The organism is Sphingomonas sp. CFBP 13733 (assembly GCF_014841795.1).
Taxonomy (GTDB): Bacteria; Pseudomonadota; Alphaproteobacteria; order Sphingomonadales; family Sphingomonadaceae; genus Sphingomonas; species Sphingomonas aerolata.
The window spans coordinates 56,663-172,005 of sequence record NZ_JACYUP010000002.1 but is presented as its reverse complement, the minus strand read 5'-3'; the positions used below and the strand labels follow the sequence as shown (position 1 = coordinate 172,005).

Here is a 115,343-nt window from a genome sequence, read left to right as displayed (position 1 = left end):
CCGCGCGCAGCAAGAAGGCGCCGAAATTCGGCTTCATCCAGGGCGGCATCCGCACCGACGCGCGGCGCATCCTGCCCGCCTTCCCGCTCGAGACCACGACGCAGACCGGCATCCGCCATCTCGACGCGACGATCTCGATGGCGCGCGGCAGCGAACCCGGCTCGGCGGGCGGCAATTTCTTCATCACCGTCGGCCCGACGCCCGCGATGGACGCGCGCCGGGGCTATCTCGGCTATGCGGCCTTCGGCCATGTCGTCGGCGGCATGGACACGGTCCGCCGCATCCTCGCCAAGCCGACCGGTGGCGGGCTCGACGCGTTCAAGGGCCAGATGATCCTCAACCGCGTCGCGCTGATCAGCGCCAAGCGGCTCGACGGCACGCCCCGCCCGACCAGCGGCCCGCGACCATGGCTGTTGAAGACCCGCCCCACCCCGCCACGGCCGCGCTGACGCGTCAGTCCGCGAACAGCAGGACCGGCGTCTCGAGATACTTTTTCAGCCCCTGGACGAAGCTCGCCGCATCCCAGCCATCGACGACGCGGTGGTCGCAGCTGATCGACAGGTTCATCAGCTTCGCGCGGACCACCTCGTCGCCCTTAAACACGGGGCGTTCGACGATCTTGTTCGGCCCGATGATCGCGACCTCGGGCCGGTTGATCACCGGCGTCGTCGCGATCCCGCCGAGCGGCCCGAGCGAGGTGACGGTAATCGTCCCGCCACCCATCTCGTTCGGCGCGAGCTTGCCCGCGCGCGCGGCCTCGGCAAGCCGCGTGATCTCGGTCGCGAGCTGCCAGACGTTGCGGTCCTGCGCGTCGCGGATCACGGGCACGGTCAGCCCCGCATCGGTCTGCGCCGCCATGCCCAGATGGATCGCCCCGTGCCGCGTCACCACGCCCGCCTCGTCGTCGTAGCGCGCGTTGAGCATCGGGAAATCGGGGATCGTCTTGCAAATCGCGACGATCATCAGCGGCAGCATCGTCAGCTTGGGCCGCCCGCCGCGATTGGCGTTCAGATCCGCGCGCATCGCCTCCAGCGCGGTGACGTCGATCTCGTCGACATAGGTGAAATGCGGGATCGCGCGCTTCGACGCGGCCATGTTCTCTGCGATCTTGCGCCGCATGCCGATGACCTTGATCGGCTGATCCGCGCGCGCCCGGCTCGCCCCCGGCGCCTGATAGCCCTGCCCCGCGCCGTATCGCAGATACGCGTCGAGATCGGCATGACGGACCCGGTCGGACTCGGTCTTCACCGACGCCAGATCAATCCCCAGATCCCGCGCCCGCGCCCGCACCGCGGGCGATGCCAGTGCGTGTGCCTTGGCAGCAGCGACCTGCTCGTCACTCCCCCCCGGCGAAGGCCGGGGTCCAGTTGGAACGTCTCCAGTGATAGTGGTCCGAGGCTCGTCATCTGCCGACCCCACCTGGGCCCCGGCCTCCGCCGGGGTGGTGGCGGTCGGCGTATCGACCACCTCCTCAACCCCCGGATTCTCCGCCTCATACTGCTCGGCCGTCTCCGCCTGCGCCGCCGTCAACGGCGCCGCCACAACCTCACCCCCGGCGTCGACCGCATCCGTCTCGATCACCACCAGCGCGGCCCCGATCGACACCTGATCGCCGACCTCGCCCGCCAGCGCGACGACGACGCCCGACACGGGCGATTCCATCTCGACCGTCGCCTTGTCGGTCATCATGTCCGCGACCGGCGAATCCTCCTCGACGCGGTCGCCGATCGCGACGTGCCATGCGACGATCTCGGCCTCCGAGATGCCTTCGCCGATATCCGGCAGTTTGAAGGTAAAGCGAGCCATCAGAAAATTCCGTTCGTTTCGAGCGAAGTCGAGAAACTTGTGTGAGGGATTCCGAAGGCTTCTCGACTGCGCTCGAAGCGAACGGGGGTGGGTGAACGCATCATTATGCGTCCTTCATGATCTTCTTGAGGGCCTCGGTGATACGGACCGGCCCCGGGAAATAGGCCCATTCCAGGCTGTGCGGGTACGGCGTGTCGAACCCGGTCACGCGCTCGATCGGTGCCTCGAGATGGTAGAAACAGCGTTCCTGCACCAGCGCCGACAGCTCGGCGCCGAACCCGCTGGTCCGCGTCGCCTCGTGGACGATCATGCAGCGCCCGGTCTTCTTCACCGACGCCTCGATCGTCTCGATGTCGAGCGGGACGAGCGTGCGCAGGTCGACGATCTCGGCGTCGATCCCCGTCTCGGCGATCACCGCCGCGCAGACATGCACCATCGTGCCATAGGCGAGGATCGTCAGCGCCTCGCCGGCCCGGACGATCTTCGCCTTGCCGAGCTCGATCTTGTAATAGCCCGTCGGCACTTCGCCGGCCGGATGCTTCGACCAGTTCTGCGACGGCCGATCCCAATAGCCGTCGAACGGGCCGTTATAGATGCGCTTGGGCTCGAAGAAGAGCGTCGGGTCATTGTCCTCGATCGCCGCGATCAGCAGGCCCTTCGCGTCATAGGGCGTCGACGGGATCACCGTCTTGATCCCCGACATGTGCGTGAAGAGCCCCTCGGGGCTCTGGCTGTGCGTCTGCCCGCCGAAGATGCCACCGCCGAACGGCGATCGCACCGTGATCGGCGAGGTGAACTCGCCCGCCGAGCGATAGCGCAGCCGCGCGGCCTCGGACACGAGCTGGTCGAGCGCGGGATAGATGTAATCCGCGAACTGGATCTCGGGAACAGGACGCAGGCCGTACGCACCCATCCCCACCGCGACGCCGATGATCCCGCATTCGGTAATCGGCGTGTCGAACACGCGCGTCTTGCCGTGTTTCGCCTGCAACCCCGCGGTCGCGCGGAACACGCCGCCGAAATAGCCGACATCCTCGCCCATCACGATCACGTCGGGATCGCGCGTCATCATGATGTCCATGGCGGAGTTGATCGCCTGGATCATGTTCATCCGGCTGGTCTCGCCGCCGTCCGCTGTTTCGGACCCGGGTGCCTCGATCATGTCGCTCATGCCTTGCGATCCCATGGACGGCCGCTTGCCGTCTCTTCATCGAGCATCTGCTGACGCTGCTCCTTCAGATGCCAGGGCAGTTCCTCGAATACGCCGTCGAACAGCGATTCGAGCGGCTGGTGCAGCCCGTGCCCGAGGATGCCGTTCTTCTCAGCCTCCTTCTGCGCGGCCTTGACCTGCTCGGCGAGCTCCTTGTCCTGCGCCGCGTGGCGTTCGTCGTCCCATTCGCCGATCGCGATCAAATGGTCCTTCAACCGCTTGATCGGGTCGCCGAGCGGCCACGCATTGGGCTCGCCCTCGCTGCGATACTGGCCGGGATCGTCCGAGGTCGAATGACCTTCCGCGCGGTACGTGAAATGCTCGATCAGCGTCGGCCCCTGATTGGTCCGCGCCCGCTCGGCCGCCCACTCGGTCGCGGCGTACACGGCAAGCGCATCGTTACCGTCGACGCGCAGCCCGGCAATGCCATAGCCGACCGCCCGCGCCGCAAACGTCGTCGCCTCCGCCCCCGCAAAGCCCGAGAAGCTCGAAATCGCCCACTGGTTGTTGACCACGTTGAAGATCACCGGCGCGCGGTAGACCGCGGCGAAGGTGCACGCCGAATGGAAGTCGCCCTCCGCGGTCGATCCCTCGCCGCACCACGTCGCCGCAATCCGCGTGTCACCCTTCGCCGCCGACGCCATCGCCCAGCCCACGGCTTGCGGATATTGCGTCGTAAGGTTGCCCGAGATCGAGAAGAACCCGGCTTCCTTGACCGAATACATGATCGGCAGCTGCTTGCCGCCCAGCCTGTCCGCGGTGTTCGAATAGATCTGGTTCATCATGTCGACGAGGCTCCAGCCCCGTGCGATCAGCAGTCCCTGCTGGCGGTAGGACGGGAAGCACATGTCCTCGTAATCGAGCGCATAGGCCGCCGCGACCGCGACCGCCTCCTCGCCCAGCGCCTTCATGTAGAAGCTCGTCTTGCCCTGCCGCTGCGCGCGGAACATGCGCTCGTCGAACGCACGGAGCAGCGCCATGCTGCGCAGCATACGGCGCAGCATATCGGGCGAAAGCTTGGGATCCCATGGCCCCACCGCATTGCCGTCATCGTCGAGCACGCGGACCAGCGTATAGGCGAGATCGGTGAAATCGCTCGCCTTGTCCGCGGTATCGGGACGCCGCGCCTGCCCCGCGGGCGGCACGTCGACTTCGGCGAAATCGACCGGATCGCCGGGTCGAAACTTCGGTTCGGGCACATGCAGCGTCAATCCGGGTAGATTGCGCAGCGGCTGCGAATCGGCGCGAGGGTGCTCGCTGGCCATCGTCACTCCATCTCCATCGCCCGGCGGCGTACGCGCCGGATCGCTCTTCGCGGCCTTGTTATAAAATTTCAACGGCATTGGCGAGAGGGAGTTTTGCCGGACTCCGCATTCGCACCGGCCGCGTGCAACGCCGTGCGATTAATGCGATAGCATGAGCCTGCGGACGCGGGCAGACACGGGCGGACAGGGGAGGCAGGGCGACATGCTGCAGGACTGGGACGCCGTCGTCGCGATCGGATGCACGCTGCCGGGTGTCGAGCCGGGCACCAGCTACGGCCGGCCCGCACTCAGGTTCCGCGGCAAGACGCTCGCGTCCACCACCGCGCCAGATCCCGGCAGCTTCGTGCTCCATATCGGTCTCGACGAGAAGGACATCCTGCTCGACACCGACCCCGCGACCTTCTGGCAGACCGATCATTATGACGGCTGGCCGGCGGTGCTGGTCCGTTACGGCACCGGCGCGGGCGAGCGGATCGCGGATCTGCTCGCCCGCGCCTGGTGGGACCGCGCTACCGCGGCTCAGCGCAAGGCCTATGGCGAGCGCCCCTAGCCGGGTCGCGCGCTACTCTACCGTCTGCTCGATCACCCCGAAGATCGGGCGATGCCGGTCGTCCTCCGCCCAGATCCGCACCGTGTCGCCCTTTTTCAGGAACGGGGTCACCGCCGCGCCGCCCGCGATCGTCTCGATCGTCCGCACTTCGGCCAGGCAGGAATAGCCGACCCCGCCCTCTGCGATCGGCTTGCCCGGCCCGCCATCCGCGCCGCGGTTCGACACCGTGCCCGACCCGACGATCGTCCCCGCGCCAAGCTTGCGCGTCTTGGCGGCATGCGCGATCAGCGTGCCGAAATCGAACGTCATGTCCTCGCCCGCCTCGGCGCGGCCAAAGGGCTGGCCGTTCAGGTCGACCATCAGCTTGCGGTGCAGCTTGCCGTCCTGCCACCAGTCGCCGAGCGACTCGGGCGTCACGAACACCGGCGAAAACGCACTGGCGGGCTTCGACTGGAAGAAGCCGAACCCCTTGCCCAGCTCGGCCGGGATCAGGTTGCGCAGCGACACGTCGTTGGTCAGCCCGACCAGCCGCACCGCCGCCAGCGCCTCCTCGCGGCTCGCGCCCATCGCCACGTCACCGGTGACGACGACGACCTCGCCCTCCATATCACAGCCCCAGCTCTCGTCGGAAAGCGGGATCGGGTCGCGCGGCCCCAGAAACCCGTCCGACCCGCCCTGATACATCAGCGGATCGTGCCAGAAGCTGTCGGGCATCTCGGCCGCACGCGCCTGCCGCACGAGCGCGACATGGTTCACATAGGCCGACCCATCCGCCCACTGGTAGGCGCGCGGCAGCGGCGACGCCGCGTCATGCTCGTGGAACCGCCGCATCGGGATCATCTCATGCTCCAGATCGGTCGACAGATTCTCGAGCATCGGCGCAAGCCGGTCCCAGTCGTCGAGCGCGGCCTGCAGCGTCGGCGCGATATGCGTCGCATCGGCATACCAGGCGAGATCGTTCGATACGACGACGAGCCGGCCGTCACGGCCCCGGGCTGGATCTGCGTCCTTCAGGCTGGCCAGTTTCATTGCGGATCCTCTCAATGTTTTCACCACCCTACGCCCGCCCGCCGCCGGAAGTCGAGACCGACGGTCGCACGCGCATCCCGACCGGCCGCTCCTGCGTTATCCTTGCAACCAGCCGACCCCGGCGCCACACTTGGTCACCGCCTTCGAAAGCTCCGCCATGCCCCTCGACGCCATGCCCCTCGACATCGTCCGCGTGCCCGTCCTCAGCGACAATTACGCCTGGCTGATCCACGATCCCGACAGCGGCACGACGGTCGCGCTGGACCCAGGCGAGGCGGATCCGGTGATCGCCGCGGCGACCGCGCGCGGCTGGCGGATCGATCAGGTCTGGACGACGCACTGGCATCCCGATCACACCGGCGGCAACGCCGCGATCCGCGCGCAGGGCGCGATCGTCACCGGCCCCGCCGCGGAGGCCGCGAAGATCCCGACGCTCGACCACAGCGTGACCGAGGGCGATACCGTCACGCTCGGCGCGCACGCCGCGCAGGTGATGACCGTGCCCGGACATACCCAGGGCCATATCGCCTTCCACTTCGCCGACGACGCGGTGATCTTCACCGGCGACACGCTGTTCGCGATGGGCTGCGGCCGTCTGTTCGAGGGCACGCCCGCCGACATGTTCGCCAACATGCAGCGCTACGCCGCGCTGCCCGACGAAACGCGCGTCTATTGCGGCCATGAATATACCCAGTCGAACGGCCGCTACGCGCTGGTCGCCGAGCCCGACAATGCCGCGATCCGCGACCGGATGGCCGAGGTCGACGCGGCCCGCGCGCGCGGCGAGGCGACCGTGCCGACGACGATCGGGCTCGAACGCGCGACCAATCCGTTTCTCCGCGCGACCTCGGCCGCCGAGCTCGGCGAGCGGCGCGCCGCAAAGGATGCGTTCAAGGGCTGAATAGGCTATGTCGAGCCCCTCGGGGGCGCAAAGGAACTCGCATGCGCATCATGACACGCTTATCGCTGCTCTGCCTGACGATCGCCGCCACCGCCTGCACGGCCACCCCGCGCGAACAGGCGCAGATCGCGCAGCGCGAAACCGAAACGCAGCAGAAACTTGCGACCGCGCTCAAGGGGCTGACCCCCGGCGAGCCGACCCTGTGCCTCAACACCTTCGGCCAGAAACAGGTGACCAGCTACGGCTCGACGTTCCTCTACCGCGTCAACAACGGCACGATCTACCGGACCGAGACCAATGGCGGGTGCGGCGATCTCGACCGCAACATCCTGATCACGCGGACGCCCTCGGGGCAGCTCTGCCGCGGCGACATCGCCAACACGATCGACCGCGCCAGCCGCTTCCCCAGCGGCAGCTGCAGCTTCGGCGAATTCGTCCCCTATCGGAAGGCCCGATGAGGATGCCGCGCTCCGGCAGGATCGCCAGCCTCGCCGCGCTCGCGCTGACGCTCGTCGCCGGCCGCGACGATCCGCTCGCGGGGCGCATCGCTGGCGCGCCGGTCCGCTGCATCGGCATCGGTCTGGTCCAGGGCCCGACGATCCTCGACGCGACCACCATCCTCTATCGCCAGTCGGGCAAGCGCGTCTGGCGCACCGGCCCGGTCGGCCCCTGTCCGCAATTGCGCCCGCTGTCGACGATCATCGTCGACATCTATGGCGGCCAGCTCTGCCGCAACGACCGGTTCCGGCTGATCGAACCCGGCCTGTCGATCCCCTCACCCTCCTGCCGCTTCACCGACTTCACCCCTTACGACAAACCCTGACGCCCGGCCGTCCCGGATGATATGTTGCATCATGGCAACAACCAGCCATCCAATTTTCCGCAGCTGCGAACATCTCCTTTGATATGATACATCATTCGCGCTAGGCGGCAGCTCCGGGGTTCAAGGAGCGTTTCTATGCGTAAGACTTTCATCGGGATCAGCGCGCTGGCGGTCTTCGCCGCGACCGCCGCGACCGCCCAGACCGACACGCCGCCGACCGGCGCACCGGCCCATACGCCTGCCGCAACCCCAGCCCCGACCCGCACCCCCGCCCCGCGCGCGGCCGCCGAGATTCTCGTCACCGCCCCCGTCCGCCAGAGCGAGACCGACGTCCTCCAGGGCACCTCGATCCTCTCGGGCGCCGAGCTCACCCGCAACCTGCGCCCCACCATCGGCGAGACGCTCGCGCGCCAGCCCGGCGTGTCCGCCACCTCTTTCGGCCCCAGCGCCTCGCGCCCGATCCTGCGCGGCTTCCAGGGCGAGCGCATCCGCGTGCTGACCGACGGGATCGGCTCGATCGACGTCTCGAACACCTCGGTCGATCACGCGGTCATCATCGACCCGCTGCTCGCCGAGCGGATCGAGGTGCTGCGCGGCCCCTCCGCGCTGCTGTTCGGCTCGTCCGCGGTCGGCGGCGTCGTCAACGTCATCGACACGCGCATCCCGCGCAGCGTCCCCGAAAACGGCTACCGCGTGAACGGCATCGCCACCTACGGCTCGGCCGCGAACGAGCGCTCGGGCGGCGCCGCCGGCGACGTCGCGGTCGGCCAGCACCTCGTCCTCCACGCCGACGGCTCCTATCTGAAATCAGGCAATCTGCGCACCGGCGGCAACATCCTGTCGTCGCAGGCGCGCGCCGCCGCGCTCAGCCAGGTCGGCCTGCCGCAGGACACCGACGAGCCGATCGACTTCGCCGGCTCCGCCGCACTCCGCGGCAAGCTGCCCAACACCCAGTCCGAGACCTGGACCGCCGGCGTCGGCGCGTCGATCATCACCGATGGCGGCAATCTCGGCGTGTCGTACAGCCATTATGACAGCCTCTACGGCGTGCCGATCCGCTACGCGACGCAGGTCGGCCAGGAGCAGGAGGCGCCCCGCCTCGACGTCGTCCAGAACCGCGTCGACCTGCGGGGCGAGATCAACACCGGCGGCGGCTTCCTCGACAAGATCCGCGTCCGCGCGGGCCATGCGACCTATCGCCATTTCGAGCTCGAACCCGATGGCGGTGTCGGCACCGCCTTCTTCAACAACGGCACCGAAGGCCGGATCGAGCTCGTCCAGGCCAATCGCGGCGGCTGGCAGGGCGCATCGGGCGTGCAATATTTCAACCGCCTGTTCGACGTGAACGGCGACGAAGCCTTCCTGCCGCGCAACGAGACCAACCAGACCGGCCTCTTCACGCTCCAGCAATACAGCGCCGGCGCGTTCCGGGCCGAGGGCGGGCTGCGCTACGAGACGACGTCGCTCTCCGCCAAGACCCCGCTCGACGACCTCCGCTTCTTCCGCGGCAGCCGCAGCTTCGACGCGGTCTCGGGCTCGCTCGGCGCCTCCTACGGCGTGACCGACGCGGTCCGCTTGGGCGTCAACCTCTCGCACACCGAGCGCGCGCCGTCCGCCGAGGAGCTGTTCGCGAACGGCGGCCATGCCGGCACCCAGGCCTATGAATTCGGCAGCCCCGATTTCAAGCTCGAGAAGAGCTGGGGCATCGAGGGCACGCTCCACGCGCATGGCGATGGCTTCAGCTTCGACGCGTCGGCCTATTACAACGACTTCTCCAACTATATCTCGGAGAACCAGGTCGCGCAGAGCGTCTGCCAGACCGCCGCCGATCCGTCGGGGCGCGAGGTCGACCTGCCCTGCTTCCAGTATCAGCAGGCCGATGCGCGCTATTACGGGTTCGAGGCCAATGCCTCGGTCCGGCTCGCGCAGATCGGCGGCTATGTGCTGAACGCCGACCTGCTCGGCGATTATGTCCGCGCGACGATCGTCGACAACGGCCCCGTGCCGCGCATCCCGCCGATGCGCGTGCTCGGCGGGATCGAGGCACAGGGCGACCGCGTCAACGGCCGGCTCGAAGTCGAGCACGTCTTCGACCAGGACCGCATCGCCGCGTTCGAGACGACCACCAACGGCTACACGATGGTCAACGCGACCTTGGGCTTCAACCCGTTCGGCAAGGACAGCAAGACCTCGATCCTGCTCAGCGCGAACAACCTGTTCGACGTCGAAGCCCGCCGCCACGCCAGCTTCCTCAAGGACTTCGCCCCCCTAGCCGGCCGCGACATCCGCGCGACGCTCCGCTTCGGGCTGTAACGGGGGGGGCCGCTCCCCACTCCCAGAAAAGGAGCACCACCCCGGCGAAGGCCGGGGCCCAACTGGGGGGACCAAAGTAACCAGCTCCAGCCCGCCCCCACGAAAGCCTACCCAACTGGACCCCGGCCTCCGCCGGGGTGGAAGGCAGAGGCGAGCCGTCCCAAACACCACCCCGGCGAAGGCCGGGGCCCAATTGGGGGGGACCAAAGTAACCCCGCGCCGCCCGCCATCACGAAAGCATACCCAACTGGGCCCCGGCCTCCGCCGGGGTGGAACTCGCGGCGAGCGCAGTGGCCGATAACCGGCCCGCCCCCTATACCCAACCCATGCTCCCCATCCTCTACAGCTTCCGCCGCTGCCCCTACGCAATCCGCGCCCGCAGCGCGGTCGTCGCCAGCGGCGTCGCGGTCGAGCTCCGCGAGATCGTCCTGCGCGACAAGCCCGCCGCGCTGCTCGCCGCCTCCCCCAAGGGCACCGTCCCCGTCCTGATCCTCCCCGACGGCCGCGTCATCGACCAGAGCCTCGCCATCATGCACTGGGCGCTCGCCACCGCCGACCCGCTCGGCTGGCTGGCCGGAGAAGACACCGACCTGATCGCGACCAACGACGGCGCGTTCAAGCATCATCTCGACCGCTACAAATATGCTGATCGCCACGGCACCGATCCGCTCGAGCACCGCGCCGCCGCCACCGCGATCCTCGCCGATCTCGACACGCGGCTGGCAGCCACCGGCCACCTCGCCGGCCCCCGCGTCACGCTTACCGACATGGCGATCCTCCCGTTCGTGCGGCAATTCGCGCAGACCGACCGCGCCTGGTTCGACACGCTCCCCCTCCCCGCGCTCCACGACTGGCTGGGCCGCTATCTCGCAAGCCCGCTCTTCGCCGCCGTCATGACGAGATTCACGCCGTGGCAGCCGGATGCGCCGACTGTCATTTTTCCAACATGATCCGCGGCTAGCGCGTCGCCGGGGGGCATTGCGACAGCATGAGCCGCGCGACGGCGATCACGGTCCACGGGGGTGGCCGCGATCGGCGCGCGCGGGTCGTCGGGTGTCCCTTCGGTAAAACCAAGAAGATCATCCAGGGAACATCACCGTGACACGCACCCGTCTGACCACGTCGCTCCTGCGCGGCATCGCACCCGCGACTTTGCTGCTCGCCGCACTGCCCGCCGCCGCCCAGGACACGACCACCGCCCCGCCCCCCGCTCTTTCTCCGGCTGCCACCCCCGCTGAAGACGGCCTGGGCGAGATCGTCGTCACCGCCGAACGCCGCTCGGAGAATCTCCAGCGCGTGCCGCTGTCGGTCGGCGTCGCCTCGGGCGATGCGTTGCGTGCGTTCCAGGCGGGTGGCGACGACACGCTGCTGTCGCTGTCGGGCCGCGTCCCCGGCCTCTATGTCGAGACGACCACCGGCCGCATCTTCCCGCGCTTCTACATCCGCGGTCTCGGCAACATCGATTTCTACCTCGGCGCGTCGCAGCCGGTCACGATCATCCAGGACGACGTGATCCTCGAGCATGTCGTGCTGAAGTCGAACCCGGTCTATGACGTCCGCCAGGTCGAGGTGCTGCGCGGGCCGCAGGGCTCGCTGTTCGGCCGCAACACGACCGCGGGCATCATCAAGTTCGACACGATCAAGCCGACCAACGACTTCGACAGCCGCGCCTCGGCCTCGGTCGGCACCTATGGCAGCGTCAGCGTCGACGCGGGCGTCGGCGGCCCGCTGATCAAGGACCTGCTGTCGATCCGCGTCTCGACGCTGCTCCAGCACCGCGAAAACTATGTCGACAACGTCTATGCCGGCGTCACGCAGGACAGCACCGCGACCCCGCGCAGGAACGCGATGGGCGGCTTCGACGACCGCAACGTCCGCGTCCAGCTCGCGCTGACCCCGGGCAACGCCTTCTCGCTCGACCTGTCGGGCCATGCGCGCTGGTATGACGGCACCTCGACGCTGTTCCACCGCGCCGCGCTGAAGAAGGGCTCGAACGACGTCCAGGCCGAGCCGCGCAACATCGTCGCGCTCGACGAAGGCAATGACAATCCGCAGAGCTACACCACCTATGGCGGTTCGGTCCGCGCGACCTACGACTTCGGTCCCGCCGCGCTGACCTCGATCACCGCGTACGAGACGACCTCGGGCTTCAGCCGCGGCGACACCGATGGCGGCGCGGGCGCGAACTTCCCCGTCCGCGGCACGGCGAACGGCTTCGGCCAGTCGCAGGGCCAGATCCGCGATCTCGACCAGTGGTCGCAGGAGCTGCGTCTGTCGGGCACGCAGGGCGGGCGCTTCAACTGGCAGGTCGGCGGCCTGTATTTCGACACGCGCGACATCACCGATTTCTACCAGCGGACCTTCTTCCTGACGACCGCACAGCGCAACCCGAACAACTGGGTCCGCCTCCACGACGTCAACACCTCCTGGGCAGGCTTCGGTCAGGTCAGCTACGAGCTGATGGACCGGCTGACGCTCACCGCCGGCGGCCGCATCACCGAGGACAAGAAGCGCACGCAGCTGCTCAAGCCCGTCCAGAACGTCGCCGGCATCAGCCAGTATCCGGCCAACTTCCGCACCGACGTCACGCTGAAGGCGACCAAGCCGAGCTGGGACGCGAGCCTCCTCTACCAGGCGAGCCCCGACATCAGCCTCTACTCGCGCATTGCACAGGGCTTCCGCGGACCGACGATCCAGGGCCGCTCGGCGGTGTTCAACTCGGACTTCTCGACCGCCAACTCGGAGACGATCCTGTCGTGGGAGACGGGCATCAAGACCCGCCTGCTCGACAACACGCTCAGCCTCAACGCGACCGTGTTCGGCTACCGCGTCAACGACATCCAGCTCAACGGCAACGATCTCAACGGCAACGGCATCCTGTTCAACGGCAACAAGGCAGAGGCCTACGGCATGGAGGCCGAGGCGAACTGGAAGCCCGTTCCCAACCTCACGCTCGGCGCCGGGCTCAGCCTGCTCCACAGCGCGATTCGCGACAAGACGACCGAGGTGCAGATCTGCGCGCTCAACAACGCGGTCGTCTGCACGCCGTCCGCGGCGGTCCGCCCCGTCCCCGGCGCGTTCGGCACGACCTTCCTCGTCAAGATCGACGGCGAGCCTTTGCCCAATGCGCCGGAGTATAATGTCGACCTGACCGCACGCTACGACCAGCCGCTCGGCAATGGCGGTCGCGCGTTCATCGCGGGCGACTTCAACATCCAGGGCTATACGCAGTTCGTGCTCTACAAGACCAAGGAGTTCACCGCGAACGGCAACTTCGAAGGCGGCCTGAAGATCGGCTATGCCGCGCCCGACGATGCCTATGAACTCGCGGTGTTCGCGCGCAACATCACCGGCGAGAAGAACCTGAAGGGCGTGATCGAGAACTATATGGCCGCGGTGTTCAACGAACCGCGGATCATCGGCGTCTCGCTCAGCGGCAAGTTCCGCTGACAAGGCCGGCGTGGCGGTAACCCCGCCACGCCATCCCCTCGCGGATCGTGGCGGTTCATCCGCCACACCACCCTTGCGGAGCGGCTGGCGCTCGCGCGCGGTGCGTGTCAGACATCGGGTTTGACCCTGCCCGAGGACCCGACCGATCCGTCAGATCGCTGCCCTGCCCTACCGGATCACCGCCGACGGATCCGCCGAGATCCTGCTCATCACCTCGCGCGAGACGCGCCGCTGGGTGATCCCCAAGGGCAATCCGATTGCCGGCCTCGCCTCGCACGAGGCGGCGGCGCAGGAAGCGTTCGAGGAAGCCGGGATTCGCGGCATCCCCTGCCCCAGCGCGGTCGGCGATTTCTGCTACGACAAGCGGCGCCGCAGCGGGCGTCTCCGGCCGATGATCGTCAGCGTCTATCCGATGCAGGTCGTCGAACAGGTCGCGGACTGGCCCGAGCGGGATCAGCGCGAGACACGGTGGTTTCCGCCTGATAAGGCCGCCGCCGCGGTCGACGAGCCCGAACTCAAGGCTCTGATCCGAGGATTCCGAAAGCCACCGATCCCGGTGGCGTTCGAACAACGCGTGCTGCCGGTGCTGCGGTCACGAATGAGGAGGCGTTTTCCGATGCTGGGCTGGTTCCAGGCACTCATGCCCAAGCAGGGGCGGTTCTTCGAGCTGTTCGACGCGCATGCCGCGACGCTCGTCGCGGGCGCCGACGCGCTCGCCCGGCTGCTCCACGGCGAAGGCTCGATCGAAAGCCAGATCGCCGAGATCGTGCGCCGCGAACACGAGGCCGACGACATCACGCGCGAGGTCCTGCAGGACGTCCGCCGCGTGTTCGTGACGCCGTTCGACCGCAGCGCGATCACCGACCTGATCGGCGTGATGGACGATGCGATCGACCAGATGAACGGCACCGCCAACGCCATCGCGCTGTACGAGGTGACCGAATTCGCGCCCGAGATGCGCGACATGGCGGGCATCATCGTCGAGGCCGCGCGAATCACCGCCGAGGCGATCCCGCTGCTCCGCTCGCTCGGCAGCAACGCCGGCCGCCTCCACGACCTGACCGCCCGGCTGATCCAGATCGAGGGTCACGCCGACGACATCCACGACACCGGCCTGCGCGCGCTCTTCGCCGCGTCGAAGAGCCATGCCGACCCGATGGCCTTCATCATCGGCCGCGAAATCTATTCGAGCCTCGAAAAGATCGTCGACCGCTTCGAAGACGTCGCCAACGAGATCCAGGGACTCGTCATCGACCATGCGTGACGCGTCGTTTCGGCCCGCGACATCCCCCAAGGCACCCCCCCGGCGAAGGCCGGGGCCCAGTTGGGGGACGGCCATGGCCGAGGGCAGCGCACCGTTACCGCGACCTCTCCAGCTGGACCCCGGCCTCCGCCGGGGCGGTAAACTGGTGGGACGCGCCGCGATGACGCCAATGCAGGCTCGGGGGAGCATCCCCGCATGATCCTCTCGCTTCCGGTCCTCATCGGCCTGATCGGCATCGCGCTGCTGTTCGATTTCCTCAACGGGCTGCACGACGCCGCGAACTCGATCGCGACAGTCGTCTCGACGCGCGTGCTCAAACCGCAATATGCGGTGCTCTGGGCGGCGTTCTTCAACTTCATCGCCTTCGCCGTCTTCGGCCTCCACGTCGCGCAGACCGTCGGCACCGGCATCGTCCATGCGCAGGTGATCGACGCGCAGGTGATCTTCGCCGCGCTGATCGGCGCGATCGCGTGGAACGTCATCACCTGGGTGCTCGGCATCCCCTCGAGCAGCAGCCACGCGCTGATCGGCGGGCTGCTCGGCGCGGGCGTCGCCAAGATCGGCTTCGGCGCGATCGTCTGGAGCGGCGTGATCAAGACCGTCAGCGCGATCTTCGTCTCGCCCGCGGTCGGCCTGCTGCTCGCGCTGCTGCTCGTCCTGCTCGTCGCCTGGACCAGCCTCAACCTCACTCCGCTCGGCGTCGACAAGCGGTTCCGCAAGCTCCAGCTGATCTCCGCCGCGCTCTATTCGCTCGGCCATGGCGGCAACGACGCGCAGAAGACGATGGGGATCATCGCGGTGCTGCTCTATTCGCAGGGGCTGCTCGGCGGCGAGTTCCATGTGCCCTTCTGGGTCGTGCTGTCCTGCCAGGCGGCGATGGCGCTCGGCACGCTGTCGGGCGGCTGGCGGATCGTCCACACCATGGGGTCGAAGATCACCCGGCTGACGCCCGCGCAGGGCTTCTGCGCGGAAACCGGCGGCGCGATCACGCTGTTCGCGGCGACCTTCTGGGGCGTGCCGGTCTCGTCGACGCACACGATCACCGGCGCGATCGTCGGCGTGGGTGCCGCGCGCAGGCTGTCCGCGGTGCGCTGGAACGTCGCCAGCAACATCATCATCGCCTGGACGGTGACGCTGCCCGCCGCCGCCGCGATCGGTGCGGCGACCTATTGGCTGACCGGGCTATTTATCTGATAAATGCAGGCGCTTACGACCTGTTAAGCATGATCGGAGGGCAATTGCGCAACCGCTGATGCGGTACGCTTGCGCAATGTTCTCGCGCTCTCCCGCCATTCCCCTCCGCGATCATCCCGACGCCACGAGCCTCATCCTGTTCGGGCTCGTCGAAAGCGACGAGGATGCGTGGAGCGCCGCGCAGCATGTCCGCCTCGCCAAGGTCGGCGCGGTCTGGCCGGTCGCGCTGATCGCGCACCTCGTGGCCGCGGCGATCGTCTTCGGCGTTTCGCTGGCGGCACGGCCGGCGCTGATCGCGGCGGTGGCGGTGCATGCGGGGGTGATCGCCCTGCTGTCCGGCGCGGCCTTCGCGACGGTGCGCAGCAGGACGCTGCGCGAATGGCCGATCCATCGCCGCAACGCCGTGCTCGCGACCTGCGCGGCCGGGCTGTCCGCCGCGCTCCTGTCCTTGCTCTGGGTCACCGTCGAGCTGCCGGGCGGGCCGATCGAACTCGCCGGGCTGGTCGCGATCGTCGGCGCGATCAGCGTCACCGCGATCACGCTTTACGCCGTGCGCGCCGCGACCCTGGGGTTCGGCATCGGCCTGGCGCTGATGCTGACCTTGCTGTCGGGCGTGGGGATCGCGCCGGTCGTCGCGATCGCCGCCTTTGCCGGCTTTGCCGCGGTCGCCTACCGGATGGCGCGGATCGACTATGCGCTCGCGCTCGATCATGCGGACCAGTCGAGCGAGGGCCGGCTCGCGATGAAGCTGATGGCGGAGTTCGAGAATTACGGCCCCGGCTGGTTCTGGGAAGCCGACCGGCGCGGCCGCATCACCTATATCTCGCCAAAGATGGCGCACGCGCTCCCGCCGCCGTCGGACCCGGAGGAGGGGTGCGACCCGTCGTCCGGGCTGGTCGGCTGCATCCTCACCGACCTGTTCCGCATGGACAGCGACGCGCCCGGCACCGAACGCACGCTCGCCTTCCATTTGTCGTCGCGCACTTCCTTCTCGGACTATTCGGTCTGCGCCGCCGCCGACCCCGCGCCCGAGCGCTGGTGGTCGATGTCGGGCCGACCGGTGATCGACGAGATCGGCCGGTTCCAGGGCTTTATCGGCACCGGCTTCGACCTCACCGAAAAGCGCAAGGCCGATGCCGAGATCAACCGCCTCGCGCTGTTCGACGGGCTGACCGGGCTCGCCAACCGCCAGCGGATGCGGCTGTCGCTCGACAAGACGCTCGCGCAGCAGGCCGGGCCCTACCGGCCGACCGCCTTGTTCCTGATGGATCTCGACCGGTTCAAGGCGGTCAACGACACGCTCGGCCACCAGGCGGGCGACCTGCTGCTCAAACAGGTCGCGCAGCGGCTCACGCGCGTGGTCGGTGACGCAGGGCTGGTCGGCCGGCTCGGCGGCGACGAATTCCAGGTCGTCCTGCCCGGCGTCGACAACCGCGACACGCTCAGCACCCTGTCGCGCGAGCTCATCCTCGCGCTGTCGCAACCCTATTTCATCAGCGGCGCGTCGGTCTCGATCGGCTGTTCGATCGGCATCGCGATCACGCCGCAGCACGGCAAGGATTCGGAGACGCTGATCCGCAATGCCGATCTCGCGCTCTATGCGGCCAAGGCCGATGGCCGCGGCGTCCACCGCTTCTATTCGGACGACATGCTGGCGGGGGCGAAGTCGCGCAAGCAGCTCGAGGACGATCTGCGCATCGCGGTCACCGAAGGCGCGTTCCACCTCTGCTACCAGCCCGTCGTCAGCACCAAGTCGACGCGGATCGTCGGCTATGAGGCGCTGATCCGCTGGAACCACCCGACGCGCGGCCCCGTGTCGCCCGCCGACTTCATCCCGATCGCCGAGGAATGCGGGCTGATCGAGGCGATCGGCACCTGGGTCCTGCGCACCGCGTGCAACGCCGCCGCGCGCTGGCCCGCCGACGTCCGCGTCGCGGTCAACGTCTCGCCGATCCAGTTCGCCAACCCCGCGCTCCCAGCCCTCGTCACCAGCGCGCTCGCCCAGTCCGGGCTCCCCGCCAACCGGCTCGAGCTCGAGATCACCGAGGGCGTCTTCCTCGACGAGAGCGCGTCCTCGGACCAGATGTTCAAGGCGCTCAAAGGGATCGGCGTCCGGCTCGCGCTCGACGATTTCGGCACCGGCTATTCGTCGCTCGGCTACTTACGCACCGCGCCGTTCGACAAGATCAAGATCGACCAGTCGTTCGTGAAGGGCGCGGCCGAACCCGGCAACCGCAACGCCGCGATCATCAAGGCGATCGTCATGCTCGCCGACACGCTCGGCATGGAGACGACCGCGGAAGGCGTCGAGCTGCAGGACGAGATCGCGCTCGTCCGCGATCTCGGCTGCAGCCATATCCAGGGCTATGTCTATGGCCGCCCGGTGCTCAACGAGGTGGTGATGGAACAGCTTTCCGCCGCCGCGGGGGTGGCGACCGCCGCCGGGTTCAAGACCAGCCGTGCGCCGCGCGTGCGGATGCTGCGCTCGGCGCGGCTGCTGGTCGAGGATACGCTCGTCGATGTCCGCGTCCGCGACATCTCGACCAGCGGCGCGATGGTCGAGGGGCTGATGGTCCGCGGCGATCCGACCGGCGCCGGCGTCTCGATCGAGCTCGTCGACGGCCAGATGATCGGCGCGCAGATTCGCTGGCTGCGCGACGGCCGCGCCGGGCTCGCCTTCGACCATCCGGTCGATATCGAACGGCTCGGCCCCCCGCCGCTGGTCCGCGGGATGCGCCGCGCGGGCTGACCGCGGGCCCGCGCGGCTCGCTTGAAAATATTTCGAAAGGCGCGAAATCCGCTTGCGTATCGCGAACGCGGCGCAGATCCACGCGTCGCGCCGCCGCCGCCGCGTCCGGACACCCCAATCCACCCTAGGCAGGGCCGCAACGGGCCAACTAGCGGCTTGCACCCGCTGCGGGATTGGCACAGTATCTGGGGGCTACTTACAGCGGCAGGCCCTATCTCTGGTAGAACATGGTGCGCCCCTCGGGCTGCCACCCTGATTGTCGACAGGCGTAACCACGCGCTGCCGATCAGTTTTTGTTCTGCTTTTGATCTGCCCGATGATAGCATGGGATATGCTCCCGATTCGAACGATTACAGAATTTTAGGAGCGGTCTTTTGGATTTCAGAGACAGCAGCCGGGATAGCGACATGACGACCGACACCATCGAACAGACCCTCGACACGCCCGCAGCAGAGGCCCCCAAGGCGCCGCGTCAGGCGCAGGACAGCCATTCCGTGCGCGCGCAGATCTACCCGGTCGAGGTCGATCACAGCCGCGACGCGCTGCTGACCGAATTCGGCAAGGAGACGCTGAAGGACCGCTATCTGCTCCCGGGCGAGAGCTATCAGGACCTGTTCGTCCGCGTCGCCTCTGCGTACGCCGATGACGCCGGCCATGCGCAGCGTCTTTACGACGCGATCTCGAAGCTCTGGTTCATGCCCGCCACCCCCGTTCTCTCGAACGGCGGCACCGGTCGCGGCCTGCCGATCTCCTGCTATCTCAATTCGGTCCCCGACAGCCTCGGCGGCATCGTCGACACCTGGAACGAGAATGTCTGGCTCGCCTCGCGCGGCGGCGGCATCGGCACCTATTGGGGCAACGTCCGCGGCATCGGCGAGCCGGTCGGCCTCAACGGCAAGACCAGCGGCATCATCCCGTTCGTCCGCGTCATGGATTCGCTCACCCTCGCCATCTCGCAGGGCTCGCTGCGCCGTGGCTCGGCGGCCGTCTATCTCGACGTCTCGCATCCCGAGATCGAGGAATTCCTCGAGATCCGCAAACCCTCGGGCGATTTCAACCGCAAGGCGCTGAACCTCCACCACGGCGTGCTGATCACCGACGCCTTCATGGAGGCCGTGCGCAACGGCGAGGAATGGCATCTGCGCTCGCCGAAGGATCAGGCGATCCGCGCCACGGTCGACGCGCGCTCGCTGTTCCAGAAGCTCGTCGAGACCCGGCTCCAGACCGGCGAGCCCTACATCGTCTTTGCCGATCACGTGAACAAGGCGATGCCCAAGCATCACCGCGAACTGGGCCTCAAGGTCTCGACCTCGAACCTCTGCTCGGAAATCACGCTGCCGACCGGCAAGGATCACCTCGGCAACGAGCGGACCGCGGTCTGCTGCCTGTCGTCGCTGAACCTCGAAACCTGGGATCAGTGGAAGGACGAGAAGGGCCTGATCGAGGACGTGATGCGCTTCCTCGACAACGTGCTGCAGGATTATATCGACCGCCACGAGCCCGGCATGGAACGCGCCGCCTATTCGGCGGGCCGCGAGCGTTCGGTCGGCCTCGGCGTCATGGGCTTCCACAGCTTCCTCCAGGCACGCGGCATCCCGTTCGAGGGCGCGATGGCCAAGTCGTGGAATCTGCGGATGTTCAAGCACATCAACGCGCAGGCCAACGAAGCCTCGATGCAGCTCGCGATCGAGCGCGGGCCCTGCCCCGACGCCGCCGATGTCGGCGCGATGGAGCGGTTCAGCTGCAAGATGGCGATCGCACCGACCGCGTCGATCAGCATCATCTGCGGCGGCACGTCGGCCTGCATCGAGCCGATCCCGGCGAACATCTACACGCACAAGACGCTCTCGGGCAGCTTCTCGATCAAGAACCCGTATCTCGAGAAGATGCTCGCCGAGAAGTCGAAGAACTCGGACGCGGTGTGGAACTCGATCCTCGAACAGGGTGGTTCGGTCCAGCATCTCGACTTCCTCTCGACCGAGGAAAAGGACTGCTACAAGACCAGCTTCGAGATCGACCAGCGCTGGCTGCTCGAACTCGCCGCGGATCGCACGCCGTACATCGACCAGGCGCAGTCGCTGAACCTGTTCATCCCCGCCGACGTCGAGAAGTGGGACCTGCTGATGCTCCACTTCCGCGCCTGGGAGCTCGGCATCAAGTCGCTCTATTATCTCCGCTCGAAGTCGGTGCAGCGCGCCGGCTTCGCGGGCGGGGTCGAGGCGGACAACACCATCGACCTGCGTCAGATCGACGTCGAATCGAAGGATTATGACGAGTGCCTCGCCTGCCAGTAAGCCCCCGACCCATCACCGTGGCGGGCCCGCCCGCCGCCTGATCGAACAGCCTGTCGCGCTTCCCGCGCGACAGGCTTTTTCGTTGGCGCGCGGCCTAGGTCCAAAGCGGGCCGGTCTGCGGCTTGTCGCCCCCGTGCGCGCGGCCTAGCCCGGTCGCCGGGACAGCGCGCTGGGGGGCGTCGATGGGGACAAGGCTCGCGACGCGTCTGGCGATCATGCTGCTGGCCCTCACGCCAGCGCCACCCGCCGCCGCCCGCCAGAGAAGCGCGCAGAAGACCGGCTTCACGCTGCCCCCCGGCAGCGGCAGGACCATCCTCCTGATCCGCCCGAGCATACGCGTCGGCGCGCGCTCGACCGGCGGGATGTTCGAACCCAATGGCGACTGGACCGACCAGGCCCGCCGGAACATCGAGACCGCGCTCGCCGCGCAGCAACAGGCGCTCGGCAACCGCGTGATCCCCGCACCCATAGCGGACGGCGATGCGGCGCGGCTCGTGGCGGACTATGCCGCGCTGTTCGCCGCGGTCTCGCAATCGGTGATCCGCTATCAGTTCTTCGCCGGCGACCGGCTGCCGACCAAGAAACGGGCGACGCAGGCCGGACGGTTCGACTGGACGCTGGGGCCCGGCATCGCCCGGCTGCCCGGCGCACGCGACGCCGATTACGCGCTCTTCCTCAGCACCAGCGACGCCTATGGCTCGACCGGGCGCAAGCTGCTGCAGATCGTCGCGATGCTGGGGCCCGGCATCCCGCTCAGCGCGGGCGAACATGCGGGCTATGCCGGGCTGGTCGATCTGCGGACGGGCGACCTGCTCTGGCTCAACGCCGACCGCGCGATGGGCGGCGACCTGCGCACCCCCGAAGGTGCCGCCACACGCGTCCGGCAGCTGCTCGCCGATTTCCCCGGCAGCGCCCCCGCCCCCCGATGACCGTCACCGCGCTCACCCTCGCCCTGCTCGCGGCCACCGCCCCCGCCCCGCCGCCTTATACGGGCGCCTATCAACCGGTTGGCGTCGACGAGATCGGCGCCTGGGCCGAGGCGGACGAGGACGAGCGGCAACTCGCGTCGTCGCCGCTGCTGATCCGCGACGCCGCGCTCGACGCCTATGTCCGCCGCGCGCTCTGCGACACGGTCGGCGCGGCGCGCTGCGCCGGCGTGCGCGTCTATGTCCTGCGGGTGCCTTTGTTCAACGCGAGCATGGCGGCGAACGGGACGATGCGCGTGTTCAGCGGGCTGCTGCTCCGCGCCCGCAGCGAGGCGGAGCTCGGCGCGGTGCTCGGGCATGAATTCGGCCATTTCGAACGCCGCCACACGCTTGCACAGTTCCGGGCGCAGCGCACCGGATCCGACCTGCTCGGCTGGGGCGCGGTGCTCGCCGCAATGGCCCCCGATGCCGATCTGCGCCGCCGCTTCGCCACGCTCGGCCGATCGGTCTACGGCGCACTCTACCGCTTCTCGCGCGATCAGGAGCGCGAGGCCGACCGGCTCGGGATCGGCTATCTCAACGCCAGCCGCCTCCGCCCGCAGGCCGCCGTGCAGTTGTGGCGCAACGCGATCGCCGAGGCCGGGGCTTCCGCGGTTGCGCGCGGCGCGCACCGCCCGCGGCTCGACCGCATCGGGTTCTACGCCTCGCATCCGCCAGAAGCCGAACGCGCCGCCACGCTCGATGCGCTCGCCCTGCCCGACGCGACGGACCGCGACGACGGCGCCGACCGCCATGCCGACGCGCTCGCGCCGTGGCTGCCGCTGTTCCTCGACGACCAGATCAAGCTCAACGACTTCGGCGCCAGCGCCTATCTGATCGCCGCCTGTGCGGCGCGCGGCTGGACCGCAGCGCTGTGGCGCGCGCGCGGCGACCTGTACCGCGCCCGCGGCAACCCCCACGACCTCGTCAACGCCGCACGCTTCTATGCGCAGGCCACCGCGCTCGACCCTAGCCTCGCCGCCGCACAGCGCGGACTGGGGCTCGCACTGGTCCGGACCGGCCGCCTCGCGGAGGGACAGGCGGCACTACGCCGCTATCTCGCGCTCGACCCCGCCGCCGGCGATGCGACCATGATCGCGGCCCTGATCGCCGCCCCGGAGGACCGCTGATGCGCTACCCGCTGCTCCCCGCCCTCCTCATGCTCCTGCCCGCGCCCGCCGACGCCAACGCCTATCGCGCGCAGGGCAAGCCGGTCCGCGTCGCCCGGACGATGACCGTCACCCCGCCGCGCGACTGGAACCAGCTCTCCGCCCGCCCGGGCCGCAAGGCCGAGGTCTGGACACTCGACGGTGAGCGGCTCAACGCGGTCACCTGGTTCGGCGGGATCGCACCCGGCGAGCCGCTGCTGCGCGAACCCCGGCGCCGCAGGACGCTCCCCCGCTACAGCGACGCGATGCTGCTCGCCGAGATCCCCGAACTGCTCGAATCGACCTATCGCAGCGCGGGCGGAATCGCGGACTTCACGCTCACCACCGCAGCGCCCGACCCGTTTCTCGGCCATGCCGGCATCCGCTTCGGCTATGCCTATGTCGACGCCGACGATCTGCCCCGCCGGGGCGAGGCACGCGCGGCGATCGTCGCGGGGCTGCTCTACATCGTCACCTTCGACGCGCCGCGGACCGACTATTTCGACCGGCTGCTCGGCGACGTCCACCGCCTCACCGACAGCGCCGCGCTCTAGAACGCGCCCACCACGAGCGGCCGGTCCGCCTCCATCACCGCGTGCAGCGCCCGCGCGAGCTCCGCCATCGAATAGGGTTTGTGCAACAGCGCAAAGCCCTGCGCGCCGTCCTTCGAGATCACGTCGCTATAGCCGCTGGTCAGCAGCACACGCATCGCGGGAAAGTCCCGGCGGACATATTGCGCCAGCGCGACGCCGTTCATCCCGGGCATCACCACGTCCGAAAACATCACGTCGAACGCGTCCACCTCCCGCGCGAGGATCGCCAGCGCCTCCTCGGCATCGCGCGCGAACACGATCGCGTGACCCAGATCGGCGAGCGCGGACATCGCGAAGTCGCCGACCGCGGCATTGTCCTCGACCACCAGGATCCGCAGCGACGGCCCGTCGCCGCGCGCCTCCGCCGCGATGCCGACCCCCGCCGGCACGCCGGTCGGGTCATGCGGCAGATACAGCGTGAACGTCGCGCCCGCGCCGGGCGTGCTCTCGACGATCACCTCGCCGCCCGACTGCTTCACGAACCCGAACACCTGCGACAGGCCCAGCCCGGTGCCGTGGCCGATCGCCTTCGACGTGAAGAACGGCTCGAAGATATGCTCGATATGCGCCGGGTCGATCCCGCTGCCCGTGTCGTGCACGCCGATCGTCACGAAATCGCCGTCGCGCGCGACATGGCCGCGCACCGCCGGGATCCGCGCCGCGCGCCCGACCACGATCCGAAGCGCACCGCGCCCCGCCATCGCGTCGCGCGCATTGACCGCCAGGTTGACGATCGCGGTCTCGAGCTGGCTCGCATCCGCATGCGTCAGGCACGGCGTGTCGGGCAGGCTCAGCGCGATGTCGATGAACGATCCCGACAGCGTCGCCAGCATGTCGGTCATCCCGCTGACGACGGCGCGGACGTCGAGCACCTCGGGGGTCAGCGACGATCGCCGCGCAAAGGCGAGCAGTTGGTTGGTCAGCTTGGTCGCGCGGTCGGCGGTGTCCGCGATCGCAGTGATGTACCGGTCGCGCCGATCCGCGCTCAGGTCGGGCCGCCGCAACAGGTCGGTCGATCCGCGGATCACCGTCAGCAGATTGTTGAAATCATGCGCAATACCGCCGGTAAGCTGGCCCAGCGTCTCCATCTTCTGCGCCTGGCGCAGCGCCTCGTGCGCCTGGGTCAGCTCCGCGGTCCGCTCCGCCACGCGCTGTTCGAGCGTGTCGTTGACCTCCTGCACCGCCTTGAACAATTGCGCATTGTCGATCGCGATCGCCGCCTGCGCCGCGACGCCGACCAGCAGCCGCTCGTGCCGTTCGCCGAAACGCCCGGGCTCGGAATGGCCGAACAACAGCCCGCCCAGCACCACCCCGGTGCGCGACGTGACCGGCACCGACAGATAGCTCCGCACCGGCAGATGCCCGCGCGGCATCCCGTAATGCGGCGCGCTCTTCCCGTAGCGCGGGTCGGTGCGGATATCGTCCGAGCGGATCACGCCCTCGTTGCGGAAGGTCGGTCCGAACACCGCGGTCGCGCGCGGCCGCCCGAGCTTCTCGAACGCCGCCCGCTCCGCCCCGGCCAGCGTGAACAGGTGCAGCCGCTCGCCGGTCTCGTCCATCAGATTGTGGAAATACGCCCCGAACTCCGCCCCGGTCAGCTTGACCCCCGCATCGGTGACCATCTGGATCAGCGGCTCGAGCTCGAGCTCGGCGACCAGCGCCGCACCGGTGACGTTCAGCGTCTCGAGGCTGTGCGTCTCCCAGCGCAGGCTGCGCTCGGCGAGCACCGCGTCGGTCGTCTCGATCACCACCGCCAGCACGCCCGCGGGCACCCCGTCCGCATCGAGCACGGGCGAATAATTGAGGTCGAGGAACACCGTCTCGGGCTCGCCGTGGCGGTACAGCGTCAGCTCCTGCCGCGCATAGCTCCGCGTCTTGCCGGCCATCCCGGCGCGCACCACGCCGTCGTTGAACGCCGCCGCCTCCGTCCAGGCCTCGCGCACCGGCATGCCGAGGATCGCGGGATGCTTGTCCTGCGCGATCGTCGCATAGCGCGCATTGTAGAGCAGGATCCCCTCCTCGCCCCACAGCAGCGCCATCGGCACCGGCGCGCGCAACAGGATCGACACCACGGTCCGCAGATGCGGCGGCCAGCCCTCGATCGGGCCGAGCGGGGTCGCCGACCAGTCGAACGCCGCGATCAGCGCCGCGAGCGGTCCGTCGCCCAGGAATCCATGCCGCTCAGTCACGCTGCCCCACCTTGCCCCCACCCCGGGTCCGAAATCCTGCGTCCCTGATCACCCTACACGCACGGGCCTTACCCCATCCTATACACCGCACCGCCGCCGCGAAACGCTGCAATGTCCGTCACCTGCGCTACTGCGCCGACTCCGCCGACAGTGCGTCGCCGATCCGCGCCGCGACCTCGCCGATGCGATAGGGTTTCTTCAGCACCGTCTCCGCCGCCAGCTCGTCGCCGAACGTCGCGACATCGGCATAGCCGCTCGCGAACAGCAGCGGCATGGCGGGGGCGACCGCGCGGATCCGCCGCGCCAGGTCGACGCCCGACATGCCCGGCATCACCACATCGGTCAGCACCAGGTCGAACGACGCGCGCCCGAATTCGGTCAGCGCCTCGGTCCCGCTCGCCGCCGCAACCACCTGATAGCCGATCTCCTCGATCATCTGCGCCGCGACCCCGCGGACGTCATTGTCGTCGTCGACCACCAGGATCCGCTGCCGCGACCCGGTCGCCTGGGCCAGCCGCTCGATCGCGACCGGATCGGCGACCTCGGTCGTCCGCGGCAGGTACAAGGTGATCACCGTCCCCTCGTTCTCCGCGCTGACGATCCGGACCGTCCCACCCGACTGGCGGGCAAAGCCGTAGACCTGCGCGAGCCCCAGGCCCGTGCCCTTGCCCTGCCCCTTGGTGGTGAAGAACGGCTCGAACGCGCGCGCCAGCACCGCAGGCGTCATCCCTGCACCGGTATCGGCGACCTCGATCGCGACATAGGCGCCCGGGTTCAGCTCGGCGGTCAGCGCGTCGGGCACCGCGGCCAGGTTGCGCGTCGCGATCCGCACCACCCCGCCCGACGGCATCGCGTCGCGCGCGTTGATCGCCAGGTTGAGCAGCACGACCTCGAGCTGCGTCGGATCGACCATCGCGCGCCAGACATCGTCCGCCAGGTCGAGCTCGACCGTCACCGCCGCGCCGATCGACCGCGCGAGCAAATCCGCCATCGACGCGACGACCTGGTTGGGCTCGACCGGCACCGGCGACAGATGCTGGCGCCGCGAAAAGGACAGGAGCTGCGCGGTCAGCGTCGCGCCGCGCTCGCCCGCCTGCAACGCCATGCTCGCCAGCCGCCGGATCTTCTCGTCGTCGGTCCGCCGTAGCAACAGGTCGAGCGAGCCGATCACCGCGGTCAGCAGATTGTTGAAATCATGCGCGATGCCCCCGGTCAGCTGGCCGATCGCCTCCATCTTCTGCGCCTGCACCAGCCGCGCCTCGGCCCGCTCGCGCTCGGCGATCTCCGCGGTCAGCCGGTCGTTGGCCGCCGCCAGTTCGCGCGTCCGCGCCTCGACCTTCGCTTCCAGCGTATCGGCCAGATCGCGCAGCTCGGCGCGTGCCTTTTCGCGGTCCTCGAAATGCCGCGCGGCCAGCCGCTGGCGTTGCCGCGCGCGCAGCGCCGCCCGCGCCGCGCTGACCAGCGACGCAGGATGCAGCGGGCGTTCGAGCAGCGTGACGTTGGCGACCGCCTCGACCTCGCGCGCGCCGCGCCGCGGTTCGCCGCGCTTGCTCAGCAGGATGAACGGGAAGTCGGACCAGGGCGCCTGCGCCGCGATCGCCGCGAGCAGCCGCTCCTGGTCGAGCCGCGACAGCGCGTCGTCGGTCAGGATCGCGCCGGCATGCGTGCCCCCCGCGATCGCCGCGAACAGCGCGGTCCCGTCGGCATCCGGCACCGCGGCGATATCGGCAGAGCGCAGCACCTGCGCGGTCACGTCGGCGTCGCGGCCGGTCGGCGCGACCACCAGGAAATCGTCGGTCATCATCGCCGGTCGGTCAGGATTCGTCACGGTTCGTCAGCAGGGCGGCGCTGCCCCCATATTCGGGTGTCCCGGTCAGCACGCCGCGAAACCCGGTCAGCTGCGGCCCGACGCGGATCCCGCCGCTGTCGATCCGGAACTCGCGCAAGGTCCCCTCATGCGGACCCATGCGGCGTTTCAGGAACGACATCACCCGCCGGATCGCGCCATCCGCCTCGAAGAACCTGAGCAGCATCACCGAATCCGCCAGATAGGTCAGGTCGACCGGCGACTGCATCGTCCCGATCATCCCGGTCTGCGTCAGCACGAGCAGCCCCAGCACGCCCTGCTGGTTCAGATAGGTCACGACCTCGTGCATCTGCAGCAGCATGTGCTGCTCCTCGGGCATGGCGAGCTGATAGCCCGACAGCGAATCGAGCACGACCACCGTCGCGCCGACCCGCTCGACCTGGTCGCGGATAATCCCGGTCAGCTCGCCCGGCGACAATTCGCCCGGATCGACCTGGCGGAAACACAGCCGCCCCGCCGCGACATGGTCGCTAAGGTCGAGGTCCATCCCCGCCGCGCGGCGCATGAACACGCGCTCGGTCTCGTCGAAGCTGACGAACAGCGCCTTTTCCCCGCGTTCGAGCGCGGCGAAGACATATTGCAGCGACAGCGTCGTCTTGCCCGACCCCGACGGCCCGATGATCAGCGTCGTCGTCCCGTAGTCGAGCCCGCCGCCCGACAGCGTGTCGAGCTCCTCGATCCCGCTCGACGCCAGCCGGTCGACAAAACCCGTATCGGGGTGCGCGACCGCGGTCAGCCGCGGGAAGATCTGCAACCCGCCGCGCCGGATCACGAAGTCGTGGAAGCCACCGCGAAACGCGCGTGCGCGCATCTTGTACACGCGCAGCCGCCGCCGCTCGGATCCATAGGGCAGCGCGATCTGTTCGAGCCGGACGACGCCGTGCGCCAGGCTGTGCAGGCTGAGATCGTCCTCGGTCTGCGTCAGATCGTCGAGGAACAGCGCGGTGCAGCCGCGCTGCGCGAAATAATGCTTGAGCGCGAGCAGCTGCCGGCGGAACCGCAGCGGCCCCTGTGCGAGCAGGCGGATCTCGGACAGGCTGTCGAACACGATCCGCGTCGGCTCGACCTTGCTGACCGCCTCCATCACCATGTTGACCGTCTCGCCGAGTTCGAGATCGGAGGAATAGACGATCGACTGTTCGCGATCGACATCGAGGCTGAGCTCGGGCGGCACCAGTTCGAAGATGTCGACCCCGGTCATGTCCCAGCCATGCGTCTTGGCGACATGGAGCAGCTCGTCGCGGCTTTCGGACAGCGTGATGTACAGGCACCGCTCGCCCGCATCGCGCCCGGCGAGCAGGAACTGCAGCCCGAGCGTCGTCTTGCCCGACCCCGGCTCGCCCTCGATCAGGTGGACGCGGTTATAGGCATAGCCGCCGTCGAGGATGTAGTTCAGCGGGTCGAGGCCGGTCGATACGACGCTCCCGTCGGAGGGTGATGACGGTTCTTGACGCACGCGACATTTCTCCAGGCCAGTCCGGGCGCCGCGCCGGACCATGTCCGGTTCGAGAGCCCCCGCCCAACAACCCCCCGGCAACGCACAAGTTTCCGCTGCGGAATTTTTGCAAAAGTCACCGCGGTCCGGCCGCGTCGGCGGGGGGGGGCGGGCTCTAGGACTGGGGGGCCTTAAGCCCCCGCCCCCGTCCGGCGCACCACGCGTTCGAGGATCGCGAGCGGCATCGCCCCCTTCAGCAGCACCGCATGGAAGCCCTTCGGCGTATATCCCGGCCGCGCCTTCGCCTCGTCGCGCAGGCGGGTCCACACCGTGTGGCCGATCTTGTAGCTGCACGCCTGACCGGGCCACACGGTGTAGCGGTCGATCTCGCCCTGGCTGCGACCCCGCGCGATCCCCGTCGTCGCGATCAGGTAATCGGTCGCCTTTTCGCGGCTCCAGCGTTTCGCGTGCATCCCGCTGTCGACCACCAGCCGCGTCGCGCGGAACAGCAGCGACTGCAGATAGCCGACCTGCCCCAGCGGATCGCCCTCGTACATCCCCATCTCGTCGGCGAGCTGTTCGGCATAGAGCGCCCAGCCCTCCGAATAGCCGCTGAAGAAGCCGCGCCGGCGGATCAGCGGGATCTGCTCGCTCTCGAGCGCGAGGCTGACCTGGAGATGATGCCCCGGCACCGCCTCGTGATGCGTCAGCGTGGCGAGCCCGAATTTGGGCCGGTCGAACGTGTCGCGCAGGTTGATATAGTAGATCGCCGGTCGCGACCCGTCGAGCGAGGCGTTCTGGTAATAGCCGCCCGGCGCGCCCGCCTGGATCGTCGGCGGCACGCGGCGCACCTCGACCGGCGCCTTGGGCAGGCTGGCGAACGCCTCGGGCAGCCTTGCCTGCATCGCGACGATCTGCCGGTTGAGATGCGCGAGCAGCGCGTCGCGGCCCGCATCGGTGTTGGGGTAAAGCTGGTCGGGTCGCTTGTTGAGCGCCACCAGCCGCTCGCCGACGGTCCCTTGCGTCATCCCCTGCGTCTTCAGGATGCCGTCGATCCGCGCGCCGATCTCGGCGACCTGCGCGAGGCCCAGCCGGTGGATCTCGTCCCCGCTCATCGCCACCGTCGTCGCGGCCTCCGCCGCCGCGGCATAATAGGCGTCGCCATCGGGCAGCCGCCAGCACCCCGCATCGTGCACCGCCTTGGCGCGCAGCTCGGCGACCAGCGCGCGCTGCCGTTCGAGCGCGGGGCGGACGTCGCGCTCGACGATCGCGGTCGCGCGCGCGACGCGGTCGTCGGGGAGACCCGCGGCCTTCAGCTTGGTGGCGAAGCTCGTCACCATCACGCTCTGCGCGGCCGCGCCCTCCATCGCGCTGCCCAGCTGTTTCAGCGTCGTGTCGAGGATATAGTCGGGGGCGAACACGCCGCGCGCCGCGTCGCTGCGCTGCTGCTCGCTGCTGTCGTCGATCGCCTTGGGCAGCGCGGACAGCCGCTGCAGATAGGCATCCGCCTCGCCCGCATCGCGCACCCGCGTCTGCGAATCGAGGAAATCGGGCACGTCGCGATACGGCCCGGTCAGCTGGCTCAGCACATAGGGCGCGAACCGCCCGAGGCTGCTGCCATAGGTGAACCGCTTCGCGCCCGCGACCGCGCGCGTCAGCTGATAGGTCACGATCTCGTGATCGAGCGCGGCGTCGCTCGACAGCCCGCTCGTCCCGAACGCGCGCAGCTCGGCGAGTTCCTTGGTCGCCTGCGCCAGCTCGCGCGCACGTCCCGCCGCCGACTGGTCGTCGAGCCGCGCCTTCAGCCCGCTGCGCGTTCCCGTGTCGAGCCCCAGCCGCGTCGCCTGTTCGGGCGAATCGTCGAGCCGCGCATAGAAGAACCGGTCGAGCATCGTGCGCAGCGCCGCGTCGCGCGATCCCGCCGCGGCGGCCCCCTTCAGCGGGACCGCGCCGATGACGGACGCGGCAGCGGCACTCGTTAGAAACCGACGACGATGCATGGACTACTCCCCTGATTCGGGGAGGGTGTAGCATCCGGGCGGTCTCGATCCACCCCGGGCCGGCTTTCAGACGGGCGAGACGCCGTCCGCATTCACCAGATCGTCACCGACCAGCGTGCCGACCAGCCGGACGCGCTTCTCGACCAGGTCGACCGGCGTGCGGTGGAGCTCGAGCTCATAGCGCCCGCCCATGTCGCGGCGGAGATAGAACGCACCGCCGTCACGGATCAGCGTCCCCGTCTCGTCGATCTTGGTTCCGATGGTCGTCATGGCGCGCGGCCTCCTGCCAGCGGCGATACCGCAGGTGACGCGCGACGCAACCCCCGGCGGCGTCGGTCCGCCGCCAGAAGTGTCCCACGCGCCCAAGGGATACGGCAAGGGATACGGCAAGGGATACGACAGGCGGTCTGCACCGTTATACCCGCACGCGCGTCCTGCCGACGCGATCCTGGAACATCATGGCCCTCACCCCCCGTCTCTCTGGCAAGCTGGCGGCGCGCGCGCATCATTCGCCCGCCGCCGCCGGTTTCCTCCACCGCCTCGCACCGTTCTTCGCCGCCGATCAGGTCGTCGGCGGGCCGCTGCTCATCGCCACGATCGTCGCTTTGGTCTGCACCAACCTGCCGATCGCGCATGATTATCAGACGATGTGGGACAGCACGCTCGAAATCCGGCTCGGCAGCTTCCGCGCCGCGCACCCGCTCGCCGACTGGGTGAACGAGGCGCTGTTGCCGCTGTTCTTCCTGATCATCGGCGCGGAGGTGAAGCGCGAATTCACCAAGGGCGCGCTGTCGACCGTGCGCACCGCGATGTTTCCGCTCGCCGGCGCGATCGGCGGGATCCTCGTTCCCGTCGCGGTCTATCTCGCCTTCAACTACGGGACCGAGGCGGCGAGCGGCTGGGGCACCGTCATCACCTCCGACACCGCGTTCGCGCTGGCGATCATCGGCATGTTCGCGACCCGGCTGCCCGTGTCGATCCGCGCGGTGCTGCTGGCGTTTGCCGCGATCGACGATGTCGGCGGCCTGCTCGTCATCGCCGTCGCCTATACCGGCACCCTGGTCCTGCCGATGCTCGTCGTCGCGGCGGTCGCCTATGTCGCGATCTTCGTGCTGCTGCGGCTGAAGCTCGTCTCGCCCATCCCCTATGTGCTGCTCGGGCTGATCGTCTGGGCGGGCGTCTATGCGTCTGGTATCCATGCGACGATCGCCGGCGTGATGCTCGGGCTGTTGTCGCCGACCCAGTCGCGGCTGTCCGAGCGCCGTTTCGCCGAGCGCGTCCAGGCCCCGATCGACCGCTTCAAGCAGGCGGTCGACGAGGCGGAGTCGGGCGACCCCGAGGACAACGAGGAGATCCAGCGCAAGGCGCAGCAACAGCTCGGCTATATCCAGGAAATGACCGAAGCGACCGACGAACCCGCCGAACGTCTCGTCCAGATGCTCAATCCCTGGGTGTCCTATGTCGTCCTGCCGCTGTTCGCGCTGTCCGCGGTGCGGATCCACTTCTCGTCGGACCTGCTCGCCGACGCCGCGGGATCGCTGCTCGGGATCGGCGTGTTCGCAGGCCTCGCGTTCGGCAAGCCGCTCGGCTTCGTCACCGCGACGTGGCTGGCGGTCAAGGCGGGCGCCGCCGAACTGCCCGACGCGGTCACCTGGCGGATGGTGCTCGCGATCGGTGCGCTGTCGGGGATCGGCTTCACCATCTCGCTGTTCATCGCCAATCTCGCCTTTCCCGATGCACAGCGCACCGAGATGGCGTCGCTCGCGGTGCTCGCCGCGTCGCTCGCCTCGGGTGCGCTCGGCTATGTCCTGCTGCGCACCGCCGCGGCGCGGACCGAGGCCGGCTGAACACGGAACCTCCGCCGGGCACCGGGCGCTTCCATCTGGATCCCGTATGATGGAGGTATGACGATGACCGAAGCCTATTGGGGCGACACGACGCCGCCCGACATCGACTGGCGGATGAGCGCCGCGCTCGAAAACGTACCCCGCGGCGACACCGACGTCGCCGAGGTGACCAGCCTCGAGACCGCGGTCCGCACCTGGACCACGCTCGATCCCGAACATCAGCGCGCCGCGACGCTGACCCCCGAGCATGCACTCCAGATCGGGCCCGAGGGCGCGGTCCGGCACTTCACCGGCGACGCGATCGCAGCACTCGCCGCACTGCTCCCGACCGCCGGTCGCGCGGCTCCGGTCGACGACGACCCCACAGCTGCCTGATCGCGTCGTTTCGGGGCCCGGACAGCGGCTGTCCAGCCCCGAAACCCGCGGAATTCCGCGGGCTCGCAGGGGTCTTGACCACCCGACCGCGCCCCGACGCCCGATCCCGTATCTGGTGTCGAAACGGACCGGACCACACCATCCCTAGGTGCAAGTCGGATAATTCGCGGCTCTTATCGAAATAAGTGCATAGCGATATCCGGCCCGATCATGTAGATAAATGGCGTCACGCAGCGCCGCCCATCGGCGACGCCGGGCCCAGCTAGGACGGAGACGACATGCGCAGCAAATCGCACTCTGCCGCCGGGCGGACACCGGCCGACGCCACCCCGATTCGGGTGCCCTGTGCCACGGCCCGCAGCCGCGTACGTCCGACGCGAAAAGGGCGCCCCGGATCGCTCCGGAACGCCCCTGTCGTGCACTCGGCGCGCCCCCTCCGCTCGGGAGAGGGCGCCGCGCGGTTACTCGCTCTCTTCGAACGTCAGCGCGTTCGCGCCGGTCGCGCTCAGGCGGACCTTGTCACCCTCGATCTCGGCGACGAGGCCGAGCGAGATATAGTGATGCTTGGCGCCCTGCCCGTCCTGCGACTGCGGCGAATCATTCTTGGTCAGCTTGATGCGGTCGCCCTCGACATGATCGACGGTACCGACATGAACGCCGTCCGCGCCGATGACTTCAGCGTGTTCCTTGATCTGGGTTGCGTCGACCATTTTGCGTCTCCTGTGGTGGGTCCGGGTGCAGAACGCGCGTCTCGGGCATTGGTCGCATGACCTATGGCAGCGCCATCATGTTTGTCGTCGCGGCCCTGCTCGGGATCATCGGCGTCGCGATGCTGTTGCGGCTGCGCAGCCCCGATGTCAGCGACAAGCAGGTCTATGCCTTCCGGATGATCGGCATCATGCTCACCTCGGGTGCGATCGTGCTCGCGCTGTCGGCGGGCGCGATGTGGCAATGGACGCTCGAATCGTGAACACGCTCGTCCTGATCCTCGCGGTCGTCGGCATTTGCGCCGCGAACATGATCCTCGGCCGTCACTGGAGCCGGCTCGACCATAATCCCTGGTCGGGCGACTTTCGCGGCGAGACCTTCTGGGGTCCGACGCCCGGCTGGAACCCCGGCGTGCTCGACATCGGCAAGATCCGCCAGCGCGGCCGCGTGCTGATGATCGCCGCACCGATCGCGTCGCTGCTGTTCCTCGTCGTCGTCATCACCAGTTCAAGCCGTTTCTAGCTTCACCAGTTTCCTCAATTTCCCAAATTTGTCCCGGAGTATCCCATGTCCCTCCTCGAAGCCCGCAAGCAGTACAAGCCGTTCGAATACCCCTGGGCGTTCGAATTCTGGAAGCGCCAGCAGCAGCTCCACTGGCTCCCCGAGGAAGTGCCCCTGGGTGAGGATTGCCGCGACTGGGCGCAGAAGCTCAGCGATCACGAGCGCAACCTGCTGACGCAGATCTTCCGCTTCTTCACCCAGGCGGACGTCGAGGTGCAGGATTGCTACCACGAGAAGTACGGCCGCGTGTTCAAGCCGACCGAGATCAAGATGATGCTGGCCGCGTTCAGCAACATGGAGACGGTGCACATCGCCGCCTACAGCCATCTGCTCGACACCATCGGCATGCCCGAGAGCGAATATGGCGCCTTCCTCGAATATGCCGAGCTGAAGGACAAGCATGATTACATGCAGAGCTTCGGCGTCGACAATGACGAGGATATCGCGCGCACGCTCGCGATGTTCGGCGGCTTCACCGAGGGCGTCCAGCTCTTCGCCTCGTTCGCGATGCTGATGAACTTCCCGCGCTTCAACAAGATGAAGGGCATGGGCCAGATCGTCACCTGGTCGATCCGCGACGAGAGCCTGCACTGCGAGGGCATCATCAAGATGTTCCACACCTTCTGCGCCGAGCGTCAGTGCCTGACCAAGGCGGTCAAGGACGACATCGCCGACGTCTGCCAGACGACGATCCGCCTCGAGGACAATTTCATCGATCTCGCCTTCGAAATGGGTCCGGTCAACGGCATGACCCCCAAGGAGATCAAGAAGTATATCCGCTTCATCGCCGACTGGCGCATGACTCAGCTCGGCCTGAAGCCGATCTACATGATCGACGAGCACCCGCTCCCCTGGCTCGCCCCGATGCTCAACGGCGTCGAGCACGCCAACTTCTTCGAACAGCGCGCCACCGAATATTCGAAGGCCGCGACCAAGGGCCAGTGGAACGACGTCTGGGACAGCTTCGACAAGCGCCAGACCGCCAAGAAGGGCCCCGCCGCGAACGAGGACCTCGCCGACGGCGGCGACATGTTCTCGCTGGCGGGCGTGGCTGCGGAGTAACTCGCGCCGCGCGCGGGTTTAGCCACCGCTAAACCCCGCCCCGGCGGCGCGACCGGCCGGCGGCGCCATCAGCGCCGGCAGACGGCATGGGCTTTGCCCATGCCGGCCTCGTTCTGAAGACGGCAGGTGACAAACCCCGGCAAGGCGACGATGATCGCCGAGGCTTGGAGAGTCAGACTGATGGGCATCAAAACGACCGGCTGGAGCCCAACCGCGCATCTCGACAGCGATGCCGCAATACTCGCCTATCTCGAAGCGGTCTTCGAAGACGGCGATCCGGCTCTAATCGCTGCCGCACTTGCCGACGTGGCCCATATCCGCGGCAATGTCGGTGCAGACGTTCGTGATTAACCTCGTTCGCCTCGCCATTACCGGCGACGATACGCTGGACCTCGTCTTTTCGGACGGCAGCGCCGCGCACTGGTCCGCGGCGGACCTCATAGCCCGCGCCACGGTCATGACGCGCCCGCTCGCCGACCCCGCCTATTTCGCCCGCGCCTTTATCGAAGGCGGCGCGCTGGCTTGGCCGAACGGCTTCGAACTGTCCGCCGACGCGCTGCATCAGCGTCTGGCAGCCAAGGACCTGCTGATCCGCAACGCGGCCTGACGGGCGGCCGGTGCGGCACGCCTCGCCTGATTCCGAAAGGGTCGTCATTTCTGCGAGGGCGGGAACCCAAACGGGCTGAACCGACTTCGTGATCGCCGCCGTGGACCCAGTGCCGTCACGTTACGACGACCAGAGCCCCCTCAGCACCAGGGCGACCGCTTCCCCCCGCCATAACGCCGCGCCAGCCCCTCGCGGACCAGCGTGTCGCCCAGCGATCGCCCGTCGCGCTGCACAAGCCGCAGCTTGCGCCCATATTTGTCGACGTCGCGCTTGATCCGCGTCAGCGTGAACGGCCCGGCATTGAGCAGCGCCTGCATCCGCAGCGTCGCGCGGTGGCCCGCGCGTGCCTCGGCCTTGCAGCGCGGCGGGTGGGTTTCGGGGGTGTCGATATCGGCGATGCGGATCTTGGTGCGGTTCATCCAGAAGGTGTCGCCATCGACCATGCAGTTGACCCGCTTGGCCCGGCCGCAGATCGTGAAGCGCGCCGACACCGCCTTCCCCGCCCCCACCGCGCCGGCCCCAGCGCCAGACCCGGCCCCGACGATCAGCCCACCCGCCGCGCCCGCCGCAGCAGCCGCCGCAGTCGCGGCCGCGCTGCCGAGACCCGCAGCGGACGGCGCGACGTCGGTGGCGGTATCGCGCAGCCGCCCCCAGCCGCCCGGCACGTGGAGCTGCCCCGCGGGCCAGGTCACGCCGAACCCGGTCGGCCATTCGACCTTCAGGCCCGGCGGGACGAGCGGTGACCAGTCGATCTTGCGCAAGGTCGGCACCATCAGCCCGATCAGCACGCCGTAGAACACCAGGCGGAGCTGTAGCGCGAGACCCGGACCGCTCCGACGACGGGCGCCACCCGTCCCGCGATTGCCGCTCAGCAACCGCATAAAATCAAACACATACTCCATCGCCTTTCGCGCCTACGCGGCCACGAGTCGATGTCACTCGCGCGTCGACTCACATGCGGCGAAGCGAGTCGGAAATGCGCCAGAACGCATCGGGAACATCAGGAGGACGTCATGGCACCGCCCGACGCCTCTCGACGCGGCCCGGCCGATCCGCGCCGGACACAAAAAAGGGCGGGGTGCGATCGCTCGCACCCCGCCCGATTTCACGTACCTAAGCCAAGGCTCAGAAGTGCGTGACGATACCCAGCATCGGGCGGAAGCTTTGCGCGTCGCCGAAGGTGTTGACCTCGGCGCGGATGCGGAAGCCGGCGTTGCCGGTGATGCCCTTCAGGCCGATGCTCTGCGGACCGACTTCGGCGCCGATGCCGTAGGTGATCGCGCTATAGTCGCGGTTCGTGTTGGGAACCGTGTTCGACAGGCCCGAGAAATGGTCGAAGTTGACCCACTGGTAGCCGACCTTGCCGTAGATCAGGCCGCTGTCGCCAGCGCGGAAACCGAAACGGCCTGCTGCGCCATACTGCCAGTCGATGTTGCCATCGATGCCCTTGATCACGTTACCTTCTGCGCCGACGAAGACCGGGCCCAGCGGAACGTTGACGCCCAGGACGCCCTGAACGAGCGAACCCGAGGGCTTGTAGCCGCGACGCAGCGTGCCGTTGGCGTTCAGCGCCTGCGGGATGCCGTGGCCGGCTTCGTTGTCGAACTGCTCCCAACCGCCCATGACGCCGAAATACGGCTCGATCCCGAAGGCCTTCGAGCCGTCCGGTGCAGCGGCTTCGCCGGGGGCGGCGCTGTTGTCGGTGGGGGCAGGAGCCGACATGTCCTGCGCGAACGCCGGAGCGGCGAGGGCGGCTGCTGCGATGGCGACTGCGATGGAAAGCTTACGCATATTCGAATGACCTTCTTGTTTCGTTCTGGGTCCCGCCGCCCCGGACAACCCGTGGCGCGTGACACTCAGGCCCTCCAAACAGGTCGATGACGAAAATGTTGCACTGCCGTTCGTCGATTTCGGGAACACTCGCCGGCTGTGGCAAGATGGCAACGGTTTCTGACGGTCGGATGAACGAACAAGGGCGAAACCGCGGCCATCATGGCGGCTTCGTGGCTTTTCCCGGGCGGCGACAAGACGCTACGGATACCCCGGTTTCAGCGGGTTAGCGGCGTCCAGGCGCGCTGATGGCGGGTGCGCGCGGCGGCGGGATCACCGGGTCGACCGACGTGGATTCGATCCGCCAGAGATGTGCCTCGGCGCTCGCGGTCTCGATCCCGTCGTTGACGCGGTGCAGCAGGACCATCCCGTCATCGGCAAATCGCGTGCCGTCGCTCAGCGTCCCCGTCACGCGTACCGGCACCGAGATGTGCAGCTGGCCCGCCCCTGCGTCGACGCTGCCCGGCGCCGCGACGCTGGCATCATAACGGGCATAGCGCGCAAAGCGGCCAGCGAAGCCCGCCCGGTCGAGCGTCGAGGATTCGCCATCGCGACACCAGAGCGCGCGCGCCCCGACAAAGTCATGCGCCGCGATCCGCTGGTAATAGCGTCGCACCACCGCCGCCGCTGCTTCGGGCAGGGTCTCGGGCGCCGCGGCCGCGATCTTGGTGGTGCCGACGGGATGCCGGCCGGGGCGGCTGTCCGCCGCATAGCGCGCGATGTTCTGCTGTGCGCGCGCCGCCGCCGCGGTGACGTCGAGCTGCTGCTGCTTGGGATCCGAGCAGCCGCCAAGGCCGCACCCCAGGAGGATCGGCATCACGCCGCCGGTTGCGATCACGATACGCACGCGCGCCTCCTACATCGAAGCGGGACGCGCGCGCGGGGATCGCTGCCGCACGCGCGTCGGGGGATCGCAGGGGTCAGGGCTTCAGCGCGACGTCGTCGGCATCGTCCAGCTCGTCATCGTCGATGCTGCCATCGTCGAGCTCGTCCTGCACATCGTCCTCGTCGATATCATCCTCGTCCATCGTCACGGTCGAATCGGTCTGGCCGACCGCTTCCGAATCCATGTCGATGTCGTCGATCGGCTCGTCCTCGTCGTCGTCCGTGCCCAGATCGGGGCTCAGATCGGTGACGATCGCGCCGTCGACCGGGCCGCTGCGCGTCGCCTCGAGGATCTCGGCGCGCTGGCTCTCGTCATAGCCGTCCTCGTCATACCCGTCGTCGCCCGTGCCCATGCCGGGAACCTGATGTCCGCCCATGCTATCGCTCCTGCTCAGGCCGCGTCGTGCGGTCTCGCGTCAAGGAACGGCGGGCACGCGTGCCCGGTTCCGTCACTCGGCCGGTTTGACGACGATCGCAGGCCGGAACAGGCGGCCCCGTTCCGTCAGCGCGACGACTGCCAGCGCCGCGAGCCCCGCGAGCAGGAAGCCGAGCACCAGCGGCACCGTCGTCCCGTCGAACGCCTGGCCGATCACCGCGCCGATCACCGCGCCCGCGGTGACGCTGACGAACCCCTGCACGCTCGACGCGGTGCCGGCGATCCGCCCCATATTCTCCATCGCCATCGCCGAGAAATTCGACGTCGCCAGCCCGAAACAGCCGAGCGTCAGCGCCTGGAACACCGCAAAGCTGGTGAGCGACTCCCAGTTCGCCTCGATTGCGCCCAGATGCACCAGCGAGACCAGGATCAGCCCCGACAGCGCGCAGTGGCTGATCAGCCGCGTGCCGAGCTTCATCACGATCCGCGAATTCATCAGATTGGCCGCCGCCATCGTCACCGAGGTGACCGCGAAGATCAGCGCGAGCAGGTCGGGCTTTGCGAACACGTCCGCCATGATCTGCTGGATCGAGTTTAGATACCCGTACAGCGACCCCATCAGCGCGGTCGCCGCCAGCGTATAGCCGAGCGACAGCCGGTCGCTGAGCGTCTGCCGCCAGTCGGACAGGATCCGCGCCGGCGTGATCGGCAGGACGTTCTCGGGCGCCAGCGTCTCGGGCATCCGGACCCAGAACCAGGCGAGCACGACCAGCGTCAGGCCTGCGATCACCCAGAAGATCGCGCGCCAGTCGCCGAACTGCAGCACGCTCCAGCCGAAGGTCGGCGCCAGGATCGGCACGATCATGAACACCATGAACGCGATCGACATCACCCGCGCCATCGCCCGCCCGTGATAACAGTCGCGCACCAGCGCGATCGTCGCGACCCGCGCCGCGGCGATCACCGCCCCGCCTGCGACCCGCGCGATCAGCAGCAATGTGAAGCTCCCCGCCAGCGCGCAGGCGACATTGGCGAGCGCGTACAGCCCCAGCGACCAGAGCAGCACCGTGCGGCGCCCGAACCGGTCGGCGAGCGGCCCGTGGACGAGCTGCGCGACGCCGAAGCCGATGACGAACGCGGTCACGATATATTGCCGGCTGTTCTCGCTCGCGATCCCCAGCGACTCGCCGATCGCGGGCAGCGCGGGCAGCATCGAATCGATCCCCAGCGCGGTCAGCGACATGAGGGCTGCGACCAGCGCCACGAACTCGACAAAGCCGATCGGCGCGCCGCGCATCGCGGGCGCGTCGGATACTGGGGTTTCTGCGGTCATGATGCGGCGCCCTACCGCGTTATCGCTACCTACGAAACCCGCTATCCACCCCGCCACGCGCACGAATCCCACGCGCTCAATCCCCCGGGAGGCCACGCCCCCAATCCCCCCCACAGCAACGCCCCCCAATCCCCCGGCGGCAACGCCCCCAACCCCCCGGCAGCAACGCCCCTCAATCCCCCGGCAGCAACGCCCCCCAACCGTCATCCCCGCGAAGGCGGGGATCCATACCGGCAAGCCCCACGACTCCATCACCGACGTCCGAACATCTGGATCCCCGCCTCCGCGGGGATGACGAAACCAAGTGCCCCTCCCCCAAGGCCCGTCATCCCCGCCTCCCCGGGGATGACGGCAAGAGAGGTGCCTAAATCGCCCCGCCACCACGCGAAATCCCGCCCGGCAATTGGCACCGCGCGCCCGCGTCGCTATATCGGCGCTCCCCTATCCGGACATCCTTCCATGCTCGACAGCCCCGCCGCCCAGGTTCCCACACTCAGCCTTGCCGATCAGGCGCGCGACCCCGATGGCTTTGCCGCCGCGCTCGGCAACTCGTTCGAACGCTTCGGTTTTGCGATCGTCGCCGATCACGGCATCCCGACCGAATTGATCGACCAGGCCTGGGCCGAGACCAAGGCACTGTTCGAGCTGCCCGAGGACGAGAAGCGCGGCTATTTCGCCCCCGGCGGCGGCGGCGCGCGCGGTTACACCCCGTTCAAGACCGAGATCGCCAAGGACGCCAAGGTCGTCGACCTCAAGGAATTCTGGCACGTCGGCCGCGAACTCCCCGCCGGCCACCGTTACGAGGCGCAGATGTCGCCGAACGTCTGGCCGACCCGTCCCGAGGGTTTCAAGCCGGTCTTCCTCGACCTGTTCAAGGCGTTCGACACCGCGGGCGACAAGCTGCTCTCCGCGATCGCGCGCCACCTGAAGCTCGCGCCCGACTGGTTCGACCCCGCGGTCAAGGACGGCAACAGCGTCCTGCGCCTGCTCCACTACCCGCCGATCCCCGCCGATGCCGAGGGCGTCCGCGCCGGCGCGCATGAGGACATCAACCTCATCACGCTGCTGCTCGGTGCGGAAGAGGCCGGCCTCGAACTGCTCGACCGCGCGAACGGCCGCTGGCTGTCGATCAAGCCGCCCGAGGGCGCGATGGTCGTCAATGTCGGCGACATGCTCCAGCGGCTGACCAACCACGTCCTGCCCTCGACCACGCACCGCGTCGTCAACCCGCCGCCCGAGCGCCGCGGCCATTCGCGCTACTCGATGCCGTTCTTCCTGCATCCCGCGCCGGATTTCCTGATTCAGACGCTGCCGGCGACGATCACAGCGGAAAACCCCAACCGCTACCCCACCCCGATCACCGCGCACGACTATCTCTACGAACGCCTGGTAGAGATCGGCCTGATCAAGAAGTAACCGCCCCCGCTCCACCACCCCGGCGAAGGCCGGGGCCCAGTTGGGGGACGGTGATAACGTCGGACACCGCTCCGTTGCGCCGACCTCCCACCTGGACCCCGGCCTGCGCCGGGGTGGTGCAATGGGGGATCTCCCCCAGCCTCAATCGAACCCGTTCGCCAGAAACCGCTCCGCCACCGCGCAGTGCACCGCGATGCCGTGCGCCATCACCCGCTCGTCGATCGTCATCTTCGTATTGTGCAGCGGCGGATTGGTCCGCGGGTCGCTCCCCTCGGGCGCCGCGCCGATGAACGCCATCGCGCCGGGCAGCTTCTGCAGCACGTAGGAGAAATCCTCCGCCCCCATCATCGGCGGCATCACCTGATACGCGCCCTCGCCGCCGATCGTCGTCGCCACCGCCTTGATCAGCTCGGTCGCGCGCGGATCGTTCACGGTGACGGGATAACCCTGCTCGATCGTCGGCGTCCCCACCGCGCCGTGCGCCGCGGCGATCCCCTCGACCATCCGGACGAACGCCGTGCGCAGCTGTTCGCGCGTGCGCTCGGACAAGGTCCGCATCGTCCCCAGCATCTCGACGCTCGACGGGATGACGTTGTGCGCGCTCCCCGCATTCAGCTTGGTGATCGACAGCACCGCCGGATCGGTCACCGCCACCTGCCGCGCGACATAGGTCTGCAGCGCGGTGACGATCTCGCACGCGATCGGCAGCGGATCGAGGCAGTCGTGCGGCATCGCCGCATGCCCGCCGCGCCCGGTGATCGTCGCGCGCAGCGTGTCGGTCGACGCCATCAGCGTGCCCGCGCGGCTGACGACATGCCCCATCGGCATGTTGGGCGAGATGTGCAGCGCGAACCCCGCCTCGGGCAATGGCGCATCGAGCAGCCCGTCGGCGATCATGTGCCGCGCGCCGTGATGCCCCTCCTCGCCCGGCTGGAACATGAATACGACGGTGCCCGGCAGATCGTCCCGCCGCGCGCACAGCGCCTTGGCCGCCCCGACCAGCATCGCGGTATGCGAATCATGCCCGCACGCATGCATCGCCCCGTCGACCTTCGACGCGAACGGCAGCCCGGTCTCCTCCTGCATCGGCAACGCATCCATGTCGCCGCGGAGCAGCACGGTCCGCCCATTGCCCCCCGCGGTGCCGCCACCCCGCCCGCCGCGCAGGATCGCGACGAACCCGGTCGTGGACGTCCCCTCGCGGATCTCCAGCGGCAGCCCGGCCAGCGCCGCCTTCACCTTGTCCGAGGTGCGCGGGCAGTGCAGCCCCACCTCGGGATCCGCATGGATCGCGCGCCGCAACTCGATCGCCGCATCGAGGCTTTCCTCACCGATCGCGGCCCAGTCGGTGGTGGATTCGAAATCGAGCGACATGATCGGGTACCTTTGCAAGACGTGGTGCACCGGCCCGGCCAACGCCCGGCCCGTGCCGATGCCGCCCTATACCACAGCACCCCACCCCCTCCACCACCCCGGCGAAGACCGGGGCCCAGTTGGGGAACGCCAGTGATGCAGGACGGCGCTGCGTTACAGCGACCTCCCCAACTGGGCCCCGGCCTCCGCCGGGGTGGTATGCGGGAGATCACACGCCGCCGCTCCCGCCTTGTGTCCCCGCGAAGGCGGGGACCCAGTCTGGGCACCGCCTTCGCGGGTGACCATGGAGGAAAGAGCTGCCAGTCCCCCAAGAGCGCCCCCACCCCGGCGAAGGCCGGGGCCCAGTTAGGGGCCGGCAATGATGCAGGACGGCGCTCCGTTACAGCGACCTCCCCAACTGGGCCCCGGCCCCCGCCGGGGTGGTATGCGCGGGAGCGGAAGCGCAGGAACCGCACCCCACCCCGATCACCCCCGAAACAACCCCCCCAGCACCCCGCGCAGCACGCTCCCCTTAAGACCACCCCCCGACGCCCCGCCGCGCGACCGCGACCGGCTCCGGCTGGTCGTCCCGAACACCTGTTTCCCGATCTCGTTCGCCACCTGCCGCCCGATCGACGAGCTCGCCGCCCGCGTCGCGGACGACGCCATCTTCGCCCAGGGCGAATCCGCCGCCTCGCGCTCGGCCGCGCGCTCCACCCGATCCGCCTCGCGCTCCGCCGCCCGCGCCTCGCGCGCCGCCTTCGCGTCGAGCTTCGCCTGCGCCACCGCCGCCTTCTCCGCCGCGGTCGTCGCCTTCGCCTCGGCCGCCGCCGCGCTCGCCGCCTCGGTCTTCGCCGCGAGCAGCTCCTCCGCCGACTCGCGATCGACCAAAGTGTCGTATTTCGCCCCGATCGCATCCGTCTCGATCATCACCGCGCGCTCGGCGGGCGTGATCGGCGCGACCCGCGACACCGGCGGCTTGATCAGCGTGCGCGCGACCGGCGTCGGCGACCCGTCCGCCTGCAACAGCGACACCAGCGCCTCGCCCACCTTCAGCTCGGTGATGGCGGTCGCGACATCGACCCCCGGATTCGCCCGGAACGTCTCCGCCGCCGAACGCACCGCCGCCTGGTCGCGCGGCGTGAACGCGCGCAGCGCATGCTGCACCCGGTTGCCGAGCTGCCCCGCGATCGTCTCGGGAATGTCGATCGGGTTCTGCGTGATGAAATACACCCCCACGCCCTTCGACCGGATCAGCCGCACGACCTGCGCGATCGTGTCGAGCAGCGCCTTGGGCGCGGCATCGAACAGCAGATGCGCCTCGTCGAAGAAGAAGCACAGCACCGGCTTGTCGGGATCGCCGATCTCGGGAAGCTGTTCGAACAGCTCGCTCATCAGCCACAGCAGGAACGTCGAATAGAGCTTCGGGCTCGCCATCAGCTTGTCCGCGGCAAGGATGTTGACCAGCCCCCGCCCCCGGTCGTCGACGCCGATGAAATCACGCAATTCGAGCGCCGGCTCGCCAAAGAAATGCTCCGCACCCTGGCTGCGCAACTGGAGCAACGCACGCTGGATCGCGCCGATCGACTGTTTCGACACGTTGCCATAGGTCGTCGTCAGCTCGTCGGCCCGCCCCGCGCACTCGCTCAGCATCGCCTGCAGATCGTCGAGGTCGATCAGCAGCAGCCCTTCCGTGTCCGCGACATGGAAGGCGATCGTCAGCACCCCCTCCTGCACCGCGTTGAGATCGAGCAGCCGCGCGAGCAGCACCGGCCCCATCTCGCTGATCGTCGTGCGGATCGGATGCCCCTGCTCGCCGAACAGGTCCCAGAACTGCACCGGCGTGTCCGCATAGGCCCAGCCGTCATCGCCGATCGCCTTGGCGCGCTCCGCAAAGATCGCATGCGTCTTCGCGGTCGGCGACCCCGCCATCGCGAGCCCCGACAGGTCGCCCTTCACGTCCGCGACGAAACACGGCACGCCGTTTGCCGAAAACCCCTCGATGATCCCCTGCACGGTCACGGTCTTGCCCGTCCCCGTCGCGCCCGCGATCAGCCCGTGCCGGTTCGCGCGTCTGAGCTCGAGCGTCTGCCGCGTACCGTCCGCGCTCGCGCCGATGAAGATGCCGTCGCCCATGCTGCTATGTCCTCGCTGTCGATCCCGATCCTAACCCCGCGCCCCGCAAAGAAAAAGGACCGCCGCTCGGGTGAGCGACGGTCCTTCGGGACACGCGAGTGTCGGGTGGATTACTTGATCTTGACCGGCAGGAACTGCGCCGGCCCGCGCCCGCGCTTGACCTGCAACAGCACCTGCGGACGCCCGGCGGCCTTCGCCGTCGTGACCGCGCCCTGCAGCTCGGTTGCACTGCGCACCGGCGTGCCGTTGACCGAGATGATCACGTCGCCGCGCTTCAGCTTGCCGAATGCATCGCTCGTCTGCGCGACCGCCGCGATCACCACGCCCTGCGTGCCCGCCTCGACGCCGACCGCCTGCGCGATCGCCGGGGTCAGCGGCTGGACGCCGATCCCGAGCGCTGCACCCGCGGTGGGTGCCGCGCCGGTCGCCGCATCATCGTCATCGCCGTCGTCGGTGCCGAAGCCCTGCGCGTCGCCGCCCAGAGTCGCCGCCAGCTTGTCCGCGCTCGGTCGCGGCACGACGACCACGTTCGCGCTCGTCGGCTTGCCGTTGCGCAGGATATCGAGCCGCGCGGTCTGACCCGGCTTCACGTTCGACACGAGATAGGACAGCGACTGGTCGACCGTGACGACCTGGCCGTTGACCTTGGTCACCACGTCGCCCGCGCGCACGCCGGCGCGCGCCGCGGGCCCGCCCGCGGTGACGTCGTTGATCAGCTCGCCCTGGTTCTTGGCGATGCCGAGCGCCGCCGCGGTATCCTCGTCGATCGTGCCGCCACGGCCGAGCGTCACGCCGATATAGCCGCGCTCGATCGTGCCACCCTTCATGAAGGTGGCGATGATCGGCTTGGCGGTCGCCGCGGGGATCGCGAAGCCGATGCCGATATTGCCGCCCGACTGGCTGAAGATCTGCGAATTCACGCCGATCACATTGCCGTTCAGGTCGAACATCGGCCCGCCCGAATTGCCCTGGTTGATCGACGCGTCGGTCTGGATGAAGCGGTCATACGCGCCGCCCTGCCCGGTGACGCGGTTGATCGCCGAGATGATCCCTGCGGTCACCGTGCCGCCCAGCCCGAACGGCTCGCCGATCGCGACGACCCAGTCGCCGACGCGCGCGCCGTTCGAATCGCCGAACTTGACGAAGGGCAGGTTGGGCGCGTCGATCTTCAGCAGCGCCAGGTCCGATTCCTGGTCCTTGCCGATGACCTTGGCGACATATTCCTTCTTGTTGCTCAGCGTCACCGTGATCGAATCGACCGTCGCGCCCTGCGCGCCCGGCGAGATCACGTGGTTGTTGGTGACGACATAGCCGTCCGCCGAGATCAGGAAGCCCGAGCCGAGCGACGCGCCTTCGCGCTTGACCGGCGGGCCACCCTGCGGACCGCCGCCCATGCCGCCGAACAGCTCGCCGAACGGCGTGCCCGCGAACGGGTTGGCCTGCTGCTTCTGGACGATCGTCTGCTTGGTCGAGATGTTCACGACCGCGGGCTGGAGCCGCGCGACCATGTCGGCAAAGCTCATCGGCGCGCCGGGCTTGGGCACGACCGCCTGGATCGCACCGGGTTCGTTCTGGGCGACCTGGCCGGTCCCCGAAGCGGTGCCGGGCTGGAGCGCGAGCGTCGCGGTCGCGCCGCCGAGCAGTAGAGCGCTGGTAATGGCGTAGGCGTAACGCACTGGATATTGTCCTCTCGTTTCATCGTCCGAAACCGGGGTTTCATCGCCGATTACGGCTGAACGACGCTTGAATATGAACGGGTGTTCAGAGCAAGCTCACGGGCTTTAACGCCCGCGGCCCTCGAATTCCCGCAGATAGCTGTTGTTCGGCGAAAGAATTATCGACGTCGATCCTTCGGGTGCCGGACCGCCATCTGCCCCGAACGTGTGCCGGTAGGACTGCATCGCCCGGTAGAAGTCGTAGAAGTCGGCATCCTTGCCAAAGCTCTCGGCATAGATCTTCGCCGAATCGGCATCCGCCTGCGCACGCACGATCTGCGCCTGCTTCTGGCCCTCGGCGCGGATCGTGATCGCCTCCTGCTGGCGTGCGCTCGACATGCGCTTGAGCGCGCTTTCGAGCGGCAGGCCGACGGGCAGGTTCGCCTGCTTGATCCGCACGTCGACGATCTCGACGCCATACTGGCTCGCGACGCGCTGCAGCCCGGTCTGGATATTGTCCATCAGCTCGGACCGCTCGGGGCTGAGCAGTTCGACGAAGCGCCGCTTGCCCAGCTCGTTGCGCAGCGCCGACCCCAGGATCGGACGCAGCTGGTCGGGGATGCGTTCCTCGCTGCCGACCGCGTTGCGCATCTTGCGCGGGTCGACGACGCGGTAGCGCGCGTACGCATCGACCTCGAGCCGCAGCTGGTCGGTCGACAGCACCAGCGTGTTGTCGAGCTCGATGTCCTGCACGCGCTTGTCGATCCACACGATGCGGTCGATGAACGGCACGCGCGCGATCAGCCCCGCGCCGGTCTGGCCGAGGGGCTGGCCGGGCGCATAGGCGTTGACCGTCCGGATCGGCTGGCCGAACCGCAGGATCACCGCCTGCTGCGTTTCCGGCACGATCGCAAAGCTCGCCGCGGCAAGGATAACGAGCACCAGCGCGATCGCGCCCGCGATCAGCGGGTTACGCCAGGTCAGGCCGTTCACTGGGCGGCTCCCGGCTGGGCGGCGGCGGCGGCGGCAGCCGGCGCGGGCGTCGCCGGCTGGGCGGCGCGCGGCGCGACCTCCGGATCGGCGAGCCGCTTGCCGTTGCGCAACGGCAGATAGGGGACGACGCCGCCCGGAGTCTCGACGATCGTCTTGTCGCTCTTGGCCAATACCGCTTCCATGGTCTCGTAATACATCCGTCGACGCGTCACCTCGGGGGCGAGGCGATATTGCTCATAGACCTTGTCGAACGATGCGGCCTCGCCCTGCGCGCGCGCCACGACCTGCTGCGCATAGGAGCGCGACTGGTTGAGGTTGGCGATCGCCTCCTGCTGCGCCGCGGTCACCGCGTTGAAGTCCTCGACGATCTGCGCGGGCGCGGCGGCCTGCTTGATCGCGACGCCCTGGATGCGGACGCCCGACTTGTAGTCGTTCAGGATCTGCTGGGTCAGCTCGGCAACGCGCTGCTCGATCACCGTGCGGCCCGTGCCGATCGCCTGCTCCAGCGTCGTCGTCGCGACCACCGCGCGCATCGCGCTCTCGGCCGCGGCGCGTACCGTGGTGTTCGGCTCGGCGAGCTGGAACACGTAATCGCGCGGATCGGCGATGTCCCAGCGCACCGAATAGGCCAGGTCGATGATATTCTGGTCGCCGGTCAGCGTCAGATTCTCGCCGTCGCCAACGGGGAAATTGTCGGTGCGGATATTCTGCACGTCGACCACCTCGACGCTCGCGATCGGCGCGGGCGGAGTAAGGCGGATGCCCGGGTCGAGCGTGCCGGCATATTTGCCGAAATAGGTCACCACGCCGCGCTGCTGCGGCCCGATCTGGTGGAACGAGGTGAACAGCAGCCACAGGACCACGATCACCCCCGCCGCGATCGCCCAAAGCGCGCGTGCATTGGCGCCCGTCGGCAGGCCGCCGAACCCGCCGCCGCTGCTGCCGCCGCCGCCACCGCCACCCGAGACCCGCGCCTTTTTCAGGAATTCGTCGAGCGCGCTCGGCTTGCCGTTCGGCTTGCGACCGCCGGGGGGCAGCGCCCAGGGATTGCGGGGGCCGCCGCCCTCGCCGGCATTGTCGTCACCCGAGCCGCCCCAGGGGCCCTTTGGCGTTTCGACGGCGAGAATGGGGGGACGCCGGAGCCAGCGCGTAAAGATCGTCATCCAACCTTTATAGGTGTGCCATCGCGGAAAAACAGTGCCAAGCGCCCGCCACGGGCCTATCTGGCGGCGATGATCGACATTGAAGCGGTAAAGGCGGCGATTGCCGCAGTGGCGGGCACGCGCGCCACGGTGCGACTCGAAGGAACGCGGCTCGGCGTGGTGGTCGACGCGACCGGCCTCGACCCGAAGGCGCGCGACGCGCTCGAGGCGACGGTGAAGATGGCCGCGACCGCGCCGGGCGTCGGCGAGGTGCGCGTGGTCATGACCGCCGAACGCACCACCCGCCGGCTGATCGCGGTCGCCAGCGGCAAGGGCGGGGTCGGCAAGTCGACGCTGTCCGCCAACCTCGCCATCGCGCTGTCCAGGGCGGGGCGCCGCGTCGGGCTCGTCGACGCGGACATTTACGGCCCGTCGCAGCCGCGGCTGATGGGGGTCGAGGGCACCCGCCCGACCGCGAAGGACAAGGTGCTCGACCCGGTCCCCACCCCCTACGGCGTGCCGCTCCTGTCGATGGGCCAGCTCGTCGATCCCGGTCGCGCGCTCGCCTGGCGCGGGCCGATGGCGGCGGGCGCGCTCGGCCAGCTGGTCGAGGCGGACTGGGGCGCGACCGACACGCTCGTGCTCGATCTTCCCCCCGGCACCGGCGACGTCCAGCTGACGATGGTCCAGAAATACCGCCCCGCGGGCGCGATCATCGTCTCGACCCCGCAGGATCTCGCGCTGATCGACGCCCGCCGCGCGATCGACCTGTTCGAAAAGGCGGGCATCCCGATCATCGGGCTGGTCGAGAACATGGCCGGCTATGTCTGCCCGCATTGCGGCGAAAGCTCGGATCCGTTCGGCAACGGCGGCGCCGAGGCGGCCGCGCGCGAACTCGGCATCGCGTTCCTCGGCCGCGTGCCGCTGACGCTGTCGATCCGCACCGCCTCCGACGCGGGAACGCCCCCCGCGGCCGAGCCCGACGACGTGATCTTCGCCGCCCTCGCCGCTCAGGTCGTCGCATGGATTGGAAAAATGTGAAACGTTTTGGGGCCCGCGCCGTTGTGCTGTTACCGGTCGTGCATGGCGCGTAGAGCTACGGCACGAGCGGACCAGGATTCCAGCCACCCGACCGGTCTATGTACAGACCCGGACGGGTGCTCCCCGAAGAGGACGCCGCGATGCCTCTTACCGCCGATTCCGATATCAAGGCGCTGCTCGAAAACGCGCGGACGATCGCGCTGGTCGGCGCCTCCGACCGCCCCGACCGCCCCTCCTACGGCGTGATGGCGCGGATGCAGGCGCACGGTTACCGCGTCATCCCGGTCAACCCGCAGATCACCGGCGAGCACATCCACGGCGAATTCGTCTTCCGCGAACTCTCCCAGCTCGGCGATGAAATCGACATCGTCGACATCTTCCGCAACTCCGCCGCCGCGGGCGAGGCCGTCGACCAGGCGATCGCGATCGGCGCGAAAGCGGTCTGGATGCAGCTCGGCGTCATCAACGAGGCTGCCGCCGCCCGCGCCGAAGCCGCCGGGCTTCAGGTCGTCATGGACCGCTGCCCCGCGATCGAGATCCCCCGGCTCGGCGTCGCCAGGATAGATCGGGATCCGACCGACTGACGCTTGCGGCTCGCCTGCGCGTGCGTCACCCTCGCGACGAGCTTCGTATCGGCCCATCGCGTATCGGGGACAGGTCATGTTCGCCTTGCTTCTGGCTCTTGCTCAGGACCCGCTGCTCGCCAAGGCCAGCGAGCGACTCGCCGCCGAACCCCGCTGCGTCGTCGATCCCGCTTCGACCGACATCACCGTCTGCGGCCTTCGCCAGGCGGATCGGTTCCGCGTGCCGTTCGTCGAGCACGATCCCGGCGATCCGCGCCACGAAAGCCTCGCCGCGGAACGCGTCCGGCTGCTCAACGCGCGCACCCCGGTCCAGGACATGGGCCCGTTCCAGGTCGGCGGCGGCATGGCCGGCGTGTCGGTCGGCGTCGGCGCGGCGGGCGTCACCGCCGGCGGCCTCCGCAAACCCGCACCCTGACCCCCGCGCCATCACGCCCCCGCCATCAGCAGAGTGGCAAGACGCCCCGATCGGGTCCATGCTCGGGCGATGCCCATGATCACCGCAAACCGTTGAGGCGCCGTCGATGATTCTCGTCACCCTGCTCGCGCTCGCACAGGCCGGCGCTACACCTGCGGCCAAGCCCGCCGCCACACAGGTATCGTCCGCCCCGACCGAGAAGAGCTGGTCGATCCTCAATCCCCCCGACTGTCCGGTGGTGAAGGAGGGCGACAAGACGATTACCGTCTGCGCGCCCGGCACCCAATCGGGCCCGCGCCTGCCGCTCCCCGACTGGGGCCCGCCCGACCGCCCCGTCGCCGCCAACCCGAACATGACCGCGATCCGCGCGCTGTCGCTCGAGGGCACGCCCTGCGCCGCGACCCAGAGCGGCTGCCAGTCCGGCTTCGGCCCCCCGATCGCCCCGCTCGTCGCCGGCGCCGTCGCGCTCGCCAAAAGCGCCTTCGCCAAGAAACCCGACAAGACCGGCCGCATCGCCATCGACCTGTCGGACCCCGCCCCCCCGGCCCCCGCGCGGCCGTAACCCGCCCCGTCATCCTGACGAAAGCCAGGACCCAGAGCCAAGCAGCAAGGCGCCCCGCAACTCTGGATCCTGGGTCAAGCCCAGGATGACGAAACGGAGGGGCCGTCATCCCCACCCAACCCCGTCATTCTGACGAACGTCAGGACCCAGAGCCAAACAGCGCAGCGCCCCGCAACTCTGGATCCTGGGTCAAGCCCAGGATGACGAAAGGGAGGGGCCGTCATCCCCACCCAACCCCGTCATCCTGACGAAAGTCAGGATCCAGAGCCACACAGTGCAGCCCTCCGCCACCCTGGATCCTGACCGTCGTCAGGATGACGGCAATCGGTAGGGCATCCGGCGGCAGGCCCGTCGCCCGTCACCATCACCCCACCCCCAAAATCACCCCAGAATATGCATCCACAACGGCTGCCCCACCAGACTCTGCGACCCCCGCAATTTCTCCAGCGCCTGCGCGACCGAGCGTTCCGGCCCCTCATGAGTCACGATCGCGACGAGCACGCTGCCGTCCGCCATCGCGCCGCGCTGGATCAGGCTCTCGATCGAGACGCCCGCGTCGCGCATCGCCGCGGCGATCTCGGCCAGCACGCCGACCCGGTCCGCGACCGTGAAGCGCAGATAGGCGCGCCCGCGCCGCTCGCCGCTGTCGGCGGTCGCCGCCGCGACCAGCGACGCCGCCGGCATCGCATAGGGCGGGCCATATTCGCCGCGCGCGATGTCGATCAGGTCCGCGACCACCGCGCTCGCGGTCGGCCCGTCGCCCGCGCCCGCACCCTGGAACAGCAGCCGCCCGACGAAATTGCCCTCCGCGACGACCGCGTTCAAAGACCCCGTGACATGCGCGAGCGGATGGTCGACCGGCACCAGATGCGCATGCACGCGCTGGAACAGCCCGTCCGGCCCGTCCTCCGCCAGCCCGAGCAGCCGCACGCGGTAGCCCAAGGCCGCCGCCTCGGCGATGTCCGCGCCCAGCAGATGCCGGATGCCGCTGGCCGCCACCGTGTCGAACGCCGGCCGCGTCCCGAACGCGATCGAGGCGAGGATCGACAGCTTGTGCGCCGCATCCACCCCGTCGATGTCGAAGCTCGGATCCGCCTCGGCAAAGCCCAGCGCCTGCGCCTCGGCGAGGATCTCGGCGAAATCGCGCCCCTCTGCCTCCATCTTGCTCAGGATGAAATTGCACGTCCCGTTGAGGATGCCGTAGACCCGCCCGATCGCGTTCGCCGCCGCGCCCTCGCGCAGGCCCTTGATGACCGGGATCCCGCCCGCGACCGCCGCCTCGAACTTCAGCGCGACACGCGCCGCCTCCGCCGCGGTCGCCAGCTCATAGCCGTGATGCGCGAGCATCGCCTTGTTCGCGGTGACGAACGACTTGCCCGCATTCAGCGTCGAGCGCGCGAGCGTCAGCGCGGGGCCGTCCGATCCGCCGATCAGCTCGACGACGACATCGACGTCCGCCTGCTGCGCCAGCGCGGTCGTATCGTCGACCCAGGCGAACCGCGTCAGATCGACGCCGCGATCCTTGTAGCGGTCGCGCGCCGACACCGCGACGACCTCGATCGCGCGCCCGGCCCGTCTGGCGATCAGCTCGCGGTTCGCGTCGAGCAGCCGGATGACGCCGCCCCCCACGGTTCCCAGGCCCGCCAGTCCCACGCGCAACGCTTCGCTCATCGTCTTCCTTTCGCCAAACCCGCGCGAAGACCTAGGGTTCGGGAAGGATTCCCGCAATCAAGATGACGAATGGCGCCGCGCGCCCTATCTGGTCCCGCATGACCGGCCGCTTCGATCACCTGCCCAACCGCCGCGCGATCATCGATCGCCGCGCGGTCGCCGACACCATCGCCGCGCTGGACGAGACCGATCCGGTCGCGCTCGGCCGCCAGGCGACGATCCTGCTCAAGGCCGCGCTCGACGCGGGCCGGGTCGAGGTCGCCAAGCGGCTCGCCGAACATCCCAGCCGCGGGCTTGAGGTGTCGAGCGCGCAGGCCTATCTGATCGACCAGCTGCTCCGCCTGCTCTTCGACTTCACCACCACCCGGCTGCACCCTGCGGCCGCGCCCACCCCCGACGACCGGCTGACGCTGATCGCGGTCGGCGGCTATGGCCGCGGCGAGATGGCGCCGCATTCGGATGTCGATATCGGCTTCCTCACGCCGGGCAAACAGACCCCGCGGGTCGAACGCATCATCGAATCGATGCTCTACACGCTCTGGGATCTCGGGCTGAAACTCGGCCAGTCCAGCCGCTCGCTCGACGAGATGATCCGCCAGGCCAAGGCCGACATCACCGTCCGCACCGCTTTGCTGGAAGCACGCTACGTCACCGGCGACATGGATCTCTACGAAGAGGCGTCGCGCCGCTTCAAGGTCGAGGTCCAGGCGGATACCGCGCGCGCGTTCATCGCCGACAAGCTCGTCGAGCGCGACCTGCGCCACCGCAAGATGGGCGACACGCGCTATGTCGTCGAGCCCAACGTCAAGGAGGGCAAGGGCGGCCTGCGCGATCTCCACGCGCTGTTCTGGATCGGCAAGTATATCTACGACGTCCAGCGCGCGGCACAGCTCGTCGATGTCGGGCTGTTCACCAAGGCCGAATATCGCCTCTTCCACCGCGCCGACAATTTCTTCCAGGCGGTGCGCTGCCACCTCCACAGCATCACCGGTCGCGCCGAGGACCGGCTGACCTTCGACGTCCAGCGCGAGATCGCCGACCGGATGCGCTTCTCCGACCGCCCGGGCAAGCCGAAGGTCGAGCGCTTCATGCACTTCTACTTTCTCCAGGCGAAGACCGTCGGCGACCTGACCGGTGTCTTCCTCGCGCATCTCGACGAGAAGTTCGCCGCGCGCGGCCGCCGCTTCGGCCTGCCGACGATCCGCCGCAGCCCGCGCCGCCTCAACGGCTTCGTCCTCGACCGCGGTCGGCTCGCCCTGCCCGACGACGACTTCTTCCGCGCAAGTCCGGTCCGGCTGATCGAGATCTTCCAGCTCGCCGACCGCAACACGCTCGAGATCCACCCGCTCGCGATGCGCGCGGCCGCCCGCGACGTGAAGCTCGTCGACGACATCCGCGACGACCCCACCGCCAACGCGCTGTTCCTCGACGTCCTCAGCTCGCCGCGCGATCCCGAACTCGTCCTGCGCTGGATGAACGAGACCGGCGTGTTCGGCCGCTTCGTGCCCGATTTCGGCCGCGTCGTCGCGCAGATGCAGTTCGACATGTATCATCACTACACCGTCGACGAACACACGATCCGCGCGCTCGGCCTGCTCGCGCGGATCGAGAATGGCGCGCTGAAGGACGACCATCCGCTCGCCAGCGCGATCTTCCGCCAGATCGTCTCGCGCCGCGTCCTCTATGTCGCGGTGCTGCTCCACGACATCGCCAAGGGCCGCGGCGGCGATCATTCGATCCTCGGCGCCGAAGTCGCGCAACGCCTCTGCCCGCGCTTCGGCCTGTCACCGGCCGAGACCGAAACCGTCGCCTGGCTCGTCCGCTGGCATCTGCTGATGTCCGCGACCGCGTTCAAGCGCGACCTGTCGGACTTCAAGACGATCCTCGATTTCTGCGACGTGGTGCAGAGCCCCGAGCGACTCCGCCTCCTGCTCGTCCTCACCATCGTCGATATCCGCGCGGTCGGCCCCGGCGTCTGGAACGGCTGGAAGCGGCAACTGCTCGGCGACCTCTATGAAGCCGCCGAGGAGGTGCTCCGCCTCGGCCACAAGCAGAAGGGCCGCGCCGAACGCATCGCCGCCAAGCACGAGACGCTCCACGCCGATCTCGGCTGGAGCGAGGCCGAATTCGCCGCGTTCGTCCGCCGCATGCCCGAGGCCTATTGGATCGCCGAGCCCGAGGATGTGCTCGTCCACAATGCCCGCTTCCTCGCCGGCACCGGCGACGCGCAGCTCGCGATCGACGCGCATGTCTATCCCGGCCGCGGCGCCACGCTCGTGACGATCTACGCCGCGGATCATCCCGGCCTCTTCTACCGCATCGCCGGCGCGATCCATGTCGCGGGCGGCAACATCATCGACGCGCGGATCCACACCACGCGCGACGGCATGGCGGTCGACAATTTCCTCGTCCAGGACCCGTTCGGCCGCCCGTTCGACGGCAGCGAACAGCTCGCCCGGCTGAAGACCGCGATCGAGGATGCGCTCGCCAACCGCGGCAAGCTCGCCGACCGCCTCGTCGCCAAGCCGCTCCCGCGCGCGCGCGCCGAGGCGTTCGACATCGTCCCCAACGCGATGATCGACAACCGCGCCTCGAACCGCTTCACCGTGGTCGAGGTCAACGCCCGCGACGGCCCCGCCTTGCTCAACCGGCTCGCCCAGGCGCTCTTCCAGTCGAAGGTGACGATCCACTCCGCGCATGTCGCCACCTATGGCGAACGCGCGGTCGACACCTTTTACATCACCGACCTCACCGGCGACCGCATCACCGCCCCCGCCCGGCTGAAGACACTCGAACGCCGCCTGCTCGCGGCCGCCGCCGGCAAGGAACTCGACCTCGCCGCCTGACGCCTCCCGTCATCCTGACGAAAGTCAGGATCCAGAGCCACGAACGTCCCGCTGAGTTATCCTGGATCCTGACTTTCGTCAGGATGACGGACGTGAACGAAGCCTCGACACAAACGAAAAAGGCCGGCCCGCTCTCCCGAGCGGACCGGCCTTCCCTAGCGACGTTGAACGCTCAGAACCGCGTCCGCACCGTCAGCCCATAGGTCCGCGGCTCGGCGAGGTACGAGGTGAAGATCTGGTTCCCCACCCCGCCAAACGCCTTCACCTGGTCGAGATTGCCCGCACCCTGGAACGGCGCGTTGAACCCGACCTGCTGGTAATCGGTGTCGAGCAGGTTCTGCGCCCACAATTCGACCGCCCATTTCTGCGCCGGCCCACGGATGCCGATCCTCGCGTTCATCAGGAAGAAGCCGTCCTGCGCCTTCTCGGTGAACAGGTCCGACCCGGTATTATAGTCGCTGGTCATGCGGCCATCGATGTAGAACAGCCCGGTGATCCCCGACGACCCCAGCTCGGGCGTCCACGTCCCCGACGCAGTGACCGTATGCTTGGGCGCGTTCGACAGCGTGTTGCCCGACAGCAGGAACAGCGCGGGGTCGAGCGCCTCGCCCGTCTCCGACCCGACCAGGTTGTTCTTGAAGGTCGTGTCGACATAGGTGTAGCCGAGCGACACCGCGACGTCGCGGACCGGGAACAGCCCCGCCTCGAGCTCGACGCCCTGCGACCGCACGCCATATTTCACGTCGCCGGTGCACGCGCCCGTCGCCGCGCTCGCATCGCGATCCGCGCCGTTCAGGCTGGTGTCGCACGAGCTGATGTTCTGGACGATGAAGTTGGTGCCGTTGAACGTGTTCAGCTGGAAGTTCTTGAACTCCTGGCGGAAGCCCGCGACGTTGAAGGTGAACTGCGCGGAGGTGAACTTCAGCCCCAGCTCATAGGAATTGACCGTCTCGGGATCGAACCGCAGCCGGCTCGCGCTCGCATTGGTCGGCGACGAGAAGACGTTCGCGGTCAGGTCCGACCGGTCGAGATTGTAGCCACCCGCCTTGTAGCCGCGCGAATAGGACGCGTAGAGCAGCGTGTCGGTACGCGGCTTGTACGACACGATCCCCGTGCCGCTGAACTCGCCTTCCTTGAACCCGTCGTTCAGATCGAGCCCGTTCAGCGCCGAGGTCGAATTGCCCGTGCAGGTCAGCGTGACGATCCCGCCGACCAGCGTCTTCAGGCTGGCGGGCACCGCCGCGCTCGCCAGCAGCGGGCTCAGCGCCGCCTGCTGCGCGGGGCAGACGGTGTTGTTGTTGTTGAAATCGGCGTGGAAATCCTTGGCCTCATGCGTGTAGCGAAGCCCGCCGGTGATCGACAGCTTGTCGGTGACCTTGAAGATGTTGTGCGTGAAGAACGCGTAATTCTCGCTGTCCTGATAATAGGTGGACCGCTGGTCGCCCAGATTGTTGAGCGTGCTTAGCCGGTCGATGCCGCTCAGGATGGTACCGGTCAGCGCGCCGAAGGCGGGCTGCGTGCCCGGAACCTGTCCCGACAGGACCGCACGTCCCGTCGCGCTGAGGCAGCCCGGATTGGCCGGATTGCGCAGCGCCGCCGCCGGGTTGACCGTCGCGACGATCCGGCACGCGGCGAACGCGCCATATTGCGTCCCGAACTTCAGATTGTCCGCGACGACCAGGTCTTCCTTCGAATAATAGCCGCCGACCAGCCAGTCGAGCTTGTCGTCGAACAGCGACCCGTTCAGCCGGACTTCCTGGCTGAAGGTGTGGAACTGGCGATAGCTGTTGCCGTCGTCCGCGCGGTAGCCGATGTCGAGATTGCCGTAGTCGATGTCGGCCGCGCCGCCCGACTTGTACTCGCGATACGCGGTGATCGAGGTCAGCTGCGCAAAGCCCAGATTCGCGTCGATCTGGCCCGAGCCGCCATAATCCTTGGTGATGTTCGAATAGGCGCGGCCCAGCGTGTTGGCGATGCGGCGGTTATACGGGTCGCCCTGGCTCGGGAACACCGCGCCCATGCTCTGCATGACCTGCTGGATGCGGTTGCCCGCGGGGTTGATCGCAAAGTCGCCCGCGACGCCCGGCGTCGGATCGATCTTCTCGCGCGTGTCGATATAGACCGCACCACAGCATTTCTCGTCGCGCCGCGTGTAATCGCCGATCAGCCGCACCGACACGTCGCTGCTCGGCTCGAACAGCAGCTGCCCGCGCACGAAATAGCGGTTGCGGTCGTTATAATCGGTCTGGTTGATGACGTCGTAATAATAGCCGTCGCGCTTGCCGAACACGCCGTCGAGCCGGAACGCCAGCTTGTCCTTGATGATCGGCCCGGTCAGCCCGCCCGCGATGCGGATATTGTTGTAATTGCCATAGGTCGCGTCGCCGTACCCGCCGAACTGGTAGGACGGCAGCTTGGTCAGGATGTTGATCGTGCCCGCCGATGCGTTGCGCCCGGCCAGCGTCCCCTGCGGCCCGCGCAGCACCTCGATCCGGTCGACTTCGCCCAGATCGTTCAGACCCGAGCCGGTGCGGCTGCGATAGACGCCGTCGATGAACACCGCGACCGAGCTTTCGAGGCCGGGATTGTCGCCGACCGTGCCGATGCCGCGGATACGCGCCGAGGCGTTCGCCTCCGAGCCGGTCGACGAGATCAGCAGCGACGGCGCGAGCTGCGTCATCTGGCGGATGTCGGTCGCACCCGAATTCTGCAGCGCGGCCTGGCCGACCGCGGACACCGCGATCGGCACGTTCGACAGCCGCTCGGAGCGGCGCGTCGCGGTGATGACGATGTCGCCTGCGTTGATCGGCTGGGGATTCGCGTTCTCGGCAACCGGCTGCTGCTGCGCATCGACCGACGCGGCGGCGGTACCCGATGTATTTGAGGGTACGGTCTGCGCCTCGGGCTGCGTCGTCGGGACATCCTGTGCGAAGGCCGGCGCCGCGATCGCGATCGTCGCGGCGGCAGACAACAGATATGCGGTCATGCGCATGGGCATCTCTCCTGGCGGCTTCGAATTATTTCGAATTTCCGGTTTGGTCAGGAGGTAATTGGAATTTTCATGCAGCGTCCACCGATTTCCGTATGCGGAAGTAACTTTCCGGTCGCTGTGTCGCACTTCCGCAACACCGAGCAATAACACCGCGTGATAGCCCCGAAATCGATGCATCGCGCACGGGCGGTTCGACCGCGGCGGTTGACGCTACGGAAAGGGTCATGGTGACCTGCACCCCAACGCAAACGGCCCACCGCCCCGGACAGGGGGCGATGGGCCGGTCACTATCGTCGTATCGCGTCCCGCATCGCGGGCCGCGTCGTCGCGCCGTTACTTGGGCGCGAGCACCATCAGCATCTGACGGCCTTCCATGCGTGGATACGCCTCGATCTTGGCGATCTCCGCGACGTCGTCCTGCACGCGCTTCAACAGGTTCATGCCCAGCTGGCCATGGCTCAGCTCGCGGCCACGGAAGCGCAGCGTGATCTTGACCTTGTCGCCCTCGCCGATGAAGTCGTTCACCTTCTTCATCTTCGTGTCGTAATCATGGTCGTCGATGTTCGGACGCATCTTGATCTCCTTGATCTCCTGCGTCTTCTGCGACTTGCGTGCGAGGTTCGCCTTCTTCTGCGCCTCGTACTTGAACTTGCCGACATCGAGGAACTTGGCGACGGGCGGATCGGCGTTGGGCGAGACCTCAACCAGGTCCAGACCATGCTCGGCCGCCTGCTCGATCGCTTCGCGCGTGTACATCACGCCCAGATTCTCGCCCTCGTGATCGATCACGCGGACCTTCTGGCTCTGGATGAATTCGTTGAATCGCGGGCCGTTCATCGCGGGCGTCTGCATGGGCCGGCGCATCGTGGGAGGACGTATGGGGGTTGCTCCTGTTGTTTCTGACGAAGTATTTGGGCCGGCTTATAGCGCAGAAAGCTCTGCGCGGAAAGCCGGCCTCGTCCATCACATATCGGGAGCGCGCGCCTCGATCGCAAGGCGTGCCACCGCCTCGTCGAGCGACAGCATCTCCTGCCCCTGGCTGCCCAGCCGGCGAATCGCGACCGTCGCCTCGTCCGCCTCGCGCTTGCCGACCACGAACAGCACCGGCACCTTGGCCAGGCTGTGCTCGCGCACCTTGTAGTTGATCTTCTCGTTGCGCAGGTCGGTCTCGACGCGAATCCCCGCCTTGCGCAGCGCGGCGACGACACTGTGCGCATAGTCGTCCGCATCCGACACGATCGTCGCGACCACCACCTGCACCGGCGCCAGCCAGAGCGGGAAGCGCCCGGCATGATGCTCGATCAATATGCCGATGAACCGCTCGAACGTGCCCAGAATCGCGCGGTGGAGCATCACCGGCCGGTGCCGCTCGCCATCCGCACCCACGTACGACGCGTCGAGTCGCTCGGGCAGCACGCGGTCCGACTGGATCGTGCCGACCTGCCACGTCCGCCCGATCGCATCGGTCAGGTGGAATTCGAGCTTGGGCGCATAGAACGCCCCCTCGCCCGGCAGCTCTTCGAAATTCGCCTTGATCGTGTCGCTCAGCGTCGACTGCATCACCGCCTCGCGCAGCTCGGCCTCCGCCTTGTCCCACATCGCGTCGTCGCCGAACCGCTTCTCGGGGCGCAGCGCGAGCTTCACCGCATAATCCTCGAAGCCCAGATGCTTGTACACGCTGTCGAGCAGCTCGCAGAACTTGCGCACCTCCTCGACCAGCTGATCCTCGCGGACGAAGATATGCGCGTCGTCCTGCGTGAACTGGCGGACGCGCATGATGCCGTGCAGCGCGCCATGCGGCTCGTTGCGGTGGCAGCAGCCGAACTCGGCCATCCGGATCGGCAGGTCGCGATACGACTTGATCCCCTGCTTGAAGATCAGCACGTGCGCCGGGCAGTTCATCGGCTTGAGCGCCATCAGGTCGCCTTCGCCGGAGAGCACCGCGCCCTCATCCTCGACGTTCGGAATCTCGTCGGGCACGACGAACATGTTCTCGCGATACTTGCCCCAGTGGCCCGACTGTTCCCACTGCTTGGCGTCCATCAGCTGCGGCGTCTTCACCTCGGCATAGTCCGCCGCATCGAGCCGCCGGCGCATATACGCCTCCAGCTGGCGCCACAGCACGAAGCCATTGGGATGCCAGAACACCGACCCCTGCGCCTCGGACTGGAGGTGGAACAGGTCCATCTCCTGCCCGATCTTCCGATGATCGCGCTTGGCGGCTTCCTCCAGCCGGAACAGGTGCTGGTCGAGCTGCTTCTTGTTGAGCCAGCCGGTGCCGTAGATGCGGCTGAGCATCGCGTTCTTCTGGTCACCGCGCCAATAGGCACCGCTCACGCGCGTCAGCTTGAACGCCGCGGGATCGAGCTTGCCGGTCGAGACCATGTGCGGCCCGCGGCACATGTCGAGCCACTCGCCCTGGCGATAGATCGTCAGCTCCTCGCCCTCGGGCAGTTCGGCGGCCCATTCGGCCTTGAACGTCTCGCCCTGCTCGGTCCACCGGTCGATCAGCTGCTGGCGGCTCCAGACCTCGCGCAGGAACGGCTCGTTCCGCGCGATGATCGCGCGCATCTCGGCCTCGATCGCGGGCAGGTCCTCGTCGGTGAACGGGCGATCCTTTGGCGCGAAGTCGTAATAGAAGCCGTCATCGGTCGCCGGCCCGAAGGTGATCTGCGTGCCCGGGAACAGGTGCTGCACGGCCTCCGCCATCACATGCGCCAGGTCATGCCGCACCAGCTCGAGCGCATCCGCCTCGTCGCGCGCGGTGACGAGCGCCAGCTGCGTATCGCCCTCGAACGGCCGGCTCAGGTCCCGCACCTGCCCATCGATCCGCGCCGCCAGCGCCGCCTTGGCAAGCCCCGGCCCGATCGCCGCGGCGACGTCCGCGGGCGTAGTCCCGGGCGCAACCTCGCGGACGGAGCCGTCGGGAAGCGTAATGCGGAACATGGCAGACATGAGGAACTTTCTCGTGATGGAAGAGCGGCGCTTATGCCGTCGCCCAGCCGATATAGGCAACCCGCCACGCACCGACACCCCACGAACCGCCCCCATGTTCCCCGGCGAAGGCCGGGGCCCAGTTGGGAAACGCAGCTGATGAAGGACCGAGCCCAGTTACACCGACCTCACCACCTGGACCCCGGCCTCCGCCGGGGAACCACCCCCGTCATCCTGACGAAAGTCAGGATCCAGAGCCAAGCAGCGCGCACCGCAACCCCAGCACACCGCAATACCCCCGCGCCCCTCCCCAAACTCCACCCCGGCGAAGGCCGGGGCCCAGTTGGGAAACGCAGCTGATGAAGGACCGCGCCCAGTCACGCCGACCTCACCACCTGGACCCCGGCCTCCGCCGGGGTGGAAGCAATCCGCCCCCGTCACCCCACCCCGAACGGCACCACATGGTTCGCCTGCGTGTGCCCCACCTCGGCCCGCCCGAGATACGGCACCCCCATATCCCGCGCCCACCGCACCATCATGTAATCCAGCGTCTCCCCCCAGGCCGGCTCGTTCGCCTGCACCGCGGTCACCGCCCCGAGCCTGAGCCCGGCAATCCCCTTCAGCTGCGTCGCATTGGCCACCTTGAACAGCATCCGGTCGATCGCATACATCGGCTCCGACACCTCCTCGACGATCAGCACGTGATCGGTCAGATCCGGCAGCCACGGCGTCCCGATCAGCGACGTCAGGATCGACAGGTTGAACGCCGCCGAAGGCTGTCCCCCGAGCCCCGGCTCGAGTCCCGAACGATCCCCCCGCGCCATCCACCCGAGCGACCGCGCCACCGTCGCCTCGCCGTCATGCCGGTTGATGTCGCTGACCATCGGCCCGTGCGCCACCCGCCCGATCCGCCGCGCGTACAGCGCCCCCAGCAGGAACCCGACATCCGAATAGCCTAGATACGTCTTGTGCCGCGCCGCGCGCCCCAGCTCGGGCATCACCATCTGCAGGATCCGGTTCGCGCCATAGCCCCCGCGCAGGAACCAGATCGCCTCGAACGCCGGATCATTGGCGTATTCCAGAAACGCCGCCGCCCGCGCGAAATCCGACCCCGCGAAATGCCCGTCGGTCGCGGTGCACTGCGGATGGAACACCAGCTCGACCTCGGGAAACGCGCGTGCCGCATAGGCGGTGACCACGGGGATCGCCGAAGGATTGGTCCGGCTCGACGCGGCGAGAACACCGATGCGCATGGTTCGTCCTGTCTTGCCCCGTTACGCAACCGCCGATAGCGCGAGCACATGGATATCACCAACCCCTCCGACCAGACCGCCGCCGACCAGCCCGCCTATTTCTTCATCGGCATCGGCGGGTCGGGGATGATGCCGCTCGCGATGATCCTCGCGGGCCGCGGCGCGACCGTCGCAGGCTCGGACCGCAATCTCGACCAGGGCCGCGTCCCCGCCAAGTTCGACGACCTCGCTGACAAGGGCGTCGCGCTCTTCCCGCAGGACGGCAGCGGCATCGTCTCGCCGGACCAGCACGTCGTCGCCTCCGCCGCGATCGAGGCCAATGTCCCCGACATGATCGCCGCCGCCGCGCTCGGCTGCCCGCGCGCCACCCGCGCCGAGCTGCTCGCCTCGCTGTTCAACGACAGCCGCCTGCCGATCGGCGTGGCGGGCACCAGCGGCAAGTCGACCGTCACCGGCATGATCGGCTGGATCCTCCACACCACCGGCCGCGACCCGACCGTGATGAACGGCGCGGTGATGAAGAATTTCGCCACCCCCGACGCCCCCTTCGCGAGTGCCTTAGTCGGCGAGGGCGACAGCTTCGTCAGCGAAGTCGACGAAAGCGACGGCTCGATCGCGCATTACGCGCCCAGGATCGCCGTGCTCAACAATGTCAGCCTCGACCACAAGTCGCTCGACGAACTCCGCCAGTTGTTCGGCACCTTCATCGCCAAGGCCGAGACCGCAGTGGTCAACGCCAACGACCCCGACGCCGCCGCGCTCGCATCGCGCCTCCCGCGCGGCCAGGTCACCACCTTCGCGATCGACGCCTCCGCCGACCTCCGCGCCGAAAACCTGAAGCCCGAACCCTTCGCGATAGCCTTCGACCTCGTCTCGCGCGGCGTCCGCACGCGCGTGAAGCTCGCGGTCCCCGGCCGTCACAACGTCTCGAACGCGCTCGCCGCGATCGGCGCGGCGATGGCCGCCGACGTGTCGCTGCCCGACGCGGTCAAGGCGCTCGCGAGCTTCACCGGCCTGCGCCGCCGCTTCGACCTCGTCGGCGAAGCGAACGGCGTCGCGGTGATCGACGATTTCGGCCACAACCCCGACAAGATCGCCGCCACGCTCGACACGCTCCACGCCTTTCCCGGCCGCCTGCTGATCCTGTTCCAGCCGCACGGCTATGGTCCGCTGAAGGTCATGGGCAGCGAACTCGTCGCCACCTTCGTCGAACGCATGGCCCCCGAAGACCTGCTCGTCCTCCCTGACCCTGCCTATTATGGCGGCACCGTCACCCGCGAGGTCACGAGCGCCGACATCGTCGCCCGGATCGCCGCGGAGGGCCGCGACGCCCGCCACATCCCCGACCGCGCCGACGCCGCCGCGCTGCTGGTCGCCGAGGCGCGCCCCGGCGACCGCATCGTCGTGATGGGCGCGCGCGACGACACGCTCAGCCTGCTCGCGGCGACCATGGTCGAATCCCTCGCCGGCTGATAGGATAAGCCCGATCCCCCGTCCGGAGACCCGCCGATGTTCCGCCGCCTCTTCCTCGACCATCCCGCCACCGTCGGCGAAAGCTATGCCGAGCATTTCGGCGTCGCCAGCCGGTTCGGCGTGACGATGATCGCCGGCGGCCTCGGCGCGCTCGTCCACGCGGTCATCCCCGCCTTCTGCAAGACCCGCGGCAGCGACACCGTCCGCGAACTCCACCGCCAGATGGTCGCCAAACGCGGCGCGGTGGCGGCCGACCAGACCCAGATGAAAACGGTAGAATTCATCATCTGACCCCGTCCCCCCGCGAAAGCGGGGGCCCAGGACGAAGGCGGTAAGCGCCGCCCTCCCCCCACCCGTCATCCTGACGAAAGTCAGGACCCAGAGCCCAGCAGCGCTGCGCCCCGTAACCCTGGATCCTGGGTCAAGCCCAGGATGACGGCGGTTGAGTGCAGCCCCCCACCCGTCCTCCCGACGGCGAGGAAGCGACGCCCTCCCCACTCGCCATCCGGACGGCGGGGAAGCGCCGCCCACCCCCACCCGTCATCCTGACGAAAGTCAGGATCCAGAGCCCAGCAGCGCTGCGCCCCGTAATCCTGGATCCTGGGTCAAGCCCAGGATGACGGTGGTGAAGTGCAGCCCTCCCCACCAGACATCCCGACAGCGGTAAAGCGCCGCCCACCTCCCCCCGTCATCCTGACGAAAGTCAGGATCCAGAGCCAAGCAGCACCAAGCCCTGCCACCCTGGACTCCCGCCTACGCGGGAGAACGGACAGGCGCTGGCCTCGCCTTTGCACCCGCTAAAGCTGCACATAAACTCACCAAGGTTCAGCCAATCTTACCTGCACGTAAGCTTTACCGGGGGCTCAGGCCGGCATGAAAAGGGCGTCAGTGCCGAAACTCTGACGCCCTAGATGTTAGGCGGGGAATGGGCCCTTCGCCGGTGGTACGTCAGGATGCCTCTTGCCATGCTTCACATCGCTGATGCGCCCCTGATTGATACCTAAGAGCGCCGCAATCTGCTGCTGCAATAAGTCGCCGCGTTTAAGCAGAAACTTGATGTGAGCCGCCAATTCGCGAGTGAGTGGTGGGGATCCGCGCTTTGCCATTTCTGTTCTCCATCGTTCTTAAAACAACGACCGGCTCTTGCCAAAATGGGAAAACAGTCTAGGTTCCATAGCGCGACGCTGGGGAACCCATCCCCCGTTTTGGAACCAGCGAGCCGACCGCCAAGTCATTGCTGGTTTCATTCGGGTGCCCTTTGTGTGGTAGCTTAGGGCACCCGATTCGTCGCTTAACACATTTGAAACGATTTTCCGAATCTTGTATTCGGGAATGGCTTGTTCTGTTCTATTTTGTTCTCTGGTCTTCACCAGTTCTTCCGCACCAGCCTGACCTAGCCCCGTCCGCCCGCTTTGGCTAAAGCCCCGCGCATGACCGACACCCCCACCCCCGCGCCGGACCGCCCCCGCCTCGCCTATCACCACACGACCGGCACCGGCCCGACGATCGTCTTCCTGTCGGGCTATGGCTCGGACATGACGGGCACCAAGGCGGTCACGCTCGAGGCCTGGGCGAAATCGCAGGGCCGCGCCTATCTCCGCTTCGACTATGGCGGCTGCGGCCGCAGCGAGGGCGCGTTCGAGGATCAGACGCTCGTCGACTGGCGCGACGACGTGATCGCGATGCTCGAGGCCTTGGCGGACGGCCCCGCGGTGCTCGTCGGCTCGTCGCTCGGCGGCTGGCTGATGCTGCTCGTCGCCAAGGCCCGCCCCGATCTGGTCGCAGCGCTCGTCGGCATCGCCCCCGCGCCCGACTTCACTGACTGGGGCTTCACCCCTGAGGAAAAGCTGACGCTGCTCAGCGCGGGCCGGCTCGAACGCGCCAACGACTACGGCCCCGAACCCACCGTCTACACCCGCGGCTTCTGGGCGTCGGGCGAGGCGAACCGGCTGATGTTCGGCTGGATCGAGATCCGCTGCCCGGTCCGCCTGATCCAGGGCCAGCGCGACAAGGCGGTGCCGTGGCTGCGCACCACCCGGCTCGCCGAGCTGCTTCGTTCAGCCGATGTGCAGACACTGCTCGTCAAGGACGGCGATCACCGCCTGTCACGCGATTCCGACATCGCGCTGATCATCCGCGCGGTCGAGGATGTGATCGCCCGCTTATGATCCTGATGCTGCTCGCCCCCGCGCTGCTCCTGTCCCAGGCCGCCAGCCCCGCCACAAAGCCTGCCGCCAAGCCGACCGCGGCACCGGTCGCCAGGCCCGCCGCCGCCGGCCCCGCCGACGATGCCACGCGGCTCCAGCGCTGCATCGCGACGATCGCCACCGATCCGGTCGCCGCGCGTGCCGAGGCGGGCCGCTGGCGGATGGCGGGCGGCGGCGCCGCGGCGCGCGACTGTGGCGGGCTCGCCTTTGCCGCGGAAAAGAACTGGGCCGCCGCCGCCGCCGAATTCGAGAGCGCGGCGCGCGACGCACAGCTCGCGCACGACGATCGCGCCGCGACCTATTGGGCGCAGGGCGGCAATGCCTGGCTCGCCGCGGGCGACGCGACCAAGGCGCGCACCGCGCTCGATTCGGCGCTCACCGCGGGGACGCTGACCGGGCTCCAGCTCGGCGAGGCACGGCTCGATCATGCGCGCGCGCTCGTCGCCGCGGACGATCTCGCCTCCGCGCGCACCGATATCGATCTCGCGCTGACCACCGCGGGCGACGATCCGCTCGCGTGGCTCCTGTCCGCAACGCTCGCGCGGCGGATGGGCAATCTGCCCCGCGCACGCGGCGACATCGCCGAGGCGCTCAAGCGCTCCCCCGACGACGCCTCGGTCCAGCTCGAGGCGGGCAACATCGCCGCGCGCGACGGCGACGAGACCCGCGCCCGCGCCGCCTGGGCCGAAGCCGCGCGCCTCGCCCCCGACACCCCCACCGCCCGCAACGCCATCGCCGCGCTCCGCCAGTTCGACCCGCCCAAACCCTGATCCGCTGGGAGAACCGCGCCCGCCCAAACGTCATTCCCGCGAAGGCGGGAACCCAGACCGGCAACCCTCACGGCCCAGCCACCCCCGCCCGCCCCTCTGGATCCCCGCCGCCGCGGGGATGACGGACGGAGGATAGGGACACGGCGACACCCTCCACGACGAATGCCCCGGCCACCACCACCCGCCCCTCTGGAACCCCGCCGGGGCGCCGCCTATCTACCGGCGATCCAACCCGAAAAGGCCGTCCATGAAATATCTGCACACGATGATCCGGGTCACCGATCCGGCCAAGACGATCGCGTTCTTCGAGCTGCTCGGGCTGAAGGAGGCCCGCCGCCTCGAAAACGAGCAGGGTCGCTTCACGCTGATCTTCCTCTCCGCTCCCGGTGACGAGAGCGCCGAGGTCGAGCTGACGCACAACTGGGATCCGGAAGAGTATGGCGAAGGCCGCAATTTCGGCCATCTCGCCTACCGCGTCGACAATATCTACGAGACCTGCCAGCGGCTCCAGGACGCCGGCGTGACGATCAACCGGCCGCCGCGCGACGGCCACATGGCGTTCGTCCGCACCCCCGACAACATCTCGATCGAGCTGTTGCAGGACGGCCGGCTCGACCCCGCCGAGCCCTGGGCGTCGATGCCCAACACCGGCCACTGGTAAGGGCCACTGGTAAGGATCGTCGGCCCGCCCGCCGCGCGTCACGCGCGGCGGCGGGCCGGCATCGTCCCGGCCGCCATCGCCGCGGCACAGTCGGCGACGTGGACCGTCGCGCCGCAACCCTCGATGATCTCGATCCGCATTGTCAGGTCGACACAGCCCTGGCGGATGTCCTCCGCCAGCATCTCGCGCATCGCGACGATCGCATGCTCGATCGCCGCCGCGCGATGCGCCAGCTCGATCCCCTCGTGATCCTCGATCACCTCGCCGCCCAGGGCGATCTGAAATCTGTATCGCGGCATCAGCGACATCCTGTGCGTTCGACGCGACGGCCGGGGCGACCGGCGCTGCCGCGCCCATCGTTCGCCCCTGTTTCTCGCAAGGCGTCTACGCCCCTGCGCGACGATCGGTTCCGCGTCACCCGCGCAGCGCGCGGCAGCCGACATTTTCTTACAATAACCGACAATTTCCGAAATGCGCGTCTAACCTATGTTTGAGCGAGACTATAACGCCTGTGATAGTGCAGGGCGCCTCGGGGCAAGCTATGCTTAACCCGGCGACTGAGAGTTCGATATGCTCCCGCCCGAGCGGAGCCTGCATGTGGATTACCCCATCGTCGTCACCGATCATCTGATTGCCAAGCTCGCGACCCGGGTCGAGCTGAGTGCGGCGGATCGCGTGGCGATCGCGGCGCTGCCGTGCAAGCTGCGCACGATCGACCAGTCGACCTATATGCTGCGCGAGGGGCAACGCCCGCTGCGCTGCGCGTTCGTGATCGACGGCTTCGCCTATCGCCAGAAGCTCACCCCCGATGGCGAGCGCGAGATCGTCTCGATCCTGATGCCCGGCGACTTCATCGATCTGCAGAACCTGTTCCTCGAGGAATCGGATCACGACGTCCAGGCATTGACCCGGATCACCGTCGCCGAGATCCCGATCCCCGCACTGCGCGAGATCGTCGCGGTTTCGCCGAAGATCGCCACCGCCTTGTGGATCGAGGCGCTGGTCGAGGCGTCGATCCACCGCGAATGGCTGCTCAATGTCGGCCGCCGCAATGCCAAGATGCGGCTCGCGCACCTGCTCTGCGAATTCTCCGCCCGGCTGCGCGCCTCCTCGCTCAGCGACGCGGACGGCAGCTACGAACTGCCGATGACGCAGGAACAGATGGGCGATGCGCTCGGCCTGACCCCGGTCCATGTCAACCGCGTGCTCCGCGCGCTCGAGACCGACGGGCTGATCACGCGGCGCAAGCGGCAGATCGGCGTCGTCGACTGGTGCGCGCTGCGTGATGCCGCCGAATTCAACGAACGCTATCTCCACCTGACCCAGACGCGCAGCTGAGGACGGGGCCTGAGGACGGGGCCAGAGCCGCCCCAACCCGGCCACTCTTGACTTTTCGACCGGTCGCGCGCATCTGACCGCCATCGAGGTGTCATGCAGCGTGATCGGACCTGAACAAGGTCCAGGCTCCGCCTCGGTCGTTTCTAACGGGCTTCCCTTTTCACGCGGGGTGTCAAAACACCACGCCCCTCGCGCGTCCTCCTGTGGATTCGCGAGCCCGGCACATTTGAGAGACTATTCATGTCCTTTTCCAACCTCGGCCTCGCCGAGCCCCTCGTCCGCGCGCTCGAAGCCAAGGGCTATACCGAGCCGACGCCGATCCAGGCCCAGTCGATCCCGATCCTGCTCGAGGGCGGCGATCTGCTCGGCATCGCGCAGACCGGCACCGGCAAGACCGCCGCGTTCGTGCTCCCCTCGATCCAGCGCCTGACCGAGACGCAGAAGCGCGTCCTGCCGACGCATTGCCGCATGCTCGTCCTCGCGCCGACGCGCGAACTCGCCAGCCAGATCGCCGACAGCGCACGCGCCTATGGCCAGTTCAGCAAGATGTCGGTGACCACCGTGTTCGGCGGCACCAGCATCAACAAGAACCGCCAGGACCTCAGCCGCGGCGTCGACATCCTCGTCGCCACGCCGGGCCGCCTGATCGACCTGATCGAGCAGGGCTTCTGCAACCTGTCGATGATCGAGATCCTCGTGCTCGACGAAGCCGACCAGATGATGGACCTCGGCTTCATCCACGCGCTCAAGAAGATCGTCCGCATGCTCCCGAAGAAGCGCCAGACTTTGTTCTTCTCGGCGACGATGCCGACCGCGATCCGCGATCTCGCCTCGCAGTTCCTGCTCGATCCGAAGACCGTCTCGGTCAAGCCCGCCGCGACCACCGCGGAGCGCGTCGACCAGTATGTCACCTTCTGCAACCAGTCGGAAAAGCAGGCACTGCTGACGATCACGCTGGGCGATCCCGCGATCGACCGCGCGCTCGTCTTCACGCGCACCAAGCACGGCGCCGACCGCGTCGTGAAGCTGCTCGCGGGCAACGGCATCGCCTCGAACGCGATCCACGGCAACAAGAGCCAGGGCCAGCGCGAGCGCGCGCTGGGCGAATTCAAGCAGGGCAAGGTCAAGGTCCTGATCGCGACCGACATCGCTGCACGCGGCATCGACGTCTCGGGCGTCAGCCACGTCATCAACTTCGAGCTGCCCAACGTCGCCGAGCAGTATGTCCACCGCATCGGCCGTACCGCGCGTGCGGGCGCCAGCGGCATCGCCGTCGCGTTCTGCGCGGATGACGAGAAGGCCTATCTGCGCGACATCGAGCGGATCACCCGCCAGAAGGTGACGGTCCGCCCGCTGCCCGACGATTTCGTCAACCTGTCGAACCAGATCAAGCAGACGCGCGTCAAGACGATGGGCGCCGATCCCGAGGTCCGGATCGACCGTCCGCGCGATCCCGCACGTCCCCGCGCCACCCACGCGCCCCGCGCGACCGGCACCACCGGCCGCAACTATGCGGGCGCGAGCCGTGGCGGTCAGGGTGGCGGTGGCCAGGGCGGCGGCGGCGGTCGTCCCCAGGGCGGCGGTCGTCCCGGCGGCCAGGGCGGTGGTCGCCCGGCCGGTGGCGGTCGCCCCGGCGGCCAGGGCCGCGGCGCCGGCCCCAGCTCGGCACGCTAAGGCCCCATGTCTTTGCCTCGCGGGTTTGCTATAGGCAGACCTGCGAGGAGAAGACTGATGGACGTCTCTAATACCCCGATCGCCGAACGCATCGCCCGCGTCCTGGCGGGCCAGCGGATCAGCGCCAACGCCGGCGGCGACGCCGCCTCCGCATCGCGCCTGATCGACGACGCCTGGACCGACTATCTCCCCGACGCGCTCGCGGTCCTGCGCACCTTGCGCGAACCCGACCAGACCATGGCCGCCGCCGGCGACCCCGCCATCTGGGAAACCATGGTCCTCGCCGCGCTGAAGGCCGCCCGCCCGCAGACGGTGGTGCTGTAGCGCCCGCCACGCGGCGGCCCACGCCTCCCCCAAGCTGACGACCGTGGTGCGCGCGCCACCTCACCCCCCGCGTCATCCTGACGAAAGTCAGGGCCCAGAGCCAAAAGCGCCACCGCCCGTAACTCTGGATCCTGGGTCAAGCCCAGTTTGACGGAAGAGACCGGGCGCCTGCCCTCACCCGTTAGCCCCGACCGAAGACGAAGGGCCTGCGCCCCCACCCGTTCGCCCTGAGCAAAGTCGAAGGGCCTGCGCCCCCTCCCGTTCGCCCTGAGCGAAGTCGAAGGGCCTGCGCCCCCACCCGTTCGCCCTGAGCGAAGTCGAAGGGCCTGCGCCCATTGCTTCGACTACGCTCAGCACGAACGGATCGCGGGGGGCGCCTCGCCCCAAGAAAACCCCCGGACTAAAGCACGAACCGGCTGAGATCCGTATTCCGCGCAATTTCCTTCAGCTGGCTGTCCACATACGCCCCATCGATCACCACGCTCGACCCGCCGCGATCCTCGGCATTATAGCTGACGTCCTCGAGCAGCTTCTCCATCACCGTCTGCAACCGCCGCGCGCCGATATTCTCGACCTCGGCATTCACTTCGGCGGCGATCCGCGCGACCGCAGCGATGCCGTCCTCGGTGAAGCGGATCTCGACGCCTTCCGTGGCGATCAGCGCCTTGTACTGCAGCGGCAGCGACGCCTTGGTGTCCGACAGGATCGCGACGAAATCCCCCTCGGTCAGGCCCTTCAGCTCGACCCGGATCGGCAGACGCCCCTGCAATTCGGGCAGCAGATCACTCGGCTTGGCGACATGGAACGCCCCGCTCGCGATGAACAGGATATGGTCCGTCTTCATCGGTCCGTATTTGGTCGCGACCGTCGTCCCCTCGATCAGCGGCAACAGGTCGCGCTGCACGCCCTCGCGGCTCACCGATCCGCCGCGCCCGTCCGACACCGCGATCTTGTCGATCTCGTCGAGGAACACGATCCCGTTCGCTTCGGCATCCGCCAGCGCGACGCGGCTCACCTCGTCCTGGTCGAGCCTTTTGTCCGCCTCTTCCTCGACCAGCTTGTCCCACGCCGCGGTCACCGTCAGCTTGCGGCGCTTCAACTGCTGCCCGCCGCCCAGCGACTTCATCATCTCGCCGATGTTGATCATCTGCGGCGCGCCGCCGGGGATCTCGAACGGCGTCGTCGGCGTCTGCTCGACCTCGATCTCGACCTCGGCGGCGTTCAGATGCCCGTCGAGGAACCGCTGCTTGAAGCTCTCGCGCGTCGCGGTGCTCGAATCCTTGCCGACCAGCGCGTCGAGCAGCCGGCCCATCGCCGCCTCCTCCGCCTTGTCCTTCACCGCGATCCGCCGGCGCTCCTTCTCCAGCCGGATCGCCTCCTCGACCAGGTCGCGCGCGATCTGCTCAACGTCGCGGCCGACATAGCCGACCTCGGTGAACTTGGTCGCCTCGACCTTGACGAACGGCGCATCGGCGAGCTTGGCCAGCCGCCGGCTGATCTCGGTCTTGCCGCAGCCGGTCGGCCCGATCATCAGGATGTTCTTCGGCGTCACCTCGTCGCGCAGATCCTCGCTGAGCTGCTGGCGCCGCCACCGGTTGCGCATCGCCACCGCGACCGCGCGCTTGGCGGCGGCCTGGCCGATGATATGCGCATCAAGCGCGGCGACGATTGCCTTGGGGGTAAGCTGGTCGTTCATGATCACTCTTCTTCGCCCCTCCCCTTCAGGGGAGGGGTTGGGGGTGGGGACTATCCGCGGGCGGAGCGCTTGATGAAGCCCCCCACCCCAACCCCTCCCCTGAAGGAGAGGGGCTTCCGGGTCTTCAGCTGGTCGAGTCCATCGACTCCACGGTCAGCCGGTCATTGGTGTACACGCACAGCTCGGACGCGATTCCCATCGCCTTGCGGCACAGCACCTCGGCATCGCTCTCATATTCGACCAGCGCGCGCGCCGCGGCGAGCGCATAGTTGCCGCCCGACCCGATCGCCGCGACGCCGTTCTCGGGCTCGAGCACATCGCCATTGCCGGTCAGGATCAGCGTCACGTCCTTGTCCGCGACGATCATCATCGCCTCGAGGTTGCGCAGAAACTTGTCGGTCCGCCAGTCCTTGGCAAGCTCGACCGCGGCACGGAGCAACTGCCCCTGATGCTGCTCCAGCTTGCGTTCGAGCCGTTCGAACAGCGTGAAGGCATCCGCGGTCGCGCCGGCGAACCCGCCGATCACCGACCCGTCGCCGAGCCGTCGCACCTTGCGCGCATTGGGTTTCATGACCGTCTGGCCCATCGAGACCTGGCCGTCGCCGATCACGACGACCTTGCCGCCGCGCCGGACCGAAAGGATGGTGGTGCCGTGCCAGACCGGCATGGCGTGGGGATCATTTGCACTCATGACCGCGATGTAGGGTGCGCTTTCGACCACGCAACGGTCCGCTGCACCGACCCCCTGCACCACCCCCTCACCCTCCCGCTCGTCTTCCCTGTCGGCTTCCCGGTTACCTTCCCCCTTTACGTCATCCTGACGAAAGTCAGGATCCAGAGCCCCGAACGCCACGCGCGCCGCTCCGATACCAGCCCCGTTCACCGCCGCTTCCCCCACTCACGCGCCGCGGTATACCCCAGATACCCCGTCCCGAAGAGCGCATAGAGCGGCTCGGGGATCGCCCCCAGATACGCCCCCACGCCCGCAGCGATCGCCTGCGCCGCCGCCGGCCGCACCGCCGCGAGCAGCCCCACCGGGATCGCCCCCAGCAGCAACGCGTACATCACATACAGGAACCCCGGCCGCGCCCGCGTCACCCACGGATCGGCGGACAGCTCCGCCCCCTCCTCAACGCCTTTCGTCATGACACCCCCCTGGAAAAGTGGCGCTTTCCGCCTCACGCCCGGTTCGCGAGCCAGCCATAGAGAAACGCCTCGTTTGCCGGCCGCCGCTCCGCCAGCGCGACATAGCGTTCGCCCTGCAGTGCCTCGATCGCCTTCAGCAGCACCGCCTCGCCCCCCGCACCGCGTCGCTTGAGGAACCCCGCCAGCGCCGCCAGCGTCCCCGGCCCGATCCGGCCATCGACGATGAGGTCGGGATAATCGCTCGCCCCGCGATTGAGCGCGTTGAGCGCCCGCTGCAGAAACCCGCTCGCGACCGCCGGCCCCATATTGACCCCGGTATCGAACAATTCGCCCGCAATATCCGGCGCGAGCCGGCCAACCCCCTCATATCCGGGGTCAATCCAGTAAGCCTGCCGATAGATTGCGACCGCCGTCGCCCGCGGAAACACCCGCATGTCCCCCGCAAACCCATGCGCCCGCGCCACCGCCTGCGTAATCCCGAACCGCGTCGCCCCCCCGCGATCCGCCGGGTGGTCGCCGTACCCGCCCTCACGATCGATCACCGCCTCGATCAGCCCACCGATCTCCATCCCCGATTCCCCCGATTCGCCCGCAACCATATAACCATATAGGTTAGCGAAAAGCAAGATCAGCGGCACGAATGGTAAAAGACGAACACCCACTCCCATCCGTCATCCTGACGAAAGTCAGGATCCAGAGCCAAGCAAACCCACCCCCTGATCACCCAGCAACCCGCTCCCAAACCTCAGCTTTCCTCCCCATCAAGCCGCGCCCCATCCAGCACCCGCTCCCCCCGCGCCCGCTCCTCGGCATCCCGCGCGCGCTCCGCCTTGGTCCGCCCGAACGCCGCGCGGTTCGCGTCCGCCACCACCCCCGCCTCGCGCCGCGCCCGCGCTTTGCGCGCCCGCCGCAAATTGATGATCTCGCCCATGAAACCCCTCGCACACCGCTTGCCAGCACCCCGCCGGCGCTACAGACTGCCCCTCCTATGCACCATCCCGTCCTGCTGTCCGCCCTTCTCCTGCTCCCCGCCGCCGCGTCGGCGCAGGCGCTGCCGCCCGGCGCCTGGGCGATCACCTCGACCGCGGTCGAGCTCGTCATTCCGGGTGCGCCGGGGTTCATCCTGCGGATGATGCGCGGAAAATCGAAGACCGAGCGCAAATGCCTGCCGCCCGAACAGGCCTCGTCGGGCGTCGCCGCGCTGTTCGTGCCCAAGCCCGAGGCGCGCTGCACGGTCGAGCGCGCGCAGTTCTCGGGCGGGCGGATCGACCATGTCATGACCTGTCCGCAGAAAAAGGGGCCGCCGATGCGGATCGTCCGCGCGGGCAGCTATGGCGCGACGGGCTTCACCGCGCGGATGACGATGACCGGCGAGACCGACAAGGGCGCGATGCGGATCGTCGCGGACCAGGTCGCGGCGCGCACCGGTCCTGTCTGCAAACGCTGACACCAGGATCTGGAATGGCACGACATTTCGTGCCCGGGAGCGGCATCGCCTCTGGCGGCCGGCTCCGGAAAATTTCTGGTCGGGGCGACAGGATTCGAACCTGCGACCCCCACACCCCCAGTGTGATGCGCTACCAGGCTGCGCTACGCCCCGACCGAAGGGCGCGCATTATGCGGATGTTGCGCGCGATGCAAGCACGCGATTGCGGCAAAGCCCAGAATCGTCCGTCTCATCGCGGCCCGGCCACGCTTCACCGGCGCACATTGGTTGCGCGGGGCGGCAACCGGTGATAGCGGCATCGCCCATGCGAGCGCGGGCGTATGGCGCCTGCCCACCAGCCAAAACGGGACTCCATGTTCATTTCCCCAGCATATGCGCAGGCCGCCGGCGAGACGGCGACATCGGGCGGCATCGCCTCGTTTCTGAGCCTTGCGCCGCTCTTCCTCGTCTTCGTCGTCTTCTATTTCCTGATGATCCGTCCGCAGCAAAAGCGGATGAAGGCGCTTCAGGCGTCGGTCGCGGCGGTCAAGAAGAATGACAGCGTCGTCACCGCCGGCGGCATCATCGGCAAGGTGACCAAGGTCGAGGACGCGATCGTCGAGGTCGAGATCGCGCCCAACACGCGCGTCCGCGTCGTCAAGGCGACGCTCACCGACATCACCAGCCCGAACACGAAGCCGGCGAACGACTGATGTTGGATTTCCCCCGCTGGAAGGTCGCGTCGATCATCGGCCTGCTGGCCGTGCTCTGCGCGCTTGCGATCCCGAGCTTCTTCTCCGAATCGACGACCAGCAAGTGGGGGGCGATTCCGCATAAGCGGATCAACCTGGGTCTCGATCTGGCGGGCGGCAGCTATCTGCTGCTCGAGGCGGACACCGCCGATCTCGCCAATTCGCGGATCGAGGCGATGCGCGACAGCATCGCGGGCACGATGCGCAACGGCACGCCGCGGATCGCGATCGGCGATATTTCGGTGCGTGGCGGGCAGCTCAGCTTCCTGCTCCGCGACCCGAGCCAGGTCGATGCCGCGCGCGAGCGGCTGCTTTCGATCACCGGCGGTGGCGCCGGGATGAGCGGCCAGCGCGAATGGGACATCAACGTCGTCGATACGAGCCGGTTCGTGCTCAAGCCGACCGAGGCCGGGCTCCAGCAGGCGATCGACACCGCGATGAAGGACGCGACCGAAGTCGTCCGCCGCCGCATCGACGAACTCGGCACCAAGGAGCCGACGATCGTCCGCCAGGGCGCGACGCGTATCGTCGTCCAGGTGCCGGGCCTGCAGAATCCGCAGGCGCTCAAGAACCTGCTCGGCAAGACCGCAAAGCTCGAATTCAAGCTGGTCGACGAGACCGCGAACCCCGCCGATCTCGTCAAGGGCATCGCCCCCGTCGGCAGCCAGGTCCTTCCCTATCCGGGCAATCCGCAGGGTATTCCGTTCATCGCGGTCAAGCGATCGGTGATCATCTCGGGCGATCAGCTCGCCGATGCCCGCCAGGAGTTCGAGCCGCAGACCAACGCGCCGCAGGTGGCGATCACCTTCGACGCGGTCGGTGGCCGACGTTTTGCCAAGGTCACGCAGGAGAACACGAACAAGCCGTTCGCGATCATCCTCGACAATTCGGTGATCTCCGCGCCCAACATCAACGAGCCGATCCTCGGTGGCCGCGCCTCGATCTCGGGCAATTTCACGGTCGAATCGGCCAATTCGCTCGCCATCTCGCTGCGGTCGGGCAAGCTGCCGATCAATCTGAAGATCATCGCCGAGAGCACCGTCAGCCCCGATCTCGGCAAGGATTCGATCCGCGCCGGCGTGCTCGCCAGCATCGTCGCGGCGCTCGCGGTGATCGTGTTCATGTTCGTGACCTATGGCCGGTTCGGCCTTTATGCGAACCTCGCGGTGGTCATCAACATCCTCGTGATCGTCGCCGTCATGGCGATGCTCAATGCGACGCTGACGCTGCCCGGCATCGCCGGCTTCGTGCTGACGATCGGCACCGCGGTCGACGCCAACGTGCTGATCAACGAGCGTATTCGCGAGGAACGCCGCCGCGGACGCAACATCGTCCAGGCGGTCGAGCTCGGCTATAAGGAGGCGTCACGCACGATCTTCGAGGCCAACGTCACGCACGCGATCACCGGGGTGATCATGCTCCTGCTGGGCTCGGGCCCGGTCAAGGGCTTTGCGGTCGTGCTGCTGATCGGCATCTGCACCAGCGTGTTCACCGCGGTGACCTTCACGCGGATGCTCGTGGCGCTCTGGCTGCGCAAGAACCGCCCCACCACGATCAATATTTGAGGCGGGAGACATCATCATGCGCCTGCTGAAACTCGTACCCGACAACACCAACCTGAAGTTCGTCTCGCTCCGCAAATGGGCGTTCGGGCTGACCATCCTCCTGTCCGTTCTGGCGGTCGGATTGGTCGCGGTCCGCGGCCTCAACATGGGCGTCGACTTTGTCGGCGGCGTGCTGATCGAGGAGAATTTTGCCACCCCGCCGTCGATCGAGGCGGTCAGGACCGAGGTCGACCAGCTCGGACTCGGCGAAGCGTCGATCCAGTCCTTCAGCGATCCCCGGACGCTGTCGATCCGCCTGCCGCTGCCCGAGACGAACGACGAGGGTGCAACCAACGCGCTCGTGAAGAGGGTGTCCGACGACTTGGCCGTCAAGTTCCCGGGCGCAACCTTCTCAAAATACGACACGATTTCGGGCAAGGTTTCGGACGAGCTGATCCGCAACGGTGCGCTTGCGGTGGCACTGGCCATTCTCGGCATCGGCCTGTTCGCAGTGGTCCGCTTCGAATGGCAGTTCGGCGTGTCGACGATCGTCGCGATCGTTCACGACCTGTTGATGACGCTCGGCTTTTTCGCTTTGATGCGGGATTATTTTGAGGTCGATCTCAACATCGTCGCGGCGGTGCTGACGATCATCTCCTATTCGATCAACGACAAGATCGTCATCGACGACCGTATCCGCGAGAATATGCGCCGCTACCGGAAAATGGACATGCGCGAGATCATCGATCTGTCGGTGAACGAGACGCTGCCGCGTACCGTCATGACCTCGGTCACGATCCTGCTCGCGCTCTTCGCGATGCTGATCCTCGGCGGCCATGTGCTGCGCGGCTTCACCGCAGCGATGATCCTCGGCATCGTCGTCGGCACCTATTCGTCGATCTACGTGTCGTCGTCGCTGCTCATCACGCTCGGCCTGCGCGCCGAGCCGGAGGGCCGCAAGGGCGACCGCGACGACGCCGAGCGCGTGGGTCCGAAGGCCGGCCGCTGATGCGCGGCGGGCCCGGCACGTGAGGACAAGCGCGTGAGAATGGACAAGGAAAAGACCGACGGACCGATGATCTCGGCGATCGGTCACGGCGGGTTCCGGGTCGACGACGGCTATTACACCGCGCTGCTGATCACCCCGTCGCGCGCCGACGGCTGGACCCCGCCGCCGTTCGAGGCCTTGGGCGCGGACGATGTCGCCAGCGTCCTCGCGCTGTCGCCCAAGCCCGAATTCCTGCTGCTCGGCACCGGATCGCAGCTGCGCCAGCCCGCCGCCGCCTTCCGCCGCGCGGTCGAGGCGCAGGGCGTCGGGATCGAGGCGATGGACAGCCGCGCCGCCGCGCGCGCCTGGGCCGTGCTTCGCGGCGAAGGCCGCTGGATCGCCGCCGCGCTCTACCCGCTCGAAGGCTGAGGCTTTTCAGGCATCTGGTGGCGCGCGCTAGGCCTCGCCCCCGACCAGCCCCGCCAGATGCGCGAACAGCGCGGCGCTATTGGCCTCCCAGGTAAAGCGCGCCGCGACACGCCGCGTCGCCTCTCTCGCCGGCGGTGCCGCCAGGATCCCCGCGATCGCCGCACCGAACGCCGCCGCATCGCGCGGCACGATCCGGCCCGCCTCGTCCGACGTGACAACCTCGCCCGCGCCGCCCGCATCGGTAATCACGATCGGCGTCCCGCAGGCGAGCGCCTCGACCCATGCATTCGCCAGCCCTTCGGACGCCGAGGCCAGCGCCATCACATCGGCGGTCGCGACCAGCCGCGGAATCGCCTCATGCGCGACGCTGCCGAGCAGCCGGACCCTGTCCCCCACGCCCAGCGTGCGGATCAGCGCCTCCAGCCGCGCCCGGTCGCCCCCCTCGCCCGCGATCCTCAGCGAAACGCCCGGCAGACGCGCGACCGCCGCGATCACCACGTCATGCCCCTTGCGCGGGATCAGCGCCCCGACCGACAGTACCAGCGGCCCCGTCACGCCGAGCCGCGCCGCCTCGCCCGCGCGCGCCGCTGCGTCGATCGGGCGGAACCGCGCCTGGTCGACCCCGGTATGATGCACCCGGATCCGTGCCGCCGGCATCCCCATCGCGATCATGTCCGCCCGCATCGCCGCGCTGACCGCGAGCAGCCCGTCCGCCGCGCGGCCCGCACGCCGGATCTGCGCCCGCGTGCCGGCCGCACGACCCCAATGATGGATATCCGCCCCGCGCGCCTTGATCGACACGGGCACACCATAGCGTCGCCCGAGCGCGACCGCGGCGACGCCGTCGGGAAAGAAGAAAGACGCATCAATGACATCGAACGGAAAATCTGGCCGCAAGGCGTCGAGCACCGGGATCAGCGCACGCGTCAGCGCCGCGGCATGCCACCGCCCCCCGGTCGCAGGGATCGTCGTGAACCGCGGCCGCTGCACGCCCACCCCACGCCAAGTCTCCTCGAGCGGCAACCGCGCGAGCGGCGCAAAACGCGGCATCAGGCGCAGCGGCCCGGGCGGCAGGCCGATTGGTGCGATGACACGCAGATCGACCCCCGGATGCGCTGCGAGCCCCAGCGTCTGCCGCTCAACGAAGACGCCGAAATTGGGCCGGCTCGCATCGGGAAACAGCGTGGACAGGGTCAGGACGCGCATCATGGCCCTTGGTATCGCCGCCGGGTTAAGAACCCTGTCGCCGCGATTATTGCAGGTCGACCGGCCCGGTCGCGATCACCCCCGCGCGCAGGGCATCGTCATACAACAGCGCGCTTTCGCGCTGCACCTGATGCGTCAGCCGGCTCAGCATCGCCTCGGCTTCGCCGCGGAACTCATACCAGTCGGCGGGCTCGATCGTCGGCAGCCAGTGCGCGATGAACACCCGCCATTCGCGGCGCAGCGCGTCGAGTTCGGCGGCCATGACCGCGACCGTCTCGGGCGAATAGTCCGCCTCGGTCGCGATCGCGGTCAGGTCGATCACCTCGTCCTCGACGCCCAGATGATCCGCGACCAGCACCGCGAGCTCGAGCAGCTTGCGCGACGCCGCCGCGCAATTATGCCCGCGCCGCTGCAACAGCGCGACGAGGTCGGCGCAGCGTTCGGCGATACGGTCATGATCGTCGATCAGGCGTCGCCACGACGTCCGGTCGTCACGCTGTTCGGCGAGTCTTTGTGAGGTGACTTCCATCGAATTTCTCCCCTTTTCAACGCGCGCCCTCGTCCGTCATGCCCCAACCCCCCGACCGCCGGCGGGTGACGATGCGCGCTACTCCCGATAGGCGGTGGTTATCGCTTCGACTTCTGCCGGATCGCCCATGATCAGGCCGATCCGCTGGTGCAGGCTGCTCGGCTCGATCGACAGGATGCGCTGCTCGCCGTCGGTGGCGGCACCCCCTGCCTGCTCCATCAGCATCGCCATCGGATTGCCCTCGTACATCAGCCGCAGCTTGCCGACCTTGCCGGGCTGGCGGACGTCGCGTGGGTACAGGAACACGCCGCCGCGCTTGAGGATGCGGTGCGCGTCGGCGACCATCGATCCGGTCCAGCGCATGTTGTAATCGGTGCCGATCGGCCCGTCCTTGCCAGCGATCCGCTCGTCGATGAACCGCGTCACCTCGGGCGACCATTGGCGCGCATTCGACGTGTTGATCGCGAATTCGCGCTTGCCGCCGGGCATGCGGATATTGGTGTCGGTCATCACCCACGACCCGATCTCGCGGTCGAGCGTGAACTCGTGCACGCCGGCGCCGACCGTCAGCACCAGGATCGTCTGCGGCCCATAAACGGCATAGCCCGCCGCGACTTGCGTCTGCCCCGCCTGGAGGAAGTCCTGTTCGGACACATCGGCGCCCGACGCGGTCTCGGCCGCGCGCAGCACCGAAAAGATCGTGCCGACCGACAGATCGACGTCGATGTTGCTCGACCCGTCGATCGGATCGAACAGCAGCAGATATTCACCCTTGGGATAGCGATTGGGGACGAGGTGGATCGTCTCCATCTCCTCCGACGCCATCGCCGCCAGATGCCCGCCCCACTCGTTCGCCTCGAGCAGCATCTCGTTCGCGATCACGTCGAGCTTCTTCTGCACCTCGCCCTGGACGTTCTCGCTCTCGAGGCTGCCGAGCACGCCACCCAGCGCCCCCTTGCCGATCGCATGGCTGATCGCCTTGCACGACCGCGCGACGACCTCGATCAGCAGGCGCAGCTGCGGCTGCAGCGTGCCGGCCTCGCGTTGCTGTTCGATCAGGAACTGGGTCAGCGTCTTGCGCTTCATGGGCAGGGTACCTTCGATCGGAATGGAGAATGCAATCGTGGTTAGCCAAGCCGATCCTGCTATACCATAGGAGAGAAATGCCCGATCCGACCGAACGATCCCTGTTTATGACGGGGTGTTTCGGCCAACCGGCTCGCGCTGGCGCGGCGTTGTCGCTAGAGGCTGCCGCGATGTCCGCGTTCGACCAGCATCATCGCGACCTCTCCGCGCTTGCCACGGCAACGCGCCGCCGCGCGCTGATCGCGCGGCAAGGGGTTGATTTCGCCTCCAATGATTATCTCGCGCTCGGCCAGAGCGGGCGGATCGCCGCGGCCGTCGCGGCCGCGCTGGCGCGCGGCGTCGCGGTCGGTTCGGGCGGATCGCGGCTGCTCCGCGGCAATGATCCCGAACATATCCTGCTCGAAGCCGAGGCGGCGGCGTTCTTCGGGGCGGAGGCGGCGTTGTACTTCTCGACCGGGTACGCCGCCAACGCCGCGCTGTTCGCGACGCTGCCGCAGACCGGCGACCTCGTCGTCCACGACGCGCTGATCCATGCGAGCGCGCATGAGGGGATGCGGCTCGGCCGCGCGGAGACGGTCTCGGCAGCGCATAACGACGTCACCGCCTTTGCCGATGCGATCGCGCAGTGGCGCCGCGCGGGCGGCACCGGGCGGCCCTGGATCGCGGTCGAAAGCCTCTACAGCATGGACGGCGACCGCGCGCCGCTCGACGCGCTCGTCGCGCTCGCCGAGGCGCATGACGGCGTCGTGCTGATCGACGAGGCGCATGCCACCGGCGTATTCGGCGACGATGGCCGCGGCCTCGCCGGGCATCTGGAGGGACGACCCGACATCGTCACGCTGCGCACCTGCGGCAAGGCGATGGGGTGCGAGGGCGCGCTGGTCTGCGGCCCCGAAATTGTCCGCGACTTCCTCGTCAACCGGGCCCGCGCGTTCATCTTCTCGACCGCACCCTCGCCGCTGATGGCGAGCGCCGCGCGCGCGAGCCTGCAGATCCTCGTCGACGAACCCGACCGCCGCACCGCCCTGCGTGCGCTCATCGCCACCGCCGAAACCGTGCTCGCGCCCTACGGCGTCGTGCCGACCGGATCGCAGATCCTGCCGCTCGTGCTCGGCGACGATGCGACGACGATGCGCGTCGCGGCGGCGGTCCAAGCGGCCGGGTTCGACGTCCGCGGGATCCGCCCGCCGACCGTGCCCAAGGGCACGTCGCGCCTGCGGATCTCGCTCACGCTCAACGTTACCGCACCCCAGATTGCGGGGCTCGGCGACGCGTTGCAAAAGGCCCTGTCATGACCCGCCTCGTCGTTACCGGCACCGACACCGATGTCGGCAAGACCGTCTTTGCCGCCGCGCTCGCGGGCGCGCTCGACGCAAGCTATTGGAAACCTGTCCAGGCAGGGCTCGACGGTGGCAGCGATGCGTCGCGCGTCGCCGCGCTGTCCGGCCTCGCGCGCGAGCGGATCCTCCCCGAGGCCTACCGGCTGGCCACGCCCTGCTCGCCCGACCGCGCGGCGACGATCGACGGCGTGACGATCGACCTCGACCGGCTCGTCCCCCCCGCACTGCCGGGGTCGCTGGTGATCGAGGGGGCGGGCGGGGTGATGGTGCCGCTGACCGACACCTGCGTCTTTGCCGACCTGTTCGCGCAGTGGCGGCTGCCCGTCGTGATCGTCGCGCGTACCGCGCTCGGCACGATCAACCACAGCCTGTTGTCGATCGAGGCGCTGCGCCGCCGCGACGTACCGATCCTCGGCGTCGCGTTCGTCGGCGATGCGGTCCCGCACAGCGAGGCGGCGATCGTCCGGCTGGGCAACGTGCGGCATCTCGGCCGGCTGCCGATCCTCCCCCAACTCGACGCCGCCGCGCTCGGCGCCGCCTTCGCCGCCAGTTTCCGGCTCGAGGATTTCCGATGACGTCGCCGATCTGGCATCCCTTCACCCAGCATGGTCTCGGCGACCCGATCCCCCGCATCGTCCGGACCGAGGGGGCGGCACTTCATACCAGCGACGGGCGGCGGATCGTCGACGCGATCTCGTCCTGGTGGGTGACGACGCACGGCCACCGCCATCCCCGGATCATGGCCGCGATCGCCGAGGAGGCGGGGCGGATGGACCAGATCATCTTCGCCGGCTGGACGCACGAGCCCGCCGAGACGCTCGCGCACGGCCTCGTCGCGATCATGCCCGAAGCGCTGCGCCACGTCTTCTTCTCCGATTCCGGTTCGACCGCGGTCGAGGTCGCGCTGAAGATGGCGCTCGGTTACTGGCGCAACCGCGACGAACCGCGCGACCGGATCCTGGTGCTCGAACACAGCTATCACGGCGATACGATCGGGACGATGTCGGTTGGCGAACGCGGCGTTTACAACCGCGCCTATGCGCCGCTGCTGTTCGACGTCGGCACCATCCCCTTCCCGCACCCCGGCGCCGAACAGGCCACGCTCGACGCGCTCGAGGCAGCATGCCGCGCCACGCCCGCCGCGTTCATCGTCGAACCGCTGGTGCTCGGCGCGGGCGGCATGCTGATCTATCCGCCGCACGTGCTCGCGGAGATGCGCGCGATCTGCGCCCGCCACGCCGTGCTGTTCATCGCCGACGAGGTGATGACCGGCTGGGGCCGTACCGGCACGCTGCTCGCCTGCGAACAGGCGGGCGTCGTACCCGACATCCTGTGCCTGTCCAAGGGCTTGACCGGCGGCGCGGTCCCGCTCGCGGTGACGATGGCGACCGCGGAGATCTTCGACGCGCACCTGTCCGACGATCGCGCGCGGATGTTTTTCCACTCCTCGAGCTATACCGCCAACCCGATCGCCTGCGCCGCCGCCAACGCGAACCTCGCGATCTGGCGCGACGAGCCTGTGCACGACCGGATCGCGACGCTCGGCGCACGACAGGCGGCGCATCTCGACCGCATCGCCTGCCTGCCCGGCGTGACCAATCCGCGCCGCCTCGGCACGATCGCCGCGGTCGACCTGCAGGTCGGCGATCGCGGCTATCTGTCGGATCTCGGCCCGAAACTGCTGCGCTTCTTCACCGCACGCGACCTGTTGCTGCGGCCGCTCGGCAACACCGTCTACGTCATGCCGCCCTATTGCATCGACGAAGCCGACCTCGACGCGATCTATGCCGCGATCGAGGAGGCGTGCGCGACCTTGCTCTAGCCCTCGCTGTAGCGTTCCTCCGCCCAGGGATCACCGCGCCTGTGATAGCCATTGACCTCCCAGAAGCCCGGCTTGTCCGCGCCAAGGAACGCGATCCGCGAAATCCACTTCGCGCTTTTCCAGAAATAGAGATGCGGGATGACGAGGCGGACCGGGCCGCCATGCTCGCGGGTCAGCGGCTTGCCCTGCCAGCTGTGCACGAGCAGCGCGTCCGCCGCGGCGAAATCGGCCAGCGGGACATTGGTGGTGTAGCCGTCATAGCCGTGCAGCGTCAGGAACGCCGCCGCATCGACCGGGCCGACATGGTCGAGCAGGTCGCGCGTCGCCACGCCCGACCAGTCATTGTCATAGCGCGACCAGGTCGTGACGCAGTGAATGTCCGACCGGACCGCAGTCTGCGGCAGCGCCATGAACCCTGCCCAGTCGAGCGTCACCGGCCGCTCGACCATCCCGTCGATCGTCAGCCGCCACCGCTCGCGCGCGATATCAGGCTGCTGGCCGAGATCGAGCACCGGCCAGTCGCGGACCAGGTGCTGCCCCGGTGGCAGGCGGTCGCCCTCCGCGCGGTCCGTCGCTCCCGTCAGGAACTTGCCCTCGCTTGCCCAGCGTTGCTTCGACCGCGTCAGCTTGGTCGGTTCGGACCTGTCATCATCGCTCATGCGGCACAGACTAGGCGGCTTGCGGCGACGGGGCCACCGTCGATTTCCCGGGGGATTTCCCGGGGGATTTCACGGGGGATTTCGTGGCGCGGAGCGGGTATCCCCCGATAATGCCTCAACCGATCACCTTCTATGTCGGCCATCAGGGCCGGGGCCATGCCAATCGCGCGATGGCGATCATCGACGCGTTGCCCGCCGAGCGCGCCGTCACGATCCTGACCGCACGCCCCGCGCTGTTTGACGGGTTCGCGCGCGCCGTCACGCTGGTGCCCCTGCCCGACGAGGGCGCGGCCAGCGACAGCCCCCCGCCGGCCCTCGCCGCGCAACCCACCCCCGACATCCTCCACCGCGCACCGATCGGCGACGCGGCGATCCGCGCGACGATGCGGACGATCCTCGACCATCTCGATGCGGTCGATCCCGCGCTGTTCGTGGTCGACGTCTCTGCCGAGATCGCGCTGCTGGCCCGCATCGCCAGCGTCCCCGCGATCGGGATCCGGATGCACGGCAACCGCGGCGATGCTGCGCATCTCGCCGGCTATCGCGCCTGTGTCGGCCTGCTCGCGCCCTTTGACGAAGCGCTCGAACAGCCCGAGACCCCCGACTGGATTCGCGCCATGACCCACTATGCGGGCGGGCTGTGCACCGCGCAGGACCGCGTGCCGGGCAAGGCGGAGGCGCGGGCGATGCTCGGCCTCTCCCCCGACCGCGAGATCGTCGTCGTGCTGACCGGCGGCGGCGGCGCAGGCACGCCCTATGCGCCGCTGACCATGGCCGCGCGCGCGCTGCCAGAGACCGACTGGCTGGTGCTCGGCCCCGTCCAGCGCGAAGGCCATGAGACCGATTTCGGCAATCTCCACCTGCGCGGCTGGGTCTCGACGATCACCGCGCACATCGCCGCGGCCGACGTCGTCGTCGCCTCCAGTGGCGATACCATCGTCCACGAAATCGCGCGCGTCGGCCGCCCCTATGTCTGCGCGCCCGAATGGCGCTATTTCGACGAACAGATGCGCAAAGGCGAACGCCTGGCCGAACTCGGCGCCGCGATCCTGGTGCCAAGCTGGCCCGGCGCATCGACCCCGTGGCGCGGCCTGCTCGACGCCGCCAAGGCGCTCGACCCCGCCGCACTCGCAAGCCTCTACACCCCCACCGCCGCCGCCAGCGCCGCGGACTATCTCGACCGGCTCGCCACCGATCTCTGGACACGCTGAACCGGCATTACCGGGTTGAAAGACGGGCGGGTCCGATCCGGATGTTTTTAGCTGTATCCAGTGCAATGGCAGGCTAGCCTGCGTCATGCACCTGACCCGCCCACAGGCCGACTCGCTCGCCCGTGAGGGCATGACCGCGCTGCGCAACGGCAACGCCGCTGTCGCCTATGAAAAATTGTCGCTGTTGCGCGACGGCGCACCGGGCATGCCCGCGCCCTGGTTCCTGATCGCGCAGGCGGCGCAGGCGCTCGGGCGCGACGACGAGGCCGACGACGCGCTCGTCCGCTTTCTCGCGACCGAGCCCCGGCATCTCGGCGCACTGCTGACGATGGCAGCGCTCAAGCGTCGTCGTGGGGACGATCGTGCGGCGGAGTCCTTCTATCGCACCGCGCTGTCGGTTGCCTCCCAGCCGGGTGCGACCATCGCCCCCGCGCTCGTCCCCCTGCTCCGGGTTGGCGAGGCCTTCCTGACCGAAGTCGCCGGCCGCTTCTCGGCGCATCTCGACGCGGCCCTCAAGGACATGCCGCCCGCGGCGAGTCCCCGGATCCGCCACGCGCTCGACCTGCTGCTCGGCCGGAGCGAGCTCTATCTTCAGCAACCCTCGATGTTCTATTTCCCGGGCCTGGCGCAGCGTGCCTATTTCGAGCGCGACGAGTTTGACTGGGTCGCCCCGATCGAAGCGGCGACCGGCGCGATCCGAGCCGAACTCGACGCGGTGCTCGCGGCCGGACCGGGCTTTGCACCCTATGTGCAGACGATGGCCGGTCGACCACCGCCCGCAAACCCGCTGCTTGACGATCCGGGCTGGGGCGCCTTTCACCTCTGGCGTGGTGGCGTGCCGGTCGAGCCCAATGCGACGATGTGCCCGAACACGATGGCCGCGCTGTCGCTGGCGCCGATCCCCGTCGTTCCCGGCAGGTCACCGATGGCGATCTTCTCACGGCTGACCCCGGGCACGCATATCCGCCCGCATCACGGCATGCTCAACACGCGGCTGATCTGCCACCTTCCCCTGATCGCGCCCGACGGATGCACGCTGCGCGTCGGGTCCGAGACGCGGCCGTGGCACGACGGCAGGATGCTGATATTCGACGATTCTTTCGAGCACGAGGCGTGGAACCGGGGGACGCAGACCCGGATCGTCCTGCTGTTCGAAATCTGGCGTCCCGAACTGACCGCAACCGAACGCGACGCGCTGACCGACATATTCGCCGCGATCGACCGGTATCATGGTCCCGTGGTCGATACCGGCTAAGCGCGGCCGGCGTGTCGATCAGTCGCCCGGCATCGCACGGGTATGCATCTCGCGGGTTTCGTCCTGCGCCAGTTCATACTGGCGTCGCCATTCCGCCTTGGTCAGGCAGATGCGCTGGCTCGCGACCAGCGAGCCCGTCCTCGCCTGCGCACGACAGATCTTTTTCTCCGGCAAGGGCCCCGCGGTTGCTGATGCGGTCGTGGGTCGGACACCCGCAGGCAGCGTCCACACGACTTGCCCCTCCTGCCGGGTCGTCGGCCCGCCGCCGCCCGGTGCGACATAGGCCGCAATCTGCGCATGCGAGAACAGGAAGTCGCACGTCGCCTCGTCGAGCGACGCAAAGCCGCTGCTCTTCGAAACCGCACATTCGCGCAACCGCCCCTGCCGATCGACGGTGACGCTGATCCCGACGGTTCCCTGCTCACCGCGGCGCAGCGCCCCGCGCGGATAATTGGCGAGCTGGACCCGCGCGTTCTTCTCCCGCAGCGCCTGCAGCGCGGGATCGTCTCCAGATGCAGTGGAGACGGGTGCGATTTGCGCCCCGACGGCCGATAAGCCGACCATACCCCCAACGAGCGCGATGACCCACGACCCTCGGCTTGCCCATGACAGCGTCGTCCGCATAGTTTCGTCTCCCAGCCAGTATTTCACCACCGCAGCCTCGCGCGGGCAAGCTCAATCCACCACGTCGCCCGCCATGCCCAGCTGCGCGCCGAGCGTCCCGAACATCCGCCGCATCATCGCGATTTCGCTCGCGGTGAGATGCGGGTTCCAGACGTCGACGATCAGGACGGCGCGAATCTCGTCGCTGTCGTTCCACGCCTCATGCTCGATCGTGTCGTCAAACACGAACGCCTCACCGACGCGCCACGCTCGGGTCTCGCCACCGACCCGAAAGCCGCATCGGTCGGGAACGATCAGGGGGAGATGCACGACGGACCGGATATTGCTGACCCCCGTATGCGGCGGCAGCCGCGTGCCGGGCTTGAGGACCGAGAAGAAGGCGGACGGCCCGCGGCCGGGAATGTCCGCCAACGGCAGCGTCTCCAGCATCGCCGCGGTTTGCGGGCACCGCGTGCACACCGCATCGTCGCGCACGCCATACCGCCACAGATATCGGGCGCACCACAGATCCGACCCGTCGAGCGGGGTCCACCGGTTCGGCGGCGTGCCCGGCGTCATCGCGACATAGGGCGCGAAGCCCGGTGCCCCATCGGCAAGAAGGTTTTCCAGCTCTGCGCGGATCGCCGGCGTGGCCGCTTCGAACGCGGCCAGCCAGGGAAAATGCCGCCGCGGGAAGAATTCGTCGGCGGGCAGGAATGGAAAATGCAGCCCATGGGGTACCGGCGCATGGATCGCCCGACGACCGAGCATCGCATCGATACAGACGTCGATGCGACGTCGGTCGTCCGCGGCCGCATCCTCCCGCAACGGTGCAAGCGCCGTATCGATGGCATCGGACAGCGCACGTGTATGCTGCGCGATGCGATCCGAGGCACGGACGAGGAGCTGGCTTAACGCCGGCGACCGCTCGGGGAGCGACTGAACGATCGTGGCCACCCCACCCCAGCGAAATGCCGCCGCCGCAGTGTTACCGACGCGGTCCTGCAGTTCGGCCAGCCGGACGTTCGCCATCAGATTGCGCTGGTCGAGGGCAAGTGCGCGTTCGAGCGCGGTCTGTTCCCCCACGCTGTCGCCGAGCCCGCGATAGGCGCTCGCCAGGTTCATCCACAGCGGCGACGCGGCAGGGTCAGCCGTCGTCGCGCGCGCGAAATAGCCGACTGCCATGCTATCGCCCCGCGCCAACGCGTCGAGGCCCAGCGCGTTGAGCGCAACAGGATGTTCGGGCGCAATGCCGAGCACGTCGTGAAAGACGGCGCAGGCCCGCGCACCGTCGCCGGCACGCTGCGCGGTTTCGGCGGCTTGCAACAACATCTCAAGCGACGGCCCCGGCTGCTGGCGCATCACCGGGGCGCCGTTATTGCGCACCGCTACGTGCGGCACGTTCGACCATTTCCTGTCCAGCGGCACGTCCCGCCTGCGCGATCTGGTCCCATTCCGCGCGGGTGTGGCATTCGCGTCGCGTCTCGATCAGCGATCCCGACGGCGCCGATCGCTTGCAGATCCGACGCTCGGCCGGCGGCGTCGCGGCCGGTGGCGCCTCAGCGCGCTGCGCCATCGTCGCGCCGGCCGCTGTCACAGCGAGCGCGGACGGCGCCGCCACGATCAGCGACGCCGCGGCAAGACCCGATCGGACCGCCGATCCACACCATGTCGTCCGCATCATCGTGCCGCTCCGCAATGCATTGCCGGTACGCATCATGACGGGTCCTTTCAGTTTCGCAACGAAATTTTGGCCGATTCGGACGTACCAAGATCGGTGGCGGTCGGGACTATGATATGCGATCCCGATGCCATGACCCGTCCGACCCGCCCGCCCGCCCCCTTCCGGGGATCCGCCACGTCCGTCGGCGCACAGATCGGCGATCCGTGCTGGCTGGCCCATCGTTACGATCCGGACCATGATGCGGTGCATTTCATCGCGGCGGACCGGGCGCAGCGTGGCGTGGCGACCTTCCTCACCGACGAGTATCTGCCGTCGTCGGCCACGCCGATCGTGGTGCCACGCCGCGACGCCGTCGCGGCCGCCCCGCCCGCTGCATCGGTTCATTTCATTTTCCACTCGGCCTATTGCTGTTCGACGATGCTGGCGCAGGCACTCGACATGCCGGGCTTCGCCACCGCGCTGAAAGAGCCGGTAATTCTCAACGATCTCGTCGGCTGGCGTCACCGCGGCGGTCATCCCGCGCGCGTCGGTGAGGTCCTCGATGCGACGCTGAGACTGCTTGGCCGCGCCTTCGAGCCCGGCGAGGCCGTGGTGATCAAGCCCTCCAACGTCGTCAACGCCCTCGCGCCGGCGATGCTGGCGATGCGGCAACAGGCTCGCGCCGTGCTGCTCTATGCGCCGTTGCGCATCTATCTGACGTCGATCGCACGAAAGGGCATGTGGGGCCGGCTTTGGGTGCGCGAGCTTCTCGCCAAGCAGCTCGCCGATGGCATCGTCGATCTGGGCCTCACGCCCGAGGACATCTTTAGGCTGACCGATCTGCAGGCGGCAGCGGTAGGGTGGATCGCGCAGGCCGATCTGTTCGCTGGCCTGGTGGCCCGCTTTCCGGACCGCGTCAGAACGTTGCAGAGCGAAACCCTGCTCGCGAACCCCTTCGCCGCGGTGACGGCCCTGGCACGCTTCTATGCACTGCCCGACGATCCGGCGACCGTGCAGGCGCTGCTCGACGGCCCTGCCTTTGCGCGCAATGCCAAGGACGGCAAGACCTATGGCGCGGCGGACAGGGCACGCGAGCACGAGACCGGCGCGGCACTCCACGCCGACGAGATCGACAAGGTGGTCATCTGGGCAGAGGCGGTCGCACGCACCGCCGGCGTCGCGCTTGCTCCCCCGGCGCCCCTGCTGGGCTAGGCGCTCGTCCCGCCACCACGCGCAGCCGATAGTTTCGCGGTCGGGCCCGGACAAAAAAAGGGGCGGTTCCGAAGAACCGCCCCAATCCAGACCGAGATGGCCTGACCCTAGAAATGCAGGTTCGCACCGATCGCAAAGCGGCGGCCCAGTGCGTCATACGTCGACGGATAGGTGTTGCCGCTGTTGAAGCTCGTCGAACCCACCGTCGACCCGACGAGCGGCGGCTGCTTGTCAAACAGATTCTGTACTGTGACGGTCAGGTCGAAATTCTCGGCAATGCCGATCCGGGTCGACAGGTCGATATAGTCGTAGGATGGGATCCGCGTGAAATCCGCAGACTGGCCGGCGAGAGCGCCACCGGTGAGCGTACCACTGAACGCCGCCCCGTTGCCGTTGACGACATCGTCCGGCTCCTGCTGGACGTTATCGATGTGACGCCACAGTACCGAAACGTCGATGTTGTCGACGAAGGTGAACGTCGCACGAGTGTTCCAGGTGAATTCGGGCTGGATCGAGCCCGAGCCCCCAGCCGCAGCGCTGGCCGCGCCGCCGCAGTTGACCGAATAATAGCCGATGCACTCACGATTGATGAGGCCCGGTGCAGCCTGGAAGGTCGCAGAGTTCGACCAGTTGCCCTGGAAAGACAGGCCCAATTTGACACCCTGAGTCAGCGGCGTGCGATAGTTGATCGCGAGATCGATACCATCGGTCTTGACGGTGCCGAGGTTCGAGATTGCAGCCAGCAGACCTCGCGTGGTTGCCGGATCGCCGTCGAGGCCGCCCGTGACCGGGTTTCGCGAGATCGCGAGGCAGGCCGGGCTGGTGGCGCTCGCCGCGGTGATGGTGTCGAAGCAGTTGGAGATGATATCGCCCGGCGCGAACTGCGAAATCGCGCCCTTGATCTTGATGTTGTAGTAATCGACGTTGATCGAAAGGCCGGGAATGATCTGCTGCGGCTGGATGACGAGGCCTAGCGTGTAGCTGTCCGACTTTTCCGGACGCAGGTCGAGGTTACCGCCGGACGTGATGTTCGCCTGACCCGCAGTCGGAACCGCAATGAGACCGATGGTCGAGGCCGGTGCGCCCTGCGCAAGGCAGACGGCGCGCAGATTGGCATCGTTGACCGGCGCTGCACCGGCGCAACGATCGGTCGCCAGGTTGGTCAGACCCGTATTCACCGGCGAGAACAGCTCGCTGATCGTCGGTGCGCGGACTGCACGCTGATAGCTGCCGCGAACCTTCAGGCCCGTGACAGGCTCCCAGCTGCCGCCGCCCTTGTAGGTGGTCGTGTTATACGAGGGCGAGTTGGCCGCGAAGACCTTGTAGTGCGAGTAGCGGATGCCCGCTTCGAGCGTCAGGCTCTGGAAGAACGGACGATCCTGGACGAGCGGTGCGATGAGCTCGCCAAAGCCTTCGCTGACTTCATAGCCACCGTCGATGTTCGGCGCGGCGCCACCGGCGCCACCGAGTTCGCCAGCGGTCTGTGCCAGCGTATCCGAACGCTGCGACGCACGGTACTTGCGATACTCCGCACCGGCCGCGAAACCGATCGAGTCGCTTGCGAACGGCGAGGCAAAGCCGAAATCACCGTTGAGAACCGCGCGGGCCTGCGCCAGCGAGGTACGAACGGTCGTCGTGCTCTCACCCGTGATATACGAGGTCATATCCGGGGTGATCGAACCGTCGGCACCAAAGACGTTGAGCGGAACGCAGCCGGTTCCCGCGTCGATCGCTGCACCGCCGGGCGCACCGCCAAGGCAGCTCGTGGTATTGGTTGCATAGACCGCGGACCGTACGCGCGACGTCAGGACATAGCCCTGCAGCGTCTGCGTATTCTCCGATTCACCGTAACCGCCCGAGACGTCGAGCTTGATACCCTCGGTCAGCCCGACCTTAACGCCGGCACGATAGTCGAAGATCGTCGTCTGGAAGTTCGAGATACGCGGCCCGACCTCGGTCGTCCGGCGCGACAGGTTTGTCGTGATCGTGCGGAAGTTCGGGTTTGCGGTCGTCACGCCGCCCACGGTCACGGTCGGGCTGGTCGCGGTTGCGGCGAGGTCGCACTGCGCCTGGGTGATGCTGGCGGCGGCGCAGAACTGGTTCCGCGCACCGGCCGGCAGATAGGGGTTCGACAACGGAACAACGATCGACGAGTTGAACACACCCGACGGCGCGATGATCGTGTCGACGGTGTTCTTCGAGAACAGGCCGCGCGTATAGATTTCGACGCTGTCCGACACTTCGTAATGGCCGGCGCCATACATGTTGAACCGCTCGAACGGCGTCTGGAAGATGTTGTACGGGTTGAAGTTGAACGGAATGACCGCCGTCGTCAGCGAACCCGTGGCCGGGTTGATCTGGCGACGACCGCCAAGCGTGAAGACCGATGGGACCGTCGTGCCCGAGCCGCTGCTCGCGCCCGAGAACGAGTCGTAATTCTGCACCGAATAGTCGCGCTCGCCCTGATAGACGGGATCCGACTGCTGGTAGCCGACCGAGAAGACCGCGTTACCGCGGCCATCGTCGAAATTGGCGCCGATCGTGATGTCGCCGCGGAAATACGCGCCATCGCCACGCTCGGTGATCTGGTTCGAGACCGAAGCGTCGATGCCCGAGAAGTCCGACCGCGTGATGAAGTTGACGACGCCCGACACGGCGTCCGCGCCGTAGGTGGTGGCGGCGCCGCCGGTCAGCGTGTCGACCCGCTCGACCAGTGCGAGCGGGATGTTGTTGAGATCGACGCGACCGAGCAGACCCGATGGTGCGATGCGGTTGCCGTCGAGCAGGACGACGTTGCGGAACGAGCCGAGGCCGCGAAGATCGACATAGGACGCGCCGCCATTGCCGTTGTTGACGGCCGAACCGATGCTCGGCGTCGCACCTGGCAGCGAGCGCAGAATGTCTTCGGCGGTGTTCGACTGGCGAAGCTTGATTTCCTCCTGGCCGATGACGGTCACTGGCGACGAGGCGATCAGTGCGGGGTTCTTGATCAGCGAGCCGGTGACGACGATGTCACCCTGGCTGTTCTCCGTGCTCGGCGCGGCTTCCGACGTCGTCATGCCGACTTCGCCCTGGGCGTTGGCGCCCGGCGTGGTCGACTGAGTCGCGGTCGCGCCGCCGGCGCGGATCCCTGAATTGTCCCTCTGGACCTGTGCGAGGGCTGGCGTGGCGAACGTCGTCGCCCCCATCAGCAACGTGGTCGCAAGCAAATGGGCGCGAGCAGCAGATGTCATAAATACCCCTTTGTCGCCGGTGATTGCACCGTGCATTTTTCTCCGGTTTTTCCGGTTCTGGTCACGATCTATCCAGCCACGCCATTGCGCTGCAACAATTATCGTCGATTCGGACCTTTTCTCATTTCGTTTGCGACATCACCGTGACATAACCGCAACATAGTGTCGTATGGCGAAATCCGAGGCCGGGTTCTGCCAAGCCAAAGCTCATAAGGCGATCATATGCGAATGTTGTCGGCCATCTCTGTTGCCCTGTCAGCGCTGCTCGTCGGCGCGCTGCCGATCGCCCCGGCTGTTGCCGCGCAGGCCAGAGAAGACTCTTCGAAGACATTGGATGCGCTGGCCGCGTGCCGGGACATATCGGCCGATGCAGCCCGGCTTGCCTGCTTCGACACGACCGCCGGGCAGATTGCGCGCGCGCGCCAGGCAGGCGACCTGCTTGCGCTCGACCGCGGCAAGGTTATCGAGCGCAAACGCCAGCAATTCGGCCTCGCCGATGCCGGTCAGAGCCCGCTCGGCGGCGGTGAGGCGGATCGCGTCACACGCGTTACGGAGGTGCAGACCACGATCACCACGGCAAAGCCGGCGAGCTATGCGCGGTTCGCGCTGCAACTGGCGAACGGCATGGTCTGGGAAACGATCGAACCGCTCTCGCTGCAACCCCGGCCCGGTACCGCGATCACCATCCGGCAGGCCGGGTTTGGCGGGTTCAAGGCGTCGATCACCGGAGAGCGCGCGATCCTCGTCAAACGCCGCCGCTGAGCCCGGTCGCTATCTTCGGCACCTCTTAAAAAGGTGGCGTCCTGCGGTCGTGGACGGGCTTCAGATCAAGGCCGACACGCTCGGCGCGTCCGCGGGATATCGATCAGCGTCACCGCCGGGGTGGTGTCACGGGTGAGCGGTCGGGCGGTCACCGCCGGATCGTCAAGTATCGGCGGATGAAAGGGTCCCCATTCGACCACCGCGGCGCAACCCCGGTCGCGAATCACCGCAAGCGCGGCGGCGGGCGACAAATGCGTGCCCGAATACAGCCCGTCGGCCCAGCGTTCACGATAGGCCGACTGAACGACGATCGGTCTCGGGCCCTTGAGCTCCGCGTTTGAGCGATAGCGATCAAGCGCCAGCGCGACCGCATCGTCGCCGACGATGACGAGCGCGGGTTTATGGCTCCCGATCAGGGCGACTGCCTGGTGCCAGTGCTCGCGCTCACGGCTGGGCAGCCAGCTCGCCAGGCCGATGGCGCTCAGGCCGAGCAGGATGGCGCCGCTTGCACGGGCGACGGGGGCCGACCTTATCCGGGTCACACCGAGCGCGACGAGCACCAGCTCGGGTCCGCTCGCCCAACTCAGCGTGCGTGGCAGGAATATCGGCACCCGCTGGCTGATCGCGAACAGCAGTAGCGGCGCACCGATCGTCAGGACGGCGAGCAGCCGCACTTCCGGTCGCGCCGCGCGTACCGCACACGCTGCAAGCCCGGCGAACAGGCCCGCCAGCAGCAGCATACCCACAACCCCCGTCTCATGGGGAAAGAGCGGCAGATAGACCTGTGCGGTCATCGCGACCGCGTCGCGCCAGGACGGTGTGGCGATCCACGCGATATTGGTCACGGGCATCGTCATCTGGCGGACGCTGATCATCGCCCACCACCCCCAGCCGGCCAGCACCGCGACGTTCGTCGCCAGCCACCGCGCCTGTGCCCGTCGGTCACTCCGCAGCAACCAGAGCATTGCCACCCCCGCCAACCCGGCAAACAGCGCGACCGTCGTATGCGTATACAGGCCGATGAGCGTCGCAATGCCGTAGAGGACTAGGCCACCCAGCGTCCGGCGACGCAGATAGAGCACCATCCCGGTGCAGGCGAGCAGCACCGCCAGCTGCGCGAGCGCATAGCCGCGCAGCTGTTGGCTCAGATCCGTGCCCAGCGCGGAGAGCGACAGCAGCGCGGCGGCGAGCAGCCCGGCCTTCGCATCCCCGACCGCTCGCCCTAGCCCATAGGCCGCGCCGATCCCCACCATGCCGATACCGATCGGCAGGAGCCGCACCGCGACATCATCCTGGCCGACCAGCGCGATCCAGCCCGACAGCAGCGTGTAGAACAGCGGCGGGTTCGTCTCGCGCAGCATCCAGCTGCTCCACAGCCGCGCCACGGGCTCGCGCGCGAATTCGAGCGACGCCAACTCGTCATACCACAACGAATACTGTGCCGTGTGGATGCGGAATGCCGCAACGGCGACGAGCATCAGCGCCAGCATCAGCGGCGCGCGCAGGCGTCCCGCCGCCGCCGGGGAACCACCATGCTGATCGACCCGCTTCACCCGCATTGCCTTTCCCGATCACGCGCGCCCGCACAAGGGGCGGCCTCACCGCATCGATGATCGTCAGACGAGTTGGAACTCCCCGGATACACCCTCCGCCTGTGCGGACGGCGCGATCCACAGGCAGAAGCGGCCCGGCTCGACCGTCGGCACGAGATCCTGGCCGATGAAGAGCAGGTCGTCGCGACGCAGCGTGAACGACACGACCTGCCGCTCGCCCGGTTTTAGCGCGACACGGCGAAACGCTTTGAGTTCGCGCACTGGGCGCGTCACGCTGGCCGCGAGATCGCGGATATAGAGCTGCACGACCTCTTCGGCGGCGCGCGTGCCGCTATTGCCGATCGTCGCGCGCACCGTCAGCGCGCCATCGGTCGACAGCTGCGCAGCGCCGAGATCGATCGACTCATAGTCGATCGCGCCATAGGTCAGGCCATGACCGAACGGGAACAGCGCGGCATTGGCGAATTCGCGGTAGCGCGCCTTGTATTCGAGCAGCGGGCCCGGCGGGTTGGGCCGCCCGGTGTTCTTGTGATCATAATGATAGGGCTCCTGCCCCGTGGCATGCGGGAAGGAAACGGGCAGCCGCGCCGACGGCCCAGTCTTGCCGAACACGATGTCGGCGATCGCCGGCCCGTCCTGCGACCCCAGAAACCAGGTGACGAGGATCGCCGGCGCCTTGAGCACCGCGTCGCTGAGCACCAGTGCACGGCCGGTACGCAGCAGCACGACGATCGGCGTGCCGGTCGCTGCCACCGCCTCGGCCAGTGCCATCTGCGCGGCGGGGATCACGATCGACGCCCGCGACTGCGCCTCGCCCGACATGCGCTGGCTCTCGCCGACCGCCAGCAGGACGACATCGGCAGCGCGTGCGGCGGCCACGGCTGCGGCAATCCCGCCGGGGAGCGGATCGTCGATCCCCGACCCTGGCGTCACGCTGACCTGCGCCGGATCGGCCACTGCGGCCCGGATACCGGTCGCCAGATCGACCGCTTCGGCGTCGGTGCCGTATACGTTCCACGGACCGATCAGGTCGTGCTGCCCGGCCGCGAACGGGCCGATCAGCGCGATCCGCCGTCCCTGTCGCGGCAGCGGCAGCAATGCGCCCTCATTCTTCAGCAGGACGATCGACCGCGCCCCCGCATCGCGGGCCAGCGCCAGCGTCTCGCGCGTCCGGATCCGCGTCTTCTCGCGACGCGGGTCGATCCGCCGGAACGGATCGTCGAACAGTCCGAGCGCGACCTTGAGCGCGAGGACGCGGCGGACCGCCTGGTCGAGCCGCGCCATCGGCACCTCGCCCGCCGCGACGAGCGCCGGCAGATGCGCCAAATAGAACCCGCTTTGCATGCTCATGTCGACGCCGGCCATGAAAGCGAGCTTGGTCGCTTCGCGCGCATCCGCTGCAAAACCGTGCGCGATCAATTCTTCGTCGCCGGTATAGTCTGACACGACCAGCCCGCCAAAGCCCCATTCGCGGCGCAGGATCTGCGTCAGCAGCCACGCATTCGCGGTCGCCGGGACGCCCGAAATCTCGTTGAACGCCGCCATCGTCGTCGCAGCGCCGGCGTCGAAGGCCGACTGGAACGGCGGAAAATACACCTCGCGGAGCGTACGCTCGGACACGTCCACCGTGTTGTATTCGAGCCCGGCTTCGCCCGCGCCATAGGCCGCGAAATGCTTGGCGCAGGCCGCGACCGCGTCGGACGCCGCCAGTCCCCGCTCGCCTTGGAACCCGCGGACCCGCGCGGCCGCCATCATCCGGCCGAGCAGGACATCCTCGCCCGCCCCCTCAACACCACGGCCCCAGCGCGCGTCGCGCGCGACATCGACCATCGGCGCGAACGTCCAGTCGATCCCCGATGCCGCCGCCTCGGCCCCCGCGGCCCGGGCGGTACGCCGCGCAAGTTCGGGGTCGAAGCTTGCCGCCTCTGCCAGCGGGACCGGAAACACCGTGCGCAGCCCATGGATCACGTCGGCGGCGAACAGCAGCGGGATCTCCAACCGCGACTGGCGCATCGCGGCGGTCTGCATCCGCTGCGCCATCACCGCACCATTGCCGTTGAACACCCCGCCCAGTCGCCCGGCGCGGACCTGCGCGAGCTGTTCGTCGAAACTCGACGACCCGCCCGCGGGATTGAGCGCGGTCGCCGCCCCCCCCGCCCAGGCCGCCGCCATCAGCGTCAACTGCCCGGCCTTCTCAACGACAGTCATGCGCGCGAGGATGGCTTCGACCGATGCAGGCAGGGCACGCGCCTGTGCCGTCTGCTGCAGCAGCGCGCGCGCCGGGCTTGCTGCCCAGGCGGTGACGGCGCCCGCCCCCATGATCATCGCCCGTCGTGAAATCGTCCGTTGTGCCATCGTCGCCGCCGTCATCCGCTAACCCTTTGTCCGTGCCTGTTTCGACCGCCCGGCTCCACCGGGCTGATGATCGTTGCAAGGTTCTTGATCCCCGTTTCTGGATCATGTAACCGGTTACATCAAGAACAACATTTCCAGCCGCGAACGACGGCCGACGCCAGAGGGGATCCTGACCAGCCATGTCGCACGCCACGATCCGTGATATTGCCCGCGAGGCCGCGGTGTCGGTGGCGACCGTGTCGCGCGCGATGAACGGGCTTGCCAGCGTCCGCCCCGAATTGCGCAAGCATATCGAGGAGGTCGCGACGCGGCTCGGCTATGTCCCGCATGCCGCGGCGCGACACCTGAGCTCGGCCCGTTCGGGCATGATCGGCGTGGTGATCCCCGATCTTCACGGCGAATTCTTCTCCGAACTGCTGCGCGGCATGGACCGCGAGGCGTCGGAGCGCGGGCTGTACCTGATGCTGATGCGGATGCACGGCGACGCGGCGCGCGGTGTGGCGGCGCTGAACGCGATGCGCGGTCGGGTCGACGGGCTGCTGGTCATGGCCCCTCAGGTCGCGGCGGACGAGCTGCTCGCGCACCTGCCGCGCGACATGCCCGCGGTGCTGCTGAACTGTGCGCCGGGGCAGCCCGGCCGCGCCGAACTGCGCATCGACAACGCCTCCGGCGCCGCCGCGATCGTCGAGCATCTGATCGCGACCGGCCGCCGCCGGCTGGTCCATATCACCGGCCCCGAGGGGAATATCGATGCGGAGGAACGGTGTCGCGGCGCGCGCGACGCCTGCGCGCGTGCGGGCGTCGCGCTGCGCATCCTGCAGGGGGACTTCAACGAACCCTCGGGCATCGCCGCCGCCGCGACCCTTCTCGACGAGGGGTGCGACGCGGATGCGATCTTCGCCGCGAACGACATGATGGCGATCGGCGCGATGATGACGCTGAAACGGGCCGGGATTGCCGTTCCGGAGCAGATTGCGATCGCCGGTTTCGACGACATCCCGCTCGCCCGGCTCATCACGCCGTCGCTGACCACCGCGAGCATCGACATCGCGGCCTTCGGTGCGCGCGGCGTCGCACGGCTGGCAGGCGCAATTGCCGGGCAGGACCATGGCCTGCCCGAGCAGCGCGTCCCGGTCGTCGTCATACGCGAATCGACCGGCCAGCCCGACGCGGCACGACCCAACGCATTTCTATCCACAATCCACAACGAGACACCCGATCAATCGGGAACAGGGGAACGACCATGACCAAGATGATGTTGCGTGCGGCAGCGCTTTCGCTGACGGCGCTGTCCGGCGGGGTGCTGTTCGCCCCAGCGCCGGCAGCCGCCCAGGTCGGCCAGGCGTCGTTACGCGGCACGATCACCGCGCCGGCGGACAATCCGGTCGTCGAGGTCACCGCGGTCGAGGTCGCGACCGGCCTGCGTCGCACGGTGCCCGCTGACGCCGCTGGCGGCTACAACTTCGCGTCGCTGCGCGCAGGCACCTATCGCCTCGAGATCAAGCAGCGCACCGGCACGCGCAATTCCGACAGCTTCACGCTGCGCGTCGGGCAGAGCGCCGGGCTCGACCTCGACCTGTCGAGCGCCGCGACGCCCCCCGCCGCTCAGCCGACAACGCCCGGTGCCGAACCCGATCCGACGGCGGACACCGGGGCAACCCCCGCCGGCGGCACGGGCGACGAGATCGTCGTCACCGGCAACCGGATCCGCTCGCTGTCGGGCGGCCAGGTCGGCAGCAACATCACGCAGCGCCTGATCGAGCAACTGCCGCAGAACAACCGCAACTTCCTTGCCTTCGCCGATCTCGCACCGGGCGTCCGCTTCATCGAGGACGCCAGCGGCGCGTCGCGCATTCAGGGCGGCGGCCAGGACAGCCGCACCGTCAATGTGTTCGTCGATGGCGTCAGCCAGAAGGATTACGTCCTCAAGAACGGCATCACCGGCCAGGATTCGTCGCCCGGCAACCCCTTCCCGCAGCTCGGCATCGGCGAATATCAGGTGCTGTCGTCCAACTACAAGGCGGAGTTCGACCAGGTCAGCTCGGTCGCGATCACCGCGGTGACCAAGTCGGGCACGAACGAATTCCACGGCGAGGGCTTCTTCGACTACACCAACCAGAAGCTGCGCGACCGTCGCCCGAGCGAGATTTTCCCGACCACGATTCCGAAGGTGGACACGAGCAACAAGCAGTTCGGCGCGGCCCTGGGCGGCCCGATCATTAAGGACAAGGCGCACTTCTTCTTCACCTATGAAGGCAAGCGCATCACCAGCCCGTACGACGTGCGACCCGAGAACGGCTATCCGGTCGCGTCGATCCCCGAACAATATCGGGACGATTTCGGTACCTTCGCGCAGCGGTTCAAGGAAGACCTGTACTTCGGCAAGATCGATATCGTGCCGACCGACAATGATCTGATCGAGCTGTCGGGCAAATATCGCAACGAATCCGGGCTGCAGAACGCGACGGGCATCAACGCCGCGAGCACGTCGACGCTGAACAAGGTCGTCGACAAGCGCGGCCTGCTGCGCTGGCAGCATACGGGCAATACGTGGATCAACGACGCGCGCGTCTCGTATGAGGATGTGGTCTTCTCGCCGACGCCCGCGACCGACGGCATCACGCAGTTCTTCCAGGCGACGCAGCGGATCGGCAGCGGCACGCAGCGCACCGATCTGCTTCGCGCCGGCGCCGGTGGCAACTTCCAGACCAAGGGGCAGAAGGGCTGGACCGTCCAGGACGATTTCACCTTCACCGGTCTTCAGGGGCACACGATCAAGGTCGGCGCCAAGGCGAAATGGGTGAAGCTCAACACGCGCGAGCAGAATCTGACCAACCCGCAATATACCTATGACGTCAACGCGATTCCCGGCGTCGCCTTCAACGACACGCTGCCCTACCAGCTCCAGTTCGGTGCCGCCGTCGCGGCGGGTAATCCCAACGTCCGGTCGAACAATTTCCAGATCGGTTTCTATGCGCAGGATGATTGGGACGTCACCGATCACCTGACGCTCAATCTTGGCCTGCGCTGGGATTATGAGCGGACGCCGGCCTATCTCGATTATGCCACCTCGGCAGAGAATGTCGCAGCAGTGTCACCCGCCAATTACGGCAACCTCATTGGCGCCGACTACGACATCAACGACTATATCTCGACGGGCAACAACCGGAAGGCGTTCAAGGGCGCTTGGCAGCCGCGTCTGGGATTCACCTATCGCTTCGACGAAGCCGGACGCTTCTCGATGTTCGGGGGCTATGGCCGCTCCTATGATCGCAACCAGTTCGACTTCCTGCAGCAGGAGGTCAGCCAGGGCGCCTATCAGGTCCGCACGTTCAACTTCATCGGCAATGATTCACTCAACCCCTGTGTACCCAGCCAGACCTGTATCGCATGGGATCCGGTCTATCTGACCGAGGCCGGACGTCAGCAGCTGGCAACCTCGGCGAGCGGCGGCGGCCGCGCGATCGTCATGATGAACAACGACCTGAAGCTGCCCTATTCGGACCAGTTCAGCCTTGGTCTGCGCGGCCGCTTCTCGCCGGTCGAACTCGAGCTGGGCTTCACGCATATCGAGAGCAATGACGGGTTTGCATTCCTGCTCGGCAACCGCCGCCCCGATGGAAGCTTCTTCTTCAACGATCCGGCCAACCCGACCGACGTGCCGCAGTCGCCGTTCTCCTTCTCGCCGAACGGCTTCGGGTCGATCATTCTCGGCACCAATGGCCTGAAGACCAATTCCGATGCGGTCTATTTCAAGCTGACCAAGACCTATTCAGCGGCCTCGCCGTGGAGCATCGACGCAACCTACACCTACACGCAGGCCGACGAGAACCGGCAGTTCGGCGAAACCTATTCGCTCGATTTCGCCCAGCTCTCCGATTATCCGACCTTGCGCTCGTCGGGCGTGCCGCGCCACCGGTTCGTCATTGCGGGCAGCGTCGATACGCCGATCGGGGTGACGATCTCGACCAAGTTCCAGATCGAATCGCCGATCTATCTCAAGGCGTTCATCGACAATTCGGATCCGTTCTCGCGGACGCTGGTCGGGCGCGAGGCCGATGGCCTTGGCGATCTCTGGGGTCGCCGACAGCTCGATTTCGCGTTCACGAAATATGTCCCGCTCGGCTTCATCTCCGATCAGACCAAGATCCGCATGCGGCTCGATATCCTGAACGTGATGAACGACCGCAATTACGTCGATTTCAACAACAGCCCGCTCGATCCGAATTACGGTCGGCGGTCGACCTACAGCACGGGCGGCAACGCACCGCGCACGGTCAAATTGTCGGCGGGTTTCTCCTTCTGACCTGCCCCGGGGGACGTGGCCCAGCCACGCCCCCGCTCCTTTTGAAGACCAGACCCGAAGGACATCATGATCGATCGCAGGCAGATGCTGGGCCACAGCACGCTCGGCCTGGCGGGACTCATGGCCGGTTGCGCCGCGCCGTTCCGCCCCAGTGCGCCCATCCCCAGCGCGGCCCTACCCCGCCCCGGGACCATCGCTACGCCGATGCCGAGCGCGTTGCTCGCGGACCTCCATCACCGCAGCTTCCGCTATTTCTGGGACACGACTGATCCCGTCACGGGGCTTGCACCCGATCGTTGGCCGACCCCGTCCTTCGCGTCGATCGCTGCGGTCGGCTTCGCGCTCACCGCCTATCCGATCGGGGTCGAGAATGGCTGGATCACGCGCGACCAGGCGCGCGCGCGGACCCTGGCCACGCTCGAATTCTTCGCAGCCGCCCCGCAGGGCGACAGCCGTAGCGACGACAGCGGCTTCAAGGGCCTGTTCTACCATTTCCTCGGCAGGACCAAGGGTCACCGCTTCGCGCGGGCTGAACTGTCGACGATCGACACGGCGCTGCTGATCGGCGGCGTGCTGTTCGCCCAGAGCTGGTTCGATACCGAGCATCCGGGCGACGTCCGGATCCGTGCGCTGGCGGACCAGCTCTATGCCGCGATCGACTGGACCTGGATCACCCCGCGTGCGCCGTTCATGGCGATGGGCTGGCATCCCGAAAGCGGCTTCATCCCGCATGACTGGAACATCTACAACGAAGGCCTGCTGCTCTATATCCTCGCGCTCGGCTCGCCGACGCACGCGCTACCGGCAGAGAGCTGGGATGCGTGGACGAGCCGGTTCGATGCGCAGTGGGGCGACCGCTGGGGCGGCGAGCCGCACGTCCAGTTTCCCGCACTGTTCATCCATCAGTACAGCCATTGCTGGATCGACTTCCGCGGCATTCGCGACCGCTACATGACGGCGAAGGGCATCGATTATTTCGAGAACAGCCGCCGCGCCGTCCGCGCCCAGCGCGCCTATGCGATCGCCAACCCCGAAGGCTGGGTAGGCTATGGCCCCGATGTCTGGGGGCTGACCGCATGCGACGGCCCCGGCGATTTCGCCATCGACATCGGTGGCCGCCGCCGCGAATTCTTCAGCTATGCGGCGCGCGGCGTCGGCGACCGGGACGACGGGACGCTGGCCCCGACCGCGGCAGCGGCATCGATCGCGTTCGAACCCGAATTGTCGCGCCGCGCGATCGAGACGATGCACGCCCGCTACGGCGCCCGCATCTACGGCAAATACGGCTTTCTCGATTCGTTCAACCCGACGCTGACGGCCACGTCGGTGCCGCTCAAGCATGGCAGCGTCGATCCCGCTTCAGGGTGGGTGGACGACGATTATCTGGGCATCGACCAGGGTGCGATCGTGGTCATGATGGAGAATTGGCGCACCGGCCTCGTCTGGACGACCATGCGCCGCAATCCGCATATCCGCCGCGGGTTGCAGCGCGCCGGGTTTACCGGAGGCTGGCTGACCTGATCGCCGCACCGGGCGATGACGCGATAACAGGTGCGCAAGGCAGGCTCGGGCGCGATAGGATGACGCATGCATCGCCCCAGGACCACCATCCGCCAGCTCAGCTATTTCGTCGCGCTTGCCGAAAACGGCAGCTTCACGCGCGCGGCCGAACGGATGGGCGTGTCGCAGCCGTCGCTCTCGCAACAGATCCGCGCGCTCGAGACGATTCTCGGCGCGCCACTGTTCGAACGCGGCGGGCCTGCGATCCCGACGCCGCTCGGCCGCGAGCTTCTCGAGCGCGCGCGTCGGATCCTGTTCGACCTTGCGGACCTGGAGGAGGTACGCGTCGCTTCGGCGGACGCGCTGGTCGGGACGATCCGGCTGGGCGTATCGCCGACGCTCGGCGCCTATCTGCTGCCGACCTTCGTAGCGCGTCTGCACCGTGACCATCCGACGCTGCGCATCCATGTCCGCGAAGGCCTGCCGTCCGCGCTGACCGCCGGACTCGCGGCGGGTGACCATGACCTGATCCTCGCACAGCTCCCGGTCGCGGGGCGCGGATTCCATACCGAGCGCCTGTTCCGTGAGGCGCTGTATCTGGCGATGGCGGCGGACCATCCGCTGGCCCCCAAGGCTGGAATCGAGATGGCCGATCTGCGCGGTCAGAACCTGCTGACGCTCGTCGCGGACTATCGCTTAGCCCAACAGGTCGCCGCGATCGCCGGTGAAGTCGGCGCGGTCGTGCTCAATGATTATGAGGGCACCAGTCTCGACGCGATCCGGCAGATGGCCGGGATGGGCATGGGGCTGGCCTTGCTGCCCGAGCTCTATGTCCGCCAGGAAGTGCGCGACGGTGGCGACGTCATCGTGCGGCCGTTCAGCCATGGCCGACAATATCGCGAGATCGGACTGCTGTGGCGCATCGGCGCGGGCCGTGCTCCCGCCTATCACTTGATCGCCGACCTGTTGCGCGCGGTCGGACCATAGGTTTATCCTATCGATGATATAGCCGCCCCGTAGTTGTATCAATAACACTGTGCGGCAATTCTGATTGCGGACTCGAGCAGTTGGATGACGCAGGTGGCAGGCAAACGAATCGGATGGCGTGAAGCACGCGGCTGGCTGGGCGAGATCGTTGCACCCGATACGCCCTATCTCCGCCTCGCAATGGTGTACGGCGTCGCGATCAGCCTGTTGTCGCTCGCCACGCCGATCTCGGTGCAGCTGCTGATCAACAGCGTCGCCAACACCGCGCTGCCCGCACCGTTATGGACGCTGGCCGGGCTGTTGCTCGTGCTGCTGCTGTTCGTGGCCGGGCTCAGCGCGATGCGCTTCTGGGTCATGGCGCTGTTCGAACGGCGCTTCTTCGCGCGCGTCGTCGCCGAAATCACCGAACGCGCCGTCCACGCGCAGAACCCCTTCTTCGCCGATCAGAATCGCGGCGACCTGTTCAACCGATATTTCGATCTCGTCGTGGTGCAGAAGGCGGTGCCGAGCCTGGTGATCGGGGCGTTCACGATCATCCTCCAGTCCGCGGTCGGACTGGTCGTGACGAGTTTCTACCACCCCTTCTTCCTCGCGTTCAACGCGCTGCTGATCCTGCTGGTGCTCGCGATCTGGACGATCTGGTCGCGCGGATCGATCCGCTCCGCGGTCGCGCTCAGTCACGCCAAGCATGAGGCCGCCCGCTGGCTGGAAAGCCTGGGTGGATCGAACGGCTTCTACAAATCGAGCCGCCATCTCGATTTCGCGATGGATCGGTCCGAAGCCGTCACTGCAACCTATGTCGACCGGCACGAACGTTATTTCCGCTACAGCTTCGCGCAGACCGTGGCCTTCCTGCTGCTCTATGCCTTTGCCAGCGCGGCGCTGCTTGCGCTTGGCGGCAATCTGATCCTGCGCGGCGAATTGTCGATCGGACAGCTCGTCGCGGCCGAACTGATCCTCAGCGGCGTGTTCTACGGTGTGTCGCAGCTCGGCTGGTATCTCGACACGCTCTACGACCTGATCGCGAGCGCTGAGGAATTGTCGCTGCTGTTCGCGATACCGCAGGAACAGGCGGCCGCCACCGCGGGACAGGCGCCCGCCGATGGCGCCGTCCGGCTCGAAGCCGTCGAAGTGGAGGGTGCGCGCTTCGACTTCTCGCTGGCGGCGGGCGAACAGCTCGTCACGCTGGCGGATGGCGGGGCCGAACGGCTGCTGGCGATGGTGCTCAAGCGCCACATCGTGCCCGAGCGCGGGCTGGTCACGGTCGGTGGCGCCGACATGGCGACGTTCGACATGTATCTGTTGCGATCCGCGGTGATGGTGCTCGACCGGCCGACGATCGTCGAGGTCACGATCCGCGAATATCTGTCGCTTGCCGCGGCGGCTGGATCGGACCCGGGCGGGATGCTCGAAGTCCTCGACGCCGTGGGCCTGCGCGAACGGGTCGCGCAGTTCCCGCACGGGCTCGACACCCCGCTTGCCGCGTCGGGTTATCCGCTGGCGATCGGCGAGGTCGTCGCGCTCAAGCTGGCCAGCGCGCTGCTCGTGCGACCACGCGTGCTGATGCTCTCGCAGCTGTGCGACCTGATCCCCGCGGAGCGGCTGGCGGACGTGCTGCGCCGGCTGAAGGCGGCCGGGACGACCACCCTGCTGTGTACCGGCCGGCCCGAGGACATCGTCCTCGATGGCTGGTTCCGGCTCGAACCGCATCGCCAGCGACGCTTCGCCACCCATGCCGCGCTGATCGCTGACGCGCATACGGAGTCGAACGATGCCGTATAGTCCCGATCGCATCGCACATTTCCCGACACTGGCGAAGATGCGGGCACCGCGCAGCGCGGTGACGGTCGCGTGGCTGCTGTTTATCGGCATCGCGGTCGCGATCGCGATCATGGCGCTGGTCCCCTGGGTGCAGACCGCCAACGGCACCGGCCAGGTCGTCGCGCTCGATCCCGACGATCGGCAGCAGCAGGTGACGGCGTTCGTGCCGGGCCGCGTCGAACGCTGGTACGTACATGACGGGCAGCATGTCGAACGCGGCGATCCGATCGCGCGCGTCGTCGATCTCGACCCCGACCTGCTTTCGCGTCTGCGCGCCGAACGGGCGCAGGTCGAGGCGGAGATCGCCGCGGTCCAGCAAAGCCGCGCGGTCGCCGGGATCGACGTGTCGCGTACTGCGCAGCTCTTCGCCGAGGGGCTGGCCGCGCGGCGCGACTATGAGCAGACCCAGATCAAGGTCGCCGATGCAGGCGCCAAGCTGGCCGAGGCGCGCGCCAAGCTCAACCGGATCGACATCCAGCTCAACCGCCAGTCCGCCCAGATGGTCCGCGCACCCCGCGACGGTCGCGTCCAGCAGCTCAACGCCACGACTGGCGGATCGATGGTGTCGCCCGGCACGGTGCTCGCGGTGATCGCCCCCGAGCGCGTCGAGCGCGCGGTCGAACTGTTCGTCGACGGTCGCGACGTGCCGGTGCTGCGTCCCGGCCGCCCGGTCCGCCTCGAATTCGAGGGCTGGCCCGCGATCCAGTTCAGCGGCTGGCCATCGGTTGCACAGGGGATGTTCGACGGCCGCGTCCGCACGATCGATCCCAATGCCGCCCCCGACGGGCTGTTCCGCATCTTGGTCGAGCCCCAGCCCGGCAAGCCTGCCTGGCCCGCGCGCGAATTCGTCCGCCCCGGCGGCAAGGTGCGCGGCTGGGTGCAGGGCGAGACGGTGCTGGTCGGCTATGAACTCTGGCGCCAGCTCAACGACTTCCCGCTCGAATTCGGCCGGCGCCCGGCGGCAGCCGCAAAAGGCGAGGCCAAGGCAATGGATGCGAAGGCGTCCGACGAGGAGGGCGGCAAGAAGTGACCCGGTTCCTCGTTGCGGTGCTAGTGCTGCTATGCCCGGTGGCAGCGATCGCGCAGCCCGCCCCACTGACACTCGACGAGGTGCTGCGTGCCTCCGCGCGGTCGGCCCCGCAGATCGTCGAGGCACTCGCGCGCGTCCGCCAGGCGGAGGGGCGATCGCTGTCGGCGGACGGCGCATTCGACACGGTGTTCGACGTCGACGGCAAGTCGCGCGTCGCGGGCTATTATGACGGCACGGTGGTCGAGAGCCGCGTGACGCGGCCGCTGACGACCAATGGCGGCTATGTCTATGGTGGCTACCGCGCGTCGCGAGGCACGTTTCCGGTCTATGAGGATCAGGCCTATACCAACCGGCTGGGCGAGGCGAAGGTCGGCGCGCTGTTCGCCTTGCTGCGCGACCGCGTGGTCGACGAACGCCGAACGCGGCGCAGCGTCGCCGGCGCGGACATCGACGTCGCGCGGTTCGAGGCGCAGATGGTCGCTATCGGCGTCCAGCGCCGCGCGGTCGACGCCTATCAGGCCTGGGTCGCCGCGGGGTTGCGACTGCGTGCCTATCGCGACCTGCTCGACCTTGCGGAGCGGCGGCGCGGCGCGATCGGGCGGCTGGTGACGCTGGGTGCACGACCCGAGATCCTGTTGACCGAAAACGACCAGAACCTCGTCCGCCGGCGCGCGCTCGTCGTGCGCGCCGAACAGGATATCGCCACCGCCGCCAACGCACTGTCGCTCTATCTGCGCGACGATGCGGGAGCACCGCTGCTCGTATCACCCGACCGGCTGCCCGCGGACACGAGCGCACTTGCCGGCGTCGCGCCGACTGGATCGAGCGCGGCAGCGGTCACGCGGCCGGATTACCGGGCGATCCTGACCCGGATCGACCAGTCGACCGCTCGGCTGATGCTGGCGGAAAACGATCTGTCGCCCCGGCTCGACCTGCGCGGTGAAGTCGGCAAGGATGTCGGCCCGGTCGGTCTTGGCGGACCGAACCGCACGCCGCTCGAAGCGGCGGTCGGCTTCCGCTTCAGCGTCCCGCTTCAGAATCGCGCCGCCAAGGGGCGCGTGGCCGAAGCCCGCGCCGAGATCGACGCACTGGCACAGCGCAGTCGCTTCCTGCGCGACCAGATCGCGATCGAGGTCGAGGGAATCGTCATCGCGGTCGGCGCGACCGAACGGCTTGCCGGGATCGCGGAGGAGGAACGCAGTCTTGCCGACCGGCTCGCGGTTGCCGAACGCCGCCGCTTCGAGCTGGGATCGGGCGACTTCTTCCTGGTCAACCAGCGCGAGGAGACCGCGACCGATGCGCGCGTCCGCCTGATCGACGCACAGGCGCGCATCGCCTCCGCGCGCGCCGAACTCGCCGCCGCGACGGCCGACCGTGTCGCACTGGGGCTGGACCGCTAGGCCAGCCCCGCCCTGCTCAATAGGCCAGTGCGCAGCCATCGGCGCGCATTTCGCTCGCCGCGGCATAGACCCGGGTGTCGCCGTCCATCCGGTGCTCGACGCATTCGTAGCGCCCGAAGCCGCCATCGGGATCGCCGATCGTCCACCCCATGTCGGCCAGCCGCTTGCGCGTCGCGACCGGCACCCCGGTTTCAAGCCGGAGCAGCCCGGTGGGCCCGAGCCCGGGCGTATCCTCGCCCATCGATTGCGACGATCCCTCGTGATGCCACCGCGGCGAATCCCCCGCCGACTGGATTTCGAGCCCATAGTCGACGCGGTTGACGATGATCTGCGTCTGCCCCTGCGGCTGCATGTCGCCGCCCATCACCCCGAAGCTCATCCACGGCGTGCCCTTGCGCGTCGCGAAGCCCGGGATGATCGTCTGGAACGGCCGCTTGCCCGGCGCATAGATGTTGGGGTGACCGTCCTTGAGACTGAACAGCTGCCCGCGATCCTGGAACATGAAGCCGAGGCCATCCGCGACGAGGCCCGATCCCATCCCGCGGAAGTTGGACTGGATCATCGACACCATCATGCCGTCCTTGTCCGCGCAGCTGAAATAGGTGGTGTCGCCGTGACTTGGCGCCTGCCCTGGATAGACCGGGGTCAGCAATCGGTCGGGGCGGATCAGTTTGGCGCGCTGTGCGGCATAGTCCTTTGAGATCAGCCACTCGACCGGCACCTTGGCGAAGTGCGGATCGGCATAATAGCGCGCGCGATCCTCATAGGCGAGGCGCTTGGCCTCGGCCTGCAAGTGAATCGACAGCGCGGACTGGAAGCCTGCGCCCTTCAGATCGAACCGCTCGAGGATGTTGAGCATCTGTAGCGTCGCCAGCCCCTGCGTGTTCGCGCCGAGCGCGTGGACGGTCGTGCCGCGATAGTCGGTCGTGCTGGGCGCGATCCATTCCGAATGGTGCGCGGCGAGGTCCGCCGCCGACAGCCAGCCGCCGATCCGCTTGAAATAGCGCTCGATCTTCTGCGCGATGTCGCCCTCATAGAACGCATCGCGCCCGCCGCTGGCGATCGCGCGATAGGTGCGTGCGAGGTCGGGATTGCGGAACACGCCCCCCGCCGCCGGCCCCTTGCCGTCCGCCAGCCCATAGGTGCGCAGCGCGTTGGCGGACTCCTCGAGCCCGTTTCCCGGACGGCGGAACGCTGTGAGGCTACGGCGGATATAATAAGCGATGATGTCGGGCACCGGCGCGCCCGCTTCGGCGAGCGCGATCGCGGGCTGGAACAGCGCCGCCCAGGGCAGCTTCCCGTAGCGCTGGTGCATCGTCCACCACGCGTCGACCGTCCCCGGCACCGACACGCTGAGCGCGCCGAGCGGCGGCAACGCGCCGTTCCTGGCGCGCGACCGCACCGTTTCCAGGCTCAGGCCGCGCGGCGATTTGCCCGAGCCCGCGAGGCCGACCACCGCCTTGGCCTTGGGATCCCAGATCATCGCATAGGCATCCCCGCCGATCCCGCTCGACGTCGGCTCGAGGAAGCCGAGACACGCGTTGATCGCGATCGCCGCATCGACCGCGGAGCCACCCGATCGCAGGATGTCGATCCCGGCCTGCGTCGCGAGCGGATGCGCGGTCCCCGCCGCGCCGTTGAGGCCATAGACCGCGGTGCGCGACGCGAAGCTCGCGCCGATCGGCCGGTCGCCGGCATGGACGTCGGGGCGCAGGAAGCGCTCCTCGCCGGGCGCCCAGAATGTAGGATTGGTATCCGTCGCGGGTGCTGCCCCCTGACCCGGGCCGGGGGCGGGGTCGGTGCTGGCTGTACCGCGCTGCGCAGACGCGAGTGTCGGAAGCAGCGCCGCCGCGGGCAGCGATGCGATGAAGGTGCGACGATGCATTGGCGAACTCCCAGGACCAAACATGGTTGTTGCCCGCAGGGGCGATCGGCGCAAGTGGCTGAAATCGGCGGCGCCTCGACGGATCAGCGCCGGCGTCTGGCCGCGACGATCTGAAGCAGCACCGCCGCGGCGGACAAGGCCGCGCCCAGGCCGGTGACCGCGACCCAGCCGTCCATGTGCCATGCCCAGGTCGCGCCGGCCGATCCCGCCGCGCCGCCGAGGAACATCGCCCCCATGAAGATCGTGTTGAGCCGGGCGCGGGCCTCGGGCCGCAGGGCGTAAACGACATGCTGGTTAGAGACGAGCGCGCTCTGCACACCGAAATCGAGCAGGATCACGCCGACCACCAGCCCCGGAATCGAACTCCACAGCGCAAAGACCGCCCAGCTTGCCAGCGTCAGCACGGCCCCGAGCAGGATCACCAGCCTGGGACCGCGGCGGTCGGCGATACGCCCGGCGACCGGCGCGGCAAGCACGCCGACCGCGCCGACCACCCCGAACAGACCCGCGATATCCGCCCCCAGACCGAAGCGCGGACTCTGCAGATGGAGCGCGAGGATCGTCCAGAACACGCTGAACGCGCCGAACAGCAGCGCCTGCGTGATGGCGGCCTTGCGCAGCGCGCCGAACTCCCGCCAGAGACCGCCGAGCGACCGCAACAGCCCTGCATAACCGAGATCCGCGGTCGGGACGCTGCGCGGCAGCCGCATCGCCATCACCACCCCCGCGCCGAGCGCCATCGGCACGCCCAGCCAGAACATCGCCCGCCATCCGGCATGCGTCGCGACGAACCCCGCCAGCGTCCGGCTGAGCAGGATGCCGCACAACAGCCCCGCCATGACCGTCCCGACCGTTGCTCCGCGTCGCTCCGGGCTTGCCAGATGCGCGGCAAACGGCACGACCTGTTGCGCGACGGTCGAGAATATCCCGACGAGCAGCGACGCGGCGATCAGCATCGCCGCGCTCGGTGCGATCGCCGCGAGGATCAGGGCCGCGGCCAGCCCCAGGAACTGCACGACGATCAGACGCCGGCGTTCGACCAGGTCGCCGAGCGGCACCAGCAGGAACAGCCCCGCGGCATAGCCAAGCTGGGTCGCGGTCGGCACCAGGCTGGTCGCGGCCCCGGGCAGGTCGCGCTCGATGATCCCCAGCATGGGCTGGTTGTAATAGATATTGGCGACGGCAACGCCGGCCGCCGCGGCCATCACGAACGTCAGCCCCCGACCGAGATGGTGTCCGCCCGACGGGCCTGGCATCGACGCATCCGGCTCCAAGGGGCCACGGTCCTGCACGATACTCGTCATACCAAACTCCTCTGCGACCGCGTGCCCGCTATGTGGACCATGGTGCAATGCCCGATAAGAGCGCGTCAGTGGCGAAGATGGGCTCGCGATCAGCGGCGCATCAATGCGGTGCGGAAGGTGATCGCGAACCGGGTCCGCCCCGGCCGCGACGCGAGCACCACCCGCGTCGCGTGCGCCTCCGCAACCTGCGCGACGATCGCCAGCCCCAGCCCGCTGCTGGCGGATGCGGCACGATCGCGTTTCCAGAAACGGCGAAAGATCGACGGCTGATCCGCCTCGGGGATGCCGGGGCCGTCGTCGCAGACCGCCAGCGTGCCGTCTGTCCCGATCGTCACGTCGATCCGACGGCCAGGCCCGCTATGCTTGACCGCATTCTCGATCAGGCAGCCCAGCGCCTTGGCGATCCAGGCCGCATGGCCCGCGACCATCACGCTGTCCGCCCCCGTCGACAGCGCGATCGACTTGCCCTGGCGGATCGCCAGCGGTGCGATCGAGGCCACGCCGTCGGTCGCGATCGCGACGAGATCGACCGATGCCGCGGTATCCAGCGCGACGGTTTCGAGCTCGGCGA

At 68.0% G+C, this 115,343-nt stretch carries 98 protein-coding genes, 1 tRNA gene and 1 pseudogene (2 of these 100 running past the window's edge); 55 read left to right on the top strand and 45 right to left on the bottom strand.

Annotated elements, in window-relative coordinates; genetic code table 11:
- Window positions 1-449: the 3' portion of a peptidylprolyl isomerase gene (locus IFT71_RS04970; RefSeq protein WP_192139454.1), read on the top strand. It extends 223 nt beyond the left edge of the window; only the last 449 of its 672 coding nucleotides appear in the window; its start codon lies beyond the left edge, outside the window; its stop codon occupies window positions 447-449.
- A gap of 4 nt (window positions 450-453) precedes the next feature.
- On the opposite strand, the gene IFT71_RS04965 is transcribed toward IFT71_RS04970, so the two are convergent.
- The 3 genes from IFT71_RS04965 to IFT71_RS04955 all read right to left on the bottom strand — a co-directional run bounded on the left by IFT71_RS04965 (window position 454) and on the right by IFT71_RS04955 (window position 4,281).
- Window positions 454-1,806, bottom strand: coding sequence for a dihydrolipoamide acetyltransferase family protein (locus tag IFT71_RS04965; protein ID WP_192139452.1), 1,353 nt, complete (start codon window positions 1,804-1,806; stop codon window positions 454-456).
- Between the two features lie 103 nt (window positions 1,807-1,909).
- Window positions 1,910-2,917: an alpha-ketoacid dehydrogenase subunit beta gene (locus IFT71_RS04960; protein WP_031394420.1), complete on the bottom strand. Its 1,008-nt coding sequence runs from the start codon at window positions 2,915-2,917 to the stop codon at window positions 1,910-1,912.
- Between the two features lie 56 nt (window positions 2,918-2,973).
- On the bottom strand, window positions 2,974-4,281 hold the full coding sequence (locus tag IFT71_RS04955; protein WP_159511499.1) for a thiamine pyrophosphate-dependent enzyme: 1,308 nt from the start codon (window positions 4,279-4,281) through the stop codon (window positions 2,974-2,976).
- Between the two features lie 151 nt (window positions 4,282-4,432).
- On the opposite strand from IFT71_RS04955, the gene IFT71_RS04950 reads away from it, so the two are divergent.
- Window positions 4,433-4,831 (top strand): MmcQ/YjbR family DNA-binding protein, encoded by a 399-nt coding sequence (locus IFT71_RS04950; RefSeq protein ID WP_244654777.1) that lies wholly within the window; start codon window positions 4,433-4,435, stop codon window positions 4,829-4,831.
- 12 nt (window positions 4,832-4,843) lie between these two features.
- On the opposite strand, the gene IFT71_RS04945 is transcribed toward IFT71_RS04950, so the two are convergent.
- Window positions 4,844-5,860, bottom strand: coding sequence for a fumarylacetoacetate hydrolase family protein (locus IFT71_RS04945; RefSeq protein ID WP_192139450.1), 1,017 nt, complete (start codon window positions 5,858-5,860; stop codon window positions 4,844-4,846).
- Window positions 5,861-6,017: 157 nt separating this feature from the next.
- Here IFT71_RS04945 and gloB point away from each other — a divergent pair, with 157 nt between their 5' ends.
- The 13 genes from gloB to IFT71_RS04880 all read left to right on the top strand — a co-directional run bounded on the left by gloB (window position 6,018) and on the right by IFT71_RS04880 (window position 23,515).
- A complete protein-coding gene (gene gloB, locus IFT71_RS04940) occupies window positions 6,018-6,761 on the top strand; it encodes a hydroxyacylglutathione hydrolase (RefSeq protein ID WP_446740750.1) in 744 nt (247 codons plus the stop codon).
- A gap of 41 nt (window positions 6,762-6,802) precedes the next feature.
- Window positions 6,803-7,219 (top strand): hypothetical protein, encoded by a 417-nt coding sequence (locus tag IFT71_RS04935; RefSeq protein ID WP_192139448.1) that lies wholly within the window; start codon window positions 6,803-6,805, stop codon window positions 7,217-7,219.
- Window positions 7,216-7,584, top strand: a complete 369-nt coding sequence (locus IFT71_RS04930; protein WP_192139446.1) for a hypothetical protein — start codon at window positions 7,216-7,218, stop codon at window positions 7,582-7,584. The genes IFT71_RS04935 and IFT71_RS04930 overlap by 4 nt, the downstream gene beginning before the upstream one ends.
- Window positions 7,585-7,719: 135 nt before the next feature.
- On the top strand, window positions 7,720-9,897 hold the full coding sequence (locus IFT71_RS04925) for a TonB-dependent receptor domain-containing protein (RefSeq protein ID WP_192139444.1): 2,178 nt from the start codon (window positions 7,720-7,722) through the stop codon (window positions 9,895-9,897).
- A gap of 326 nt (window positions 9,898-10,223) precedes the next feature.
- Complete coding sequence (locus IFT71_RS04920; RefSeq protein ID WP_192140190.1) at window positions 10,224-10,847, top strand: glutathione S-transferase; 624 nt, start codon at window positions 10,224-10,226, stop codon at window positions 10,845-10,847.
- Window positions 10,848-10,995: 148 nt separating this feature from the next.
- Entirely contained in the window at window positions 10,996-13,347 is a 2,352-nt protein-coding gene (locus IFT71_RS04915; protein ID WP_446740749.1) for a TonB-dependent receptor, read from the top strand.
- A gap of 145 nt (window positions 13,348-13,492) precedes the next feature.
- Window positions 13,493-14,611 carry a DUF47 family protein gene (locus IFT71_RS04910; protein ID WP_056679450.1) on the top strand — a complete coding sequence of 373 codons (1,119 nt, stop codon included), beginning with the start codon at window positions 13,493-13,495 and terminating at the stop codon, window positions 14,609-14,611.
- Window positions 14,612-14,806: 195 nt separating this feature from the next.
- Window positions 14,807-15,805, top strand: coding sequence for an inorganic phosphate transporter (locus IFT71_RS04905; protein WP_192139442.1), 999 nt, complete (start codon window positions 14,807-14,809; stop codon window positions 15,803-15,805).
- Between the two features lie 76 nt (window positions 15,806-15,881).
- Entirely contained in the window at window positions 15,882-18,554 is a 2,673-nt protein-coding gene (locus IFT71_RS04900) for an EAL domain-containing protein (protein WP_192139440.1), read from the top strand.
- A gap of 407 nt (window positions 18,555-18,961) precedes the next feature.
- Entirely contained in the window at window positions 18,962-20,848 is a 1,887-nt protein-coding gene (locus IFT71_RS04895) for a ribonucleoside-diphosphate reductase subunit alpha (protein ID WP_409349135.1), read from the top strand.
- Between the two features lie 182 nt (window positions 20,849-21,030).
- Window positions 21,031-21,777, top strand: a complete 747-nt coding sequence (locus tag IFT71_RS04890) for a hypothetical protein (protein WP_192139437.1) — start codon at window positions 21,031-21,033, stop codon at window positions 21,775-21,777.
- Window positions 21,774-22,943: a M48 family metalloprotease gene (locus IFT71_RS04885; protein ID WP_192139435.1), complete on the top strand. Its 1,170-nt coding sequence runs from the start codon at window positions 21,774-21,776 to the stop codon at window positions 22,941-22,943. Before IFT71_RS04890 ends, IFT71_RS04885 begins: the two co-directional genes overlap by 4 nt.
- Window positions 22,943-23,515 (top strand): hypothetical protein, encoded by a 573-nt coding sequence (locus tag IFT71_RS04880; RefSeq protein WP_107045634.1) that lies wholly within the window; start codon window positions 22,943-22,945, stop codon window positions 23,513-23,515. The genes IFT71_RS04885 and IFT71_RS04880 overlap by 1 nt, the downstream gene beginning before the upstream one ends.
- On the opposite strand, the gene IFT71_RS04875 is transcribed toward IFT71_RS04880, so the two are convergent.
- The 5 genes from IFT71_RS04875 to IFT71_RS04855 all read right to left on the bottom strand — a co-directional run bounded on the left by IFT71_RS04875 (window position 23,512) and on the right by IFT71_RS04855 (window position 31,315).
- Window positions 23,512-25,743 (bottom strand): ATP-binding protein, encoded by a 2,232-nt coding sequence (locus IFT71_RS04875; protein WP_192139433.1) that lies wholly within the window; start codon window positions 25,741-25,743, stop codon window positions 23,512-23,514. The genes IFT71_RS04880 and IFT71_RS04875 overlap by 4 nt on opposite strands.
- Window positions 25,744-25,870: 127 nt before the next feature.
- Window positions 25,871-27,544, bottom strand: a complete 1,674-nt coding sequence (locus IFT71_RS04870) for a response regulator (protein ID WP_192139431.1) — start codon at window positions 27,542-27,544, stop codon at window positions 25,871-25,873.
- A 13-nt stretch (window positions 27,545-27,557) separates the two neighbouring features.
- Entirely contained in the window at window positions 27,558-29,066 is a 1,509-nt protein-coding gene (locus IFT71_RS04865; RefSeq protein WP_342211125.1) for an ATPase domain-containing protein, read from the bottom strand.
- Between the two features lie 170 nt (window positions 29,067-29,236).
- Window positions 29,237-31,045: a DUF885 domain-containing protein gene (locus IFT71_RS04860; protein WP_192139429.1), complete on the bottom strand. Its 1,809-nt coding sequence runs from the start codon at window positions 31,043-31,045 to the stop codon at window positions 29,237-29,239.
- A 66-nt stretch (window positions 31,046-31,111) separates the two neighbouring features.
- Complete coding sequence (locus IFT71_RS04855; RefSeq protein ID WP_031440577.1) at window positions 31,112-31,315, bottom strand: DUF5818 domain-containing protein; 204 nt, start codon at window positions 31,313-31,315, stop codon at window positions 31,112-31,114.
- 188 nt (window positions 31,316-31,503) lie between these two features.
- Between IFT71_RS04855 and nhaA the strand changes: the two genes are divergently transcribed.
- Window positions 31,504-32,892 carry a Na+/H+ antiporter NhaA gene (nhaA, locus tag IFT71_RS04850; RefSeq protein WP_031440578.1) on the top strand — a complete coding sequence of 463 codons (1,389 nt, stop codon included), beginning with the start codon at window positions 31,504-31,506 and terminating at the stop codon, window positions 32,890-32,892.
- A gap of 57 nt (window positions 32,893-32,949) precedes the next feature.
- A complete protein-coding gene (locus tag IFT71_RS04845) occupies window positions 32,950-33,267 on the top strand; it encodes a hypothetical protein (RefSeq protein WP_244654776.1) in 318 nt (105 codons plus the stop codon).
- 461 nt (window positions 33,268-33,728) lie between these two features.
- On the opposite strand, the gene IFT71_RS04840 is transcribed toward IFT71_RS04845, so the two are convergent.
- A complete protein-coding gene (locus tag IFT71_RS04840; protein ID WP_192139427.1) occupies window positions 33,729-33,977 on the bottom strand; it encodes a DUF2171 domain-containing protein in 249 nt (82 codons plus the stop codon).
- 56 nt (window positions 33,978-34,033) lie between these two features.
- Between IFT71_RS04840 and IFT71_RS04835 the strand changes: the two genes are divergently transcribed.
- The 5 genes from IFT71_RS04835 (at window position 34,034) to IFT71_RS04815 (ending at window position 36,205) form a co-directional block, all read left to right on the top strand.
- Window positions 34,034-34,237, top strand: coding sequence for a hypothetical protein (locus IFT71_RS04835; RefSeq protein ID WP_031396614.1), 204 nt, complete (start codon window positions 34,034-34,036; stop codon window positions 34,235-34,237).
- Window positions 34,234-34,497, top strand: coding sequence for a hypothetical protein (locus IFT71_RS04830; RefSeq protein WP_206757440.1), 264 nt, complete (start codon window positions 34,234-34,236; stop codon window positions 34,495-34,497). The genes IFT71_RS04835 and IFT71_RS04830 overlap by 4 nt, the downstream gene beginning before the upstream one ends.
- Before the next feature lie 45 nt (window positions 34,498-34,542).
- A complete protein-coding gene (locus IFT71_RS04825; protein WP_056409090.1) occupies window positions 34,543-35,598 on the top strand; it encodes a ribonucleotide-diphosphate reductase subunit beta in 1,056 nt (351 codons plus the stop codon).
- A 180-nt stretch (window positions 35,599-35,778) separates the two neighbouring features.
- Complete coding sequence (locus IFT71_RS04820; RefSeq protein ID WP_192139423.1) at window positions 35,779-35,949, top strand: helix-turn-helix domain-containing transcriptional regulator; 171 nt, start codon at window positions 35,779-35,781, stop codon at window positions 35,947-35,949.
- Window positions 35,930-36,205, top strand: coding sequence for a DUF2442 domain-containing protein (locus IFT71_RS04815; RefSeq protein WP_192139421.1), 276 nt, complete (start codon window positions 35,930-35,932; stop codon window positions 36,203-36,205). The genes IFT71_RS04820 and IFT71_RS04815 overlap by 20 nt, the downstream gene beginning before the upstream one ends.
- A 140-nt stretch (window positions 36,206-36,345) precedes the next feature.
- On the opposite strand, the gene IFT71_RS04810 is transcribed toward IFT71_RS04815, so the two are convergent.
- The 5 genes from IFT71_RS04810 to IFT71_RS04790 form a co-directional block, all read right to left on the bottom strand.
- On the bottom strand, window positions 36,346-37,098 hold the full coding sequence (locus tag IFT71_RS04810) for a thermonuclease family protein (RefSeq protein ID WP_342212597.1): 753 nt from the start codon (window positions 37,096-37,098) through the stop codon (window positions 36,346-36,348).
- 232 nt (window positions 37,099-37,330) lie between these two features.
- Window positions 37,331-37,996: an outer membrane protein gene (locus tag IFT71_RS04805; RefSeq protein ID WP_031394478.1), complete on the bottom strand. Its 666-nt coding sequence runs from the start codon at window positions 37,994-37,996 to the stop codon at window positions 37,331-37,333.
- A gap of 265 nt (window positions 37,997-38,261) precedes the next feature.
- The gene (locus IFT71_RS04800) at window positions 38,262-38,882 is read right to left on the bottom strand and encodes a hypothetical protein (RefSeq protein WP_192139419.1); all 621 of its coding nucleotides are present in this window, start codon (window positions 38,880-38,882) and stop codon (window positions 38,262-38,264) included.
- Between the two features lie 73 nt (window positions 38,883-38,955).
- Window positions 38,956-39,297 carry a hypothetical protein gene (locus tag IFT71_RS04795; RefSeq protein ID WP_037530490.1) on the bottom strand — a complete coding sequence of 114 codons (342 nt, stop codon included), beginning with the start codon at window positions 39,295-39,297 and terminating at the stop codon, window positions 38,956-38,958.
- Window positions 39,298-39,369: 72 nt separating this feature from the next.
- The gene (locus IFT71_RS04790) at window positions 39,370-40,629 is read right to left on the bottom strand and encodes a multidrug effflux MFS transporter (protein WP_166746970.1); all 1,260 of its coding nucleotides are present in this window, start codon (window positions 40,627-40,629) and stop codon (window positions 39,370-39,372) included.
- A 459-nt stretch (window positions 40,630-41,088) separates the two neighbouring features.
- Here IFT71_RS04790 and IFT71_RS04785 point away from each other — a divergent pair, with 459 nt between their 5' ends.
- Window positions 41,089-42,045 (top strand): isopenicillin N synthase family dioxygenase, encoded by a 957-nt coding sequence (locus IFT71_RS04785; protein WP_192139417.1) that lies wholly within the window; start codon window positions 41,089-41,091, stop codon window positions 42,043-42,045.
- A gap of 141 nt (window positions 42,046-42,186) precedes the next feature.
- Here IFT71_RS04785 and IFT71_RS04780 read toward each other — a convergent pair whose 3' ends face one another.
- From IFT71_RS04780 to hflK, 5 genes are all read right to left on the bottom strand, one after another.
- Entirely contained in the window at window positions 42,187-43,419 is a 1,233-nt protein-coding gene (locus IFT71_RS04780; protein ID WP_192139415.1) for a M20 metallopeptidase family protein, read from the bottom strand.
- Window positions 43,420-43,884: 465 nt separating this feature from the next.
- On the bottom strand, window positions 43,885-45,534 hold the full coding sequence (locus IFT71_RS04775) for a helicase HerA-like domain-containing protein (RefSeq protein WP_192139413.1): 1,650 nt from the start codon (window positions 45,532-45,534) through the stop codon (window positions 43,885-43,887).
- A gap of 110 nt (window positions 45,535-45,644) precedes the next feature.
- A complete protein-coding gene (locus IFT71_RS04770; protein ID WP_031439387.1) occupies window positions 45,645-47,210 on the bottom strand; it encodes a Do family serine endopeptidase in 1,566 nt (521 codons plus the stop codon).
- Between the two features lie 105 nt (window positions 47,211-47,315).
- Entirely contained in the window at window positions 47,316-48,182 is an 867-nt protein-coding gene (gene hflC / locus IFT71_RS04765) for an SPFH domain-containing protein (RefSeq protein WP_192139411.1), read from the bottom strand.
- Window positions 48,179-49,345 carry a protease modulator HflK gene (gene hflK, locus IFT71_RS04760; protein ID WP_192139409.1) on the bottom strand — a complete coding sequence of 389 codons (1,167 nt, stop codon included), beginning with the start codon at window positions 49,343-49,345 and terminating at the stop codon, window positions 48,179-48,181. Before hflK ends, hflC begins: the two co-directional genes overlap by 4 nt.
- Before the next feature lie 69 nt (window positions 49,346-49,414).
- Here hflK and IFT71_RS04755 point away from each other — a divergent pair, with 69 nt between their 5' ends.
- The 4 genes from IFT71_RS04755 to IFT71_RS04740 all read left to right on the top strand — a co-directional run bounded on the left by IFT71_RS04755 (window position 49,415) and on the right by IFT71_RS04740 (window position 51,926).
- Window positions 49,415-50,365 carry an Mrp/NBP35 family ATP-binding protein gene (locus IFT71_RS04755; protein ID WP_107931845.1) on the top strand — a complete coding sequence of 317 codons (951 nt, stop codon included), beginning with the start codon at window positions 49,415-49,417 and terminating at the stop codon, window positions 50,363-50,365.
- Between the two features lie 140 nt (window positions 50,366-50,505).
- Window positions 50,506-50,949: a CoA-binding protein gene (locus IFT71_RS04750; RefSeq protein WP_192139407.1), complete on the top strand. Its 444-nt coding sequence runs from the start codon at window positions 50,506-50,508 to the stop codon at window positions 50,947-50,949.
- A gap of 76 nt (window positions 50,950-51,025) precedes the next feature.
- Complete coding sequence (locus IFT71_RS04745) at window positions 51,026-51,364, top strand: hypothetical protein (RefSeq protein WP_107931843.1); 339 nt, start codon at window positions 51,026-51,028, stop codon at window positions 51,362-51,364.
- Window positions 51,365-51,470: 106 nt separating this feature from the next.
- The gene (locus tag IFT71_RS04740; protein ID WP_156363516.1) at window positions 51,471-51,926 is read left to right on the top strand and encodes a hypothetical protein; all 456 of its coding nucleotides are present in this window, start codon (window positions 51,471-51,473) and stop codon (window positions 51,924-51,926) included.
- 381 nt (window positions 51,927-52,307) lie between these two features.
- Here the strand turns inward: IFT71_RS04740 and IFT71_RS04735 are convergent, their stop codons facing one another.
- Window positions 52,308-53,597: a homoserine dehydrogenase gene (locus tag IFT71_RS04735; RefSeq protein WP_107931839.1), complete on the bottom strand. Its 1,290-nt coding sequence runs from the start codon at window positions 53,595-53,597 to the stop codon at window positions 52,308-52,310.
- A 98-nt stretch (window positions 53,598-53,695) separates the two neighbouring features.
- Here IFT71_RS04735 and IFT71_RS04730 point away from each other — a divergent pair, with 98 nt between their 5' ends.
- On the top strand, window positions 53,696-56,443 hold the full coding sequence (locus IFT71_RS04730; protein WP_192139405.1) for a [protein-PII] uridylyltransferase: 2,748 nt from the start codon (window positions 53,696-53,698) through the stop codon (window positions 56,441-56,443).
- A 172-nt stretch (window positions 56,444-56,615) separates the two neighbouring features.
- Here IFT71_RS04730 and IFT71_RS04725 read toward each other — a convergent pair whose 3' ends face one another.
- From IFT71_RS04725 to IFT71_RS04710, 4 genes are all read right to left on the bottom strand, one after another.
- Window positions 56,616-59,435 carry a TonB-dependent receptor gene (locus tag IFT71_RS04725; RefSeq protein WP_192139403.1) on the bottom strand — a complete coding sequence of 940 codons (2,820 nt, stop codon included), beginning with the start codon at window positions 59,433-59,435 and terminating at the stop codon, window positions 56,616-56,618.
- Window positions 59,436-59,768: 333 nt separating this feature from the next.
- Window positions 59,769-60,299, bottom strand: coding sequence for a translation initiation factor IF-3 (gene infC / locus IFT71_RS04720; RefSeq protein WP_031396176.1), 531 nt, complete (start codon window positions 60,297-60,299; stop codon window positions 59,769-59,771).
- A gap of 99 nt (window positions 60,300-60,398) precedes the next feature.
- Window positions 60,399-62,390: a threonine--tRNA ligase gene (gene thrS / locus IFT71_RS04715; RefSeq protein ID WP_159512338.1), complete on the bottom strand. Its 1,992-nt coding sequence runs from the start codon at window positions 62,388-62,390 to the stop codon at window positions 60,399-60,401.
- 416 nt (window positions 62,391-62,806) lie between these two features.
- On the bottom strand, window positions 62,807-63,622 hold the full coding sequence (locus IFT71_RS04710; RefSeq protein ID WP_192139401.1) for an LD-carboxypeptidase: 816 nt from the start codon (window positions 63,620-63,622) through the stop codon (window positions 62,807-62,809).
- A gap of 48 nt (window positions 63,623-63,670) precedes the next feature.
- Between IFT71_RS04710 and IFT71_RS04705 the strand changes: the two genes are divergently transcribed.
- The 5 genes from IFT71_RS04705 (at window position 63,671) to IFT71_RS04685 (ending at window position 68,733) form a co-directional block, all read left to right on the top strand.
- Window positions 63,671-65,095, top strand: a complete 1,425-nt coding sequence (locus IFT71_RS04705; RefSeq protein WP_192139399.1) for a UDP-N-acetylmuramate--L-alanine ligase — start codon at window positions 63,671-63,673, stop codon at window positions 65,093-65,095.
- Between the two features lie 36 nt (window positions 65,096-65,131).
- Window positions 65,132-65,386, top strand: a complete 255-nt coding sequence (locus IFT71_RS04700) for a DUF6356 family protein (protein WP_159513413.1) — start codon at window positions 65,132-65,134, stop codon at window positions 65,384-65,386.
- Window positions 65,387-66,525: 1,139 nt separating this feature from the next.
- A complete protein-coding gene (locus IFT71_RS04695) occupies window positions 66,526-67,263 on the top strand; it encodes an alpha/beta fold hydrolase (protein WP_192139397.1) in 738 nt (245 codons plus the stop codon).
- Window positions 67,260-68,072: a hypothetical protein gene (locus IFT71_RS04690; protein ID WP_342212596.1), complete on the top strand. Its 813-nt coding sequence runs from the start codon at window positions 67,260-67,262 to the stop codon at window positions 68,070-68,072. The genes IFT71_RS04695 and IFT71_RS04690 overlap by 4 nt, the downstream gene beginning before the upstream one ends.
- 247 nt (window positions 68,073-68,319) lie before the next feature.
- Entirely contained in the window at window positions 68,320-68,733 is a 414-nt protein-coding gene (locus IFT71_RS04685) for a VOC family protein (RefSeq protein WP_037531709.1), read from the top strand.
- Between the two features lie 38 nt (window positions 68,734-68,771).
- Here the strand turns inward: IFT71_RS04685 and IFT71_RS04680 are convergent, their stop codons facing one another.
- A complete protein-coding gene (locus IFT71_RS04680; RefSeq protein WP_031440141.1) occupies window positions 68,772-69,032 on the bottom strand; it encodes a DUF6894 family protein in 261 nt (86 codons plus the stop codon).
- A gap of 298 nt (window positions 69,033-69,330) precedes the next feature.
- Here IFT71_RS04680 and IFT71_RS04675 point away from each other — a divergent pair, with 298 nt between their 5' ends.
- The 3 genes from IFT71_RS04675 to IFT71_RS04665 all read left to right on the top strand — a co-directional run bounded on the left by IFT71_RS04675 (window position 69,331) and on the right by IFT71_RS04665 (window position 72,069).
- A complete protein-coding gene (locus IFT71_RS04675) occupies window positions 69,331-70,071 on the top strand; it encodes a Crp/Fnr family transcriptional regulator (RefSeq protein ID WP_235188324.1) in 741 nt (246 codons plus the stop codon).
- A 240-nt stretch (window positions 70,072-70,311) separates the two neighbouring features.
- Window positions 70,312-71,745, top strand: coding sequence for a DEAD/DEAH box helicase (locus IFT71_RS04670; RefSeq protein WP_056679374.1), 1,434 nt, complete (start codon window positions 70,312-70,314; stop codon window positions 71,743-71,745).
- A gap of 57 nt (window positions 71,746-71,802) precedes the next feature.
- The gene (locus tag IFT71_RS04665) at window positions 71,803-72,069 is read left to right on the top strand and encodes a hypothetical protein (protein WP_037530941.1); all 267 of its coding nucleotides are present in this window, start codon (window positions 71,803-71,805) and stop codon (window positions 72,067-72,069) included.
- A 400-nt stretch (window positions 72,070-72,469) separates the two neighbouring features.
- Here IFT71_RS04665 and hslU read toward each other — a convergent pair whose 3' ends face one another.
- The 5 genes and pseudogenes from hslU to IFT71_RS04640 all read right to left on the bottom strand — a co-directional run bounded on the left by hslU (window position 72,470) and on the right by IFT71_RS04640 (window position 75,842).
- Window positions 72,470-73,765 (bottom strand): ATP-dependent protease ATPase subunit HslU, encoded by a 1,296-nt coding sequence (hslU, locus tag IFT71_RS04660; protein ID WP_031393589.1) that lies wholly within the window; start codon window positions 73,763-73,765, stop codon window positions 72,470-72,472.
- A gap of 124 nt (window positions 73,766-73,889) precedes the next feature.
- Window positions 73,890-74,432 (bottom strand): ATP-dependent protease subunit HslV, encoded by a 543-nt coding sequence (gene hslV / locus IFT71_RS04655; RefSeq protein ID WP_081874259.1) that lies wholly within the window; start codon window positions 74,430-74,432, stop codon window positions 73,890-73,892.
- 212 nt (window positions 74,433-74,644) lie between these two features.
- Window positions 74,645-74,878: pseudogene (locus IFT71_RS04650) on the bottom strand (3TM-type holin); the annotation flags it as partial.
- A gap of 65 nt (window positions 74,879-74,943) precedes the next feature.
- Window positions 74,944-75,480: a glycoside hydrolase family 108 protein gene (locus IFT71_RS04645; protein WP_192139393.1), complete on the bottom strand. Its 537-nt coding sequence runs from the start codon at window positions 75,478-75,480 to the stop codon at window positions 74,944-74,946.
- 176 nt (window positions 75,481-75,656) lie between these two features.
- Window positions 75,657-75,842, bottom strand: a complete 186-nt coding sequence (locus IFT71_RS04640; protein WP_107045615.1) for a DUF4169 family protein — start codon at window positions 75,840-75,842, stop codon at window positions 75,657-75,659.
- A gap of 57 nt (window positions 75,843-75,899) precedes the next feature.
- Here IFT71_RS04640 and IFT71_RS04635 point away from each other — a divergent pair, with 57 nt between their 5' ends.
- Window positions 75,900-76,358 carry a DUF3617 domain-containing protein gene (locus IFT71_RS04635; RefSeq protein ID WP_192139391.1) on the top strand — a complete coding sequence of 153 codons (459 nt, stop codon included), beginning with the start codon at window positions 75,900-75,902 and terminating at the stop codon, window positions 76,356-76,358.
- 76 nt (window positions 76,359-76,434) lie between these two features.
- Here IFT71_RS04635 and IFT71_RS04630 read toward each other — a convergent pair.
- Window positions 76,435-76,511, bottom strand: a tRNA-Pro gene (locus tag IFT71_RS04630).
- Window positions 76,512-76,711: 200 nt separating this feature from the next.
- Here IFT71_RS04630 and yajC point away from each other — a divergent pair.
- Genes yajC through IFT71_RS04610 form a run of 4 tightly spaced genes read left to right on the top strand, consistent with a single transcriptional unit; the run spans window position 76,712 to window position 80,050 of the window.
- A complete protein-coding gene (yajC, locus tag IFT71_RS04625) occupies window positions 76,712-77,050 on the top strand; it encodes a preprotein translocase subunit YajC (protein WP_056409038.1) in 339 nt (112 codons plus the stop codon).
- On the top strand, window positions 77,050-78,654 hold the full coding sequence (secD, locus tag IFT71_RS04620) for a protein translocase subunit SecD (RefSeq protein WP_107931817.1): 1,605 nt from the start codon (window positions 77,050-77,052) through the stop codon (window positions 78,652-78,654). Before yajC ends, secD begins: the two co-directional genes overlap by 1 nt.
- A gap of 16 nt (window positions 78,655-78,670) precedes the next feature.
- Complete coding sequence (secF, locus tag IFT71_RS04615) at window positions 78,671-79,642, top strand: protein translocase subunit SecF (protein WP_159512243.1); 972 nt, start codon at window positions 78,671-78,673, stop codon at window positions 79,640-79,642.
- Between the two features lie 39 nt (window positions 79,643-79,681).
- The gene (locus tag IFT71_RS04610; RefSeq protein WP_107931815.1) at window positions 79,682-80,050 is read left to right on the top strand and encodes an Mth938-like domain-containing protein; all 369 of its coding nucleotides are present in this window, start codon (window positions 79,682-79,684) and stop codon (window positions 80,048-80,050) included.
- Window positions 80,051-80,077: 27 nt separating this feature from the next.
- On the opposite strand, the gene IFT71_RS04605 is transcribed toward IFT71_RS04610, so the two are convergent.
- From IFT71_RS04605 to IFT71_RS04595, 3 genes are all read right to left on the bottom strand, one after another.
- Window positions 80,078-81,259 (bottom strand): glycosyltransferase, encoded by a 1,182-nt coding sequence (locus tag IFT71_RS04605; protein ID WP_192139389.1) that lies wholly within the window; start codon window positions 81,257-81,259, stop codon window positions 80,078-80,080.
- Between the two features lie 43 nt (window positions 81,260-81,302).
- Window positions 81,303-81,785 carry a hemerythrin domain-containing protein gene (locus IFT71_RS04600; protein ID WP_192139387.1) on the bottom strand — a complete coding sequence of 161 codons (483 nt, stop codon included), beginning with the start codon at window positions 81,783-81,785 and terminating at the stop codon, window positions 81,303-81,305.
- 78 nt (window positions 81,786-81,863) lie between these two features.
- A complete protein-coding gene (locus tag IFT71_RS04595; RefSeq protein WP_031395046.1) occupies window positions 81,864-82,871 on the bottom strand; it encodes a class 1 fructose-bisphosphatase in 1,008 nt (335 codons plus the stop codon).
- A 170-nt stretch (window positions 82,872-83,041) separates the two neighbouring features.
- Here IFT71_RS04595 and IFT71_RS04590 point away from each other — a divergent pair, with 170 nt between their 5' ends.
- From IFT71_RS04590 to IFT71_RS04580, 3 genes are read left to right on the top strand one after another with little or no spacing between them, the layout of a single operon-like run.
- Window positions 83,042-84,166: an 8-amino-7-oxononanoate synthase gene (locus tag IFT71_RS04590; RefSeq protein ID WP_192139384.1), complete on the top strand. Its 1,125-nt coding sequence runs from the start codon at window positions 83,042-83,044 to the stop codon at window positions 84,164-84,166.
- Entirely contained in the window at window positions 84,163-84,786 is a 624-nt protein-coding gene (gene bioD / locus IFT71_RS04585) for a dethiobiotin synthase (RefSeq protein WP_192139382.1), read from the top strand. The genes IFT71_RS04590 and bioD overlap by 4 nt, the downstream gene beginning before the upstream one ends.
- Complete coding sequence (locus IFT71_RS04580) at window positions 84,783-86,033, top strand: adenosylmethionine--8-amino-7-oxononanoate transaminase (RefSeq protein ID WP_192139380.1); 1,251 nt, start codon at window positions 84,783-84,785, stop codon at window positions 86,031-86,033. The genes bioD and IFT71_RS04580 overlap by 4 nt, the downstream gene beginning before the upstream one ends.
- Here IFT71_RS04580 and IFT71_RS04575 read toward each other — a convergent pair.
- Window positions 86,030-86,692, bottom strand: coding sequence for a sulfite oxidase-like oxidoreductase (locus IFT71_RS04575; protein ID WP_192139378.1), 663 nt, complete (start codon window positions 86,690-86,692; stop codon window positions 86,030-86,032). The genes IFT71_RS04580 and IFT71_RS04575 overlap by 4 nt on opposite strands.
- A 110-nt stretch (window positions 86,693-86,802) precedes the next feature.
- On the opposite strand from IFT71_RS04575, the gene IFT71_RS04570 reads away from it, so the two are divergent.
- Both IFT71_RS04570 and IFT71_RS04565 read left to right on the top strand, forming a co-directional pair.
- The gene (locus IFT71_RS04570; RefSeq protein WP_192139376.1) at window positions 86,803-87,903 is read left to right on the top strand and encodes a glycosyl transferase; all 1,101 of its coding nucleotides are present in this window, start codon (window positions 86,803-86,805) and stop codon (window positions 87,901-87,903) included.
- Window positions 87,904-87,988: 85 nt separating this feature from the next.
- Window positions 87,989-89,158 carry an aspartyl/asparaginyl beta-hydroxylase domain-containing protein gene (locus IFT71_RS04565; protein ID WP_244654774.1) on the top strand — a complete coding sequence of 390 codons (1,170 nt, stop codon included), beginning with the start codon at window positions 87,989-87,991 and terminating at the stop codon, window positions 89,156-89,158.
- 18 nt (window positions 89,159-89,176) lie between these two features.
- On the opposite strand, the gene IFT71_RS04560 is transcribed toward IFT71_RS04565, so the two are convergent.
- From IFT71_RS04560 to IFT71_RS04550, 3 genes are all read right to left on the bottom strand, one after another.
- Window positions 89,177-89,722, bottom strand: a complete 546-nt coding sequence (locus IFT71_RS04560) for an energy transducer TonB (protein ID WP_159512234.1) — start codon at window positions 89,720-89,722, stop codon at window positions 89,177-89,179.
- Between the two features lie 111 nt (window positions 89,723-89,833).
- Window positions 89,834-91,162, bottom strand: a complete 1,329-nt coding sequence (locus IFT71_RS04555; RefSeq protein ID WP_342212595.1) for an aspartyl/asparaginyl beta-hydroxylase domain-containing protein — start codon at window positions 91,160-91,162, stop codon at window positions 89,834-89,836.
- Window positions 91,137-91,481: a hypothetical protein gene (locus IFT71_RS04550; RefSeq protein WP_056409013.1), complete on the bottom strand. Its 345-nt coding sequence runs from the start codon at window positions 91,479-91,481 to the stop codon at window positions 91,137-91,139. The genes IFT71_RS04555 and IFT71_RS04550 overlap by 26 nt, the downstream gene beginning before the upstream one ends.
- 93 nt (window positions 91,482-91,574) lie before the next feature.
- On the opposite strand from IFT71_RS04550, the gene IFT71_RS04545 reads away from it, so the two are divergent.
- Window positions 91,575-92,636, top strand: coding sequence for a hypothetical protein (locus IFT71_RS04545; RefSeq protein ID WP_244654773.1), 1,062 nt, complete (start codon window positions 91,575-91,577; stop codon window positions 92,634-92,636).
- 107 nt (window positions 92,637-92,743) lie between these two features.
- Here IFT71_RS04545 and IFT71_RS04540 read toward each other — a convergent pair whose 3' ends face one another.
- Window positions 92,744-95,869, bottom strand: a complete 3,126-nt coding sequence (locus tag IFT71_RS04540) for a TonB-dependent receptor domain-containing protein (protein WP_192139374.1) — start codon at window positions 95,867-95,869, stop codon at window positions 92,744-92,746.
- A 222-nt stretch (window positions 95,870-96,091) separates the two neighbouring features.
- On the opposite strand from IFT71_RS04540, the gene IFT71_RS04535 reads away from it, so the two are divergent.
- Window positions 96,092-96,631, top strand: a complete 540-nt coding sequence (locus IFT71_RS04535; protein WP_192139372.1) for a hypothetical protein — start codon at window positions 96,092-96,094, stop codon at window positions 96,629-96,631.
- 65 nt (window positions 96,632-96,696) lie between these two features.
- On the opposite strand, the gene IFT71_RS04530 is transcribed toward IFT71_RS04535, so the two are convergent.
- Window positions 96,697-98,184 (bottom strand): glycosyltransferase family 39 protein, encoded by a 1,488-nt coding sequence (locus IFT71_RS04530; RefSeq protein ID WP_192139370.1) that lies wholly within the window; start codon window positions 98,182-98,184, stop codon window positions 96,697-96,699.
- 63 nt (window positions 98,185-98,247) lie between these two features.
- Window positions 98,248-100,554 carry a glycoside hydrolase family 3 N-terminal domain-containing protein gene (locus IFT71_RS04525; protein ID WP_446740748.1) on the bottom strand — a complete coding sequence of 769 codons (2,307 nt, stop codon included), beginning with the start codon at window positions 100,552-100,554 and terminating at the stop codon, window positions 98,248-98,250.
- Between the two features lie 164 nt (window positions 100,555-100,718).
- Here IFT71_RS04525 and IFT71_RS04520 point away from each other — a divergent pair, with 164 nt between their 5' ends.
- From IFT71_RS04520 to IFT71_RS04490, 7 genes are all read left to right on the top strand, one after another.
- Entirely contained in the window at window positions 100,719-101,786 is a 1,068-nt protein-coding gene (locus IFT71_RS04520; protein ID WP_192139368.1) for a LacI family DNA-binding transcriptional regulator, read from the top strand.
- On the top strand, window positions 101,783-104,845 hold the full coding sequence (locus tag IFT71_RS04515) for a TonB-dependent receptor (RefSeq protein WP_244654772.1): 3,063 nt from the start codon (window positions 101,783-101,785) through the stop codon (window positions 104,843-104,845). The genes IFT71_RS04520 and IFT71_RS04515 overlap by 4 nt, the downstream gene beginning before the upstream one ends.
- 66 nt (window positions 104,846-104,911) lie before the next feature.
- Window positions 104,912-106,366 carry a glucoamylase family protein gene (locus IFT71_RS04510; protein ID WP_192139366.1) on the top strand — a complete coding sequence of 485 codons (1,455 nt, stop codon included), beginning with the start codon at window positions 104,912-104,914 and terminating at the stop codon, window positions 106,364-106,366.
- Window positions 106,367-106,432: 66 nt separating this feature from the next.
- A complete protein-coding gene (locus IFT71_RS04505) occupies window positions 106,433-107,332 on the top strand; it encodes a hydrogen peroxide-inducible genes activator (RefSeq protein WP_031394538.1) in 900 nt (299 codons plus the stop codon).
- Between the two features lie 93 nt (window positions 107,333-107,425).
- On the top strand, window positions 107,426-109,114 hold the full coding sequence (locus IFT71_RS04500) for an ABC transporter transmembrane domain-containing protein (protein ID WP_037531815.1): 1,689 nt from the start codon (window positions 107,426-107,428) through the stop codon (window positions 109,112-109,114).
- Window positions 109,104-110,183, top strand: a complete 1,080-nt coding sequence (locus tag IFT71_RS04495; protein WP_192139364.1) for an efflux RND transporter periplasmic adaptor subunit — start codon at window positions 109,104-109,106, stop codon at window positions 110,181-110,183. Before IFT71_RS04500 ends, IFT71_RS04495 begins: the two co-directional genes overlap by 11 nt.
- On the top strand, window positions 110,180-111,583 hold the full coding sequence (locus IFT71_RS04490) for a TolC family protein (RefSeq protein ID WP_192139362.1): 1,404 nt from the start codon (window positions 110,180-110,182) through the stop codon (window positions 111,581-111,583). The genes IFT71_RS04495 and IFT71_RS04490 overlap by 4 nt, the downstream gene beginning before the upstream one ends.
- 16 nt (window positions 111,584-111,599) lie before the next feature.
- On the opposite strand, the gene IFT71_RS04485 is transcribed toward IFT71_RS04490, so the two are convergent.
- From IFT71_RS04485 to IFT71_RS21830, 3 genes are all read right to left on the bottom strand, one after another.
- Window positions 111,600-113,468, bottom strand: coding sequence for a gamma-glutamyltransferase family protein (locus IFT71_RS04485; RefSeq protein WP_192139360.1), 1,869 nt, complete (start codon window positions 113,466-113,468; stop codon window positions 111,600-111,602).
- 83 nt (window positions 113,469-113,551) lie between these two features.
- Window positions 113,552-114,724 carry an MFS transporter gene (locus tag IFT71_RS04480; RefSeq protein WP_244654811.1) on the bottom strand — a complete coding sequence of 391 codons (1,173 nt, stop codon included), beginning with the start codon at window positions 114,722-114,724 and terminating at the stop codon, window positions 113,552-113,554.
- 137 nt (window positions 114,725-114,861) lie between these two features.
- Window positions 114,862-115,343: the 3' end of an ATP-binding protein gene (locus IFT71_RS21830; protein WP_192139358.1), read on the bottom strand. It continues 880 nt past the right edge of the window; the window shows 482 of its 1,362 coding nt (coding positions 881-1,362); the start codon falls outside the window, past its right edge; it ends in the stop codon at window positions 114,862-114,864.

Bases quoted from the DNA above. Each gene is read 5' to 3' on its own strand.
- IFT71_RS04945 (WP_192139450.1), bottom strand. From the start codon at position 5,860: ATGAAACTGGCCAGCCTGAAGGACGCAGATCCAGCCCGGGGCCGTGAC.
- IFT71_RS04855 (WP_031440577.1), bottom strand. From the start codon at position 31,315: ATGACGACCATCGGAACCAAGATCGACGAGACGGGGACGCTGATCCGT.
- IFT71_RS04595 (WP_031395046.1), bottom strand. From the start codon at position 82,871: ATGAAGCGCAAGACGCTGACCCAGTTCCTGATCGAACAGCAACGCGAG.
- IFT71_RS04535 (WP_192139372.1), top strand. From the start codon at position 96,092: ATGCGAATGTTGTCGGCCATCTCTGTTGCCCTGTCAGCGCTGCTCGTC.
- IFT71_RS04840 (WP_192139427.1), bottom strand. From the start codon at position 33,977: ATGGTCGACGCAACCCAGATCAAGGAACACGCTGAAGTCATCGGCGCG.
- yajC (WP_056409038.1), top strand. From the start codon at position 76,712: ATGTTCATTTCCCCAGCATATGCGCAGGCCGCCGGCGAGACGGCGACA.
- IFT71_RS04570 (WP_192139376.1), top strand. From the start codon at position 86,803: ATGCCTCAACCGATCACCTTCTATGTCGGCCATCAGGGCCGGGGCCAT.
- IFT71_RS04565 (WP_244654774.1), top strand. From the start codon at position 87,989: ATGCACCTGACCCGCCCACAGGCCGACTCGCTCGCCCGTGAGGGCATG.
- IFT71_RS04610 (WP_107931815.1), top strand. From the start codon at position 79,682: ATGGACAAGGAAAAGACCGACGGACCGATGATCTCGGCGATCGGTCAC.
- IFT71_RS04665 (WP_037530941.1), top strand. From the start codon at position 71,803: ATGGACGTCTCTAATACCCCGATCGCCGAACGCATCGCCCGCGTCCTG.
- IFT71_RS04925 (WP_192139444.1), top strand. From the start codon at position 7,720: ATGCGTAAGACTTTCATCGGGATCAGCGCGCTGGCGGTCTTCGCCGCG.
- IFT71_RS04640 (WP_107045615.1), bottom strand. From the start codon at position 75,842: ATGGGCGAGATCATCAATTTGCGGCGGGCGCGCAAAGCGCGGGCGCGG.
- IFT71_RS04540 (WP_192139374.1), bottom strand. From the start codon at position 95,869: ATGACATCTGCTGCTCGCGCCCATTTGCTTGCGACCACGTTGCTGATG.
- secF (WP_159512243.1), top strand. From the start codon at position 78,671: ATGCGCCTGCTGAAACTCGTACCCGACAACACCAACCTGAAGTTCGTC.
- IFT71_RS04635 (WP_192139391.1), top strand. From the start codon at position 75,900: ATGCACCATCCCGTCCTGCTGTCCGCCCTTCTCCTGCTCCCCGCCGCC.
- IFT71_RS04790 (WP_166746970.1), bottom strand. From the start codon at position 40,629: ATGACCGCAGAAACCCCAGTATCCGACGCGCCCGCGATGCGCGGCGCG.
- IFT71_RS04820 (WP_192139423.1), top strand. From the start codon at position 35,779: ATGGGCATCAAAACGACCGGCTGGAGCCCAACCGCGCATCTCGACAGC.
- IFT71_RS04485 (WP_192139360.1), bottom strand. From the start codon at position 113,468: ATGCATCGTCGCACCTTCATCGCATCGCTGCCCGCGGCGGCGCTGCTT.
- IFT71_RS04510 (WP_192139366.1), top strand. From the start codon at position 104,912: ATGATCGATCGCAGGCAGATGCTGGGCCACAGCACGCTCGGCCTGGCG.
- IFT71_RS04695 (WP_192139397.1), top strand. From the start codon at position 66,526: ATGACCGACACCCCCACCCCCGCGCCGGACCGCCCCCGCCTCGCCTAT.
- gloB (WP_446740750.1), top strand. From the start codon at position 6,018: ATGCCCCTCGACGCCATGCCCCTCGACATCGTCCGCGTGCCCGTCCTC.
- hflK (WP_192139409.1), bottom strand. From the start codon at position 49,345: ATGACGATCTTTACGCGCTGGCTCCGGCGTCCCCCCATTCTCGCCGTC.
- IFT71_RS04880 (WP_107045634.1), top strand. From the start codon at position 22,943: ATGCGCTACCCGCTGCTCCCCGCCCTCCTCATGCTCCTGCCCGCGCCC.
- IFT71_RS04825 (WP_056409090.1), top strand. From the start codon at position 34,543: ATGTCCCTCCTCGAAGCCCGCAAGCAGTACAAGCCGTTCGAATACCCC.
- thrS (WP_159512338.1), bottom strand. From the start codon at position 62,390: ATGTCTGCCATGTTCCGCATTACGCTTCCCGACGGCTCCGTCCGCGAG.
- IFT71_RS04580 (WP_192139380.1), top strand. From the start codon at position 84,783: ATGACGTCGCCGATCTGGCATCCCTTCACCCAGCATGGTCTCGGCGAC.
- IFT71_RS04700 (WP_159513413.1), top strand. From the start codon at position 65,132: ATGTTCCGCCGCCTCTTCCTCGACCATCCCGCCACCGTCGGCGAAAGC.
- IFT71_RS04750 (WP_192139407.1), top strand. From the start codon at position 50,506: ATGCCTCTTACCGCCGATTCCGATATCAAGGCGCTGCTCGAAAACGCG.
- IFT71_RS04890 (WP_192139437.1), top strand. From the start codon at position 21,031: ATGGGGACAAGGCTCGCGACGCGTCTGGCGATCATGCTGCTGGCCCTC.
- IFT71_RS04505 (WP_031394538.1), top strand. From the start codon at position 106,433: ATGCATCGCCCCAGGACCACCATCCGCCAGCTCAGCTATTTCGTCGCG.
- IFT71_RS04705 (WP_192139399.1), top strand. From the start codon at position 63,671: ATGGATATCACCAACCCCTCCGACCAGACCGCCGCCGACCAGCCCGCC.
- IFT71_RS04515 (WP_244654772.1), top strand. From the start codon at position 101,783: ATGACCAAGATGATGTTGCGTGCGGCAGCGCTTTCGCTGACGGCGCTG.
- IFT71_RS04895 (WP_409349135.1), top strand. From the start codon at position 18,962: ATGACGACCGACACCATCGAACAGACCCTCGACACGCCCGCAGCAGAG.
- IFT71_RS04575 (WP_192139378.1), bottom strand. From the start codon at position 86,692: ATGAGCGATGATGACAGGTCCGAACCGACCAAGCTGACGCGGTCGAAG.
- IFT71_RS04870 (WP_192139431.1), bottom strand. From the start codon at position 27,544: ATGACCGACGATTTCCTGGTGGTCGCGCCGACCGGCCGCGACGCCGAC.
- IFT71_RS04550 (WP_056409013.1), bottom strand. From the start codon at position 91,481: ATGATGCGTACCGGCAATGCATTGCGGAGCGGCACGATGATGCGGACG.
- IFT71_RS04780 (WP_192139415.1), bottom strand. From the start codon at position 43,419: ATGTCGCTCGATTTCGAATCCACCACCGACTGGGCCGCGATCGGTGAG.
- IFT71_RS04545 (WP_244654773.1), top strand. From the start codon at position 91,575: ATGACCCGTCCGACCCGCCCGCCCGCCCCCTTCCGGGGATCCGCCACG.
- IFT71_RS04745 (WP_107931843.1), top strand. From the start codon at position 51,026: ATGTTCGCCTTGCTTCTGGCTCTTGCTCAGGACCCGCTGCTCGCCAAG.
- IFT71_RS04860 (WP_192139429.1), bottom strand. From the start codon at position 31,045: ATGCATCGTCGTCGGTTTCTAACGAGTGCCGCTGCCGCGTCCGTCATC.
- IFT71_RS04775 (WP_192139413.1), bottom strand. From the start codon at position 45,534: ATGGGCGACGGCATCTTCATCGGCGCGAGCGCGGACGGTACGCGGCAG.
- IFT71_RS04920 (WP_192140190.1), top strand. From the start codon at position 10,224: ATGCTCCCCATCCTCTACAGCTTCCGCCGCTGCCCCTACGCAATCCGC.
- IFT71_RS04965 (WP_192139452.1), bottom strand. From the start codon at position 1,806: ATGGCTCGCTTTACCTTCAAACTGCCGGATATCGGCGAAGGCATCTCG.
- bioD (WP_192139382.1), top strand. From the start codon at position 84,163: ATGACCCGCCTCGTCGTTACCGGCACCGACACCGATGTCGGCAAGACC.
- IFT71_RS04480 (WP_244654811.1), bottom strand. From the start codon at position 114,724: ATGCCAGGCCCGTCGGGCGGACACCATCTCGGTCGGGGGCTGACGTTC.
- IFT71_RS04845 (WP_244654776.1), top strand. From the start codon at position 32,950: ATGACGATGACCGAAGCCTATTGGGGCGACACGACGCCGCCCGACATC.
- IFT71_RS04795 (WP_037530490.1), bottom strand. From the start codon at position 39,297: ATGGGCGGACATCAGGTTCCCGGCATGGGCACGGGCGACGACGGGTAT.
- IFT71_RS04670 (WP_056679374.1), top strand. From the start codon at position 70,312: ATGTCCTTTTCCAACCTCGGCCTCGCCGAGCCCCTCGTCCGCGCGCTC.
- IFT71_RS04955 (WP_159511499.1), bottom strand. From the start codon at position 4,281: ATGGCCAGCGAGCACCCTCGCGCCGATTCGCAGCCGCTGCGCAATCTA.
- IFT71_RS04905 (WP_192139442.1), top strand. From the start codon at position 14,807: ATGATCCTCTCGCTTCCGGTCCTCATCGGCCTGATCGGCATCGCGCTG.
- hslV (WP_081874259.1), bottom strand. From the start codon at position 74,432: ATGCCGGTCTGGCACGGCACCACCATCCTTTCGGTCCGGCGCGGCGGC.
- IFT71_RS04690 (WP_342212596.1), top strand. From the start codon at position 67,260: ATGATCCTGATGCTGCTCGCCCCCGCGCTGCTCCTGTCCCAGGCCGCC.
- IFT71_RS04495 (WP_192139364.1), top strand. From the start codon at position 109,104: ATGCCGTATAGTCCCGATCGCATCGCACATTTCCCGACACTGGCGAAG.
- secD (WP_107931817.1), top strand. From the start codon at position 77,050: ATGTTGGATTTCCCCCGCTGGAAGGTCGCGTCGATCATCGGCCTGCTG.
- IFT71_RS04710 (WP_192139401.1), bottom strand. From the start codon at position 63,622: ATGCGCATCGGTGTTCTCGCCGCGTCGAGCCGGACCAATCCTTCGGCG.
- IFT71_RS04835 (WP_031396614.1), top strand. From the start codon at position 34,034: ATGACCTATGGCAGCGCCATCATGTTTGTCGTCGCGGCCCTGCTCGGG.
- IFT71_RS04900 (WP_192139440.1), top strand. From the start codon at position 15,882: ATGTTCTCGCGCTCTCCCGCCATTCCCCTCCGCGATCATCCCGACGCC.
- IFT71_RS04525 (WP_446740748.1), bottom strand. From the start codon at position 100,554: ATGACGGCGGCGACGATGGCACAACGGACGATTTCACGACGGGCGATG.
- IFT71_RS04755 (WP_107931845.1), top strand. From the start codon at position 49,415: ATGATCGACATTGAAGCGGTAAAGGCGGCGATTGCCGCAGTGGCGGGC.
- IFT71_RS04960 (WP_031394420.1), bottom strand. From the start codon at position 2,917: ATGAACATGATCCAGGCGATCAACTCCGCCATGGACATCATGATGACG.
- IFT71_RS04680 (WP_031440141.1), bottom strand. From the start codon at position 69,032: ATGCCGCGATACAGATTTCAGATCGCCCTGGGCGGCGAGGTGATCGAG.
- IFT71_RS04805 (WP_031394478.1), bottom strand. From the start codon at position 37,996: ATGCGTAAGCTTTCCATCGCAGTCGCCATCGCAGCAGCCGCCCTCGCC.
- IFT71_RS04685 (WP_037531709.1), top strand. From the start codon at position 68,320: ATGAAATATCTGCACACGATGATCCGGGTCACCGATCCGGCCAAGACG.
- IFT71_RS04785 (WP_192139417.1), top strand. From the start codon at position 41,089: ATGCTCGACAGCCCCGCCGCCCAGGTTCCCACACTCAGCCTTGCCGAT.
- IFT71_RS04605 (WP_192139389.1), bottom strand. From the start codon at position 81,259: ATGATGCGCGTCCTGACCCTGTCCACGCTGTTTCCCGATGCGAGCCGG.
- IFT71_RS04725 (WP_192139403.1), bottom strand. From the start codon at position 59,435: ATGCGCATGACCGCATATCTGTTGTCTGCCGCCGCGACGATCGCGATC.
- infC (WP_031396176.1), bottom strand. From the start codon at position 60,299: ATGCGCCGGCCCATGCAGACGCCCGCGATGAACGGCCCGCGATTCAAC.
- nhaA (WP_031440578.1), top strand. From the start codon at position 31,504: ATGGCCCTCACCCCCCGTCTCTCTGGCAAGCTGGCGGCGCGCGCGCAT.
- IFT71_RS04735 (WP_107931839.1), bottom strand. From the start codon at position 53,597: ATGAGCGAAGCGTTGCGCGTGGGACTGGCGGGCCTGGGAACCGTGGGG.
- IFT71_RS04885 (WP_192139435.1), top strand. From the start codon at position 21,774: ATGACCGTCACCGCGCTCACCCTCGCCCTGCTCGCGGCCACCGCCCCC.
- IFT71_RS04520 (WP_192139368.1), top strand. From the start codon at position 100,719: ATGTCGCACGCCACGATCCGTGATATTGCCCGCGAGGCCGCGGTGTCG.
- hslU (WP_031393589.1), bottom strand. From the start codon at position 73,765: ATGAACGACCAGCTTACCCCCAAGGCAATCGTCGCCGCGCTTGATGCG.
- IFT71_RS04645 (WP_192139393.1), bottom strand. From the start codon at position 75,480: ATGGAGATCGGTGGGCTGATCGAGGCGGTGATCGATCGTGAGGGCGGG.
- IFT71_RS04730 (WP_192139405.1), top strand. From the start codon at position 53,696: ATGACCGGCCGCTTCGATCACCTGCCCAACCGCCGCGCGATCATCGAT.
- IFT71_RS04600 (WP_192139387.1), bottom strand. From the start codon at position 81,785: ATGGAAGTCACCTCACAAAGACTCGCCGAACAGCGTGACGACCGGACG.
- IFT71_RS04590 (WP_192139384.1), top strand. From the start codon at position 83,042: ATGTCCGCGTTCGACCAGCATCATCGCGACCTCTCCGCGCTTGCCACG.
- IFT71_RS04740 (WP_156363516.1), top strand. From the start codon at position 51,471: ATGATTCTCGTCACCCTGCTCGCGCTCGCACAGGCCGGCGCTACACCT.
- IFT71_RS04560 (WP_159512234.1), bottom strand. From the start codon at position 89,722: ATGGTCGGCTTATCGGCCGTCGGGGCGCAAATCGCACCCGTCTCCACT.
- IFT71_RS04935 (WP_192139448.1), top strand. From the start codon at position 6,803: ATGCGCATCATGACACGCTTATCGCTGCTCTGCCTGACGATCGCCGCC.
- IFT71_RS04930 (WP_192139446.1), top strand. From the start codon at position 7,216: ATGAGGATGCCGCGCTCCGGCAGGATCGCCAGCCTCGCCGCGCTCGCG.
- IFT71_RS04950 (WP_244654777.1), top strand. From the start codon at position 4,433: ATGAGCCTGCGGACGCGGGCAGACACGGGCGGACAGGGGAGGCAGGGC.